Source organism: Comamonas sp. FG99 (assembly GCF_057808605.1).
Map to the genome: position 1 here is coordinate 55,368 of NZ_JBMDII010000006.1, position 112,039 is coordinate 167,406.

The following is a 112,039-nucleotide window of genomic DNA, read 5'->3' on the forward strand; positions in this document are numbered from 1 at the left end:
CGCCAGCTCCTGCGCCGCGCGGGTGTAGCTCTCGTGGCGCGCAGCCGATTCGAAGCAGGCCAGGGCCTGCGTGGAAGGAATCATTTTCCGCATACTTGACTGCCATCCCTCCTAGAAAATTCAAAGGCAATGCCTTTATAAATGATTTTTACTCATTTATCGATGAGAAACAATCGTTTGCCACCCCGGGCATGCCGCCATACGATGGCGGCCATTGCAATCACTTTTCCACAGGAGCAACACATGGCCCGCTTTCAATGGGACGACCCCTTCCACCTCGACCAGCAGCTGAGCGACGACGAGCGCATGATCCGCGACGCGGCCTATGCCTACTGCCAGGAAAAGCTGATGCCCCGCGTGCAGGAGATGTTCCGCCACGAGAAGACCGACGCCAGCATCTTCCGCGAGATGGGCGAGCTGGGCCTGCTGGGCCCCACCATCCCCACCCAGTACGGCGGCGCGGGCCTGAACTACGTGAGCTACGGCCTGGTGGCGCGCGAGATCGAGCGCGTGGACTCGGGCTACCGCTCGATGGCCAGCGTGCAGTCGTCGCTGGTGATGGTGCCGATCAATGAATTCGGCACCGAGGCGCAGAAGCAGAAATACCTGCCCAAGCTGGCCTCGGGCGAGTACATCGGCTGCTTCGGCCTGACCGAGCCCGACCACGGCTCCGACCCCGGCTCCATGGCCACCCGCGCCTACCAGGTGGACGGCGGCTACCGCCTCAAGGGCAGCAAGATGTGGATCACCAACAGCCCGATCGCCGACGTGTTCGTGGTCTGGGCCAAGGAAGTCGACCCGGCAGGCAACGTGGGCGAGATCCGCGGCTTCGTGCTGGAGAAGGGCTTCAAGGGCCTGTCGGCTCCGGCCATCCACGGCAAGGTCGGCCTGCGCGCCTCGATCACCGGCGAGATCGTGATGGACGACGTGTTCGTGCCCGAAGAGAACGCCTTCCCCGAAGTGCGCGGCCTCAAGGGCCCGTTCACCTGCCTCAACAGCGCACGCTTTGGCATCGCCTGGGGCGCGATGGGCGCGGCCGAATTCTGCTGGCACACCGCCCGCCAGTACACGCTGGACCGCAAGCAGTTCGGCCGCCCGCTGGCTGCCAACCAGCTGATCCAGAAGAAGCTGGCCGACATGCAGACCGAGATCACGCTGGGCCTGCAGGCCGCGCTGCGCGTGGGCCGCATGAAGGACGAGCACCAGAACGTGATCGAGATCACCTCGCTGATCAAGCGCAACAACTGCGGCAAGTCGCTGGACATCGCCCGCCTGGCCCGCGACATGATGGGCGGCAACGGCATCAGCGACGAATTCGGCGTGGCCCGCCACTTGGTGAACTTGGAAGTGGTCAACACCTACGAGGGCACGCACGACGTGCACGCGCTGATCCTGGGCCGCGCCCAGACCGGCATCGCGGCCTTCGCCAACTAAGCCGCTGCGCGCATGACCGACGCCCCCAGTCCTTTGGCCTGGGGGCGTTGCTTCGTGCATGCTTAACAAACCCCTTGCGGGATGCGAATGGCGCCCACGGCCGGCTCTGCCGAAAATCGGCGCTTCGCATCATTGCTGCATCGCTGTTTCTTTTTTCCGGACACCCCCTCATGACGACTCCCCTCGCTCCGCTTGATGGCATCAAGGTTCTCGATCTTTCGCGCGTGCTGGCCGGCCCGTGGTGCGCCCAGATGCTGGGCGACCTGGGCGCCGACGTGATCAAGGTCGAGCGCCCGGGCGTGGGCGACGACACCCGCCTGTGGGGCCCCCCCTTCCTGCGCGACGACGCCGGCAACCTCACCAACCAGGCGGCCTACTACACCGCCTGCAACCGCAACAAGCGCTCCATCACCATCGACATGGCCACGGCCGAAGGCCAGGCGCTGATCCGCCAGCTGGCGGCCGAGTCCGACATCCTGGTCGAGAACTTCAAGGTTGGCGGCCTCAAGGCCTATGGGCTGGACTACGACAGCCTCAAGCAGATCAACCCCAGGCTCATCTACTGCTCGGTCACCGGCTTCGGCCACAGCGGCCCCTATGCCGAGCGCGCCGGCTACGACCTGATGGTGCAGGCCATGAGCGGCATGATGAGCATCACCGGCCATGCCGACAGCGAGCCCGGCGGCGGCCCGATGAAGGTGGGCGTGGCGGTGACCGACGTGTTCACCGGCATCTTCTCGTGCAGCGCCATCCTCGCGGCGCTGCATGCGCGCGACAACGCCCGCACCGGCAGCGGCCAGGGCCAGCACATCGACATGGCGCTGCTGGACGTGGGCATGTCCATCCTGGCCAACCAGGCGGTGGGCTTTCTCAACACCGGCGAGATCCCGCAGCGCATGGGCAACCTGCACCCCAGCGTGGCGCCGTACCAGGACTTCCCCAGCGCCGACGGCAACGTGCTGCTGGCGGTGGGCAACGACGGCCAGTTCAAGCGCTTTTGCAAGGCCGCCGGCGTGCCCGAATGGGCCGAAGACCCGCGCTTCGCACTGAACGCCGGCCGGGTGCTCAACCGCAAGGAGCTGCTGGCCCAGCTGATCCCGCTGATGAAGAGCAAGACCACGGCCGAGTGGATCAAGCTGCTGGAGAGCGAGGCCGTGCCCTGCGGCCCGATCAACAACATCGCCCAGGCCTTCGACGACGAGCAGGTACAGCACCGCCAGCTGCGCGTGGACATCCCGCGCAGCGCGGGCGACGGCATCTCGTCGATCGCCACCGTGGCCAGCCCGCTGCGCCTCACCGCCACCCCGCCGGTGGTACGCCGCGCGCCGCCGCTCACCGGCCAGCATACCGAGGAGATCCTGCGCGAGATGGGCCTGGATGCCGGGCGCATCGCAGCGCTCAAGAGCCAGGGCGTGGTTTAAAAAGAATAGCTGCTAGCGCTTATCTGTCAATGCTTTCAATATTGAAATCCCTTGATATTTCGGTGCTTCTTGCGCTGACAGCTATATTTTTCGCATAGAAGCCCAGGCCCGGCCCGCCAACGGCCAGCAAGCACACCAAGCTGCCGCAGGCATCAGATTCGCTTCATCTTGCGCTGCGAGCATGGCACGCCCATGCCCCGCCTTTGTATAGTGCGACCATGCGAATCCTGCTTGCCGAAGACGATATCTCCCTGGGCGAATCCATTGCCGCCTGGCTCGAACTCGATGGCTACGCGGTGGACCGCGTCACCCGCGGCGACCATGCCGAGGCCGCGCTCGCCACGCACGAGTACCAGTGCCTGCTGATTGACCGCGGCCTGCCCGGCCTCTCGGGCGACCGCGTGCTCGCGCGCCTGCGCGAGCGGCGCCAGACGGTGCCCGCCCTCTTCATCACCGCGCGCGATGCGGTGCGCGACCGCATCGAGGGGCTGGACCTGGGCGCCGACGACTACCTCGTCAAGCCCTTCGACCTGGAGGAGCTGTCGGCCCGCATCCGCGCCGCCATCCGCCGCCACGACCAGCGCGCCGACCCGCTGCTGCGCCACGGCGCGCTGGCGCTCGATGCGGCGGGCAAGCAGGTCAGCCTGCGCGGCGCGCCCGTGGCGCTCACCGCGCGCGAATTCGCGGTGCTGCAGGCGCTGATGCGCCGGCCCGGCCATGTGGTCTCGCGCGCCCAGCTCGAAGACGCGCTCTATGGCTGGGGCGACGAGGTGGACAGCAACGCCATCGAGGTCCACGTCTACAAGCTGCGCCGCAAGCTCGGGCCGGGCTGGATAGAGACCGTGCGCCGCATGGGCTACCGCCTCCTCGACCAGCCCCGGCCGGACTGACATGGCTGCCGACTACTCGCTGCGCCGCCGCCTGATCGCCACCACGGTGGGCTCCAGCGTGGCCGTGGGGCTGCTCAGCACCGCCATCGTGCTGGCCATCGCCTGGAAGGAAGTGGGCGACGCCTTCGACGACACGCTCAAGGAGGGCTCGCGCATCGTGCTCGCGCTGGGCGCAAGCGCCGTGCGCGGCGGCGCGGCCGCGCCCAGCACCGGCGCCGCGCAGCGCCCGCAGGAGCTCAAGCTCAACTACCAGATCGTCTCCGACAGCGGCGCCGTGCTGCTGCGCGGCGAAGACGCGCCCGCCCAGCCTTTCGTCGCCCCCGCCGGCCTGCGCCAGAAATCCTTCTACGACGTGCGCGCCGACGGCCACTGGTGGCGCGTGCATGTGCGCCGCCATCCCACGCTGGGCTTTTCGGTGCAGGTCGGCCAGGAGTGGGAAGAGCGCAGCGAGCTGCTCGAAGACGTGCTGCAGTCGCTGGCCTGGCCGCTGGTGGCGCTGTGGGCGCTGCTCGGCGCCACGAACTGGTGGCTGATCCGGCGCCAGCTCGCGCCGCTCACGCGCATGGCGCGAGGCATCGAGGCCAAGTCGCCGCAAGACCTGTCGCCCATGGCCGACGACGCCCAGGCGCCGCAGCCGCGCGAACTGCGCTCGGTCACCGCCGCGCTCAACCGCCTGCTGCTGCGCCTGTCGCGCGCGCTGGAGGGCGAGCGCCGCTTCACCGCCGATGCCGCGCACGAGCTGCGCACGCCGCTGGCGGCGCTGGCCTCGCGCATCCAGCTCATGCAGCGCAGCCATGCCGCGCATTCGCCGCAGCTCGCCGCCGACCTGCAGCGCCTGCGCGAGGACGTGGCGCGCAGCACCGCGCTGGTGGAAAACCTGCTGCAGCTCGCCCGGCTCGATCCGCAGTCGGCCGACGCGGTGGCCATGCAGCCGCTCGCCCTGCCCGCGCTGCTGGCCGAGGCGGTGCAGGCCTGCGCCGCGGCCGCTGCGGCAAGGCAGGTCACGGTCACGATCCGCTGCGAGGCGGCCAGCGCGCTGGGCCACCGCGACTGGCTGTACAGCGCGCTGCGCAACCTGGTGGACAACGCCATCCGCTACGGCAGGGCTGGCGGCTCGGTGGAGGTTTCGGCGCTGCGGCGCGGCGCGGCCGTCGAGCTGGCGGTGCGCGACGACGGGCCGGGCGTGGCCAGCCACGAGCGCGAGCGGCTCACCCAGCGCTTTTACCGCGTGCTGGGCAGCGGCATGCCGGGCAATGGCCTGGGCCTGTCGATCGCGGCCCGCGTGGCCGAGCTGCACGGCAGCGCGCTGCGCCTGGGCCCCGGGCTGCACGGGCAGGGACTGGGCGTGGCGCTGGAGCTGGCGGCGACGTCAGATTCCCTTCATGTCCAGCCGTTGCAATAAGGGCTTGTTCAACCCCAGTACCGAGGAGCTCCAAATGACCACCAACCTGCCCCGCCACATCCTGCTGTGCACCACCCTGGCCGCCGCGCTCGCCGCCGGCGGCGCGCTGGCGCAGGGCTATGCAGGCCCCAGCACCGCAGCCCCCGCGGCGCATGCCTACGCCGGCCCCAGCTCCATCCGCACGATGAGCGTCAAGGAGCTGCTGGAGCACGGCAAGGACGACCAGCACGCCATCCTGCGCGGCCGCATCGTCTCGCACGACGGCGGCAAGCACTACAGCTTCGACGACGGCACGGGACGCATCCGCGTCGAGATCAAGCCCAAGCATTTCCCGCCCGGGCAGACCATCGACGACAAAACCATGGTGGAGCTGAGCGGCGAGCTGGACAAGGGCTTCAGCAAGATCGAGTTCGAGGTCGACCAGCTGCGCCTGCTGTAGCCGGCTGCGACGTCAGGCGCCGGCCGCCACCCGATAGCTCAGCGGCCAGCGCACATAGGCCAGCGCGCACCACAGCCCGCCGATCGCGGCGATGGCGCCGCCCACCCAGCCGATGGACTGCATGCCCGCATGCAGGCTGACCTGGCTGCCCAGCAGCGCTCCGCCACCGATGCCGACGTTGAAGATGCCCGAGAACAGCGACATCGCCACATCGGTCGCATCCGGCGCCAGCCGCAGCACCTTGGCCTGCATGGCCAGCGCAAAGCAGATGAAGCCCACGCCCCACACGGCCGCCAGCCCATACAGCCCCGCCACCCATGGCGCCAGCGGTTGCAGCGCCAGCATGCACAGCGCCAGCGCGGCAATGGCCGCGAGCAGGAAGCCGCGCGGCAAACGCATGCCCCAGCGGCTGAACAGCATGCTGCCCAGCAGCCCGGCGCCGCCGAACAGCAGCAGCACCGCGGTGGTCACCCGCCCGCCATGCCCGGCCACGTTCTGCACGAAGGGCTCGATATAGCTGTAGGCGGTGAACTGCGCGGTCACCACCACCACCGTCAGCACGTACAGCGCCACCAGCGCCGGGCGCCGCAGCAGCAGCGGCACGCTGCGGGCCGAGCCCGCGTTCTCGCTGGGCAGCAGCGGCAGCAACCGATACAGCGCGGCCATCACCGCCAGCGCAATGCCGCCGATGGCCAGGAAGGTGGCGCGCCAGCCCAGCCATTCGCCCACCACGCGCCCGAGCGGAATGCCCAGCACCATGGCCACCGAGGTGCCGGTCGCCAGCAGGCCCAGCGCCTGGGCCTTCTTGCCGGCCGGCGCCAGCCGCACCGCCAGCGAGGCGGTGATCGACCAGAATACCGCGTGCGCCAGCGCTATGCCCATGCGCCCCAGCATCAGCACCGGGAAATTCCAGGCCACGCCCGACAGCGCATGGCTGGCCACGAACAGCGCCAGCACGCCCATCAATAGGCGGCGCCGCTCCACCGCGCGGGTGAGCAGCATGCAGGGCAGCGAGGCCAGCGCCACCACCCAGGCATAGATGGTCAGCATCAGGCCGACATGCTCGCTCGGCATGCCGAAGTCGCCGCCAATGCCGCTGAGCAGGCCCACCGGCACGAACTCGCTGGTATTGAACACGAAGGCCCCCATGGCCAGGGCGGCAACCCCGAGCCAGGCCGGCAAGGGCGCGGCCGCGGGAATCGGATCGGGGGCGGAGGAAGGGTCGGACGCAAGCATGGAAACAGTCGGCGTGGGCCAGAAATGTTGCAGCGCAATATTATGCTGCCGCCACACCGCGCCCGCTTGCGCGGCTGCTCAATAGGCCACCGTGAAGCGCTCGCGCAGATGGCTGCCCTGCTCCAGCGCATCGACCAGCGCCACGGCCAGGTCGGCGGCCGAGATCGTGCCGGGCTGGCCATCGGGCTGCATCAGCGGCTCGTCCTTGCCGCTGCGGTAGCGGCCGGTGCGCTCGCCATGCTCGCCCAGGTGCAGGGCGATCGGCGGGCTCAGCAGCGTCCAGTCCAGCGCGGCTTCCTGCTGCAGCTCGGTCAGCGCATCGCGCGCCGCCGCCGCGCCGGGCCGGATCGCGGCCGGAAACTCGGGCGTATCCACCAGCTGCTTGCCGGGGGCGATGTAGAGGCTGCCGGCGCCGCCGACCACCAGGTAGCGCCGCACGCCCGCCGCCTTGGTGCCGGCGACGATGGCGCGCGAGCCGCGCATGAAATCCTCGTAGATATTCGGATTGCTCCAGCCCGCGTTGTAGGCGCTCACCACGGCGTCGGCGCCGGCCACCGCGCGCTGCACCGCGGCCGCATCCATCACATCGGCCTGCACTGCCTGCAGATGCGGCTGGGCCGCGAGTTTGGCCGGATCGCGCACCAGCGCCACCACCTCGTGGCCGCGCTGCAGCAGCTCCTTCAACAGCGCCGAGCCCACAAAGCCGGTTGCGCCAATCAATGCCACTTTCATAGTCGTCCTTTGCGGCGCCTGCGCGCCTGTTCGAGAAGCCATTGAGGTTAACGATTTCACAATGCCGGCGGAAGTCGGTATTTTTCGCCAACACCTTGAAGCTGCACTTCATAATTGCCGCCATGGACGACTACAAACGCATGGCCGTGTTCGCCGCCGTGGTGCAGCAAGGCTCGATGAGCGCCGCGGCGCGCACCCTGGGCATGAGCCCGTCTGCCGTGAGCCAGCAGGTGCGCCAGCTCGAACGCGACGGCGGCGTGACCCTGCTGCATCGCTCCACACGTCAGCTAGGGCCTGTTCACACAAATACGGGGTCGCGCAAGCCCGACAGGGCTGTCAATGCTAGGCACGCGACGCCGTGCGTGTGCCCACCCGCACAAGAAGCGTAACGACGCAGTGACGGCCCTGCCGGACTTGCCCGAAGGGTTGAGCCCTCTTGGGCGGTCTGCTGCGTTGCTGTCTCTTGCAAGGTACCTACCTTGCTGCGGGCCAGCGCCTTGCAGCCCATCCCAAGAGGACTCAACGCGATCCCCGTGCTTTGTGTGAACAGGCCCTAGCGCTGACGGACACCGGCGAACGCTACTACCAGCAGTGCGCGGCCATGGCCCAGGCCGCCGAGCAGGCGCGCGCCGAGCTGTCGGCCGCGCGCGACGAGCCCAGCGGCGAGCTGCGCATCGCCGCCACCGTGGGCTTCGCGCGCCATATCGCGCCGGCGCTCGGCGCCTGGCTCGCCAGCCACCCGGCGCTGCGGCTGCACCTGGCGGTGGACGATGCGCTCATCGACCTGATCCACAGCCGCATCGACCTGGCGCTGCGCTTCGGCCAGCTCGCCGATTCAGGCTGGGCCGCCAGGCGCCTGGGCGCCATGCAATGGTGGCTGTGCGCCGCGCCCGCCTGGGTGCAGGCCCAGGGCCTGCCGCCGCGCCACCCGGCGCCGCTGGCCGGCGAGCGCTGGCTGGGCCTGGCGCGCGACAGCCACGGCCAGCCGGCGGTGCAGGTCGAGGCGCGCCAGCCATCCAGCGGCGAAACCTGCAGCTTGCAGCTGCAGCCGCACATGGCCAGCAACAACCAGTTGTCGATACAGCAGATGTGCGAGGCCGGCCTGGGCCTGGCGCTGCTGGGCAGCATGGACGTGGCCGACGCGCTGGCGGCGGGGCGGCTGGTGCGCCTGCTGCCCGACTGGGATTTCGGCAGCTTCGGCATCTGGGCCGTCACGCCGCAGCGCCAGGCCCAGCCGGCCAAGGTGCGCCAGGCGGTTGCCGCGCTGCAGCGCTATCTGGCGCAGCTGCCCGGCGTGGTCGATGCGCCGCAGCCGGCCGCGTAGAGCCCGTGAACAGATGCTCAGGCCGCGATGCTCTCGGGCTCGGCGGCCAGCGCCTGCAGCTGGGCCAGCGTGCCGGCGCAGGCGCGCGCCAGCTCGGTGCCCTTCTTGCGGAAGTGCTGGAAGAAGAAGGCGTGGTGCTCCTCGCCCTCGTGGAAGTCGCGCGGCGTGAGCACCGCCGAGAACACCGGCACATCGCTGTCGAGCTGCACCCGCATCAGGCCGTCGATCACCGCGCTGGTCACGAACTCGTGGCGGTAGATGCCGCCATTGACGATCAGGCCGCAGGCCATCACGGCCGCATAGCGGCCGCTGGCCGCCAGGCGCTTGGCCAGCAGCGGGATCTCGAAGGCGCCGGGCACATCGAACAGGTCGATGCGCTGGCTGCCAAAGCCCAGCGTGGCCAGCTCGGCCACCGCGGCGTCGCGCGCCTGGTGCACGATGTCGGCATGCCACTGCGCGCTGATGATGGCCAGGCGCTGGGGCGATGGGGAAGAAGAAGCAGGGGACTGATTCATGGCGGTTTTTCCTTCAGTGGTTACCAGAATCAGGGCGTGCCCGCTCGAGTGCATGCAAAGCCAGCCTTCAACGCTTGATGGACAAGCGCAGATAGCTACCGTTTATGCAGCAAATCGAGCGAGCAATTCTCTTTCATCCGGACTGTGACCGTCGGCTCTGGCATCGCACCAGATCTGCTGACCCTGCGCATGCCTTGCGGCCGCACAAGCGCTCGCGGGCTGCTGGCCGTGGCTGCTCGCCATCACCAGATACCGCCGGTGGGGAATTGCGCCCCGCCCTGAGAATTCGCCTTGCATCGCAAGGCCCGGCTATTCTATGCACGCCGCAATCGGCCTGCAGCTTGTACGGTTGCCGCAGGCGACAGCGCTACGCCCCCTATGCAGCGGGCAGCGGCAGCGCCGTCTTGTAGCGCACCTGCTTGAGCGCGAAGCTGGAGCGGATCTTCTCGATCCCGGGTATCGGCGTCAGCTGTTCGAGGATGAACTTCTCCAGCGCGGCGATGTCGGCCACCGCCACGCGGATCAGGTAGTCGCTGTCGCCTGTCATCAAGTAGCACTCCATCACTTCGTCGTGCTCGGCAATGCGCCGCTCGAACTCGGCCAGCGACTCCTTGGACTGCGAGGTCAGGCTGATGGAGATGAAGACGTTCAGGCCCAGCTGCAGCGCCTGTGCGCTCACCAGGGCCACATAGCGCTCGATCACGCCCCCCGCCTCCAGCGCCTTGACCCGCGCCAGGCAGGGCGAAGGCGACAGGTGCACCCGGCGCGCCAGCTCCACATTGGACAGCGCGCCGTCCTTTTGCAGCTCGCCCAGGATGCGCAGGTCGATGCTGTCCAGCTTCATACGCTGTGGCGCACCGCATCGGCGATGCTGGCGGCATCCACCTGGAAGAAACCGCGCAGCGCGGCCCGGGTATCGCTGCGGCCAAAGCCGTCGGTGCCCAGCGTGCGGTAGCCGCGCCCGCTGGGCATGCACACGCGCACCGACTCGGGCAGTGCGCGCACATAGTCGGTCGCCGCGACGATGGGGCCCTGCGTGCCCGCCAGCAGGCTGCGCAGGTGGCCCTCGCCGTCGGCCTGCGCATCGCGCGCCAGCTCGCTCCAGCTGGTCACGCTCACCACATCGACGCACCAGCCCTCGGCCGCCAGCTGCTGCGCCGCCTTGACCACCTCGGTGAGGATGGCGCCCGAGCCCAGCAAGGTGGCGCGCTGGCTGCCTTCGGCCCCATGCCGCGCCAGGCGGTAGGCGCCACGCAGCACGCCCTCGGCGGCCCCTTCGGGCAAATCGGGCTGGGCGTAGTTCTCGTTCATCAGCGTGATGTAGTAGAAGACGTCGCGCTGCTCCACCAGCATCTCGCGCATGCCGGCGTCGAGAATCACGGCCAGCTCGCCCGCATAGGCCGGGTCGTAGGCCTTGCAGTTGGGAATGGTGGCGGCCACCAGGTGGCTGGAGCCGTCCTGGTGCTGCAGGCCCTCGCCGCCCAGCGTGGTACGGCCCGAGGTGGCGCCCAGCAGGAAGCCGCGCGCGCGCTGGTCGGCCGCGGCCCAGATGGCATCGCCCACGCGCTGGAAGCCGAACATCGAGTAGTAGATGTAGAACGGCAGCATGGCCAGGCCATGCACGCTGTAGCTGGTGGCGGCGGCCGTCCAGCTGGCGATGGCGCCGGCCTCGCTGATGCCCTCCTCCAGGATCTGGCCATCCAGCGCCTCGCGGTAGCTGAGCACCGAGCCTATGTCTTCCGGCGCATAGCGCTGGCCCACGCTGCTGTAGATGCCGACCTGCTTGAACAGGTTGGCCATGCCAAAGGTGCGCGCCTCGTCGGCCACGATGGGCACGATGCGCGGGCCCAGCTGCCCGTCCTTGAGCAGGCTGCCCAGCATGCGCACGAAGGCCATGGTGGTGCTCATCTCCTTGCCGCCGGCGGCCAGCGCGAACTGGGCGTATTTTTCGAGCGGCGGCACCGCAAGCGCATCGCAAGCGGTTTCGCGCCTGGGCAGCGCGCCGCCCAGCTGCTCGCGCTGCGCGCGCAGGTAGCGCATCTCCGCGCTGCCCTCGGCCGGCTTGTGGAAGGCCAGGCCCGTGGCCTCTTCGTCGGACAGCGGCAGCTGGAAGCGGTCGCGAAACTCGATCAGGTCGGCATCCTCGAGTTTCTTCTGGCTGTGCGTGGTCATCTTGCCCTGCCCGGCCGCGCCCATGCCGTAACCCTTCTTGGTGTGGGCCAGGATCACGCTCGGCTGGCCGCGGTGCGCGGCCGCGGCAGCGTAGGCGGCATGGATCTTCACGATATCGTGGCCGCCGCGCTTCAAGCGGTCGATCTGCTCGTCGGTCAGGCCCTGGGCCAGCGCGGCCAGCTCGGGGTTCTGGCCGAAGAAGTTGTCGCGGTTGAAGCGCCCGTCCTTGGCGGCGAAGGTCTGCATCTGGCCATCCACCGTGCCCGAGAAGGCGCGCACCAGCGCGCCGCTGGCGTCGCGGGCGAACAGGCCGTCCCAGTCGCTGCCCCAGACCAGCTTGATCACGTTCCAGCCGGCGCCGGCAAACAGGCGCTCCAGCTCGTCGATGATGCGGCCATTGCCGCGCACCGGGCCGTCCAGGCGCTGCAGGTTGCAGTTGACCACCCAGACCAGGTTGTCGAGCTTCTCGCGCGCGGCCAGCGTGAGCGCGCTCATGCTCTCGGGCTCGTCCATCTCGCCGTCGCCGAATACACCCCAGACCTTGCGGCCCTGGCAGTCCAGCAGATTGCGGTGCGTCAGGTAGCGCATGAAGCGCGCATGGTAGATGCTGCTGATCGGGCCTATGCCCATCGAGCCGGTGGGGAACTGCCAGAAATCCGGCATCAGCCAGGGGTGGGGGTAGCTGGAGAGGCCGCGCGCGCCGGCCGCGGGCGCGCTGATCTCCTGGCGGTAGTGCGACAGGTCGGCCTCGCTCAGGCGCCCTTCGAGATAGGCGCGCGCATACACGCCGGGCGCGCTGTGCGGCTGGAAGAACACCAGGTCGCCGCCATGGCCCGGGCTTCTGGCATGGAAGAAATGGTTGAAGCCCACCTCGAACAGGTCGGCCGCACTGGCATAGCTGGCGATGTGCCCGCCCAGTTCGCCATAGGCCTTGTTGGCCCGCACCACCATGGCCAGCGCGTTCCAGCGCATCAGCGAGGCCAGGCGCTCCTCTATGGCCAGATCGCCCGGGAAGGGCGGCTGGGCCGCCGCGGGAATGGTGTTCACATAGGGCGTGTTCAGGTCGGGCTGCCACTGGATCTGCTGGGTGCGGGCCAGGCGCACCAGCTCGTCGAGCATGAAGCGTGCGCGCGCGTCGCCGCCCTGCGCCACCAGCGCGGCGAAGGACTCGCGCCACTCGGTGGTCTCGGCGGGATCGGCATCATGGATGGGGTGCGGTGTAGGGCTGCTCATGGAAGCCGACTCTACCGCCTGCGCAGCGAAATGTGCTGCCAATCCCCAGCCATAAGACACAATTCATCAGCACAAAATGCCGATAAATAAATGATCTGCAGCATGAAAACCCAGCAAACATCGATATCACATGCCGACAAAAACAAACCAGCCCGCCGAAGCGGGCTGTGGTCAAGCCAGGTAACCGGGTAAAGGCCCAGGGCTTTACTGGCCGATGGCGGTTTTCGCGCCCTTCACATAATGGCTCAGCGTGTACGAAGGATTCTTCAGCTCGCCGTTGTCCTGGAAGGCGATCTTCGCGGTCACGCCGGAATAGTCGGACTTCTTGAGTTCGGGCAGGAATTTCTTCGGATCGGTGGAGTCGGCGCGCTTCATCGCGTCCACCACCAGCATGGTGGCGTCATAGAAGTACGGGCTGTACACCTGGAACTGGCCGGGGTACTTGGCGTCGTAGCGCTTCTTCCACTCGATGCCGCCGGGCATCTTGGCGATCGAGGCACCGCCGTCGGCGCACACCACGTTGTCCAGCGACTTGGTGCCGGCCGCCAGCTTGGCCAGCTCGGAGGTGCAGATGCCGTCGCCGCCGAAGAACTTCACATTGGTCAGGCCCAGCTGCACCATCTGGCGCAGCATGGGGCCGGCCTGCGCATCCATGCCGCCGTAGAAGATGGCCTCGGGCTTCTTGGCCTTGATCGAGGTCAGGATGGCCATGAAATCGGTGGCCTTGTCGTTGGTGAACTCGGAGGCCACCACCTTCACGCCCTTGGACTCCGCATCCTTCTTGAATACATTGGCCAGGCCCTGGCCATAGGCGGTGCGGTCGTCGATCACCGCCACGTTCTTGAGCTTGAGCTTGTTGGCCGCATAGTCGGCCAGCGCGGCGCCCAGCGCGTTGTCGTTGGCAATGATGCGGAAGGTGGTGGGATAGCCCGGCGCGGTGAGCGCGGGGTTGGTGGCGGCGCCGGTGATGAACGGCAGGCCACAATCGTTGAAGATCTTCGAGGACGGAATCGCCACCCCCGAGTTCAGGATGCCGGGCACCGCCGCCACCTTGTCGTCGCAGAGCTTTTGCGCACCGGCCGTGCCCTGCTTGGGATCGGCCGCGTCGTCCTCGGCGATCACCTCGAACTTGATCTTCTTGCCGCCAATGGTGACGCCCTGCGCATTCAGGTCGTCGACCGCCATGCGCACGCCGTTGACGTTGTCCTTGCCATAGTGCGCCTGGGGCCCCGACAGCGGACTCATCGTGCCGATCTTGACCACCTCCTGCGCCTGCGCGGCCATTGCCACGCCTGCAACCACCATGGCTACCGCGGTTTTGATGCTCATATCCATTGCGTCGAACTCCAATCCATAAAAAAGGGATTCTTTTCCGTTCTGCACGCAGACCGATATTGGTACAAGCCCGGTAATGAGTATGCGGCGCCAGCAGGGAAGTTCGCATATAAGAACCCACTGTTACCAACGCGGATTGAAAATCCCATTCCAGGCCCACAACTGCCTTCCATGCAGGAACTGCCGCAGCCGGCGCACCCGCTGCGCACCAGGGCCCTGGTGTAAAGTTGCTGCAAAACCCGCTGCCGCGCGGCGCGCCGCTGTCAACCTTTGCCGGTATTCGCGCGTCTTTGGAGTGCAAGCACCAGCACCGCGTTGCGCACCGCCATCCCCGGGTCGCCGGCCCATCGCCGCAGACCCGCTGTCAAGAGGAGAATGCCCATGAGTCGTCAACGCCTGTTTACCGCCGCCACGCTGCTGGCGGCAGCGCTGGCCACCGGCTGCGTCGCCACCGCCAGCGACGGATATGGCTATGGTGGCTACGACAGCTACGGCTATCCGGCCGGCACCACCTACTACACCAATGGCGGCGCCTACTACGGCCAGGGTTCGGACCGCTACTATGACCGTGGCCGCAACTACGACAACCGCGACCGGGACCGCGATCGCGCCGAACGCGAGCGCCTGGCCCGCGAGCGTGACCGCCAGGCCCGCGAACGCGACAGCCGCAACCGCAACCCCGCCTACCAGCGTGGCGCGGAATGCGCACGCTACCGCGACCAGGTGAACCGGGGCCTAGACACCATCAACGTGCCGGATCATCCGGAGCGTTGCTGACCAGCGCGCATTGCGCAAGGAGAACCACATGACATCGATGCTTCGATGGGGCACGCTCGCGGCAGGCGCCGCCTGTGCGCTGGCGTTGTCGGGCTGCGTCGTGACGCCGGTGGACGGCGCCTACTACGGCAATGCCTACACCACGGTTTCCACGCCCGGGGTCGCCTACGACACACCCTACTACGGCTATCCCTCTTACGGCTACGCCGCAGCCCCGTCGCTGTGGATCGGCAGCTCGGCCACCTATGTCTATGGCGGCCGCTCCTACTACCGCCCCGGCTACCGGCCTGGAGACTGGGGCCCCGGCCCGCGCCCGGGCGGCCCCCGCCCCGGCTTTGGCGGCGCGCCGGGAAGGCCTGGCATGGCGCATGGCCCCGGGCCCGGCGGCCCGCGCCCCGGCTTTGGCGGCGGCGGGCACCGCCGCTGAACCCAAGCTACACGCTGCGCCGGCCTGCCGGCGCTTTTTCTTTTTGCAGCCGGACCGCGGCCTGCAGCCCCTGCTCCACCGTCGGGTAGCGCGGCGCGATGCGCAGCTCGCGCAGCATGCGCCGGTTGGCCAGCCGGCGAGACTCGCTCATGAAGCTCAGCAGCGCCGGCGCCAGCGCCTGCGGCGCCTCGGCCCGGCTGATGCGCGGCGGGCGCGCCAGCCCCCACAGGTCTGCCGCCAGATCGAAATAATCGCCCATGCGCAGCTGCGTGCCGTCGCACACATTGGTGATGCGCTGCGGCCGCCCGCGCCACAGCGCGCTGGCCGCGGCGCGCGCCAGATCGTCGGCATGGATGTGGCTGGTGAATACGTCGTCCTGCGCGCGCAGCACCGGCGTGCCGCGCAGCAGGCGCGCCTCGGGCGTGCCGCCCTCGCGGTCGCCGGCATAGATGCCCGGTATGCGCAGGATATGGCTGCGCGCCCCGCGCCAGCGGTGGCCGAGCGCATAGCGGCGCAGCTGGCGCTCGGCGTCGACGCGGCGCAGCGCGCGGGCGGTCTGCGCGCGCGGCATGCGGGTCTCCGCCACCAGCGCGCCCTGGCAGTCGCCATACACGCCGCTGGTCGAGCCATACACCACGCAAGGCGCCTGCCGCGCACGCGCCAGCGCCTGCAGCAGCGCCTGGGTGCGCAGGTCGGCATCCGCCACCGTGCCCGGGGGCGCCAGGTGCAGCACGCGCGGTGCCAGGCCCGCCAGCCGCCGCAGGCTGGCGGCATCGTCGAGGTTGCCCGCCAGCGGCACGATGCCCAGCGCGCGCAGCTGTGCGCGCTTGCCCGGCGACGAGGTCAGCGCCATCACCCGCGGGCGCGGGGCTGGCTGGCGGCCGCCGCCTTGCGGCGCCAGCAGCCGCGCCACCCGCTGCCCCACGTCGCCGCAGCCGACGATCAGCACGCGCTCGCGGCGAAAGCGCGCGGGCAGCGCACGGCGGGGGTGTTGATTTGCGGGCAAAATACGGCTCCTTGCTCGGTGGACGGCGACCCGGAATTGTCACCACGAAACGGCATGCCTGGCGCCGCACGGCGCGGTCATCCGCAGAAATTTTGATAAAAACAGGCTGCAGCGCTTATGGATACTGCGCAGGCCGCTATATTTTTTAAGGAAACCTGACTCCATGGGCACTTCTCCCTCGGCATTCCAGATCTCGGTACAGCCCAGCGGACGCACATTTGCCACCAACGCCGCAGAATCCATACTCACCGCCGCCATCCGCAATGGCGTGGGCCTGCCCTATGGCTGCAAGGACGGCGCCTGCAGCTCGTGCAAGTGCAAGAAGCTCAGCGGCAGCGTGGAGCACGGCCCGCACAGCAGCCGCGCGCTCACGCCCGAGGAAGAGGCCGCTGGCTTGATCCTGCCCTGCTGCGCCCGCCCGACCAGCGATGTGGTGATCGAGTCGCGCAATGTCACCGACGAAAGCGCCTTCCCCATCAAGAAGCTGCCGGTGCGCGTCTCCTCGCTCACCCGCCTGTCACCCGACGTGATGCAGGTGCGCCTGCAGCTGCCCGCCGCGGACACCTTCCGCTACCACGCGGGGCAGTACATCGAATTCCTGCTCAGCGGCGGCCACCGCCGCGCCTACTCGATGGCGCTGGCGCCGCACCAGCAGGAAGCCGCGCCCGGGCTGGAGCTGCACATCCGCCACATGCCCGGCGGCCTGTTCACCGACCATGTGTTCAGCGCGATGAAGGAGCGCGAGATCCTGCGCATCGAAGGGCCGTTCGGCGGCTTCTTCCTGCGCGAGGACTCCGACAAGCCCATGGTGTTCCTGGCCTCGGGCACCGGCTTCGCGCCCATCAAGGCGCTCATCGAGCATGTGCAGCACAAGGCCATAGGCCGCCCGATCAGCCTGTACTGGGGCGGCCGCCGCCCGCACGATTTGTACCTGCACGACTGGCTGCTGGCGCGCTGCGCCGAGATGCCGCAGCTGCGCTATGTGCCGGTGGTGTCCGATGCGCTGCCCGAAGACCAGTGGAGCGGCCGCAGCGGCTTTGTGCACCAGGCGGTGCTCGACGACTTCGCCGATCTCTCGGGCCACGAGGTCTACGCCTGTGGCGCGCCCATCGTGGTGGATGCCGCCCGCAGCAGCTACACCAGCCAGCGCGGGCTGCCCGAAGAGGCCTTCTTCGCGGATGCCTTCACCACCGAGGCCGACAAGAGAGCCTGACCATTTCAACATCCAACCAACAACGACCATGAACCGCAGAAACCTGTTGCTCTCCACCCTGCTTGCCGCCGCAGCCGCGGCCACGCCGCTGGCGCATGCCGACAACGTGATCCGCCTGGTGGTGCCCTATGCCGCCGGCGGCCCGATCGATGTCACCGCACGGGTGCTGGCCGAGCGCGTGCGCGATAGCCTGGGCGCGGTGGTGATCGACAACAAGGCCGGCGCCGGCGGCAACATCGGCGCCGACATCGTCGCCAAGGCCGCGCCCGATGGCCTGACCATCGGCATCGCCGCCACCGCCACGCATGCCGTCAACCCCTGGCTGTACACCAGGATGCCCTTCGACGCGGCCAAGGACTTCGCCGCCATCACCCAGATGGTGCGCGTGCCCAACGTGCTGGTGATCAACGCCAAGCGCGCCGAGGAGCTGCGCATCCAGACCGCGCAAGACCTGATCGCCTATGCCAGGAAGAACCCCGGCAAGCTCAACTACGGCAGCGGCGGCAACGGCAGCGCCGGCCACCTGGCCGGCGAGATGATGAAGCGCCAGGCCGGCATCTTCGCGGTGCACGTGCCCTACCGCGGCGCCAATCCGGCGCAGCTCGCGCTGCTGTCGGGCGAGGTGGACTTCAACATCGACAACCTCGCCGCCGCGTCGGCCAACATCCATTCGGGCAAGCTCAAGGCCCTGGCGGTGACCAGCCTGCGCGAAAGCACCATGCTGCCCGGCGTGCCGCCGCTGTCCAAGACCCTCAAGGGCTTCGAGATCGACACCTGGTGGGGGCTGGTTGCGCCGGCCGGCACGCCCGCGGCCACGCTCGCCAAGCTGAACAAGGCCTTCGTCGATGCGCTGAACGACCCGGCCACCAAGCAGAAGTTCGCCACACTGATGGCCGAGCCCGTGCCCACCACGCCGCAGCAGTTCGACCGGTTCATGGCCAGCGAACGCGCCAAGTACGAAGGCGTGGTCAAGCTCTCCGGCGCGAAGGTGGACTGATACAGCCGCCATGACGCATCCCTCGGTCGCGGTGCTCGGCGCCGGCATGGTCGGCACCGCCACCGCCTTGGCACTGCAGAAAAAGGGCTTCCGGGTCACGCTGATCGACCGGCTCGATCCGGGGCGCGAAACCTCGTACGGCAACGCCGGCGTGCTGGCGCGCAGCTCGCTCATGCCCTTCAACCATCCCGGCCTGTTCGCCCAGCTGCCGCAGCTGCTCGGCAACCAGGGCGCCAGCTTCCGCTACCAGCCGCGCTTCGTGCTGCGCAACCTCGGCTGGGCGCTGCGCTTCGTCGGCAACGCGCGGCGCAGCGTCTTCGAGCAGACCACCGCCGCGCTCGACGCGCTGATCCGCCTGTCGCTGCAGGAGCACGCCCAGCTGCTGCTGCAGGCCGGCATGGCGCACCGGCTGCGCGACAACGGCTGGCTGTTCCTCTACCGCCAGGCCCAGGCTTTTGCCGGCGGCGCGCTAGGGCGCGAGCGCATGGCGCATTTCGCAGTCGCCACCGAGGTGCTCGACCAGGACGGGCTGCGCCAGCTGGAGCCGGCGCTCAAGCCCATCTTCGAGCGCGCGCTCTGGATCAAGGACAGCTGGTCGGTGGACAACCCCGGCGCGGTGGTGGCGGGCTATGCCCGGCACTTCGCGGCCCAGGGCGGCCGCATCCTGCGGGCGCAGCTGCGCACCATAGCGCCGCTGCCCGGCCAGCGTTGGCGCGTGGTGGGCGACGGCGACGGCGACGGCGGCGACACGCTGGCCGAGGCCGACCGGGTGGTGGTGGCGCTGGGGCCGTGGAGCCGCCAGTTCCTGGCCACGCTGGGCGTGCACGTGCCCATGGCGTTCGAGCGCGGCTACCACATGCACTTCGCGCCAGTGCCGGGCCTCACGCTCACCCGCCCGGTCTACGACACCGGCGGCGCCTACGTGCTGTCGCCGATGGAGCAGGGCCTGCGGCTGAGCAGCGGCGTGGAGCTGACCGACTGCGACGCGCCGCCCAACCCCGTGCAGCTGGAGCTGGCGGAAGGCGCCGCGCGCGAAGCGCTGGACATGGGCGAGCGCCTGGAGCCCGAGCCCTGGCTGGGCCGCCGCCCCACGCTGCCCGACAGCCGCCCCATCATCGACACCATGCCCGGCCGCCGCAACCTGTGGCTGGCCTTCGGCCACCAGCACATCGGCTTTTCCACCGGCCCCGGCACCGCCGCGCTGCTGGCGGCGCTGATGTGCGGCGAGACCCCGCCGATCGATGCCCATCCGTTCCGCGCGGAGCGCTTTCTGCGCGCCTGAGGAATAGGGCACCCAAGCCTGCCCGCTACACCAAATACCCCGAGGGACAGCGGCCCCACGCGGTGATCGGCATTACCCCGTCTGCCGCGCCGTCCAGCGCTGCTCCAGCAGGCTCACGATATCGTGCACCGGCCGCCCGGTGGCGCGCGCCACCGCGTCGCGGTAGACCGGCATGTTGGTACATTCCAGCACCAGGCTGCGCACCTGCGGATGGCGCGCCACCAGGGCCAGCGCGGCATCGACCACGTTGCGCTCGGCCTCGGCCAGGTCCAGCTCGGTTTCGTTGCGCAGGATGCGGCGGTGGAACTCGCAATCCACCGCCACGCCCTGCACCGGTGTGCCCGCCGGCACCTGTACCGCGGCCAGGATGGCGGGCGTGAGGCTGGCGGCCGAGATCGTGACCACGCCCGGCGCCTCCAGCTCGCGGCACTGCAGCAGGCTGGAGCTGAGCACCGGCACGCCCACGCTGTGCTGCAGCAGGTCCTGGTAGGCGGCCAGAAAGCCGCAGCTGGTCGAGATCAGCGCCGCCCCCTGGGCCACCAGCGCCTGCGCCGCCCGCACGAAGGGCTGGGCGAATTCCGGCGCGGCCTGCTGCACGATCTTGGCCGGCGAGGCGCCCTGCACCGTCGCCATGCGCACCGGAATGCCGCGCTGCGCCCAGGTTGCGGGGTTGCCGATGTCGCCGACCGGGCGCGGAAAGCGCGTGTCGAGCATCAGGATGCCCAGGAAGGGCGCGGCGCCGCTCATAGGGGCTGCGCAGGTGCGGCGATCGCGCCGCGCCGGTCGATCTTGCGGCTGAGCACCACCGAGGTGTAGGTCTGGCGTATGCCGTCGATCAGGCCGATGCGGTCGAGCAGCGCGTCGAGCTTCTCATTGGAGTCGCAGCGCAGGAAGATCATGTAGTCGTGCTGGCCCGAGACGGCCGAGACCTCCTCGACTTCGGGAAAGCCCTCCAGCACCTTCATCACCGATTGCGACATCTTGGGGCTGACGCTGATGCCGCAATACGCCCGCACCGCGGATTGCTCCAGCCGCGCACCCAGGCGCACGCCATAGCCGGCGATCACCCCCTCTTTCTCGAGCCGCGCGATGCGCGCCACCACGGTGGTGCGCGCCAGGTTCATCTTGCGCGCCAGCAGCGCGGTGGACTCGCGGGCATTGGCCTGCAGCAGCGCCAGCAGCCTGCGGTCGACCTCGTCCAGTCTCAGATCCATGGCACCCCTCCCTCCACTCCCTTCACGCCCTCTCGCCCCGCCCTCATGCCGCATGGCCGATGATGCGGCCCAGGAAGCTGCGCGTGGCTTCCTGGCGCGGGTTGTCGATCACCTGCGACGGCGGGCCTTCCTCGACCACCACGCCGTCGCGCATGAAGACCACCTTGTCGGCCACCTCGCGGGCGAAGGCGATCTCATGCGTCACCAGGATCATGGTCATGCCGCCCTCCGCGAGCGACTGGATCACCTGCAGCACCTCGCCGACCAGCTCGGGGTCGAGCGCGCTGGTGGCCTCGTCGAACAGCATCACGCCGGGCTGCATGGCCAGCGCCCGGGCAATCGCCACGCGCTGCTTCTGGCCGCCCGAGAGCTTGTCGGGCAACACGCCCGCCCGCTCGGCCAGGCCCACCTTGGCCAGCAGGGCGCGGGCGCGCTGCTCGGCCTCGGCCTTGGGCAGGCGCAGCACGGTGACCGGGCCTTCCATCACATTGCCCAGCACCGTCATGTGCGGGAACAGGTTGAAGTGCTGGAACACCATGCCGGTGCGCGCGCGAAAGCCCGCCAGCACCTTGTCGGGCGGCAGCTGCGCGCCCGCGGCGCCGCCAAAGGACAGCGCCTGCGCATCGACGCGGATCTCGCCGCCGTCGGGCACGGTGAGCAGGTTGATGCATCTGAGCAGCGTGGACTTGCCCGAGCCCGAAGGCCCGATCAGCGCCACCACCTGGCCGCGCTCTACGTCGAGGCAGATGTCCTTGAGCACCGTGTTGGCGCCAAACGACTTCTTCAGGCCGCGGATGCAAATCAGTGGTTCGCTCATAGGTCAGTGCTCCCCCTTGGCCGCGCCATGCTCCAGCCGCTTGGCCCACAGCGTGATCGGAAACAGGATGATGAAGTACGCCACCGCGATGAAGGTATAGACCTCCAGCGGGCGGTAGGTGTCGTGCGCGATCACCTGGCCCTGGTACAGCAGGTCGGGCACCGCCAGCACCGACAGCAGCGAGGTGTTCTTCAGCTGCATGATCGACTGGCTCACCAGCGGCGGCACCATCTTGCGGAAGGCCTGGGGCAGCACCACGCGGCGCATCACCTGGCCGCGCGTCATGCCCAGCGCCTGGCCGGCCTCGGTCTGGCCCAGGTCGGTGGAGATGATGCCGCCGCGGATGATCTCGGAATAAAACGCGCCGCCATACAGCGACAGGCACAGCGCCGCGGCCACCGGCGCGGTCATCTCGATGCCGGAGAGCACCGGCAGCGCATAGTAGAACCACACCAGCTGCACCAGTACCGGCGTGCAGCGGAACATCTCGACATAGGCGCGCATCGGCGCCGCCACCCACTTGTGGCGCGACAGCCGCCCCATGCCCGCCACCATGCCGATCGCCAGCCCGCCGATCACGCAGATCACGGTGAACAGCAGCGTGTAGCCTATGCCCCCGACCAGCAGCGTGCGGTATTTCCACAGCGAGGCAAAGTCCCATTCATACATAGATACGCATCCCTGCGCGCGGGGCCGCGCCCCGCGCGCTCACAGCCATCAGAACTTCACTTCTTTCGGGAAGCTCTCGGGCTTGACGCCGGCGAGCTTTTCCATGTTCTTCAGCACCACGGACTGGATCTCGCCCTTGGCGCGGGCTTCGTCCAGCCAGCCATTGATCGCGTTCACGAAGGCCTTGTCCGCCTCCTTGCGCACGCCCACGTTGGTGTTGGCGGTCTGGATCGGCTGCGGGATGTAGACCGTGCCCACGTCGGGCCGCTTGGCGATCAGCGGCTGCGACAGCAGCACCACCAGCACCTGGCAGTCGGAGCGGCCGGTCTGCACCGACATGGTCGCCGCGCCCGAGGTATCGAGGCGCGAGATATTGGCCTTGGGCAGCGCGCGGGTGGCGAACTGGTCCTGGTTCGAGCCCACGTCGACCACGATCTTGGTGTTGGGGTTGTCCAGCTGCTCCCAGGCCTTGACGGCCGGGAAGCCCTTCTTGCAAACCGCGGTGAAAGTGTTGTTGAGCAGCGGCTTGGAAAAGCCCACCACCTCTTCGCGCTGCGGCGTGGGCGCCAGCGCGAACATCACATCGATCTTGTTGGACTGCAGATCCAGCACCGCATTGCCCCAGGTGGTCTCGACGAACTTCACCTTGGCGCCGAGCTTCTTGGCCAGGCTCTCGCCGAAGTCGGGGCCGAAGCCCTCCCACTGCTGCGTCACGATGTCCTTGCTGAAGTAGGGAATCGCGCCGGCGATGGCGCCCACGCGCAGCTCCTTGGTGCGCTGCACGCGCTCCATGGCGGTCTCGTCCGCCAGCGCGGCGCAGGCCGTGGCCACGCCGGCGGTGGCGATGACGGCTGCGCGCATCCATTGCTTGATCGACAACATATTGCTCTCCTGAGAAGGTGCCGACAGCGCAACTCCTGCCGCCAGACTGCCGGGTGACAACGAAAAAACCACAGTGTATTACCGCCAGATAGCCCGATTGCGCAGTCACTTCGACAACTGTCACCTAAATTTCTCATCAATGCGGCGACAGCGGCGGTTTTGCTTCCGGGCCTAAAATGCTTGTCTCCGATGTACGACAACGCCGACCTCCACTGCCACTCCACCGTCTCCGACGGCACGCTGAGCCCCGAAGCGCTGGCGCAGCGCGCCCATGCGCGCGGCGTGACGCTGTGGGCGCTGACCGACCACGACGAGATTGGCGGCCTGGACCGCGCCGCGCAGGCCGCGGCGCAGCTGCAGCTGCCGTTTCTCTCCGGCGTGGAGATCTCGGTCACCTTCATCGACACCACGGTACACATCATCGGCCTGGGCTTCGACTGGCAGGCCGAGCCGCTGCGCCAGGGCCTGGCCGCCACCCGCGGCGGACGCGAGCGGCGCGCGCGCGAGATGGCCGACGGCCTGGCGAAAGCCGGTATTCCCGGCGCCTACGAAGGCGCGCTGGCCCACGTAGGCAATCCCGAGCTGATCTCGCGCACGCACTTTGCGCGCTTTCTGGTGGAGACCAGGGTCTGCCGCGACACCTACGAGGTCTTTCGACACTACCTCAACCCCGGCAAGCCCGGCTACGTGCCGCACCGCTGGGCCCGGCTGGGCGACGCGGTGCGCTGGATCACCGGGGCCGGCGGCATGGCGGTGATCGCGCACCCGGCGCGCTACGGCTTCACGCCCACCGAGGAGTACGCGCTGTTCTCCGAATTCAAGGCCCATGGCGGCCTCGGCGTCGAGGTGGTCTGCGGCAGCCACCTGCCGCACGAATACCAGAGCTATGCCGGCATGGCCAGGGAGTTCGGCCTGTACGCCTCGCGCGGCAGCGACTTCCACAGCCCCGCCGAGTCGCACACCGACTTCGGCGCGCTGCCGCCGCTGCCCGCGGGTTTGCCCGCTGTGTGGGAGGCGCTGGGCCCGCGCATCATTCACTGACACCTTATGGCACAGTACTTCGAAGTTCACCCCGACAATCCGCAGCCGCGCCTGCTCAAGCAGGCCGCCGCCATGCTCAAGGCCGGCGGCATCCTGGCCGTGCCCACCGACTCCAGCTACGCCTTCGTCTGCCAGCTCGACAACAAGCAGGTGGTGGACCGGCTGCGCCGCATCCGCCAGATCGACGAAAAGCGCATGCTCACGCTGTTGTGCCGCGACCTGTCGGAGCTGGCCAACTACGCGATGGTCGACAACCAGCAGTTCCGCCTGCTCAAGCTGGGCACGCCCGGGCCCTACACCTTCATCCTCGATGCGACCAAGGAGGTGCCGCGCCGCATCAGCCACCCCTCGCGCAAGACTGTCGGCCTGCGCGTGCCCGACCGCAAGGGCCTGCTGATGCTGCTGGAGCTGCACGGCGAGCCGCTGCTGTCGACCACGCTGATCCCGCCGGGCGAGACCGAGCCGCTGAACGATCCGCAGGAGATCCGCGAGCGCTTCGAGTCGCAGATCGAGCTGGTGGTGGATGCTGGCCCCTGCCCGCAGGAGCCCACCACCATCCTCGACCTGACGCCCATGGCCTCGGGCTCGGCGCCGGTGGTGGTGCGCGAAGGGCGCGGCCCGCTGGCCGCGCTCGGCCTGTGATGCTTCCCAATGCATAGCTGACCGCGCCCGCCCGGCAGGCGCCGCCAGCCAATTCCCCTACAAGAACCGGCCGCGCGCCCCGCCGCGCGGCCACCAACCTTTGCGACAATAGCCTTCGTGAACGCAGACCTGATCCAGACCATCCTGATATACGCGCTTCCGGTGCTTTTCTCCATCACCGTGCACGAAGCCGCGCACGGCTATGCCGCGCGCCATTTCGGCGACGACACCGCGGCGGTGATGGGGCGCCTGACGCTCAACCCGCTCAAGCACATCGACCCGATAGGCACCATCGCCATGCCGCTGCTGCTGTACTTCGCCACCTCGGGCAGCTTCGTCTTCGGCTATGCCAAGCCGGTGCCGGTGCAAGTCGGCCAGCTGCGCAACCCCAAGCGCGACATGATCTGGGTGGCGCTGGCCGGGCCGGCCTCCAACTTCGTGCAGGCGCTGCTCTGGGCGGTGGTGTTCGGCACGCTCAGCGTGGCCGGCGTGCACGAGCCCTTCTTCCTGCGCATGGCGCAGGCCGGCGTGCTGGTCAACCTGGTGATGTGGGCCTTCAACCTGTTTCCGCTGCCGCCGCTGGACGGCGGCCGGGTGCTGGTGGGCCTGCTGCCCTACAAGCAGGCGTCGCTGGTGGCGCGCATCGAGCCCTATGGCTTCTTCATCGTCATGGGCCTGGTGATCGCCGGCGTCGTCAGCACGCTGTGGATGCGGCCGCTATTGACGCTGGGCAATGCGGCCATCAGCCTGGTGCTGCTGCCTTTCAGCTGGCTGCTGTAAGCATAAAACATAGCATCCAGCGCCTGTCATATATAGCTTTCAATAATAAAAGCATTGCAAATCGTTGGCACATCAGCGCCAGCAGCTCATCTTTTCGAGAATCGCCTGACTTCCCTATGCAAAAAACCCGCTTCCTGACCGGCATCACCCCGTCCGGCACCCCGCACCTGGGCAACTATGCGGGCATGATCCGCCCCGCGGTGCAGGCCAGCCTGAACCCCGATGTCGAGAGCTTCTACTTCCTGGCCGACTACCATGCGCTGATCAAGTGCCAGGAGCCCGAGCGGGTGAACCGCTCCACGCTGGAGATCGCCGCGAGCTGGCTGGCGGCGGGGCTGGAGCCGGCGCGGGTGACCTTCTACCGGCAGTCCGACATTCCCGAGATCCCCGAGCTCACCTGGCTGCTCACCTGCGTCACCGGCAAGGGCCTGCTCAACCGCGCGCATGCCTACAAGGCGGCCCAGGACAAGAACGCCGAGGCCGGCCGCGATAGCGACGACGGCGTGTCCGCCGGCCTGTTCATGTACCCGGTGCTCATGGGCGCCGACATCCTGGCCTTCAACGCCCACAAGGTGCCGGTGGGTCGCGACCAGATCCAGCACATCGAGATGGCGCGCGACATGGCCTCCAGCTTCAACCACCTCTATGGCGAGTTCTTCACGCTGCCCGAGGCCGCGGTCGAGGAAGCGGTGGCCACGCTGCCGGGCCTGGACGGCCGCAAGATGAGCAAGAGCTACAACAACACCATCCCGGTGTTCACGCCGCGCGAGCAGCTGCGCAAGCTCATCGGCGGCCTGGTGACCGATTCGCGCGCGCCCGGCGAGCCCAAGCAGACCGAAGGCTCGGCGCTGTTCCAGATCTACCAGGCCTTCGCCTCGGCGCAAGAGACCGCGCAGCTGCGCCAGGCCTATGCCGACGGCATCGCCTGGGGCGACGCCAAGGCCCTGCTGTTCGAGCGCATCGACCGCGAGATCGCACCGTTGCGCGCGCGCTACGAAGAACTCATGGCCAACCCCCAGCAGGTGGAGCAGGCGCTGCGCCAGGGCGCGGAAAAGGCCCGGGCCCATGCCACGCCGCTGCTGCGCGAGCTGCGCCACGCGGTGGGCCTGCGCCCGCTGCAGGTGGCCGCGGCGCCGGAATCCGCCGCCAAGGCCAAGGTGGGCCCGGCCACTTTCAAGCAGTACCGCGAATCCGACGGCCAGTTCTACTTCAAGCTGGTCGGCCACGACGGCGGCGTGCTGCTGCAAAGCACCGGCTTTGCCGCGCCGCGCGAAGCCGGCGCCATGATCGCGCAGCTGCGCGCCCAGCCCGGGCAGCTGGCGGCGCTGGGGCCGGCGGTGCAGCCGGGCGAAGGCTATTCGCTCGACGATGCGCTGCAGGCCCTGCAGGCGATGGCGGAGCAGAAATGAGGCTATCGGCCCGGTTGGACAATTCTCTCAGCGCATCGCCCGGTTTCGTGTAACCTTGTGAGCTTACTGTTAGTTATTCATAATTCGTATCGTGCATGGCAGCGCTACCCGTGCTGCCGGCTTGCCGTAGAGAGGATGCTATGCGAATAGTGGCATTGGACGACGAACCAGTTCAGCTGGAGATGCTGTGCCAGACCATGGCGGCGGAGGGCCACGCCTGCACCCCCCATACCACCGGGACCGCGCTGCTCAAGGACCTGCGCCGCGAAACCTACGACCTGCTGATCATCGACTGGAACCTGCCCGACATTTCCGGGCCCGAGATCGTGCGCCGTATCCGCGACACCATCAGCAAGGAGCTGCCGATCCTGTTCATCACCAACCGCCAGGCCGAGGCCGACGTGGTCGAGGGGCTGGAGTCCGGCGCCGACGACTTCATGGTCAAGCCGCTGCGCGTGGTCGAGCTGGTGGCCCGGGTGCGCGCGCTGCTGCGCCGCGCCTACCCGGTGGCCGCCACCGGCACGCAGGAGTTCGGGCGCTACAAGTTCCTGACCGAGTCGCGCGTGCTGCATGTGGACGGCGAGACGGTGGAGCTCAAGAACCGCGAATACGACCTGGCGCTGTTCCTGTTCCAGAACATGGGGCGGCTGCTGTCGCGCGATCATTTGCGCGAGATCATATGGGGGCAGAATTCCGACGTGATATCGCGCTCGCTCGACACCCATGTATCGCGCCTGCGCACCCTGCTCGACCTGCGCCCGGAAAACGGCTTCGTCATCAACGCGGTCTACGGCGTGGGCTACCGCTTCGAGGCAGTGAAGGCCACGCCCGAGGCGGACTGACAAGGCCCGTCAATAATACCCGGCGCATCCATAGCCAACGCAACTACGCGCCGGCTTTAGTTTCCTACAATGGCGGCCAAACTGGAGGACCCACTTTGAGAATGCGCTCGCCGTTATACGCCTGCCTGTGCCTGGCCTGGTATTCATGGACACCGCTGCCCGCGCTGGCCGCGTCGGCAGACCAATTGCCCGAGCTGCGGCATGTGGTGCAACCGGGCGACACGCTGGAGCAGATTGCCCAGCGCTACCTGCAGGATCCGCAGCAGTGGCCCGAGCTGGCCAGTGTGAATGGCGTGCGCAACCCGCGGCAGCTGCCTGTCGGCTCGGTGATCGTCATCCCCAAGTCGCTGCTGGGCTACCAGAACGCCACCGTGGACTATCTGCAGGGCAGCGCGCAGCTGCGCTCGGGCCCCAGCCAGGGCTGGCAGCCGCTGGCCGTGGGCATGAGCGTCACCGAAGGCGATGAAATCCGGGTGGCGGAGCACAGCTATGCCACGCTCGGGCTCGCGGACGGCAGCCAGGTCCAGATCTCCGAGAACTCGCAGCTGCGCCTGCAGCAGCTGCGCAAGAACAGCCGCAGCCAGGCGCAGCAGTCGGTGATCGAGCTGCAAAAGGGCGGCGTGGACTCCTCGGTCATCCCCGCCGACACGCGCGCGGGAGCCCGCGGCAAGCGCCGCTTCGACATCAAGACCCCCCTGGCCACGACCAGCGTGCGCGGCACGCGCTTTTCGGTGCACCTGAGCAGCAGCGGCAATGCGGTGACCGCGGTGGACCAGGGCGTGGTGGCGGTCGGCGCCACGCGCGCGGCAGGCGCCGCACGGCCGCTGGCCGTGCCGGCCGGCTCGGGCCTGGCGGTGCACGCCAATGGCGAGGCCGGGGCCGTGGTGCGCCAGCTCGACGCACCGGACCTGCAGGGCAACCCGGCGGTTTTCGAGGACGCGAACTTCCTCTCGGTGCAGCTCGGCGCGGTCGGCGGCGCCCGGCAATACCGGATCTCGATCGCGCAGGACGAGGCGCTGCAGCGAATCGTGCAGAGCCAGGACGTTGCCCAGACCAGCGCCACCCTGCCCGGCGTGCCCGACGGCAGCTACTACCTGGCCGCGCGAGCGCTGGATTCCGAAGACATTCCCGGCCGCCCCGCGGTGCGCGCCATCAAGGTCAAGGCCACGCCGGTGCCGCCGCTGTACCAAAGCCCCGCGCCGCAGGGCCTGATCGGCACCGACGATGGCGAGCTGGTCTGCACCGAAGGCGCCGGCACCGACATCAAGGCCTACCGCATCCAGGTTGCGGCCGATACGCAGTTCGCCCAGCCGCTGCGCGACTTCCGGCAGCTGGAGCACTGCAGCACCGGCCTGCAGGGCCTGCCCCCGGGCAACTACTTCTGGCGCGCGGCCACCATCCGCGGCCTGGCGGACGGCAGCCTCGACCAGGGCCCGTTCGCCAAGCCGCAGGCCTTCCGCGCCGGCCAGAACCCGCGGGGCCTGGGCGCCGACAGCCTGGGGGTGGGCGAGGCAAACATGTCGCAGCAATTGCAGCTCTCCTGGCCCGCCGAAGCCAGCCAACAGTTCAACCTGCAGCTCTCGCCCAGCGCGCAGTTCGATAGTGCGGTGACCGAAGCGCACCTCGAGCAGCCGCGCTGGACCTCGCAGCAGCTGGTGCCTGGCGACTACTATGTGCGCATCCAGGTGCTCGACCCGTCCGGGCTCAAGAGCAAGTACTCCGAGCCACGCAAGCTCACCGTCAAGGCGCTGGTCGCCACCGGCGGCGACGGCGACTTGGTGATACGCACGCGCGACGGCAAGCCGGTGCACAGCCCCCGCTAGGCCTGCCCGCCCCCGCATGCGCCGCCCGCCGCTGAGCCGCTCCCAGACCCGCTGGCTCGAATGGGGCGTGCTGGCCCTGCTGCTCACCGCCTGCGTGGCCTGGGCGGCCCATGCCGGCAAGCCCCGCGTGCTGAACCTGCTGGTGCAGGACGTGGCCGCCTGGATCAGCGCCCGCCCGGCGAGCACCGAGATCGCCATCGTCGCCATCGACGACGCCAGCCTGCAGGACCTGGGGCGCTGGCCCTGGCGCCGCGCGGTGCACGCCCGGCTGATCGACGCCATCGCCGCGCAGCAGCCGCGCGCCATCGGCATGGACGTGCTGTTCAATGAGGCCGACAGCGAGGCGCCGCAGGACGACACGCTGCTGGCCGCCGCCATCGCCCGCGCCGGCAACGTGGTGCTGCCGGTGGACTGGCGCATGAGCGGCGTGGATGCCGGGGCCGAGCTGCCGATCGCGGCGCTGCGCGGCGCCGCGCGCCAGCTGGGGCATGTGAATGTCAGCGTGGACGAGGACGGCGTCATCCGCCGCTATTTCGGCATCATGGGCGAAGACACCGGCCCCTGGCCGCACTTCAGCATCGCGCTGCTGTGCGCCAGCGGCCGCTCGCAGCCCGCCTGCCGCGGGCATGCGCCGCCCGAGCCCGGCAGCCGCTGGGTGCAGCGCCAGCCGGAGATCCTGTCCTTTGCGCGCGGCGAGCAGCCCTACCCCGTCTATTCCGCCGAGGCGGTGCTGCAGGGCCGGCTCGAGCCCGGCGCGCTGCACGGCAAGTATGTGCTGGTGGGCGCCACCGCATCGGGGCTGGGCGACTTTTTCGCCACGCCGGCCCGCCCCGCGTCGCGCCATATCGCCGGCGTCGAGCTGATCGCGCATGCGCTGGACGCGCAGCTGGCCGGGCTGCACGTCACCGCGGCCTCGCCGCTCGCGAACACTGGCGCCAGCATCGCCTTCCTGCTGCTGGCCCTGCTGGCCATCGCCTTCTTCAGCCCCATGCTCGGGCTGCTCGCCCAATGGGCGCTGATCGCGGCGCTGCTGCTCATCACCTTTGCCGCTCGCTCCTACCTGCAGCTGCAGCTGGCGCCGGCGGCGGCCTTGCTGGGCATGGCGGTGATCTACCCGCTGTGGAGCTGGCGGCGGCTGAGCGCCGCGGCCTCGTTCCTGCAGCAGGAGATGCAGCTGCTGCGCCAGGACATGGAGGGCTCGCCGCCCCCCGGCGCCAAAGCCGGCATGCTGGCCAGCCCCCCCGCGGGCACGCTGCGCGACGACTTCCTGGACCGGCGCATCAACGCGGTCGAAAGCGCCACCCACCAGCTGCGCCAGATGCATGGCTTCGTCAGCGATACGCTGCGCCAGATCCCGTCGCCCACGCTGGTGGTCAACCCCGAGGGGCTGATCACGCTGCGCAACCAGGCGGCCACCGCCTACATGCAGCACAGAGGCATACCGCTGGCCCCGCTCGCACACATCGCCCACATCTTCGAAGACATGCACTTCAAGGAAACCGGCGAGGCGCTGCACATCCACGACGCCGCCGAACTGCGCGAGCTGCCGCCCGAATTCGAGGCGCTGGACCGCGAGCAGCAGCCCTGGCTGGTGCTGTGCCAGCCCTTCTCCAACCCCGCGCCCGAGGGCTGGCTGGTGATGCTGGTGGACCTGACCGAGCTGCACAAGGCCACGCAGCAGCGCGACCAGGCGCTGCGCTTCATCTCGCACGACTTCCGCGCGCCGCAGTCCTCCATCATCACGCTGCTGGAGATGGAGCGCGCCTTTCCCGGCCAGATGGAGACCGCCGAGCTGCACCGCAAGATCGAGCGCCTGGCCGCGCAGTCGCTGGACATGGCCGAGAGCTTCGTGCAGCTGGCCAGCGCCCAGAGCCAGACCTACCGCCGCGAGCCGGTGGACCTGCTGGACGTGCTGCAGGCCGCGGTGGTCGACTGCTGGGCCCCGGCCGTCGGCAAGCAGATGAGCGTGCGCCATGTCGACTACCCGAGCGAAGCCGGGCAGCCCATGCTGTGCCTGGGCGACCGCTCGCTGCTGCACCGCAGCCTGGTCAACCTGATCGGCAATGCGATCAAGTACAGCCCCGCGGGCACCACGGTCGAATGCAGCCTGGCCGCCGGCGCGGGCGCGGACGCCCACTGCTGGGTCATCCGCATCCGCGACCACGGCCTGGGCATGACGGGCGAGCAGCTGCAGCGGCTGTTCCAGCCCTTCCAGCGCTTTCACCAGCAATCGCTGCCGCAGGCCAGCGGCATCGGCCTGGGGCTGTCGTTCGTGCAAACCGTGGTGCAGCGCCACCAGGGACGCATCGAGGTGGACAGCGCCGTGGGCCAGGGCAGCTGCTTCAGCGTCTACCTGCCGCGCTATGAGGAGCAGGAGCCGGCTTCAGCCGCCCCCTGAGCTCAGTGCAGGGCCTTGCCCCGCAGCTCGGGCACCAGCGCCATGGTGGCCAGCATGTCGATGACATAGATGCCGGCCAGCAGCGCGATCGCCACCTGGAACGAATGCTGCGTCGCCAGCGCGCCGATCACCACCGGGCCGAAGCCGCCAACCGCGCGGCCCAGGTTGAACAGCACGTTCTGGGCGGTGGCGCGGGCCTCGGTGGGATAGGCCTCGGACATCAGCGCGCCGAAGCCGCCCATCATGCCGTTGACGAACATGCCCATCAGCGCGCCGGCCCACAGCATGGCGCTGGGGTCGGACAGCTGCGAGTACACCAGCACCATGGCGGCCGCGCCGGCCTGGAACAGCAGGAAGCTGGGCTTGCGGCCCACGCGGTCGGCCAGCTGGCCGAAGATCCAGATGCCGACCATCATCCCGACGATGGTCACCGCGGTCCACAGCGCCGACTTGGTCAGGTTGAAGCCCAGCTTGCTCGACAGGTAGGCCGGCATCCAGATCATGATGCCGTAGTAGCCGAAGTTCTGCACCGAGGTGAGCACCACGATGCCGGCGCTGACTTTGGCGGTGGCACGGTCCTTGACCAGCAGCCGGAACGACTGGGCCAGCGCGCCCGGCTTGGTCTCGCGGCGCATGCGCACCTTGGAGAAAACCTCGGGTTCATGCAGGCGGTTGCGGATCAGCCAGGCCACGAAGGCCGGGATCACGCCCACCAGGAACATGCCGCGCCAGCCGATCAGCGGCAGCAGCAGCGGCGTCAGCAGCGCGGCGCCGAGCACGCCCACCTGCCAGCCCAGCGCCACGTACGACGACACGCGGGCCCGGTAGCGCGCCGGCCAGGCCTCGGCGGCCAGCGCCATGCCGATGCCGAACTCGCCGCCCAGGCCTATGCCGGCGATGGTGCGGTAGACCAGCAGGTCCGCATAGCCCTGCGCAAAGGCGCACATGCCAGTGAAGAGCGCGAACAGCACGATGGTCCAGGTCAGCACCCGCACGCGGCCGAAGCGGTCGCTGAGCGCGCCGAAGATGATGCCGCCGGCGACCGCGCCGACCAGGGTCCAGGTCACCAGCACGCCGGCCTGCCCCGGTGTCAGGCCCAGATCCTTGCTGATCGCGGGCAGCATGAAGCCCAGGATCAGCAGATCGAAGCCGTCCATCGCATAGCCCACCGCAGAGCCTGCCAGGGCCTTCCAGCCATAGCCATTGACTTCCTGCGGGGCCGCGATCCGGCCTGCATCGAGAGACGCGTTTTGCATCGAGAGCTTTCGAGAAATTTTCAGTGGGGGAGTACGGGACCGCCGCCGCGCGCGCAGGCACAGGCCGCAGGAGCCTGCGGGAGCCTGGCTGGGGGCGGGGCAGCGTATTGTCGTTATCCGATGAAGCCCCCGTGGCGCCATCGGACTAATCGACTGGCATCAATCGGCCAGGAACAGCTCCTGCAGATCGCTCAGAAAGTCGAAACCGCGCTCGGTGGCGCGCACGCGCTGCCAATCGCGCTCGATCAGGCCCTGCTGCCGGGCCCGCTGCAGCGGCGCTTCGATCGCGGACAGCGGCAGGCCGGTGCGGTCCATGAAATCCTGCAGCGCAAAGCCTTCGCGCAGGCGCAGCGCATTGAGCATGAATTCGAACGGCAAATCGGCGCGCTTCACCTCCGCCTCGCTCGCCACCGGCCGCCCGGCCAGCGCCTGCTCCATATAGCGCGCCGGATCGCGAAAGCGCACCTGGCGCACGATGCGGTGCGCAAAGCTGAGCTTGCCATGCGCGCCCGCGCCTATGCCCAGGTAGTCGCCAAAGGCCCAGTAGTTGCCGTTGTGCACGCACTGGTGGCCGGCCCTGGCATAGGCCGACACCTCGTAGCGCGCCAGGCCGGCGGCGCCGGTCATCTCGGTGATGGCATCCAGCATCTCGTAGGCCGTGTCGTCCTCGGGCACCACGGGCGGGTACTTGGCGAAATAGGTGTTGGGCTCGATGGTCAAGTGGTAGACCGACAGGTGCGGCGGCGCGAGCGCCAGCGCGGTGCGGATGTCCTGGCGCAGCTCGGCCACGCTCTGGCCGGGCAGCGCGTACATCACGTCGAGGTTGAAGGTGTCGAACGCCTCGGCCGCCTCCTGCACCGCGGCCAGCGCCTGGGCACGGTCGTGCACGCGGCCCAGGGCCTGCAAAAAGCGGTCGTCAAAGCTCTGCACGCCGATGGACAGCCGGGTGACGCCGGCCGCGCGGAAGGCCCGGAACCGGTCCTTCTCGAAAGTGCCGGGATTGGCTTCCAGCGTGACCTCGCACGCCGGCTCCACCCGCAGCCGCGCGCGCAGCGCCGCCAGCAGGCGGTCGATGGCCTGCGGCGAGAACAGGCTGGGCGTGCCGCCGCCGATGAAGATGCTGTGGATGGAGCGCCCCCAGATCAGCGGCAGCGCCTGCTCCACATCGGCGATCAGCGCGTCGACATAGCGCTGCTCGGGCAGCTCGCCGCCAGCGCGCCACTCATGCGAGTTGAAGTCGCAGTACGGGCACTTGCGCAGGCACCAGGGCAGGTGCACGTACAGCGACAGCGGCGGCAGGCTGCCCAGCTGCAAGGTGCCCGGGCGCATATAGTGCTGAATGTCCTTTTGCACTGCCGCGCCCTCATCATGGGTGCTGACGGCCGTGATCTTCCAATCACTCATGCCGGCGTACCCGCGAGCCAGTGCTGGCGCACCAGCTCCATCATCAGGCGCGATGCGCGGCCACGATGGCTATGCTCATGCTTCAGCTCGGGCGCCATCTGCGCAAAAGTCATGCCCAGCTCGGGGATCCACATCACCGGATCGAAACCGAAGCCGCCGCTGCCGGTGCGCTCGCGGGCGATCAGGCCCGCGACCCGGCCCACCGCCACCAGCGGCTCCGGATCGCGCGGGTGGCGCACGGCCACCAGGGTGCTGACCATCGCGGCGCGGCGGTCCTGCACGCCCTGCATCTGCTCCAGCAGCGCGCGCACATTGTTCTCGTCGCTTTTCTCGTAGCCGAACTGCGTGCAGTAGTAGGCGGTGTCCACGCCCGGCAGGCCGCCAAAGGCCGCGACGCACAGCCCGGCATCGTCGGCGATCGCCGGCAGCCCGGTGTGCTCGGCGGCAAAGCGCGCCTTGGACAAGGCGTTTTCGAGAAAGGTGCCAAAGGGCTCGGGCGCTTCGCCCTGCATCAGCTGGCCCTGCGGCACCAGCTCGATGCCCAGGGGCTGCATCATGGCCTGGAGCTCGGCCAGTTTTCCGGGGTTGTTGGAGGCGAGTACGACTTTCATTGCAAACCGTCTTTTTGGTGAATCTGTCAAGCTTATCGGGGGCTGGGTTCATCGGCGCCGGGCATGTTCCATTCCATGGCCACGACCGTCACATTGTCGCTGCCCGCGCCCGCGCGGCGCAGCGCCGCGTCCACCAGCTCGGGCACGGCGCGCGACACCGGCCGCCGCCCCAGCTCGCGCACCAGCACCGCCTCGGGCACGCTGCCCCACAGGCCGTCGGAGCACAGCACCACGCGATCATGGCGCTGCAGCTGCAGCGGCCCCGCCACGTCGAAGAGCGGGCGCGTGGGCGCCCCCAGGCAGGTGAACAGCACATTGCGCCCGACCCGCCCGGCCAGCGCCGGCGGCATGCCGCGATGCAGCTCCTCGTAGGAATGGTCGCGCGTGCGCGTGAGCACCCGGCCGCCGCGAATGATATACAGGCGCGAATCGCCGCAGTGCACCCACCAGGCCTGGCCGCCCTGCACCACCGCGGCCACCAGCGTGGTGCGGGGCGTATCGGCCATGTCGCGGCCGATGGCGTGCCTCAGAATTTGGTGGTGGGCATGGAGCAGCGCGCTTTCCAGGAAATCCGCCACATTGTCGAGCCTGGGCCGCGCCAGGCGCTGGAAGTGAGCGGACACCGCCTGCAGCGCCAGCTGCGCGGCCACATCCCCGTCGGGATGCCCGCCCATGCCGTCGGCCACCACGAAGAGGCAGGCTTCCCGGGTGTAGCTGTAGCCCATCCGGTCTTCATTCCTTTCCCGCCCGCCCTTGCGGCTGAGCTGGAAGACCGAGAACTTCATCGCGACAGGCCCCCGCCGGCGCAGCCGCACTCCTGCTCGCAGGCCAGCTCCTTTTGCAGCACCAGGGCCGACTGCGGGCGCGCCTGCGGCTGCAGCGCCATGCACCACTCCACCAGCTCGATCAGGTTGTCGGAATACACGCCGCGCAGCCGGGCCAGCGCCACGCCCAGCCGGTCCGCCGCGCCGCGCTGGGATGCGGCATGGGGCGGCATGCCCAGCATGCAGGCGAAGATGCAGGCGCCGATCGCGTAGACATCCGTCCATGGGCCCAGCGCCAGATCGCGCCGGTGCATCTCGGGCGCCGCGAAGCCTGGCGTGTACATCGGCCGCACGAAGCCGGCCTCCTTGCTGAGCACCCGGCGCGCCGCGCCGAAATCGATCAGCACCGCGCGGTCGTCGTCGGTGACGAAGATATTCGCCGGCTTGATGTCCAGGTGCAGCATCCGGTGCTGGTGCACGATGCGCAGGCCGCGCAGCAGCTCATCGAACAGCGAGCGGATCGTCGACTCGCGCAGCACCTTGAACTCCTTCAAGGAGCGCGCGGTGACGATGAAATCCTGCAGCGTCGCGCCCTCCAGGTAGTCCATCGCCAGGTAGACCGTCTGGTGCGCGCAAAAGAAATTGCGCACGCCCACCACCGCAGGGTGGTCGATCTGCGCCAGCGCGCGGCCTTCCTCGAAGAAGTTGCTGAGGCCGAGCCGGTACGGCGGGAGCTTGTCTGGCGCCACCTCGGGCACCAGCGCGCCGGGCGCGCGCACGGCCAGGCTTGCGGGCAGGTACTCCTTGAGCGCCACCTGCTGGCCGTCCTGGTCCAGCGCCAGGTACACCGCGCCGAAACCACCCGCCGCGATCTGCCGCAGGACGCGATAGCCGCCGACGATCGTATCCGCTGGCAGGGGGGCCGGCCTGACACTAGACATATCTAGACATAGTGTGAAAAAAACGCAGGTATGCGAGAGGCCCGATAATGTGCGCGATCGCAAGCAACCCCAAGAAGTTCCATGCCAGTTTACAGCATGACCGGCTACGCCACGGCCCAGCAAAGCATTGCCGCCGGGGCCGCAGAGTCCCCCCCATCCTCGCGCCGCCTCGGACTGGAGATCCGCTCCGTCAACAGCCGTTTCCTGGATCTGACCTTCAAGCTGCCGGAGGAGCTGCGCGCCAGCGAGCCGGCATTGCGCACGCTGCTCGACGCCAGCCTCAAGCGCGGCAAGGTAGAGGTGCGCGCCATGCTCGGCGGCGAGCAGCAGGCCGGCATTACGCTCGCCTCGCCCGCCATCCTGCGCCAGCTGTGCAGCTTTCAGGACGCGGTGCGCGCCTGGCTGCCCGACGCCACGCCGTTCACCACCGCCGAGGTACTGCGCCTGTGCAGCGGCGGCCAGGGCGCGCCCGAGGACCACACCGAAGCCATCGCCGAACTCTGCAAGCAGGCGATCGCCGGCCTGCTCGAAGCGCGCGAGCGCGAAGGCCGGCGCCTGGCCGAGATGCTGCGCGAGCGGCTGGGCCAGCTGCGCGCGCTGGCCCGCCAGGCCGGGCCGCTGATCCCGCAGCTGGTGAGCCAGCAAAAGGAGCGCTTCCTGGAGCGCTGGAAGGAGGCCATGTCGCTGGCCGACGGCAACCTGCCGCCCGAGTCCGCGCAGGACCGCGCGCTCACCGAGGCCACCGCCTTCGCGATCCGCATCGACGTGGCGGAAGAGCTCACGCGCCTGAGCTCCCACCTCGACGAGATCGAGCGCCTGCTCAAGAAGGGCGGCGAGATCGGCAAGCGCCTGGACTTCCTGATCCAGGAGCTGCACCGCGAGGCCAACACGCTGGGCTCCAAGTCGGCGGCGCTGGAGCTCACCCGCGTCAGCGTCGACATGAAGGTGCTGATCGAGCAGATGCGCGAGCAGGTGCAGAACATCGAGTAATTTTTTCCCAGCCCGTTTTATGGATTACCCCGGAAACCTATTCGTCGTCTCGGCCCCCAGCGGCGCCGGCAAGTCATCGCTGGTCAAGGCCCTGCTGGAATTGGATTCGCAGGTCTACCGCTCCATCTCCCACACCACCCGCGCGCCGCGCGGGCAGGAAAAGCACGGCCGCGAGTATTTTTTCGCATCCCGCGAGGATTTCGAAAAAATGATAGCAAACAACGCCTTCGTGGAGTGGGCCAATGTGCATGGCAACCTGTACGGCACCTCCAAGAAGGCGATCGAGGAGCGGCTCGCCAAGGGCGCCGACATCGTGCTGGAGATCGACTACCAGGGCGCGCTGCAGATCAAGGACAGCTTCGTCAACGCGGTGCTGATCTTCATCCTGCCGCCCAGCTGGGAAGAGCTGCGCTCGCGGCTGGAAAACCGCGGCGAGGACTCGGCCGAAGTCATAGAGATGCGCCTAGCGAACGCCGCGCAGGAAATGGCGCAGGTGCATAAATTCGACTTCGTTATAATCAACGAACTTTTTGAGCGAGCACTTTTCGACCTCAAGGCTGTTGTACATGCACAACGGCTGAGGTACACGGCACAGCACCGCTCCCGCGCCGACACCTTTGCCTCGCTCAACATCCCCGATTACCTGGAGAAAGCTTGATGGCTCGTATTACCGTTGAAGATTGCCTGGAAAAAGTTCCGAACCGCTTCCAGCTGGTGCTGGCCGCCACCTACCGCGCCCGCATGCTGAGCCAGGGCCATACGCCCAAGATCGAAAGCCGCAACAAGCCCGCGGTCACCGCGCTGCGCGAGATCGCCGCCGGCAAGGTCGGCCTTGAAATGCTGAAGAAAGTACCCGGGTAATACACCCCGCAATCAGTCGCAAAATGGCACCGCAATGCGGTGCCATTTTTCATCGGAGATACACAAAAGCGGACCCGCACGCTACATTAAAGGCGTGAATACGTCGGCCCCCATCAGCACCGAGATCCCCGCCGTCCGCCCCGATGCGCCCGAGGCGGCCCGGCCCGCCATGTCCTATCCGGTCGTGGCGCGGGCCTATGCGTCCTTCCAGGAAAAGCTGGACTACCTGGGCGATGCCGAACTTGCCGAGGTCGAGGCCGCCTTCGATTTCGCGGCCCTGGCCCATAGCGGCCAGTGGCGCAGCAGCGGCGACCCGTACATCACCCACCCCATCGCGGTCGCGGAGATCTGCGCCGGCTGGAAGCTGGATGCCCCGGCGCTCATGGCCGCGCTGATGCACGACGCGATGGAGGATTGCGGCGTCACCCGCACCGACCTGGCGGAAAAATTCGGCGAGAAGGTCGCGGAACTGGTCGACGGCCTCACCAAGCTGGACAAGCTGCAGTTCAATTCGCGCGAGGAGAACCAGGCCGAGTCGTTCCGCAAGATGCTGCTGGCGATGGCGCACGACATCCGCGTGATCCTCATCAAGCTGGCGGACCGCACGCACAACATGCGCACCATGTCCGACATGCCGCGCAGCAAATGGGGCCGCATCTCCACCGAAACGCTGGACATCTATGTGCCCATCGCCAGCCGGCTGGGCATCAACAGCGTCTTCCGCGAGCTGCAGGACCTGGCGCTGCGGCACCTGCACCCCTGGCGCTACGAGACGCTGCTCAAGGCCGCCCACCGCTCCAAGACCCGGCGCAAGGACGTGGTGCAGAAGATCCATTCCGAGCTCGATGCCTCGCTCGCCAAGGCGGGCTTTCGGGCCAAGGTGGCGGTGCGGGAAAAATCGATCTACGCGGTCCACAAGAAGATGGATGCGCGCCACATCTCGTTCGCGCAGGTCACCGACTCCTACGGCTTTCGCCTGGTCGTGCCGGCGCGCATCGACTGCTACACCGCGCTCGGGCTGCTGCACCAGGCGTTCCGGCCGGTGCCCAACAAGTTCCGCGACTATGTGGCCACGCCCAAGGCCAACGGCTACCAGTCGCTGCACACCACGGTGGTCGGGCCCTCGGGCGTCAACGTGGACTTCCAGATCCGCACCGAGGAGATGCACCTGGTGGCGGAATACGGCGTGCTCACCCACTGGCTGTTCCAGGCCCGCAATGCCTCCAGCACCGAGCAGCTCAGCAGCAAGTGGCTGCAGTCGCTGCTGGACATCCAGGACGAGACCCGCGATGCGCACGAGTTCTGGGACCATGTACGCGTGGACCTGTTCCCCGAGTCGGTCTATGTCTTCACCCCGAAGAACCAGATGGTGACGCTGCCGCGGGGCTCGACGGTACTGGACTTCGCCTACGCCATCCACAGCAACATCGGCGAGCACACCTCCACCGTGCGCATCAACGGCGAGCATGTGCCGCTGCGCACCGAGCTCAAGAGCGGCGACATCGTCGAGGTCGTCACCTCGCCCGACGCCACGCCCCACCCTTCGTGGCTGAGCTTCGTGCACACCGGCCGCGCGCGCTCCAAGATCCGCTACTTCCTCAAGACCCGCGCGCAGAGCGAATCGGCGGCGCTGGGCGAGAAGCTGCTGGCGCAGGCACTGCGGGCCGAAGGCATTCCGGCGCTGCCGGGCGATTCCGCCGAAGACCAGTCGGTGTGGGAGCCCGTGTTCTCGCATGCCGGCGTGCGCAGCCAGGCCGAGCTGTTCAGCGAGATCGGCCAGGGCAAGCAGATCGCGATCGTGGTAGCCAAGCAGATCGCCGAGCTGCTGGCCGAGCAGGGCCGCAAGCCCGATGCGGTGCTGCTGAGCCAGGAGCGCTATGCGCAGGCCGGCAACCCGCTGCGCAACCATGTGGTGCTGGACGGCAGCCAGTCCAACTCGGTGCAATACGCCAAGTGTTGCCGCCCGGTGCCGGGCGATGCCATCGTCGGCTACCTCGACCGCTCGGCCGGGCTGATCGTGCACAACACCGACTGCGGGGTCTGCAGCAAGCTGCGCGCGCGCGATGCAGAGCGCTTCGTGCCGGTGGAATGGGCCGACGAGCAGGAGCAGGAATACGAAACCGGCATCGTGGTCACCATCGCCAACAGCAAGGGCGTGCTGGCCCGGATCGCGGCCGAGATCGCCACCATGGGCTCGGACATCACCCACATCACGATGGAGGACGAGGTCGCGCTCAACACCACGGACCTGCAGTTCGTGCTGGCGGTGAAGAACCGGCAGCAGGTGGAGAACATCCTGCGCAATCTCTCCAGGCTCCCCTTCGTGCTGCGAGCCTTCCGCATCATTCCCAAGGCTTGAGCCCGGCAGCCGCGCTGGCGCCACCCTGCGCGCCAGCTGCCGTGAAAAGTTGCCAGAAAAAAAGCCGGCGCCCGGGGGCTGCCGAGGAAATAGATAGAGAGGGAGGGTGCAGTCCTCGGCCCGGCATAAACCGTTACGCACACTCTAGTGTGAGTGAATGCGAGTTACTGCGAACAATTCTAAACCAAGAATCCGCAGCCTCTTACAGGGGTGCCACCCGGTCCAGCGCGCGGTTGAGCGCCAACACACTCACTCTTTCCTCACCAAGAAATCCCAACAGCGGCGCTTCGGTGCAGCGCTCTATCAGGGCTTCGACCGCCTGCGGCGCCATCTGCCGCGCCCGGGCCACGCGCGCCGCCTGGTAGCGGGCCGCGGCCGGGCTGATGTGCGGATCGAGGCCGCTGGCCGATGCGGTGACCAGATCCACCGGTACCGGCAGCGGGTTGCCCGGATCGGCCGCCCGCAGCGCCGCGATGCGCATCTGCACCGCCGCTTGCAGCGCCGGGTTCAGCGGCCCGAGGTTCGAGCCGCCCGAGCTGGCGCCGTCGTAGGGCCCGGGGCTGGTGGCCGACGGGCGCGGCCAGAAATACTGTGGCGCGCTGAAGCCCTGGCCGATCAGCTCGGAGCCGACGGCCTGGCCGCCGTCCATGACCAGGCTGCCATGGGCCTGGTGGGCAAACAGGGCCTGGGCCAGCCCGGTGGCGACCGCGGGATAGAGCCCGCCGGTGACCAGGGTCAGCATCAGCAACAGGCTGATGGCGGGGCGAACAAGCGTTTTCATGGTGGCTCCTTGTCGGGTCTAGAGCAGGCCCATGGCGCTGATGAGCATGTCGATCAGCTTGATGCCCACGAAAGGCACCAGCACGCCGCCCAGGCCGTAGAGCAGCAGGTTGCGGCGCAGCAGCGTGGCCGCGCCCAGCGCGCGGTAGCCCACGCCCTTGAGCGCCAGCGGGATCAGGAAGACGATGATCAGCGCGTTGAAGATCACCGCCGACAGGATGGCCGATGCCGGGCTGGCCAGGTGCATGAGGTTCAGCGCCGACAGCTGCGGCAAGCTGCCCACGAAGGCCGCCGGGATGATGGCGAAGTACTTGGCCACATCGTTGGCGATGCTGAAGGTGGTGAGCGCGCCGCGGGTCATCAGCATCTGCTTGCCGGTCTCGACCACCTCGATCAGCTTGGTGGGGTTGCTGTCCAGGTCCACCATGTTGCTGGCCTCCTTGGCGGCCTGGGTGCCCGAGTTCATGGCCACGGCCACGTCGGCCTGGGCCAGCGCGGGCGCGTCGTTGGTGCCGTCGCCGGTCATCGCCACCAGGCGCCCCTCGGACTGGTACTGGCGGATCAGCGCCAGCTTTTGCTCGGGCGTGGCCTCGGCGAGGAAGTCGTCCACGCCGGCCTCGGCCGCGATCGCGGCGGCGGTGAGCCGGTTGTCGCCGGTGATCATCACCGTCTTGATGCCCATGCGGCGCAGCTCGGCGAAGCGCTCCTTGATGCCGCCCTTGACGATGTCCTTGAGCTCGACCACGCCGAGCACGCGCGCATTGTCGGCCACCACCAGCGGCGTGCTGCCGCGGCGGGCCACCTCCTGCACCAGCGCCTCGACCGCCGGCGGCATGCGCCCGCCCATGGCCAGCACCTGCCTGGCGATGGCGTCGGCCGAGCCCTTGCGCACCTGCCGGCCGGGCAGGTCCACGCCGCTCATGCGGGTCTGGGCCGAGAAGTGCACGAAGGCCGCACCCAGGGCCTGCAGGTCGCGGCCGCGCAGCTCGAACTGCTGCTTGGCCAGCACCACGATGCTGCGGCCCTCGGGCGTCTCGTCGGCCAGCGAGGCCAGCTGCGCGGCGTCGGCCAACTCGCGCTTGGGCACACCGGGCGCGGGCAGGAATTCGGCCGCCTGGCGGTTGCCCAGCGTGATGGTGCCGGTCTTGTCCATCAGCAGCACATCCACATCGCCCGCGGCCTCCACCGCGCGGCCCGAGGTGGCGATCACATTGGCCTGCATCATGCGGCTCATGCCGGCGACGCCGATGGCCGACAGCAAGCCGGCGATGGTGGTGGGTATCAGGCACACCAGCAGCGCCACCAGCACGGTCACGCCCACCGGCTGGCCGCCGCCGGCGACCTCCACCGCGAACACCGAATACGGCAGCAGCGTGGCCGTGACCACCAGGAAGACGATGGTCAGCGCCACCAGCAGGATGGTGAGCGCGATCTCGTTGGGCGTCTTCTGGCGCTGGGCGCCCTCGACCATGGCGATCATGCGGTCGACGAAGGTCTCGCCCGGGTTGACCGAGACCTCCACCACGATCCAGTCCGACAGCACGCGGGTGCCGCCGGTCACCGCCGAGAAATCGCCGCCCGACTCGCGCACCACCGGTGCCGATTCGCCGGTGATGGCGCTCTCGTCGACCGAGGCCACGCCGTCGATGACCACGCCGTCGGCGGGCACCACGTCACCGGCCTGCACCAGCACCACATCGCCCTTGGCCAGCTCGCCCGACTCGGTGGGGTACCAGGCGGCGTCGTGCCGGCGCGCTTCGAGCTTCTTGGCCCAGGTCTGTCTTTTCAGGCCGCGCAGCGACGCCGCCTGCGCCTTGCTGCGCCCTTCGGCCAGGGCCTCGGCGAAATTCGCGAACAGCACGGTGAACCACAGCCACAGCGCGATCGCCAGGATGAAGCCCGGCGCCGCCTCGCCCTGGCCGGCCCAGGCCTGCACGAACAGCACGCTGGTGAGCATGCTGCCGACATAGACCACGAACATCACCGGATTGCGCCACTGCACGCGCGGATCCAGTTTCTTGAAGGCTTCCACCAGCGCGGGCCGGATCAGGGCCGGCTCCAGCAGACGAAAAGAGGGACGAGCCATGGCGATTGCCTCACTTCCACGGCATCAGCTGCTCGGCCACGGGGCCGAGCGCCAAGGCCGGTACATAGTTGAGCAGGCCCACCAGCAGCACGGTGCCGATGAGCAGCAGGACGAACAGCGCGCCATGCGTGGGCATGGTGCCCTCGGTGGCGGCGATGCGGCGCTTGGCCGCCAGCGAGCCGGCCAGGGCCAGCACCGGCACGATCACGCCAAAGCGCCCGAACCACATGGCCACCGCCAGCAGCAGGTTGTAGAAGGGCGTGTTGGCCGACAGGCCGGCGAAGGCGCTGCCGTTGTTGTTGGCCGCGCTGGTGAGCGCGTAGAGGATTTCGGAGAAGCCGTGCAGGCCCGGATTGCCGATGCCCGCGCGCCCCGCCGCGCTCATCACCGCCAGCGCCGTGCCGGCCAGCACCAGCAGCGGCGTGACCAGGATGGCGATGGACGCCATCTTCATGTCGCCGGCCTCGATCTTCTTGCCCAGGTACTCGGGCGTGCGGCCTATCATCAGCCCGGCGATGAACACCGCCAGCACCGCGAACACCAGCATGCCGTACAGGCCGCTGCCCACGCCGCCGAACACCACCTCGCCCAGCTGCATGTTGATAAGCTCCACCATGCCGCCCAGCGGCGTGAACGAGTCGAGCATCGCGTTGACCGCGCCGCAGGAGGCGGCGGTGGTCACCGCGGCGAACAGCGCCGAGCCGGCGATGCCGAAGCGCAGCTCCTTGCCCTCCATGTTGCCGCCCGCCTGCGCGGCCGGCCCGCCGTGCGCCAGCTGGTCCACGCCCAGCGCGCTCCACAGCGGGTTGCCCTGCTGCTCGAAGGCCATCACCGCCACCGCCCCGGCGATGAACAGCACGAACATCGCGGCCAGCACGCTCCAGCCCTGGCGCGCATCGCCCACCATGCGGCCGAAGGCAAGGCACAGCGCGGCCGGGATCAGGAAGATGGCCAGCATCTGCGCCAGGTTGGTGAGCGCCGTGGGGTTCTCGAAGGGATGGGCCGAGTTGGCGTTGAAAAAGCCGCCGCCGTTGGTGCCCAGCATCTTGATCGCCTCCTGCGATGCCACCGGCCCCATGGCCAGGGCCTGGGTGTGACCCTCCAGCGTATGCAGCTGCCGGTAGGCATCGAAGTTCTGCACCACGCCCTGCTGCACCAGCAGCAGCGCGAGCAGCAGCGCCAGCGGCAGCAGGATCCACAGCGTCGCCCGCGTCAGGTCCACCCAGGCATTGCCTATGCCCTGGGCCGCATGGCGCGCGAAGCCGCGGATCAGCGCCACCGCCACCGCGATGCCGGTGGCGGCCGACAGGAAGTTCTGCACCGACAGGCCCAGCATCTGCGTGAGGTAGCTCATGCTCGTCTCGCCGCCATAGCCCTGCCAGTTGGTGTTGGTGGCGAAGCTGATCGCGGTGTTGAAGGCCGAGTCGGGCGCGACGCCCGCCATGCCCTGCGGGTTCAGCGGCAGCCAGGCCTGCAGCCGCTGCAGCGCATACACGGCGAGCGCGCCCAGCGCATTGAACAGCAAGAGCGCCAGCGCATACTGCAGCCAGCCCATCTCGACGTCGGCGCGGATGCCGCAGACGCGGTACAGCGGCGCCTCCACCCGGCCCGCCAGGCGCAGCCGCCCCTGCATCACCGCGCAGATATACCGGCCCAGCGGATAGGCCAGCAGCAGCAAGGCCGCGCAGAACACGGCCAGCAAGGTCCAGCCATCGCGGGTCATGAGAATCGCTCCGGATGGAGCAGCGCCGCGACCAGGTACGCCAGCAGGCCGATCGCCACCGCCGCGCACAGCACATACAGCCAGTTCATTGCTTTGCTCCCAATAGCGCGCATCCCCGGGCCATGGCCACCAGCAGCAGCCAGAAGGCCAGGCCCAGCGCGATGTAGACGAAGTCCATGGTTCACTCCTTGTCATCGCATGCGCACTGCACCGGGTGTTTCAAAAAAGATAGCTTTCAGCACTTACTCCATAACGTTTTCAAATATAAAAACATCTGAAAACACCATATGGCAAGCGTAAGCAGCTATCTTTTTATTGCTTCCCACGGCAGCTGCATGCACCCCTCCATGCTAGGAAGGCGGATATCAAGATAGGGCCAAGCTTTGGCCGCCCGGCATCAAGAAAACATCAAGGCGCGGGCAATCTTGATAACTTCTTGATGCCCGCAACCGGATACTTGCGCCATGGCCATCGACCCCGTCCGCCCCGATCCCGACCAGCTGCTGCACCAGGTGCAGGCCGACGAGCTGCGCGCGCGCCGGGGGGCGCTGAAGATCTTCTTCGGCGCCTGCGCCGGCGTGGGCAAGACCTGCGCCATGCTGTCGGCCGCGCAGGCCGCCGCGGCCCAGGGCATGCCGGTGCGGATCGGCCTGCTGGAGACGCATGGCCGCCACGAGACCGAGGCGGCCGCGGCCGGCCTGCCCCGGCTGGCGCGCCAATCGCTGGCCTACCGCGGCAAGCAGCTGGCCGAGTTCGATCTCGATGCCGCGCTGGCCTATGGCAGCGAGCATGCCAATGCCTTGATCCTGGTGGACGAGCTGGCCCACAGCAACGCGCCGGGCTCGCGCCACCCCAAGCGCTGGCAGGACGTGGAGGAACTGCTGGCCGCCGGCATCGACGTGTGGACCACGATGAACGTGCAGCACCTCGAAAGCCTCAACGACATCGTCAGCGGCATCACCGGCATCCAGGTGCGGGAGACGGTGCCCGACCGGCTATTCGACGAAGCGCACGAGGTGGTGGTGGTCGACCTGCCGCCCGACGAGCTGCTGCAGCGCCTGCTGGCCGGCAAGATCTACCTGCCCGAGCAGGCGCGGCGCGCCGCGCGCAGCTTCTTTCGCAAGGGCAACCTGCTGGCGCTGCGCGAGCTGGCGCTGCGGCGCACCGCCGACCGGGTGGACAGCGAGGTGCTGGCCTACCGCAAGCGCGCCGCGGTGCAGCCGGTATGGCCCAACCGCGAGGCCCTGCTCGCCTGCATCGGCCCCGGCGCCGGCATGGACAAGGTGGCCCGCAGCTGCGCCCGCCTGGCCAGCCAGCTGGGCCTGCAGTGGCATGCCGTGCATGTGGAGACCCCGGCGCTGGCGCGGCGCTCGCCCGCCGCCCGCCAGGCCACCTACCAGGTGCTGCAGCTGGCCGAGCGGCTGGGCGCCACCGCGGCCACGCTGGCGGCGCCCGACGCGGCCGCGGCGCTGGAGCGCTATGCGCGCGAGCACAACCTGTCGCGCCTGGTGCTGGGCCACCCGGCGCGGCGCCTGCCCTGGCGCGCGCCGCTGGCCGGGCGGCTGATGCAGCTGGCCCAGGATCTCGACATCCTGCAGGTATCCCTGCCCCCGCCGGCGCGGCATGCGCACCCCGCGCAGCCGGCCACGCCGGGGGCCGCGAGCCGCAGCGCGACCGCCTGGCCCGGCTATGCGGCCGCGGTAGCCGCCTGCGTGGCCACCGCCTTGCTGGCGACGCCGCTGGTGGCCACGCTGGAGCTGTCGAACATCGTGATGCTGTTTCTGCTCACCGTGGTGGGCGTGGGCCTGAAGTTCGGCCGCGGGCCGGCGGTGCTGGCGGCCTTTCTGGGGGTCGGGCTGTTCGATTATTTCTTCGTGCCGCCGCGCTTTTCCTTCGCGGTCAGCGACGTGCAGTACCTGGTGACCTTCGCGGTCATGCTGCTGGTGGCGCTGGCCGTGGGCCAGCTCACCGCCGGCCTGAAGGTGCAGGCCGAGGCCGCCACGCAGCGCGAGCACCGCATGCGCGGGCTCTACGGCATGTCGCGCGAGCTGGCCTCGGCCCTGCTGCCCGAGCAGGTGGCCGAGCTGGGGCAGCGCTTCATCGGCGCAGAATTTCGCATGCCGTCCACGCTGCTGCTGGCCGACGACGACGGCCGGCTGCACGCGATCGCCGGCGGCACCGCGGCCATGGCCCCGGACACCGTGCAGGGCATCGCCCATTGGTCCTTCGACAAGGGCCAGCCCGCGGGCATGGGCACCGACACGCTGCCCGCCAGCCGCTGCCTGGTGCTGCCGCTCAAGGCCGTCATGCGCACCCGCGGCGTGCTCGTGATCGAGCCCGCCAGCCGCCTCACCCTCAGCCCCGAGCAGCGCCAGCTGCTGGAGACCTGCGCCTCGCTGCTGGCGATTTCGCTGGAGCGCATCCACTACATCCAGGTGGCGCAATCCAGCCTGGTGCAGATCGAATCGGAGCGGCTGCGCAACTCGCTGCTGTCGGCCATCTCGCACGACCTGCGCACGCCGCTGGCCGCGCTGGTGGGCATGGCCGATGCGCTGGAGCTGCCGCCCAGCACGCCCAGCGAGGCGCAGCGGCAGATTGCGCAATCCATCCGCCAATCGGCGCTGCGCATGAGCGAGCTGCTCACCAACTTGCTGGACATGGCCCGGCTGGAGGCCGGCGCGGTGCAGCTCAACCGCCAGTGGCAGCCGCTGGAAGAAGCCATCGGCAGCGCGCTGGCGGCCTGCGGCGAGGCGCTGGCGCGGCACCCGGTGCGGGTCGAGCTTGCGCCCGAGCTGCCACTGCTGCACCTCGACAGCGTGCTGTTCGAGCGCGTGCTGGTCAACCTGCTGGAGAACGCCGCCAAATACACGCCTGCCGGCACCCCCATCACCATCGCCGCGCACGCCCACAGCCAGGCGGTGCTGCTGACGCTGGACGACCAGGGCCCGGGCCTGCCGCCAGGCAGGGAGCAGGCCATCTTCGACAAATTCGAGCGCGGCAGCAAGGAAAGCGCCACCCCCGGCGTCGGGCTGGGCCTGGCAATCTGCCGCGCCATCGTGCAGGCGCATGGCGGCACCATCGCCGCGGCCCAGCGCGAAGGCGGCGGCGCAAGCTTTACCATCGCGATCCCCATCGGCCAGCCGCCGGCCGACGACGGCAGCGAGGCGGCCCTGCCAGGAGCAAACCCATGAGCGAGCTACGCGCCAAGATACTCGTGGTGGAAGACGACGCCGGCATCCGCCGCTTCATCCGCCTGACGCTGGAGTCCGAAGGCCACGAGGTCTTCGAGGTGGACAGCGCCGCGCGCGCGCACATCGAAGCCGGCACCCGGCGGCCCGACGCCATCGTGCTCGACCTGGGCCTGCCCGACGGCGACGGCGTGGACCTGATCCGCGAGCTGCGCGGCTGGTCGCAGGTGCCCATCGTGGTGCTGTCGGCGCGCACCCGCGAGGCCGACAAGATCGAGGCGCTCGACGCCGGCGCCGACGACTACCTGGTCAAGCCCTTCGGCTCGGGCGAGCTGCTGGCGCGCATGCGCTCGCAGTTCCGGCGCCACCTGCAGCAAACGCCCGCGGGCCGCAGCGAGATCGCATTCGGCGACATCACGGTCAACCTCATCGCCCGCACCGTGGCGCGCGGCGCCGAGCCCATCCACCTGACCCCCATCGAGTACAAGCTGCTCACCCACCTGGTGCGCGAGCCCGACCGCGTCATCACCCACCTGCAGCTGCTCAAGGCCGTCTGGGGCCCGGGCCACGAAGCCGACCTGCACTACGTGCGCGTGCACATGGCCAACCTGCGCAAGAAGATCGAGCGCGATCCGTCCAAGCCGCTGTACCTCACCACCGAGTCGGGCATAGGCTACCGCTTCCGCTGCCCGCCGCCGGGGGCTTGACCTTCCCACCGTGGCAAGCTTTATGATGCGCGCCTGACTATGGCAAGAGTTCTGCGTATTTGGCTGCTGGTACTGCTGGCCGCCCTGCTCCCCGTGCGGGGCGCGGTGGCGGCGGCCATGCTGTGCCCGCCCGCCGGGGCCGGCACCAGCCATGTGCAGGCAGCGGGCAGCCACGGCGGCCACCATGCGCAGCACGCCGGCCAGGCGCATGCCATGCATGCCGATGCCGGGCCGGCACATGGCCACGAGCACGGGCACGATCATGGGCACGGCGCCAGCCATGGGCAGCAATGCAATTTCTGCGCCGGCTTCTGCTCGCTCACGCCCATGCCCGCGGCCTGCGCCACACTGGCCGGCGCAGCGCAGCCGGCCTCGGCCGCCTTCCCGGAGCTGGCGGCCAAGGCGCCCAGCTTCCTGCGCGGCGGCCAGGACAGGCCCCCCCGAACCATCTGACCCCGCCAGGGCCTGCAGCTGCCGGCCCCAGGGGCTTGTGCGCCCGGCGCACAAGCGGCACACAGGCCTACTAGCGCCTGGCATTCCAGATGTGTTGCATCCATGAAGAACCGTTTTTCCACGGGTATGGCCGCCGCCGTGGCCGCCATACCGTTGCTGGCCCATGCCCAGCCAGCTGAACCCGCCTACCAGTCGGCCTTTGCCGGCTACCACGCCTACCGGGAGCCACAGCCCGGCGCCTGGCGCGCGCTGAACGACGCCATGGGCGCCGCGGCGCTCAAGCCGCCCGCGCATGCGGGCCATGGCATGCCAGCCGCGCAAAAAGCCACATCAGCCCCCGCCGCCCCAGCCGTGCCCGCTGCAGCGGCGCCCGCCGGCCCGGCACACCACCATCCCGGCATGCATCCTGCGCCGGCGCCCGGAGGCCAGCCATGATGCGCGCCACCGCAAGCGCGCTCGCGGTACTGGCCCTGGCCGGCTGCGCCAGCTTCTCCGGCGACGGCGGCTTCGGCAGCGTCGAGCAACTCAGCCGCGAGCGCATCGGCCAGGCGCCGTCCTACCAGCGCAGCGCCGAGCAGGCGGACTCCGCCCGGGCACGGGTCGCCGAGCTGCTGCTGCAGCCGCTCAGCGCCGAGCGCGCGGTCGAGATCGCGCTGCTGAACAACCCCGGGCTGCAGGCCAGCTATGCCGGACTGGGCATTGCCGAGGCCGACCTGGTGCGCGCCGGCCGCCTGGCCAACCCCGCGTTCAGCTTCGGGCGGCTGAGCGGCAATGGCGTGGTCGAGATCGACCGCGCGGTGGTCTTCAACCTGCTGGGCCTGCTCACCATGCCGCTGGCCCGGCAGCTCGAGCAGCGCCGCTTCGAGCAGGCGCAGCTGCAGGCCGCCTACGACACCGTGGGCCTGGCCGCGCAGGCGCGCAAGGCCTTCTACGAGGCCGTGGCCGCGCAGCAATTGCAGCACTACCAGGACCAGGTCAAGCAGGCGGCCGACGCCTCGAACGAGCTGGCCCGGCGCATGGTCGCGGCCGGCAACTTCAACCGCCTGGCGCAAATGCGCGAGCAGGCCTTCTACGCCGATGCCACCGCCAACCTGGCCCGGGCCCGGCACCAGGCCATGGCCGCGCGCGAGCAACTGACCCGGGTGCTGGGGCTGGCCGAGCCAGGCTTCGTCCTGCCCGAGCGGCTGCCCGAGCTGCCCCAGGCGCCGCTTGCGCCGCGCGGTGCCGAGCAGACGGCCATGGAGCAGCGCCTCGATGTGCTGCTGGCCCGGCGCTCGGCCGAGGCCACGGCCCACTCGCTCGGCCTGAGCAAGGCCACCCGCTTCGTCAACGTGCTGGAGCTGGGCTACCAGAACAAGAGCGAGAGCGGCGAAAAGCGCAGCAACGGCTACGAGATCTCGCTGGAGCTGCCGCTGTTCGACTTTGGCTCCACGCAGCTGGCCCGCGCCGAGGCCAGCTACCTGCAGGCCGTGCAGCGCACCGCCGCCGTCGCGGTGCAGGCGCGCTCCGAAGTGCGCGAAACCTATTCCGCCTACCGCACCGCCTACGACCTGGCGCGCCACTACCGCGACGAGGTGGTGCCGCTGCGCAAGCGCATCTCCGACGAAAACCTGCTGCGCTACAACGGCATGCTGGTCAGCGTCTTCGAGCTGCTGGCCGATGCCCGCGACCAGGTGGCCAGCGTGGTCGGCGCGGTGCAGGCGCAGCGCGACTTCTGGCTTGCCGACAGCGAGCTGCAGACCGCGCTCACCGGGCGCTCGCCCGGCGCTCCTGCCAGCCCTTGAGAAAGACATCCCCCATGACCCACCGCAGAAACTTCTTCAAGGCCGCCGGCGCCACGCTGCTCGGCGCCGCGGCCGTCAGCAAGGCAGGCGCCGCGCTGCTGCCCGAGGCCGCCAGCCAGACCTCGGCCGCCACCTTGCCGCCGCCCACACCGCCCAACGGCCGCCCCTTCCAGCCCATGGTCACGCTCAACGGCTGGTCGCTGCCCTGGCGCATGAAGGACGGCGTCAAGGAATTCCACCTGGTGGCCGAGCCCGTGGTGCGTGAGATCGCCCCCGGCATGAAGGCCAACCTCTGGGGCTACAACGGCTCCAGCCCCGGCCCGACCATCGAGGCGGTCGAAGGCGATCGGGTGCGCATCTTCGTGACCAACAAACTGCCCGAGGTCACCTCGGTGCACTGGCACGGCATCCTGCTGCCCAGCGGCATGGACGGCGTGATCGGCCTCACCCAGCCGCCGATCGCGGTCGGCAAGACCTTCGTCTACGAGTTCGTGCTGCAGCGCGCCGGCACCTTCATGTACCACCCGCACGCCGACGAAATGGTGCAGATGGCCATGGGCATGATGGGCCTGTTCATCGTGCACCCCCGCGATCCGCGCCAGCTCAGGGTGGACCGCGACTTCGGCTTCATCCTCAACGCCTACGACATCGAGCCCGGCAGCGCCACGCCCAAGGTCAGCACCATGCTGGACTTCAACCTCTGGACCTGGAACAGCCGGGCCTTTCCGGGCATAGATCCGATCGTGGCCCGCAGCGGCGACCGGGTGCGCATCCGCGTCGGCAACCTGACGATGACCAACCACCCGATCCACATGCACGGGCCGCACTTCGAGGTCACCGGCACCGATGGCGGCTGGGTACCCCAATCGGCGCGCTGGCCCGAGGTGACGACCGACATCGCGGTCGGCCAGATGCGCGCCATCGAGTTCGATGCGCTGGCCGGCGACTGGGCCATCCACTGCCACAAAAGCCACCACACCATGAACGCCATGGGCCATGAGCTGCCCACGATGATCGGGGTGGATCACCGCGATGTGGCCAGGAAGATCACCAGCCTGGTGCCGGACTACATGGTGATGGGCGAGCGCGGCATGCACGACATGGCCGAGATGGAAATGCCCATCCCCGACAACACCTTGCCGATGATGACCGGCACCGGCCCCTTCGGCCCCATAGGCATGGGCGGCATGTTCAGCGTGGTCAAGGTGCGCGACCAGCAGCCTCGCGGCGACTACCGCGACCCGGGCTGGTACCGGCATCCGGCCGGCACCGTGGCCGCGGAATACACCGCCGGCGGCGCGCCAGACCTGCCCGCCGCCTCGCGGGCACCCGCCGCATCCCCCGCACCGGCGGCGAACGCCGCCACCCTGCAGGTGCGCAAGCCCAGTGGCCACGCCGGCCATTGAAGACTGCACGCATGCAAGCCAACACAGAAAGGAAACCGCCATGCAATTCGCTCTCATCCTGACCGCCATCGTGCTGGCCGCCGCCGCACCGGCATATGCCCAGCCCCACGCGGATCATGCCGCGCATGCCGGCCCGGCCGCGGCCGCCGAAGCGACCGCCACTGCCACCAGCGTCGACGGCGAAGTGCGCAAGATCGACCGGGAGCAAGGCAAGCTCACGCTCAGGCACGGCGCGATCGAGCATCTCGGCATGCCCGCCATGACCATGGTCTTCAAGGCCGCCTCGCCCCAGATGCTGGACAGCATCAAGCCCGGCGACAAGGTGAGGTTCAGCGCGGACAAGATCGATGGCGCCCTGGTGGTGACCGCCATCGAAGCCGTGAAATAGGCCGGCGCCCCATGCGCCGAAAGGGGCCTGTGCATTGCACAGGCCCCTTGGGCTCAGATCCGGAGCGCGCTTATTTCGTCACGCGCGTGATCTTGGAGCCACCCAGGGCCACGCCGGCTTCGAGGCCCGCGTTCGTCAGCACATAGCTGGAGACCGGTGCATCGTAGGAGGTCGAGTCGATGTTGCCGTTGGCACCGATCTTGCCAGCGGCCACGGTGGCATCGGCCCCCACGGCCCAGCCATCGCTCTTGAGGAACTTGTCCAGCGCCTCCTGGGTGTTGAAGACATAGATGACCGCCTTGGACTGGCCGCCGGCCTGCCAGCCGATCGAAGCCGCCGTGGTCGTATATTCGCCACGCACATGGCCGCCAACCAACAGCTCGCCACGGCCGTGCTCCACGCCGACCACGAAGCTGCCGCCGATGACCGACGGGAACACCAGCACACCCTTGGCGCGCTGCACCATCTCCCGGGAGCCGGGAGCCGTCTGGTACAGGCGATCCAGCGTGCTGGCCACGCGGGTGCGCAGCGTGGTGCTGTCGGCGCGCTGCGCCGAGGTGGTCTCGGGCTTGGTGGTCGTGCAGGCGACCATGGACATGGCGCCGGCTGCCACGGCAGCGGCGATCACGATGGAATGCATGGATACCTTGCGCATATGGAGTCCTTTCTTTGGATAAATGGTCAAAGTCCGGCTCCATGGTATTAACTATTTGATGCAGTAGACCATGGCAAATCAAAAATCAGGATGCAGCTGACATGCCGCCAAGAAACATCCTACAAGGGATCCCCGGCCAGGTGCCGGCGCACGCATAGCTTGATGTGCTGTACTAGGCCCCTGCCTTGCAGCACGCGCCCTGCAGCATGCTATGGTCGTCGTTGAAGGCGGCGCTGCCCTGCGGCTCGAACACCACCGTGCGTCCATCGGCGCCTACCGCGACGGCAGGGATATCTATGGCCGCGCCAGTGGCCATCGCGATGGCCAGGGTCGTGCCTTTTCTCAACGAGCACCTGCGAGCAGCATTTGCGCCCGGCAGGCCGTCAATCGATCAGGCCATGCTTCAAGGCATAGTAGGTCAGGTCGCTGTTGGAGTTGAGCGCCAGCTTTTCCATCAGCCGGGTGCGGTAGGTGCTCACCGTCTTGACGCTCAGCGACAACTGCTCGGCGATACTGCCCGCGGTCTCGCCCTTGGCGAGCTTCAGGAAAACCTGGAATTCGCGCTCCGACAGATGTCCGTGCGGCGGCGCATCGCCCTTGCGCTGGAGCTGCTGGGCCAGCAGCTCGGCCACCGCAGGCGTGAGGTAGCGCTTGCCCAGCGATATGGTGCGGATGGCCTCCACGATTTGCTGTGGATCGCATCCCTTGTTCAAATAGCCGCTGACGCCCTGGCGGATCAGGTTGATCGCATAGTGTTCCTCGGGATAGCTGCTCAGGATCAAAATCCCCATGTCGGGTGCCTTGGCCCGCAGCATCGCCAGCACGTCGATGCCGCTTTGCCCGGGCATCGATACATCCATGACCAGCACGTCGATCTCTTCAGCGCGCACCAGGTCGATGGCCTGGCGGCCGTCTTCTGCCTCGCCGACCACACGGATGTCCACATGGTCGCCAAGAAATTGCCTCAGGCCCGAGCGCACGATGGCATGGTCGTCCACGAGTCCCACCTTGATCATAGATATCCTTGGTTGCGCAGCCGCGCTGCACTGGCTTTTCTTCCGGTTGCAGCCCATCCGAAAAAAGAAGGCCCAAGGCCTTCTTTGCGGATAGCTGCCGACTGTTACTGGCCAAACTTGCGCTTGGCTTCGGCAACGCAGGCATCCTTGGCATCGCCGGACAAGGCGTCGCAGCGCTCCTTGGCCGCCTTGTAGTCTGCCTCGCGCGTCTTCTCGCTGGCTTCCTTGCGGGCCTCGGCAACGTCCGAGGGTTTGGCCGCGGCATCATGGCGCACCTCGGAAACCTTGGCGGATTCCAGTGCCTTCACATGCGCAGCCTTGGCATCCTTGCGGCAGACGTCCTTGGCATTGCCGGCGGCGTCGTCGCATTTTTCCTTGGCAACCGCATAGTCCGCATCCGCACGGGCCTTGGCCACCTGGTAGCGGTTGCTTTCGCTGGCATCGGCCTTGTATTTCAGTTCGGCTTCGCCGACCTTTTTCCGGCCTTCGGCCTGCTCCTTGCAGATATCCTTGGCATTGCCCTTCAGCGGTTTGCATTGATCCTTGGCAGCCTTGTATTCAGCGCTGATGCGGTCTTTTTCGACCTTTTGTTCCGCAGGCGTCAGTGCAAATGCGGACGAGGCAAACATGGCTGCAGTGCATACCATCAACAGGCGGGGTTTCAGAGTCATCATTGGGTGATCCTTTCTGTACTATTATTTTCAGTGCGTGCATTGAATGCAGTGCCACGGGTTAATCAATCGTCGAAGCGAAAATCAGGATTGCGCTTTTGCCAGTCGGTCAACTGCTTTTCCGCATCCTCCTTGGCAATACCTTCCCGCTCCTGAATTTTTCCCAGCAGCTGATCGCGCTTTCCCGCAATGACATCTATATCATCATCAGTGAGTTTACCCCACTGCTCACGAACTTTACCCTTGAACTGCTTCCAGTTGCCTGCGATTCGATCTTCGTTCATATAGCCTCCAGCATATTAATCCAACAGCAATAGTGGAACATCTTTCAAAAGATGGCCAATCTCAATGACTGGAGCTTCAGCTTAAATAATTCTCGAAAATATTTTTGTCAGCAGCAGCACGGATTGACAGTCAGCAATAGCCTACAACACAAGATTTCCAAAAATTCTTGCCCGCCTCTTCCTTTTATTGCACATGACCAATAGCTTGCGTCCTACAGAAAATAATTCATCAATTGACGAACATTTACCCATGGCCACTGCACACAGATAGATCAAGACAATTAAAAAAGAAATGAAGATAGTTTATATTGAAGATAATGCAGAACTGCGCGCCAGCATCGGCGCGCTGATGGAAGGTGAAGGGCGCACGGTGACATGCTGCGCCACCGCAGAGGAAGCGCTGGCGTTGGATGCCCAGACGAGGTTCGACCTGGTGGTCACCGATGTCAGCCTGCCCGGGCTGTCGGGAACGGATCTGGCGCGAGAGCTATTGAAAGATGCGCCGGAGCGCTGGATCGTCTTGTGTACCGGCTACGATCTGGGGCCTTATCCGGCCCAGTGGGGGCCTCATGTACAGGTGCTGCGCAAACCCTTCGATATCGAGGATCTCGAAGGCTTGCTCGATGCCATTCAATCGGGTTGGACAGCCGGGCAGCCGCCACAGGCATAGAAGCTACAACAGCGCTTGGCGAGTATCGATACTGGCGTGGCGCGCCAGCGTGATCTCAAAAACCGTCATCCCGCTGCGCGACTGCACCTGGATTTCGCCACCGTGCGCCAGCACGATCTGCTGGGTGATATACAGCCCCAGCCCGAGCCCCTCGGCTTGCCCAGGCCTGCGCTCCCCACCCCGGAATGGCTTGAAGAGCACCGGCAAAAGATCATCCGGGATACTGCCGCGATTGGAGATGGTCAGCACGACTTTCCCAGCGTCCGAGCCATCCAGCGCCACCGATATGGCGTCCGCTGGATCACCATGCTGCAGCGCATTGCCCAAAAGATTGCTGAGCACCTGCGCCAGCCGCTCGCCATCCCAGGTTCCGTGCGGATCACCTTGCAGCTGGTACTGAATGGCCCGCCCGGGCGCGCAGCTGCGGATGTCTTCGACGGCGCGTTCACACAAGTCGCCGAGATCGCACGCAGTGGGTGACAGCCGCAATCCGCCCGCCTGGCGGATCCGCGTGACATCCAGCAGGTCTTCGACCATGCGCCCCATGCGCTGGCTGCTGCTCAGCAGGCGTTCGGCAAATTCCGGGATCTGGTGCAGATCCGTCTGGCGCTTGAGCAGCGTGGCGGTCATCTTGATGACCTGCAGCGGCGTGCGCAGATCGTGGCTGAGCACCGCCATGAACATCTCGTTGATGCGCAATGCCTCGGTGCGCGCCTCCAGCTGCTGGGCCAGCTCCTGCTTGCGGCGGTGCAGCTCGAAAAATATATTGACCTTTGTGGTCAGCATGTGCGGATCGATGGGTTTGTAGAGAAAATCCACCGCACCGCTTTCATACCCCTTGAATTGCCAATGCTGCTCGTGGGAGCCAGCAGTCATGAAAATGAGAGGTATATGCCGGGTCCGCTCGGTGCCCCTGATCAGCTCTGCAAGTTCGAAACCATTCATTTCAGGCATCTGCACATCCAGCAGAGCCAGGGCCACATCGCCATGCTGCAATAGCAACTCCAGCGCCTCGACCGCCGAGTGGGCCTTAAGGAATATGACTCCATCAGCCTGCAGCAAAGCCTCCAGCGCTATCAGGTTCTGCGGAATATCATCCACGATCAGGCATTTTATGCCAGCATTCACATTCATAAAACAGAGCCGCAAAAAATGAGATGACCGCAAACTTCGCCATGGGCACTGCATGCGGGTTGGTCGTACGTAATCAATTTCTCAGAAATCACATTCTTGATTTCTTTCTATATATTCTTTCCTTGTAAGCAACATCCTCGAAAAGGTCGGAATGCTTGGAAAATCGCAGCGACTCCTTGGCACCCAGGCCCAGAAAGCCTCGGTGGCATAGCGACTGGCAAAACAGCTCCAGAACGCGATTTTGCAATTCGGCATCGAAATAGATCATCACATTGCGGCAGGAAACCAGGTGCACTTCCGCAAAAACACTGTCGGTTGCCAGGCTGTGGTCGGCAAAGACCACATTGCGGCGCAGCTCCTTGTCAAACACCACATGGCCATAGCGCGCGGTGTAGTAGTCGGAAAGCGACTTCGCCCCCCCTGCCCGAAGGTAGTGCCCCGAGAACTCACCCATGCGGTCGATATCGAAAATGCCTTGCTCCGCCGTGCGCAGCGCCTGGGGGTTGATATCGGTCGCATAGATCAGGCTGCGCTCCAGCAGGCCTTCTTCCTGCAGCAGGATGGCCATCGAGTACACCTCTTCGCCAGTGCTGCAGCCAGCCACCCAGATCTTCAGCGAAGGATAGGTGCGCAGCAGCGGAATGACCTCGGTGCGCAATGCCAGAAAGTACTCAGGGTCGCGGAACATCTCGCTGACCTGGATGGTCAGGTAGCCCAGCAACACCGAGAAAGCCGCTGGGTCGTGCAGAATCCGGTCCTGCAATTGGGAGATGGTTCGGCAGTCGAATGACACCAGGGCCGCCTGCAGGCTGCGTTTGATCGATGCCTGCGCATATCCCCGGAAATCATAGTGGTAGCGGTGGTAGATGCCATCGAGCAGCAGGCGCTGCTCGATTTCCGCAACCTGGGCTTTTTTGCGGTGCGGCATGGCTATTTGGGCATCCACACCCGCACCAGGGACAGCAGCTTTTCCACATCCAGCGGCTTGGCGATATAGTCGTTCGCGCCAGCGGCCAGGCATCTCTCCTGGTCATCCTTCATCGCCTTGGCAGTCAGCGCAATGATGGGCAGGCGCCTCCATTGCGGCTGGCTCCTGATTTCGCGCATCGCCGCATACCCATCCATTTCGGGCATCATGATGTCCATCAGTATCAGGTCGATCGCCGCATTGGCACGGCCCAGCGCTTCGAGCGCTTCGCGGCCGTTGCGGGCGATCTCCACCGCGATGCCGGTGGGCTCCAGAATGCTGGAGAGCGCAAAGACATTGCGCACATCGTCCTCCACCACGAGCACGGTCCGCCCTTCAAGCGCCGCATCGCGGCTGCGCGCCTGCTGCAGCATCTGCCGGTGCTCGGGCGAGAGCCGGGACTCGACCTGGTGCAGGAAGAGCGTGACTTCGTCGAGCAGCCGCTCGGGCGAGCGGGCATCCTTGATGATGATGGAGTGGGAGAAGCGCCGCAGGCGCATTTCCTCGTCGCGCGACAGCGCACGGCCGGTATAGACGATGACCGGCGGGAACGAGACCCCGTCCTGCTCGGACATGAGCTGCAGCAGCTCGAAGCCATTCATGTCCGGCAGGCTCAGGTCCATGATCATGCAGTCGTAGGTGCCCTGCCCCAGTTGCTCCAGGGCCGCAGCGGCGGTGCCGGCGCAGACCACCTCCACTTCACCGCTGCTCAGCAGGCTGTGCACGCTGTCTCGCTGGCGCTCGTCGTCCTCCACCACCAGTACGCGGTGCATGTTCTGGGTGAACTTGGCCTCCAGCCGCTGCAGGGCCTGGGCCAGCGCTTCGCGCTCGATCGGCTTGAGGGCATAACCCACGGCACCGCGCCCCATGGCCTCTTGGGCGTAGTCGGCCACCGACACGATGTGCACCGGAATATGCCGAGTCGCAGGGTTGCGCTTGAGCTGGTCCAGCACGCCCAGCCCCGAAAAATCGGGCAAGTTGACGTCAAGCACGATGGCCTTGGGCAGGCAATGTGCGGCCGCTGCGAGCCCATCGGCCGCATTGCGCGCCACCTGGCAGCTGAAGCCCATCTCCTGCGCCAGCTCCAGCAGGATATCGGCGAACCGTTCATCATCCTCGATGACGAGAATGTGCCGCTCATGGCTGCCGGGCACGGCCACAGGCACTGTGGCGGCAACGGTGCTTGCCTGCGCGGCCAGCGGCGCGCGCATGGCGGCCGGCACGGCAGCCGCAGGCAGCACTTGCTTTTGCATGGCTTGTGCCGTTTGCGCCAGCGGCATGGTGAAGGTGAAAACGCTGCCTTGCCCCGGCGTGCTTTGCACCGCAATCTCGCCGCCCAAAAGCTGGGCCAGGTCGCGCGCGATCGCCAGCCCCAGCCCGGTGCCGCCGTACTTGCGGTGCGTGCTGCCATCCGCCTGGCGAAAGGCCTCGAAGATCAGCTGCTGCTGGTGCTCGGGGATGCCGATGCCCGTATCCCGCACCGCAAAGGCCAGGGTATCGGGTGCAGGGCTCGACACCTGCAGATCCACGCGGCCATGGTCCGTGAACTTGATCGCGTTCGACAGCAGGTTCTTCAGGATCTGCCCCAGCCGCAATCCATCGGTCTGCATGATCGCCGGCACCCCCGGGTCGATGCGCGATGACAGCTCCACGCCCTTGTGCTGTGCCTGCAGGCGCAGGGGCTCGACCAGCGCCTGCACCGCCGCGGCCACATTCACCGACTCCACCGTGACCGTGGCTTGGCCCGCCTCGATCTTGGACAGGTCGAGAATATCGTTGATGAGGGCCAGCAGGTCCGAGCCCGCCGCATGTATGGTCTGCGCGTACTTGATCTGCTCGGCCGTGAGGTTGCCCACCTTGTTGTCCGACAGCAGCTTGGCCAGGATCAGGGTGGAGTTGAGTGGCGTGCGCAGCTCGTGGCTCATATTGGCCAGGAACTCGCTCTTGTAGCGGCTGGCCATCTCCAGTTCCCGCGCCTTGTCGGTCAATGCGTCCTGCGCGCACAGCAGCTGCTCGCGCTGGTGCTCCAGCCTGTGCGTCTGCTCCTCCAGGTGGGCATTGGTCTGCTCCAGCTCCCGCTGCTGCTGCTCCATCAGCGTCTGCGAACGCTGCAAGGCCTGGCTTTGCTGCTCCAGCTCCTCATTGCTGACCCGCATCTCCTCCTGCTGCACCAGCAGCTCCTCGGACTGCCGCCGGGTTTCCTCCAGCAGGCTCTCCAGCCGCGAGCGGTCGATCGCCGAGCGTATGGCCACCGCCAGCATGCCGGACGCGCCCTGGAGCAGCTCGGCCTCCGACTCCGTCGTGGGGCGCAGAAAGCCAAGCTCGATCACCGCATACACCTTGCCGTTTTCGACGGCTGGCGCAATCAGCAGTTCAGCCGGCTGAGACTGCCCCGTGCTGGATTGGATCCTCAGGTGCTCTTCGCCCAGGCCGTCCACCTTGAGCAGCTGGCCCGAGCTTGCCACCTGCCCCGCCATCCCCTGCCCCGCGCGAAAGCGGGCATCGGCCATCTCCTTGGGCATGGCAAAGCTGCCAAACAAGCGGTAGCTTGCGTCGACATCGTCCAAGGCATAGCCCACGCCGACCCTCGCCCCCAGATAGTGTGCAAGGTACTCCAGCGCGCGCTTGCCGATTTCCTCCAGTCGGTGCCCGCCCTGCAGGCACTGCCCCAGGCCCGACAGGCCCTGCGCAACCCAGCTCTGGCGCGCCTTGCGCCGATACTCGCGCGCCGTCAGCGCCGCGGATGACAACACCAGCGCCAGCAACACCAGGGAGCCGATCCAGGAATAGTGGGTGGATGTGCTGGAGGCCTCTTCCCAGGTGCGCCGGCGCTGCTCCAGCTCGCGGCTCTGCAGGCGGTACAGGCTGGCCACCAGATCGCTGAGCCGGTCCATCACGCTCTTGCCCTTGTCGGTGCGGACCACCGCCATCGCCTCATCCATCTTGCCCGCCTGCCGCAAGGCAATGGTGTCTTCCAGCTCACTCAGCTTCTGGTGCGACAAGGCATCAATTTCCCCCACCAACTGCCGGCGAGTGGAGTCGTTGGCGTTGCTGGCCGCCAGACCCTGCAATTGGGTCTCCAGCACATTGATGGCACGCCGGTAAGGAGCCAGGTAGGAGACATCACCGGTGAGCAGGAAGCCGCGCTGCCCGGTTTCCGCATCCTTGAGCGATACGGTGAATTCGTTCAGCTGCCGCATGGCATTGGTCATATTGTCCATGCTGGCCACGGCCTGTGTGCGTACGCTTGACGAACGGACATTGACGATGGCAATCACCAGCGTGGCTATGGCGGCGGCAACAAATCCCAGCAGCATCGGCAGCGGAATGGCAAAACGGCTGCGTATCTGGGCAGACAAGCGGGAAGGCATCGGAAAGACTGCGGAGTGTGAAAATTTCAGGCAATGTGCTTATGCCGCTTAGCATTGCCCAGCGCCTCCCAGCATAACTGATTGCGGTAGAAATCCAGCGGCAGAAACTCGCCGCGCTGCGACTCTGGCGACTCTCGCAGAAGGCCAATCGCGAAGAACCTGGCAGCGCTTTGTCGTGGCCGTGGATAAAAACCGTGCCCAGCTCGGGCATGAGGACGTGGAGATGGTTTTCCGGACCTATGGCAAGTTCATCCGTGAGGACTATCAGCCGCCCAAGCCGCAATTGCGCATCGTGGAATCCCGGAAATCGGTGTGATTCCGGTGTGAAATCGGTGTGAATCTCAGGGCAACAACAGGCAATGCGAAGACGAAAAAATAACGCCACACAACGTATTTTCATTGTGTGGCGTTGCCTTGAGCTGGCGGGAATTGAATGAATGTTTTCAGGCCTTATAAAGCCTAGATTGTTTCACTTCAATTTTGCCGATTGTTCCCCCGTTTGTTCCCCCGCATTGCTATCATTTTTGATATCAATGGGTTATGCGCCAAACTTCCCAACCTGGATGAACACCTGGGAGATTGAAGTGGCCCCGGGGAGCCAAGTCAGGAAATGGGGGAAATTTGGCCCTGTTCTGCTTGCCCTTCAGGCTCAGACCCAGCCAAGTTTCCACGCATTTGCTGAAGCCAAAGGGGATAGTTCTCGCAGGGGTCAGCCCCCACGCCAACGTCCATCATCCAGAGGCTCAGCAACCGCCGCAAGCCCCCTTGGGACGCTAGCAATCTTCTCTGGGACACGCTCCCGAAATAGCATCTTTTGCCATTTTCAAAACCAAATCTAATCAGGCTAGGCCGTGCGAAGAACTGCGCAGTGCGCTGCCATGCATTACCCGCACGAGCCACCAGTTGCGAGTCTCTGCTGAATCCACGCGAGGATGGCAGCTTCGGACCAGGAAGAGGCGCGAGCCCTATTTTTACCGAGCGCGGGAACATGCCCTCACGCACACGCTCATGACGTTGCGGCACATTGACACTTTGTCGACCTTATCGTCGATCACGATGCACTTAGCGCGCGCGGACTCGCCTTGGAAAGATCGATTCTTCTCCTCTTACGGAGCCATTCCACCGAGTGTTCTGGCCGCCTGCTCAAGTCCACCCAGGATGACGTCGAGGACACGCGGTGAGAAGTCGTTGGGCAGTTCGGCTTGCACTTCGGCAATGGCCGCTGGAGTCCTGGCAAGGATTTCTGCGATGAGCGGCTCGGCGGTCGATGCGTAGCCGACCCTCTGCGCCGTGCTGTTGAAGTGCCTGCGCTGGATGCCTTGCATCTCGTAATGCCGATTCTTGCCGAGCAAGGCCATCGCCAACTTGATGTCATACGGCGACCACTGGTTGGGACCGCTGCCCAACACGGGATAGACCGACATCACGTCATACAGCGGGGTCAACTGGAAACGCCCGCGCGGCAGAAGCTGGATGCTGAAATTCTTGGCATGGCCATCAGGCGCTCGCAGCAGCCAGAACAACACCTGCGCCGCCATCAACGTCTTCATGTCGGCCTCGGCATTCACCGATTGCCTCAGCGTGCCGAACAGGGCCTTGAGCCCTGGGCCGCCCTCGTTCTCGTACTTGCGCAACGGCGAGCAGCCCTCGACCTGGCAAAAGTCTTCCTGTGGCAGACGCATGAGCCACTGCCCATTGGGTGCGACGCGCCGGTCGAAGCGCTCCACCACCAGCACGCGCTGCCCGCCAAAGGTCGCGATGCGGGCATCGGCCACCGGCAAGCCGTAGGCTTTCAACAACCGCAGGCACAGCCATTCGTTGTCGACGGACGTGCTGAAGTCCGCCCGCCGCCCACCCATCAGGCCCAGCGGGAGCTTGAAGATGTGGCTCGTCGGCGTGGCGCCACGCGGGGCAAGCCATTGCCCGCCCCACCACAGGAAGGCAGTCTTCTCTTGAGCGCCAGCCAGGGAGATGCGAAAGTCCGCATCCGGATCCCGACCCGCGGCGAAGGCCTGCGGCGAAACGGTTTCGATCAAATGCCGCTCGATATCCTCCTCGGACAGGGGAACGCCCGCGATGCGATCGAAGTCAGTGGGCACCTCGTCCTCATCCAGGATCTGGACGGCGCCCACGCAATCGCGCCCGATAGCCTTCAGCAAATCGAACGGTTCGGTCGAGCCCGTCCGGAATCGCTCGGCCACCCGGCGCCGGATCGCGTCACTGTCCGGAAGCAGGTTGTCGAAGTAGTTGGCAACCTTCTCGCCCTTGACCGGCAGATTCTGGAGGTTGAACGGCAGCGACAACGACAGCGGCCGCCCCATATCGGAAGCAAGCCAATCCGCGTCGTATTGCAGTTCCATCTCTCCGCGAGCGGGAATCGTCCATCGGCCGACGCGCACACCGTTGGTCCAGATGGACAGGCTGCGGCTGTGTGATCGACGTCCCATGTCACCAATCCGTGGTCGGAGTCGTCGACACCGCGGCGCTATTCCGGGTCCCGACGGCCAGTTCCAGGCCCAGCGCGGCGCACCATGCAAGGAGTTGCTCCACGCTCAACTCATGGGCGTTGAGTTCCAAATGCGAGACCCGCGACTGGCTCAAGCCGATGCGAGCAGCCAGCGCCGACTGGGTCAGCCCTAGGGCCTTGCGTGAGGCCTGCAGCATCGCCCCCAACTGGCCGGCCGTGACCAGAGGATGTGACGTCGACGGCATAACAGATACCTGAGATTCAGATAAACGAAATATATCCGTCATTCAGCTATACGTCAAATATCTGAAATTCAACTAATTCAGGTCATGGTTGCGCCCGATCTTGACCTCCATACCGACGGGCGGCTCGATGCGGATGCCGCCAAAGCGGTCGGCAGCGTTTCGCAGACGAACAGGGGCGAAACTCGACAGCTTGCCGCGCGCCTGGATCAGCACCTCCTCGCGATCCTCAGCGAGTTCATCCAGGTTGTTCAGCAGATCAACGTACAGGAATTCAGGGGCGAGCTTCTTTGGAAACCGCGGCTTCACCCGGAAATCAAACTGGCGATTCCCCAGTTTGAAGACGCCGTGGCGCTTGTGGTTGTAGACCAAGGTGCGGTTGTAGAACTGCGTGGTGCCCAGGCCCACGGCGTTATATGCCGATGGCGAAAACACCAGGAAGTCCTTGTCTCGCAGAAACCCTCCCACCACCTGGTCATCGGCAGGCGGCAGCGGCCCAAAGCTGGACTGCCTGGGCGCGTAGTACAGCCCTTGCGCCAATTTCTTCAGTCGGCCACTGGCCACCAGTTCGCGCAGATGCCGATCGACCGCCGTGGACATCCGAGCAAGATCTTCGCGCCGGTACACGCGACCAGGCTGAAGCTCTCCAGCGAGGTGGGCAGCGCCCCCTCGCAGGGCTTCATCGGAAGAGTGAATGTGGGCCATGATTGCCTGATTTTTTATTGAAGTTTCATGCATTTCACCGTCCACCACCCAATCCCTTCATGACGTCACCGGAATCCCTCGTCAACGACAGGAGGCCCCGCGCGCAGGCACTACCCATGCATGCTGCCCGCCGCCAGACGTTGCTGAATCCATGCCTGGACAGCGGCCTCCGACCAGGAGGCCGCACGTGGCCCGACCTTGATCGAGCGCGGAAAAAGTCCATCCCGCATCTGCTGGTAGATCACGGAGCGCCCCAGGCCGGTCAGCCGCTGCACCTCGGGCAACCGCAGCAGCCGGTCATGTTGAACCGCTGCAAGCCCTGGCTGCTGGACTGAGCTATGCCCCAACAGGTCGAGCGCTTCCTGCAGCAGATGCACCGCACGCACGGCCCGGTCACTGTCCAAGCCGCCATCCGCCTGTGCAGGCTGAAACACCTTCTGATCGTCCGAAATCCTGGCGCGCATGGGCATCTCCTCGCTGCAAACGCGACGGCATCCATTGCCATCGCTCACAGTCCATAGCGTGCCGGGAACGGCCATTGCTGCCAACCTGACACAGCAAAGCGGAGCGTGTTCATGCGGACTTGAAGACCTGCAAACCGAGGAACGCGCAGCCCAGGCTGCGCGTTCGAGGGTGACTCGCGAGGACAAGCCCATTGCCGTCATCCGGGCTTCAGGACAGAAGCCTTGGACTTATCGCCCCGCCTGAATCCCCGGTCCCCGGCCATGAAGGCTTCCAGCATGTACGGGATCAGCGCCGCCGCATCGACCGCCTCGCCGTAGGTCTGCGCATGGAGCGCGGCGTACCGGTCGAGGTCTGCACGCAGGCTGGTCGGGCAGGTGAAGGTCAATTTCGTGCTCGCATGGGAAGGCAACGGGCCCAGGCGGAGTTTTTTCGCCGTGCTCATCGCATGCCTCCACGCTGATAGAACAAGGGTTGGTAAGGACGCATCACAAGGTCGCGGCTGGCGATGATCCGCACAGGCAAGCCCGGCCGCGCCGTCAGCGTCGGCTGCACATTCATGTTGCGCCGGGTCAGCTCCTGGCCCACATGGTTGATGCTGTCCTGCGCACTATCACGACCGGCGATCACGATGCGGTTGCCGTTCTGACGGTTCTCCGGCGCGGCCAGCTCGGCGCCCACACCCAGCAGCGTGGTCAGCGCCGCGCCGGCGACGATGCGGCCCCAATGCCTGTCCACGTCATCCTCCAAGCCGGCATAGCCCGCAGGGTCGGTGCCCACCAGGTTGTCGAGCGTCAGCGAAGACGTATCCGGCAGGATGATGCGGTTCCACACCATCTGTACCCTGCTCTGCCCGAAGCTCACCTGGCTGTTGTAGCGCCCGAGGACGCGCGAGCCCTGCGGAATCAGCAGGAATTTGCCAGTGGCCGTGTCGTAGACCGGCTCCGTCACTATGGCGATCACATCGCCCGGCAGGTCAGACTTGATGCCCGTAACGAGTGCCGCCGCGATCACCGTTCCCGCCATGACCTGATACGGCGACACCGGCATCTGGAGGCTGCCGGAATTACGGGTTTCCGCGGAACCGCCTTTCAGGAACGCCTCTTTCTGACCCTGCCCGTTCTGCACCACGGCGGGGTCGGTCGGTTGGGCCGCCGTTGAGGCAGGCCCGGCCGCCATGGGGTCGAAGCCCGCCATGGCGGATGCCGGGCCAGCGGCAGCGACTTGGACGGGCGCAGCGCCCCCGGCCTTGCCCTGTTGGCCCGAGCGGAAGAACACCGACGAAGCCGCCGCCGCTTCGGCTTCCTTGCGCAGGGCATCGTTGGGGTCATGACCCGGCGGCGTGTAGGTGGGCTGCTGCGCAGCCACGATGGCCGGGCCGAGGTCGCCCGGTAGCGGCGGCCCCAGCTCGGGCACCTTCGGCAGCTTGGAGTAATCCGAAGGCAGGCCATCCAGCCCTTCGGACTTCGACACCCGATCAACGTTGTATAGCTCCGTCAAACCACCACCGCGCCGGTGCGGCTGCAAGGCCCAGATGGTGGCCCCGAGCACGGCGACCGACAGGCCGCCGGTGAGGATGGCCAACGTACGGCGGTTCAGGCGCGTGACCGCGCGCGGCTGGGCGCGCAGCGCCACCGCCTCGGGCGCCACCTTGGCCGCCGAAGGCGCGGCAAGGTCGGGAGAATGGTCTTCCTGCATGGTCAGTCCCTCCGCTTGCCATCGGTGCGCTCGATGCGCACCACGTCGCCCTCACCTTTCCCATTTCCGCCGCCCAGGCGCAGCTCCGCCGCGCCGAACAGCCGATCCACGATCAGGTACGGCGAGCGGAAACGGTAGTTGACGAGTTGGCCGTCGCCCTGCGCACCGATGACGAACAGCGGCGGCAGTTCACCTTGTGCGATGCCCGCCGGAAACTGCAAATAGACCTTCTGCCCATCATCAAAGGCGCGCTCGGGCTTCCATGAGGGATTGCTGCCGCTGATCGCGTAGCGAAAACGGATCTTCTCCAGCGACAGGCCGCTATCGACCGGAGCGGCGGCGCTGGCCGCTAGCGCCTGGCGCTGCAGGGCCAGCATCCTGTCCTTCGGATACTCCCAGGACACCGAGGCCATCCACGTCTTCTCGGTCGAGGCCAGTTCCAGCAGGTAGGTGCGCCGATTGGTGGTAATGACCAGATTGGTCTTGAGCCCCGAACGGATGGGTTTCACCATCACATGGACGCGCACGTCGGCGCCGGAGCCGCTGGAGGTGTCCCCTACGATCCAGCGCACCGTGTCCCCCGCGGCCACCGTCACCAGCTCTTCGCCGGGCTGGAGCGCCACCACGGTCACGCGGCCGACAGCCGCATAGACCTGGTACAGCGCGCCATCGGTGAAGGGCCACACCTGGATCGCGTTCACATAGCCCTCGCGCGTGGGGGCGACACGGGCCTCCGTGTTCGCACGGGTCACGCGCACCTTCTCATCGGGCGATTCCGGCGTGGTCTTGGCATCGCCGCCAGTCAGTGGCTTCATCTGCCCAGGCAGTGCCAGCGGCTCGGGCACCGTGACCACCTCCACCGGCTTGGGCACCTCGGGCAAGGGCTGGGCCTGCACCGGATCATCGAGCGAGATGGTGGGAGGCGGCGTGCCCTGCGTGGCGCAGCCCGCCAGGGCAACGATCATCAACGGCAAGGCGGATTTACCGAAATGCGGATTCATGGCTTGGCTCCTTCGGAAGATTCGAGTTCACGGCTCCACGCCAGGCCGTTGACGTAGATACCCAGGGGGTTCTTGCGCACGCGCTGCTCGGTGCGCGGGGTCTGCTGCACGATGGACACCACGGCGTTCCAGCGCTCGGTGCGATCCAGGGCTCCGTTCACGTAGCGCGTCTCCGTCCAGCGCACGTTGAAAGACGAGTCGCTGGCGCGGGTCACGGAAGTGATTTGCACCGTCACCGACTCCTTGCCGATGCGCGCGAACGGGTCATTCACCCGGGCGTAGTCGTTCAAGACGGCCGCGCCCTTGTCGGTGGCGTAGTCATAGGCATCGAGCCAGTTCTGCCTTACCACAATGGGGTCGATGGACAGGCCACGCACCAGCCCGATGAATCGGCCCAGGTGGTAGGCCACCTGGGCGTCGCTGGGCTGGTACGGTGTGGCGGCCTCGCCGACGGCCCGCACCTGTCCAGCGTTGTCCACCTCGATGACGTAAGGCGTCACGATGGACTGCGCCGAGCGCCAGACCAGGCCGCCGGCCATCAGCAGCGCAAGGCCGAGGCAGCCAAAGGCAACGAAGCGCCAGTTTTTGGCCTGCACGCGGGCCGAACCAATGCGGTCATCCCAGACCTGTGCGGCGGATTGGTACGGGGTGGCGGGCTGCGGCGTATCGCCGTAGCGCACCTGCGGTCGTTTAAATCGCATGGGGGTTCTCCTTATGAGTCGGAATCACGCAGGCTTGGCCCCTGACTGGTGCTGCAGCCATCGCCACTGCGCAATGCATGGGCCGTGGTCGTGGCGGCATGGGTGAGCTGCTGCCTGCGATGCAAGCGCTTGGCCCAGGCGGGCTGTTCGGCAGCGGCAGACGCTGTGGAATCGGCTGCGCCCTGCGGGCCGCCAGATGCGGCGGCGCCATCGGGCCGGAAGGAGGCGGCGTAGCGCTCTTTCATCGAGCGCGCACCAGTGCGGGCCACATTGCCGAGACCAGCGGCAGCGCCCTGGATGCCACCGCCTGCTGCGGTGGACCCGGTCTGGTACGCTGACCTGGCGCTGCTGGCGGTCGATGCCGCCATGCGGGCAGCACTCGGGGTCATGCGTGCGCCCGCGGCCACCGCGCCGCCAACACCGGCCGCTGCCGCACCCACGCCTACAGCAGCTCCTGCAGCGCCCAGCGTAGCCCCGGCCATCGCGCCTGCGCCGAGCTGCGGCCCGCCCGATACCAGCCCGGACGCAATCCCGGGCCCAAAGATGCCTAGGGCCAGCACGGCCAGTGACGCCAGCATGATGACCAGCGCCTGATCCACCGAGGGTTCCGCCCCGGCCGGCACCTTGAACTCGGCAAACAGCCCGGTGCCGATCCCCACGATGACAGCGAGCACCAGTACCTTGATTCCCGACGAGATCACATTGCCCAGCACCTTCTCAGCCAGGAATGCCGTCTTGTTCCACAGCGCGAATGGCACCAGCACAAAGCCTGCCAACGTGGTCAGCTTGAATTCGATCAGCGTCACAAAGAGCTGTACCGCCAGCACGAAGAACGTCAGAATGACGATGAACCAGGCGAGGAACAGCACCACGATGATGTCGATATTGGCAAACACCTCGGGGAACCCCGCCAGCTTGCCGATCTGCTCGAAGATCGGCGCAGCGGCATCGATACCCGTCTTGGCCAGTCTGCCCGGCTGCAGGAAGTTGCCCATGCTCAAGGTCGAGCCGCTGGCCGTCAGGCCCAGCCCGGCAAAGGATCGAAACAGGATGCCGGCCAGCGTGTTGAAGTTACCGATGATGTAGGCGAAGGCCCCCACATACAGCACCTTGCGGATCAGCTTGGCGATCACGTCCTCGCCCTGACCGCTGGCATGGCCCAACGCCCAGAACAGCCCGGCGAGCGTCATGTCGACGACGATCAGCGTGGCTGTCAGGAATGCCACCTCACCCTGCAGCAGCCCGAACCCCGAGTCGATGTAGCGCGAGAACGTGTCGAGGAAGCGGTCAATGACCGCAACGTCGTTCATGGCTCGGCCCCGTCAGCGGCTGTAGAAGTTGACGGTCTGCGGCGTGTACGGCGTGCCTTCGCCGATGAAGCGCCGCCGCACCTCGCGGGCGCGCTCGGTCGCCGCCGCCTGTCGTGCCAGTTCCAGCGAAGCGGCACGATCCTGCGTGAGCTGCAGGCGCTGCGTCTGGATGGACTGTTTGGCCTGCAAGGCCAGCAACTGGTTCGTGGACTGCATGGCCTGCAAAGCCCCGACGGCCGACTGGCTCTGGCCCACCAGATCGGCCAGCACCCCTTCGTCGTCCTGGAGGTTCTGTGATGCCTGGGCCTGCATCTGCATGGCAGTCTGCAAGCCGGTAAGCGTGTTCTTCCAGCGCTCCTGGGCGTCCTTGTACATCTGGTCGCCGCTGACGGTGGCCGCGTACTGCTCCGGATACAGCCGCCGGAACATCTGGTCCATGTTCGCCAGGTCGTAGGCCATGCCCTTGGCCTGGGCGATCAGCCGCTGGGTCTGCGCCAGGTTGCTGCGCAGCCGGTTGACCACATTGAACGGCAGGCTGGCCAGGTTACGGGCCTGGTTGATCAGCATCTGGGCTTCGTTCTGCAACTGCTTGATCTGGTTGTTGATCTCCTCCAGCATGCGCACGGCGGTCAGCGTGTTCTGCACATAGTTCGTGGGGTCGAACACGATGCGGCCCCCTCCCCCGCCACCCAAGCCAAACAGTGCATGAGCGGGCTGAGCGGTGCAGAAAGCCAGGGCACTGGCAACGGCCAGCGCGGTTAGCCGGGAAGTGAATGCGGTACGGGTTGTCATGGCGAGATCTCCTGGGGTTGCGAGGAAGGAAACGAGGTCAGCAGGTCGGCGGCCCAGCGCAGGCCGCGATGGCGCAGCCAGCCGGCAGCGAAATCAGAGGAACCCGATGCGGCGAGCACCGCATCGATGTCACGCTGGTCCTGGGGTGTGGACGCGCCCGCGAAGGCCAGTGCCGCCGGCCCCAGGTCAAGGTCGAACAGGCGGTTGCCGAGGCGGGACTGGTAGTAGTAGTCGCGCTTGGGCTGCGCCGTGGCGACGATCTCGATCTGGCGCGAGTTCAAGCCGAAGCCCTCGTAGATCGTCCGGATCTGCGGCTCGAAGGCCTGCGGATTGGGCAGGAAGATGCGGCTCGCGCAGCTTTCGACAATCGCGGGCGCGATGCTCGAATCCTTGATGTCCGCCAGCGACTGCGTGGCGAAGATCACCGACACGTTTTTCTTGCGCAGCGTCTTGAGCCACTGGCGGATACGAGCCGCAAACACCGGGTCGTCGAGAAACAGCCACGCTTCATCGAGGATCAGCAGCGTGGGTGCACCGTCGAAGCGTTCATCAAAGCACGCAAAGAGGTAATGCAGCACGGCCATGACGGCAGCCTTGCTGTGCATCAGCCCCTCCATCTCGAAGCACTGCACCGCGCCGGAACCCAGGCGATCGACATCCGCATCCAGCAGCTTGCCGTGGGTACCGCCCAGCACATAGGGTGCCAGTGCCTGGCGCAGCGTGTTGGATTGCAGCAGCACGGACAGCCCGGTCATCGTGCGCTGCTCCACCGGCGCACCGGCGAGGCTACCCAGCGCCGACCAGATGGCGGCCTTCTCATCGGGGCCAACCGCCACGCCTTCGTGCAGCAAGCGGCCTTCGATCCATTCGGCGGCCCAGGTGCGGTAGCCCCCGCGGTCGATGTGCGCTAAGGGCTGGAAGGCGATTTCTCCATCCGTGCCCAGGTCGTAGTGCTCACCGCCCAGCCCGAGGATGGTTGCGCGCATCGAACGGCCCATGTCGAAGGCGAAGATGCGCGAGCCAAGGTAGCGCCGGAACTGCATCGCCAAGGTGACGAGCAGCACCGACTTGCCCATGCCGGTTGGCCCGGCCACCAGCGTGTGACCCACGTCCCCGATGTGCGTGACCAGCCGGAACGGCGTGGCGCCTTCGGTGCGGGTCACGATCAGCGGCGGGCCGCCCAGGTGATCGTTCCGCTCTGGTCCGGCCCACACGGCGGACACCGGCATCAGGTGCGCCAGATTCAGCGTCGAGACGATGGGCTGGCGCACGTTCGCGTAGGCATGGCCCGGAATCGATGACAGCCACGCATCGACCGCATTCAAGGTTTCAGGGATCGTCACAAAGCCCCGGCCCTGGATCACCCGTTCCACCATACGCAGTTTCTCGTCGGCGGCGGCCGGGTTGGCATCGAGCACTGTCACCGTGGTGGTGACGTAGCCGAAGGCCACCTGGTCGCTGCCCAGTTCCTGCAAGGCCGCGTCGGCGTCGGTCGCCTTGTTGCTCGCATCGGTATCGACCAGCGGCGTTTCCTGCTGGAAGATGGTTTCGCGCAGCAGCGCAATGACGTTCTTGCGCTTGGCGAACCACTGGCGGCGCAGGCGGGCGAGTTCCTTTTCCGCCTCGGCCTTGTCCATGCACAGGAAGCGAGTTGACCAACGGTACGCAAATCCCAGGCGGTTGAGGTCGTCCAGCATCCCCGGCCAGGTCGAGGTCGGGAAGCCCCGCACGGTCGCCACGCGCAGGTGCTGGTCGCCCAGCATGGGCGCCAGCCCGCCGATCAGCGCGGAGTCCGTCAGCAGTGCGTCGATGTGGAATGGCACCTCAGGCACGCCCACGCGGTCGCGCCGCGTCGAGATAGTGGCGTGCAGATAGGTCAGCGTCTGCGCGTCATCCAGCCAGGCGATTTCCGGTATCACGCCATCGAGCAGGTCAAACACCCGATCCGTCTCCGCGATGAAGGCGGTCAGGCGCCCCCTCCAATCTGGCCAGTCCACGCCTTCGGTGGGACGGTTCTCGTACAACATGCCCGCCGCGCGGGCGTGGGATTCCTCGGGCGGCAGGTACACCAGCGTCAGGTGGTAGCCGCTCTCGAAGTGGTTGCCCGAGTCCTCGAAGGCGGCTCGGCGTTCTTCGTCCACCAGCCACGAAAGCGGCTCGGGAAACTCCGAGCGTGGATAGTCGGCGGCAGCGCGGCGCTCGGCCTCGATGAACAGCGCCCAGCCCGAGCCCAGCCGGCGCAGCGCGTTGTTCAAGCGGGCCGACGTGGCGATCAACTCGCCTTGCGTGGCGCTGTCGAGGTCAGGCCCGCGGAACCGGGCCGTGCGCTGGAAGCTCCCGTCCTTATTCAAGACGACGCCCAGCGCCACCAGCCCGGCCCACGGTAGCCAGTCGGCCAGCAGCGCGGGCCGCTGGCGGTATTCAGCAAGGTTCAGCATGGCAGCATCCCCTACACGTCCAGCAGCGGCCGGTGCTTGATGTGGCGCGCAAAGACCTGCAAGAACTGCGGATCGACGCGCGCGCCCCACACGGCCAGCGCGTGGCCGCCGATCCAGAGCACCACGCCCGGAATCCACAGTTGCAGGCCCAGCCCGACGGCAGCGGCCAGCGTGCCGTTGGCAATCGCCACGGTGCGCGGCGCGCCGCCCAGCAGGATGGGCTCGGTCAGCGAGCGGTGCAACGGCACCTCGAAGCCAGGCATTCCATCGTGCGGCGCGTTCATACGACCGCTCCGCCAGAGAAACTAAAAAACGACAGGAAGAAGCTCGAAGCCGCGAACGCGATGGACAGGCCAAAGACGATCTGGATCAGCTTGCGGAAACCGCCCGACGTATCGCCAAAGGCCAGCGCCAGGCCCGTGGCAATGATGACGATCACCGCGATGATCCGCGCCACCGGCCCCTGGATGGATTCGAGGATGGACTGCAGTGGCCCTTCCCAGGGCATTGAGGAACCGGCGGCCTGCGCGGTGCCCGCGAGCAGCAGCATCAGCGCTGAGAACATCAGGCCCTGCAGGGTTGGCCGAGCCAGCCCATCCGGCAGGGCAGAGCCCGCATGGCAGGAAGCCGGTTTTGCAGAAATTCGGAAAGCATCAGCACGCGTCATGGAAGTTCTCCAGGTGGGGTTGGGGATAGGAAATCGATGGGAGGAAGCTCGGGCGCCAGCGCGTCTTCCAGCTGGTAGCCCGCGCCGTCGAAGCCAACGACGCGGGCAATGCTCTCGATGCGGCGCTTGCGTCCACGCCCGGCGATGTGGATCACCACATTCACGGCCTCGGCGATCAGCGCCCGCGGCGGGTTCACCGCCACTTCGAGGATTAGTTGCTCCAGGCGCAGCAGTGCGCCCAGCGCGGAGCCGGCATGGATGGTGGCGATGCCGCCGGGATGGCCGGTGCCCCAGACCTTGATGAGATCCAGCGCCTCGGGGCCACGCACCTCGCCAACGACGACGCGATCCGGGCGCAGGCGCATGGACGAGCGCACCAGCTCGGTCATGGACACCACGCCCTGGCGCGTGCGCAGCGGCACATGGTCCTGGGCCGCGCACTGCAGTTCCACCGTGTCTTCGAGCACCAGCACGCGGTCGCCGGTGGCGGCGATTTCGGCGAGCAAGGCATTGGCCAAGGTGGTCTTACCCGTGCTGGTACCGCCGGCGATCAGGACGTTCTGGCGCTCGCGCACGGCCTGCACCAGAAAGACCGCCTGCTCGGCGGTCATCATTCCGTCCTCGATGTAGCGCGACAGCGGGATCACACCCACGGCACGCTTGCGCAGCGCGAAGGCCGGGCCTGGCGCCGCAGGCGGCAGGATGCCCTCAAAGCGCTCGCCTGTCTCGGGCAGTTCGGCTGACAGCAGCGGCTGACCACGATGGACTTCCGCGCCTACATGCGCTGCTACGAGTCGGATGATGCGTTCGCCATCGGCTTCGGACAGCTCCACGCCCATCGGTGCGCGGCCGGAAGACAGCCGATCAATCCAGAGCGTCCGGTCGGGGTTGAGCATGATTTCCACCACGTCCGGGTCTTCCAGCGCGGCGGCGATCAGCGGCCCCATGGCGGTGCGCAGCATCTGGATGCGGCGGTCGAGAGCAGTGCTGGCACAGGTTGGTGGAGTGGCTGTCATGGCGCGGATTCCTCGCTGGGTGATGCGGCGGTTGCTGGGGTGTGCGTAGTGGTGGATGCGGGATGCCGTTCTTCCGTCACCTCCCGCACTAGGCTGCGCCCGCGCAGCAGATGGCGGCCGAGCTGTTCAACGAACTGCTCGAAGCGCGCCTTGCCCTGGGCGCGTGCGGCGTCCTGGTGGGCCTCGGGGATGGGAGTGCTCACGGTCAGGTAGTAGCGGATGAACAAGGCCAGCGTCTCGATCTGGATGGTCTGGTCGCGCTCCAGCCGTTCGGCCACCCGTGACAGCCGGTCGAGCCGTTTGGCGATCACCGTTTCGCGCTGGTCTGCCCCCTCGGGCGACAGCCAGGACGCCAAAGCGGCGGCAACGATGCTGGACTTGGACACGCCCTTGGTTGCGGCCAACTCGCCCAGGCGTTTGGCGTGCTCATGCTGGATAAAGAGGTTCAAGCGGTGCTGAGTCATAGGTCAATGCCGTCGTTGGGATCAAGGGAAGCCAGCCGGGCCGTGCGCTGTAGGGCTGGATCAAGCTGGTGTGGAAGGGAAAGAGGGGGGTCGTCGTCATCGAGCAGCCCCAGGTCGCTGGACATTGGCTCCAGATCGAGGTGGTATTCGGCGGCTTCGGAAAGCTCCGGCTGCCGGCGCGGGCCGCCGTCATCGGCGGTGCCCAGTTGCACCAGGCCCTCAATGGACGCCATCGCTGGAGCGGCGGGCACAGCGGGAATCGCCAGCCCGCTCCAGTCATCAGGCCGAGGTGGTGGTGCGTCGGCATACCGCCCGCCAACGCCAACCGCCAGCACCGGTGGCGGCAGCACACGCGGCTTGAAATTCGCATCCGCGTAGTAGCGCAGCTTCTTGGCCTTGATCGGCGCCACGCTGGAGACCATCACCACGGCCTCGTCGGGCGGCAGTTGCATGACTTCGCCGGGCGTGAGCAGCGGGCGGGCCGTTTCCTGCCGTGACACCATCAGGTGTCCCAGCCACGGCGCGAGCCGGTGCCCCGCATAGTTGCGCTGCGCGCGCAGTTCGGTCGCGGTGCCCAGGGTTTCGGAAATGCGCTTGGCCGTGCGTTCGTCGTTCGTGGCGAAGGTCACGCGCACATGGCAGTTGTCGAGGATCGAATGGTTCTGGCCGTAGGCTTTGTCGATCTGGTTCAGGCTCTGCGCGATCAGGAAGCTGCGGATGCCGTAGCCCGTCATGAAGGCCAGTGCCGTCTCGAAAAAATCGAACCGTCCCAGCGCCGGGAACTCGTCGAGCATCAGCAGCAGCTTGTGGCGGCGCTGGATGCCGTCGCTCCCATCCAGCGATTCGGTGAGGCGGCGGCCGATCTGGTTCAGAATTAGGCGGATCAGCGGCTTGGTGCGGCTGATGTCCGAAGGCGGCACCACCAGGTACAGCGATGCCGGGTGCTCCGCGGAGATAAGATCCGCAATGCGCCAATCGCAGCGCGAGGTGACTTCGGCCACCGTGGGGTCACGGTACAGGCCCAGGAACGACATGGCCGTGGACAGGACGCCGGAGCGCTCGTTGTCGCTCTTGTTCAGAACCTCGCGTGCCGCCGATGTCACGACCGGGTGTGGCTGCTCACCCAGGTGGGGCGTGGTCATCATCCGATGCAGGGTCAGCTCAAAAGGACTGGCCGGATCGCTGAGAAAGTTCGCCACACCGCGCAGCGTCTTGTCCTCACCCGCGTAGAGCACGTGCAGGATGGTGCCGACCAGCAGTGCATGGGAGGTCTTCTCCCAGTGGTTGCGCTTTTCTAAAGCGCCTTCGGGGTCGACCAGGATGTCCGCGATGTTCTGCACATCGCGCACTTCGTGCACACCGCGCCGAACCTCCAGCAGCGGGTTGTAGGCGGCCGACTGGCTGTCCGTGGGGTTGAACAGCAGGCAGTGGCTGAAACGGCTGCGCCAGCCGGCGGTGATTTGCCAGTTCTCTCCCTTGATGTCGTGGATCACGGCGGACGCGGGCCAGGACAGCAGGGTCGGCACCACCAGCCCCACGCCCTTGCCCATGCGCGGCGGTGCGAACAGCAGGATGTTCTCGGGACCGTTGTGCCGCAGGTACTGGTCGCCGCGCCGCCCCAGGAAAACGCCTGCCGACTGGTCCAGACCCGCCTTGCGGATGTCCTCCGCGTTCGCCCACCGTGCTGTGCCGTAGGTGGTGACCAGCTTGGACTGGCGCGAGCGCCAGATGGACATGCCGATGGCAACCAGCATGGCAACGAGGCCGCTACCCGCGGCAATGGCGCCGCCAATATCGAACACCTGCGGCGCATAGGCGTCAAAGAAGAACCACCACTCGAACAAACGCCAGGGGTGATAGATGGGCGTTCCCAGCAGATCGAACCAGGGCGAGCCCAGGCGCAGTTGGTGGCCCAGCGCGGCGGCCGTCCATTGCGTGGCGCTCCAGATGCCGGCGATCACGATGCCGAATACCACGGCGATCTGACCGAACAGCACGTTCGTTCCCTGCATTCCCTGCCTCCGATCTCGGCACAAAATTCACGGCACGAAGGTGTGCCTGTGCGCCAAGGATCAAGGTGGGAGCAAGGGCCGGTCAAAGGCCGGAGTGACGGAGATTGAGGCTAAAAAAGCCAGAACCCATGTAGCAGAAAACACAATCAAAACGCCGCAGGCCCGAAAGCGCTGCGGCGTAGCGAGGTAACAGTGCGCAACTTGTCGTGGCCAGGCCACGCGGATGCGCTGAGGGGTGGCTATTGGGGCTTTTGTTGCTCCGGGCGCTCGCCGTGGAAGCGCCGCTTGTAGGCATAGGCAGCGCGCATGCAGATGTCGTCATTGACCTTGGCACGGTCTTCCTTGCACAGACGCTGGATTTCTTCGAGGCGCTTGGGATTGGCCACCAGTTCGTCCACGGTGTCGGTGGGCTTGGACGGGCCGCAGGCGGTGAGTACAGCGGCGGTCAACAACAGCAAGGCTTTGTACATGGCAAACATCCTTTCCGTGGGGAGGTATTGAAGGAGCACTACGAATCGTCAGCAGCGTCATCACCACTGCTGGCGTCCGCGCCCCGGACCCGTTCCATGAACCGGGCCAGCATGGGAGTGGGCTCGGCATCCCGACGCAGTAGGTAGGTGGTCAACATAGGTGAGCAGCCCGCCAGTTGTCGACCTTTGACGCCGGGCTCCCGGTTGGCGGCAAGATGTGCCGCCCCGGCAAAGCCAACGGCTAGCCCCGCGGACACCAAGACCATCATCACGTCGAACGAAGCCACGCGCTGGCGGATCCGTAGTTCCTCGTCGCGCTTTTGCAAAAAGCGATCCACCTGTTGGGTATAGCCCTGGCATGCAGCAGGATCACCCAGCACCAGTTGCTGCTCCAATACCTTATCCAGCGGAACGTGGCGGTGCTCCAGCAGTGGATGGCGGGAGGACAGTGCCACCATCAATTCGTCCTGCCAGGCGGGCGTGGCGATGATCCCTTTGTCCACGGCATCCGACATGGCAAAGCCAATGTCGTACAGATCGTCGTGCAAACCCGCGATTTGCTGATCCAGCGACACTTCGAGCAGCCGGATTTCCACTTCCGGTTCTTCTTCGCGGCATTGCGCCAATAAGGTAGACAGGCGGGCTGGCGTGATGCAGTCGGACAAAGCAATGCGCAACTGTCCCTGGAATCCATTGGCTGCGGATTTAACACCGTCGCGCGCCTGCTCCAGGGCGGCGAAGATGCGCGGCACCCGCTCCTTGAATGCCTTGCCTGCCTGAGTCAGCTGTGTATTGCGCGTGGTGCGGGTAAAGAGCTTCGCGCCCAATTCGCCCTCCAGCTCTCTGATCGTGCGGGAAAAGGCGGATTGATCGACGTGCATCTTTTGTGCTGCTCGGCCAAAGTGGAGTTCTTCAGCCAAGGCTAGAAAGCAGCGTAAATGTCTGAGCTCCATGGCAACTTCTCTCCCTTGTACCCTTGTTTCGTCACCCCTCCAGCAGTTCCTTGGTCAGCACCGCCCCCCGGCTTGACGAGCCCCCGAGCGGCAACCCCAGCGATGGCTCAGAGCGCCCTGACCATCTCGGGCACGGCAGCGAACAGGTCCGCCTCCAGTCCATAGTCGGCCACCGAGAAGATCGGCGCCTCGGGGTCCTTGTTGATCGCCACGATGACCTTGGAGTCCTTCATGCCGGCCAGGTGCTGGATGGCGCCCGAGATGCCGCAGGCGATGTACAGCTGCGGCGCCACGATCTTGCCGGTCTGGCCGACCTGCAGGTCGTTGGGGGCGTAGCCCGCGTCCACCGCGGCGCGGCTGGCACCGATGGCGGCGCCCAGCTTGTCGGCCAGCGGGGTGATGACTTCCTTGAACTTCTCTTCGCTGCCCAGCGCGCGGCCGCCCGAGACGATGATCTTGGCGGCCGTCAGCTCGGGACGGTCGTTCTTGACGATTTCGGCGCCCACGAAGCTGCTCTTGCCGGAATCGGCTGCGGCGGCAACGGTTTCGACCGCGGCGCTGCCGCCGGTGGCGGCCGCGGCGTCGAAGCCGGTGCCGCGCACGGTGATGACCTTGGTGGCGTCGCCCGACTGCACGGTGGCGATGGCGTTGCCGGCGTAGATGGGGCGCTCGAAGGTGTCGGGGCCGTCGACCTTGGTGATGTCGCTGATCTGGGCGACGTCGAGCTTGGCGGCGACGCGGGGGGCCACGTTCTTGCCGCCGGCGGTGGCGGGGAACAGGATGTGGCTGTAGTTGCCGGCAATCGCCAGCACCTGCGCGGCGACGTTCTCGGCCAGGCCATTCTTCAGGCTCGCGCCGTCGGCGTGGATGACCTTGGCGACGCCGGCGATCTGGGCGGCGGCGGCGGCAGCAGCGCCAGCGTTCTCGCCGGCGACGAGCACGTGCACGTCACCGCCGCAGGCCTTGGCGGCCGTCACGGTGTTGAGGGTGGCGCTCTTGATGCTGGCGTTGTCGTGTTCTGCAATAACGAGTGCGGTCATGGCTTGTGTCCTTTCGATGTTGTTGTGCCTAGCCTTAGATGACCTTGGCTTCGTTCTTGAGCTTGTCGATGAGGGTGGCCACGTCGGGCACCTTGACGCCAGCGCCGCGCTTGGGCGGCTCGGAGACCTTCAGGGTCTTGATGCGGGGCGCGACGTCCACGCCCAGGTCTTCGGGCTTGAAGGTGTCGAGCTGCTTCTTCTTGGCCTTCATGATGTTGGGCAGCGTGACGTAGCGCGGCTCGTTCAGGCGCAGGTCGGTGGTGATGACCGCGGGCGTGGAGAGGCTCAGGGTTTCCAGGCCGCCGTCCACTTCGCGGGTCACGCTCACCTTGTCGCCGGCGACTTCGACCTTGGAGGCGAAGGTGGCCTGCGGCAGGTCGGCCAGCGCGGCCAGCATCTGGCCGGTCTGGTTGCAGTCGTCGTCGATGGCCTGTTTGCCCAGGATCACGAGGCCGGGCTGTTCCTTGTCGACCAGGGCCTTGAGCAGCTTGGCCACGGCCAGCGGCTGCAGTTCTTCATTGGTCTCGACCAGGATGCCGCGGTCGGCACCGATGGCCATGGCGGTGCGCAGCGTTTCCTGGCACTGGGCCACGCCGCAGGAGACGGCGATCACTTCGGTGACCACGCCTTTTTCCTTCAGGCGCACGGCCTCTTCCACGGCGATCTCGTCGAAGGGGTTCATGCTCATCTTGACGTTGGCGATGTCCACGCCGCTGCCATCGGACTTCACACGCACCTTGACGTTGTAGTCCACCACCCGCTTCACCGGTACCAATACTTTCATAGAAATCCTTTGAATCTGGAAGGTAATTCACGCAGAACAAATAGTTAGGAACAGAGCCCATATTGAGGCCGCCACAAATCTCCGCAACCCGACAATGGGCAGTGGAAATGGAAAGTCAGCACCGCCGGAAAGGCATGAAGAACTGATCCCTTCGGACAAGACGCCCCACAGGGGTTTACATCAGTTGCCTGCTACGGCTGGCGTACCTCAGTGATTGCGCGTATTCAAGGCAGCTAGATACGCCAACTGCGCCCATACACAGAGCTTTTCAGGCTCTTCGATCACATGAACAGGAACCTCCCAGAACGATTTAAGTTCGCGAGCCACGCCTTCGCTCGTATAACGCAGCGGGTGCGACTTGGCCTCCACATAGTCGGCCAAGGACTCGTGATCCACTTTGAAGTAGAGGGCGCCATTCCAAATCATGGCGAAAACGTGATCATTACAATAGAGCGCCATCGCACCAAATAGCGGACGCTTACCGATTTCCGCCCAGCCTGCCAGAAGATCGATGTGGTGATCAGCTAGACTCTGCAGTCGTTCATTATTCTTCGACAACATCTTTCTCCGTATCTGGTTTGTGTGCCGCTCAACGATCTTTCTGTCGTGCAGCAACAGGTCACCGGACGCTCACGACACCCCACCCATAACGCAACTCTGCCCGCCATCGACCGGCAAACACACGCCGGTAATAAATGCAGCCTCATCCGACGCAAGAAACACCGCCGCGTTTGCGATGTCCCAAGCGGACCCCATCTTGCCGAGCGGTATTGCCTTGTTTCGCGCTGCTTGCATTTCTTCAACCGATCCATACTGCGATGCGATCTCTCGATAGATCAGCGGTGTATCGACCGCGCCAACCAAAATCGCGTTTGCACGAATCCCTTGACGAGCGTGCTGCAGAGCCACCGCTACCGTAGCTTGGTTGACGGCGGCTTTAGCTGTGTAATACGCAAAGTATGGGTAACCGGTCCAGCGAATGGACGCGAGCGACGAAATGTTGACGATGGAGCCACGGCCTTGGGAAATCATGTGTGGGAGTACCGCCTTGCAAGTGCGGTAGACGCTGCCCACGTTGATATCTAAGGAACGATGCCAAGTTGCCTCATCGAGTTCCGGTGCACCGCCCATCGCAGTGATGCCCACGTTGTTGTGCAGAATGTCGATTCGGCCAAAAGTCGCAATCGCCTGCTCTACGGCAGCCTCCACCGCGGCCATGCTAGTCACATCTGCCTGCACCGCCAGAGCCTGACCTTGCTCTCCCTGGATCAGTTCCACCGTTTCTTGCGCAGCTTTTTCTGCTTGATCTACAGCAATTACGCGAGCGCCTGCTCGCGCATAGGCTACTGCAGCTGCCTTGCCGTTGCCCCAGCCCGGACCAGATGATCCGGCCCCGAAAACGAGTGCAACCTTGTCCTGCAATCTCTTCATATGTACTCCGCCTGTTCTGGTGATAGACGCCGTCAAGAGGCGCCATCTACACGCTTGAGTTCCGCGATATAGCGACCACCGCGCTCAACATATTCGGCCGCATTGCGTAGCAAGCCCTCAATCTCCTCACTGCTGAGCACACGCAACACTTTTGCTGGCGCGCCCACAATGAGCGAGTTATCCGGGAAGCTTTTCCGTTCAAGGACGAGAGCCCCGGCGGCCACCAAGGAGTTCTTACCGATCGTGGCACCATTGAGGATCACTGCACCGATGCCGACCAACGAGCCATTCCCTACGGTACAGCCGTGAAGCATCGCCTGATGGCCTACGCTAACGTCTTCACCAATACTGAGGGTATAGCCCGGGTCGGTATGCAAAACGGCACCATCCTGAATGTTGCTGCGGGCACCAACCTTGATATGTTCGCCGTTGTCGCCCCGGATCACAGCCTGCGGCCACACGCTCGCATGTTCGCCAATATGAACGTTACCGATGACGGTGGCGCTTTCGGCTACATAGGCCCTGTTCTCCAACTTGGGCACCTCATTGCCCAGTGCATAAATCGTCATGAATTGCTCCCAGAAGCCAACGCCTATTCCTGCGGCTCAATCACCAGTTCAAAGGTAATCAGAACTGGGTTCTCACCACGCTTGAGCCGACCTTCGGCAATCTCACCGGAGTGAGCTACCAGCCCAACGTCCACGCTAGCCTGTGGAGCGCCATCGGGGTTGGGGGCAATCTCTCCAGATCGAATAAAGACCTCGGTGACAAACGGCTCCACCACGCGGCCGTCTTCGAACACCGTGCCGATGAGGCTACCCACCCCCCCGCGGATGCTGGCCCGCCTGATACCTCGTTCGGCACAAAAGCTTTCCAATGCCAAGCAGAGATCCTGGTTGGGTCGCAGTCGGACCACAAAGGCATTGGAGCCTTCGGACCGGGTGTCACCAGCCGCTACCTGCATAAGATTGAAATTCGTCTCTGAATCGGGCGTCACCTCAAAGCCCGCTCCATCAAGCATCCAGGCTTGAAGGCGCACTGGAGTAGCGACACGTGATTCCGCGGGTATCAAATGCCCACTTTTGCGTCGGCCATCTGGATCGCCCCAGATCGCGTGACAGTGCAACGAAGGCTGGCCTTGGCGCAAGCCGAAGGTGATGCTGCCCGAATCGATCCGCGCTTCGCCAGTGGCTTCAAAGCGCTCACTGAAATAAGCAACATGCTCCGGTGTATCGGAAAGAGCAGGCATGTAATATGCCAAGGGCTCGAAGGAGCCTCCTTGCAGCGAGAAGACTGCGCTGGATACCCCATATGAGCGCACTGCATCGGCCAGTCCATCCAGAAGTGTCACCCCCGGCTGCAACTCCACCTCAACCGCTCGGATGTTGGCTGGTGCGCATTGAACACGCTCAGGATGCACCGGACCCGGCTGTTCAATGCTGCGCATCAAGCTCTCCCGTAGCTGTCAGCAAGCCGCGCTGCCGCAACTCATCCCGCACCAACGCCTTGGGCACCTTTCCATAGCCCGATTTCGGCAACTCTGTCCAGAAGAAAATCCGCTTGGGCAGTTTGTAGCGTGCGACACGGCTCGACATCCATTCCAGCATCTCTGCCTCGTCCAATTGCGCTCCCTCGCGCAACACGCATACCGCCACGCCAACCTCACCCCATTTCGGATCGGGAACGCCCACGATTGCCACCTCACTGATAGCCTCGTGCGTCAGCACCTTCTCCTCGATCTCACGGGGATAGATATTGGAGCCGCCCGAGATATACATGTCGGATGAGCGGCCCGTCAGGTAGATGTATCCCTCGTCGTCGCGGTAACCCAAGTCACCGGTGCGAAACCAGCCGTTTCGGAAGCACTTGGCGTTAGCCTCAGGGTTGTTGTAATAGCCTGCAAAGACAGCTGGGCCAATGACACAGATCTCGCCGGCCTGGCCTGGCTCCACTTCGTTGCCTGCATCATCCTGAATCGACACCTGCATGCCAGTACGCTCAAAGCCGCAGGTGCCGGGCCGACGCTCTTCATCACCAGCATCGTGTTCACGGCAGGGAAGTACCGTGATGTTTCCTGTCGCCTCTGCCAAGCCATAGTATTGCACCAGCACCGCACCCAGTTTCTGCAGCGCCAGTTTCTGATCCTGGCGGTACATGGGCGCACCCGCATATACGACGTAGCGCAGACTCGAATGATCGAATCGATCCACACTCGAGTCCTCGATCAGCATCTTGAGGATCGTCGGAACAGTAAACAGGTTGGTCAGACCGTGCGTCTCGATCAATTGAAATGCTGTTGCGGGGTCAAACTTGTCCGATGGCATCAGCACTGTAGCGCCGCCTCGAGCAATCATGTTCAACTGATGGATGCCTGCGCCGTGTGACAAGGGAGCCAGCACCAGCGACCCGTCAAACTCCGTGGAACCGGGCATCAGATCACACAGGTGGTTGTTGATGACATAACCCAGTTGCCCGTGGGTCAGTACTGCGGCCTTCGGCCGACCGGTAGTGCCTGAAGTGAAGAACAGCCAGCAGGCGCTATCCCGTTGCACGCTAGCATTCGGCACAATCCTGCCGGACTGCGCAGCCACTAAAGCGCTCACATGCTCTGAGTCGTCTTGCGGCTGAGCATCGCCCATCAGCCAGACACGCTGCACCCCCGCCACGGCACGGTCCACTGCATCCGCATACTCAGGGAAATCCGTCTGGCACAAAAAGACACGCGGCTGGGTGACTTCGGCCATATATGCCACATCATCGGGAGCGAGCCGAAAGTTAGTGGGCACCCACACTGCACCGATACGGAACGTGGCCAACATGGCCTCAAACATCTCATTGCTGTTCTTGCTATGCGCCAGCACGGCTTCGCCGGGTTGTACGCCCAGGTCGAGCAACGCACCAGCGAGCGCAGAAACCCGAACATCCACGTCGGCCCAACTCCAGGACGAATCCCGCCAAACCAATGCTGGGCGCTTTGGAAAGCGGCGCGCATTCTGCGTGAGCATGTACGCAAGGTTTGGCACGCTCTGCGACATGAAGTCTTGATGGATTATTTTCATTTCACGCGCTCCAGGATAGATACGTAGTTCGTGACTGCAGCTCCGCCCATGTTGAAGACGCCAGCCAGCTCTACATTCGGCATTTGCATATCTCCTGCTTCACCTGCGAGCTGCATGGCCACCATCACATGCTGAGACACACCAGTTGCCCCTAACGGATGGCCTCGGGCCTTCAACCCGCCCGTCACATTCACCGGCAGCTTGCCGTCGCGCAGAGTCAGTCCTTCTCTGATGGCTCGCCAGCCCTCGCCGCGCGGCATCAGGCCCATGGCTTCATACTCGATCATTTCGGCGACGGTAAAGCAGTCGTGGGTTTCCACCAGGCTCAGGTCATCGAGCGAGATGCCGGCCGCAGCTCGGGCCTTCTCCCATGCAAGGCGAGGGCCTTCGAAGGCGATGGGATCTCGGCGCGACTGAGGCAAGAAGTCGTTGACGTGCGTGCGCGCACGCAGACGAATGGCGCGGCGCAGAGTCGCGGCGGTTTCCGCATCGGCGACCACCAGCGCGGCGGCACCATCAGACACCATGGAGCAATCCGAGCGTCGCAGCGGGCCGGCCACCAACGGATTGCGGTCAGACACCACATTGCAGAACTCAAAACCCAGATCCTTGCGCACATGGGCGTAGGGGTTGTTCACTGCATTGGCGTGGTTCTTGGCCGCAATCATTGCCAGCTCTTCGCTGTGATCCCCGTAACGCTCGAAATAGGCAGCGGCGATCCCTCCGAAGATGCCAGCGAAGCCCTGCGGGTTGTCTTCCTCCTTGCGGTAGCCACCGCTCAGCAGGACGTTGGGTAACTCCCGCGATGGCAGTGCAGTCATCTTCTCTGCACCAACTACCAATGCGATGCGACCGCGGCCACTTTCGATAAAGTCAAGCGCAGTGTGGAGCGCAGCGGTACCGGTCGCGCATGCGTTCTCAACGTGAATGGCTGGCGTGAAGCGCAGCCGAGGCTCGCCGAGTGATACCAAACCACCCTCGAAGCCTTGAGGCGTGAGACCGTTATTGAAGACACCGACAGTAATGAAATCGACATCTTCCGGCGCAACGCCGGCATGGTCCAATGCCGGTCGCGCCACGCTGGTGATCAGACTCTCTACGTCCGGCAAGTCCGACTTGCCAAAGGGCGAGTGCGCCCAGCCAACGATGCAGGCATTTTGTTTCATGGGAATACTCCAGAAGTGATTTGGGAAAGAGAGTGTTCTGAGGCTTAGAGAAAGCCGATAGATATCCACGGCACTGCTGCAACGATGATCGTCCCGATCAACAAGGCGACCATGTAGCCGATGATTGGGCGAATTCCCTTGTCAGGATGCACCTGTCCGATGGCACAGGCCGTGTAGTACCCCACCCCGAGAGGAGGTGCAAACAGACCCAGCCCCATCGACAAGACAACGACCATCGCGTAGTGCACCTCATGGACGCCCAGTTGTCGCGCGATAGGGAACAACAGCGGACCAAAAAGAACCACTGCCGGAATGCCCTCCAGCACCGAGCCCAGAATTACAAACGCAACTATGGAAACCGCGATGAACATGGCCTTGCCTCCAGGCAGCGAGCCCATCGTCTCAGCCAGGGCACGTGAGAATCCTGACTGCGTGAGGCCCCATGCCATGGCAGTAGCGGTACCGATAATCAAGAGGATCGCCCCAGACAACGATGCCGTACTGACCAGCATCGGACCAAGTCGTCTCCAGTTGAACTCCCGGTAGATCAGCAATCCAGCGACGACTGCATATGCAATGCCGATCGTAGACACCTCAGTGGCTGTCGCGACACCTTCAACCACGGCAGCTCGGATGACGAACGGCAGAGCAATGGCGGGGAATGCGATCACTGCCAGGCGCAGCACCTCTTTCCAAGGCTTGCGAATTACGTGCCGCAAGTCTTCTTTCCTATAGCGGAACCAGACCACCAGGCACAGCATGGCACCGAGTACGAGAGCGGGTAGCAATCCGCCAGTGAACAGCGCGGCGATAGAAACCCCTGTGACCGAACCAATCGTGATGAGCACAAGGCTTGGAGGTACGGTTTCCGTCTGGGCGCCAGTAGCCGAAAGCAGCGCAATCAGTTCTCCCTCGTCAGCACCGCGCTTTTTCATCTCCGGAAAAAGTGCGGGCGCTATCGCTGCCATGTCTGCAGCCTTCGATCCCGAAATGCCCGAGACGAGATACATGGCTCCAATCAAGACGTATGAGAGTCCGCCTCGGACATGCCCCAACAGCCCAGCCAGGAAGCCCACCATGGCTCGCGCCATGCCCGTCATCTCGATCAACAACCCCAGAAGCACAAACAGAGGAACGGAAAGCAGAATCAGATGCGACATACCTTCGTCCATACGTCCGACCAACACCGGAAGCGGCGTTGACGTGCTCAATGCAAGGTAGCCGACCGATCCCAAGCCAAAGGCAAAAGCAATCGGTATACCGGCGAAGACACAGCCTGCGGCGACAATGACGAAGAAGATCAACAGATTGAGCCGTCCTAGACCGGGAAAGACGGAGCGCGCCAGCCAGAACACAAGCACAATACCTGCCACTACAGCGAGCGCCACAAGAAACTGGCGAGGCTTCGACTCCCGAAAAAGCCGCAGTACACCGAAGACTGCCATCAGCACCAAACCGATCGGAATCGCAGAGGCCCTCCATGCATTCGAGATACCCAACGCCGGCGTCGTGATGTCAATTTCGTCGGATGCATATTCCCAGGACGGATAGATAACCGCGGCCAGGAAGACCAAGCAAGCCGCAATCGCCACTGCCTCAAATACTGCACGCGTTTCTGGCTGCAGTCTCCCCACAAATGCAGTCATCCGCATGTGTTCGCCTCGCCGCAGAGCAATGACCGCACCCAGCATCGAGAGCCACAGGAACAGGATGGAGGCCAGCTCATCGGTCCACACAATCGGAGCATGAAATACGAAGCGCGCAATCACGCCTGCGAACAACACCACGACTTCGGCCAGAACCAACGTGGCCGTGACCACCTCCACCAAGCGGCCCAGGGCGGAATCCAGCCATCTCGTTAACTGGTTGCCCTCAGACCCTACGCCCACTGCGCCACTGCCGTTGTGGCCGAGCGCACTCATGCCAGCCTCCCGGTACTACGCTCCAAGACTGCCCATGCCTCGGGGCCAAACTTGTTCTTCCATTCTGAGTAGTAGCCAGCACTGCGCAGCTTCTCGCGAAACGGATCTGTTTTCGGGGTGTTGATCACCATGCCTTTAGCAGTAATCTCCTTCTGCAAACTGACGTTGAGCGCGGCCATGTCGGCACGCTGAGCAACCGCCGCCGCGTTCAGATGCTTGGCAGCGATCTCCTGGATGTTAGGCGGCAGACGCTCCCAGGCCCGGCGATTGGCAAGGCACCAGAAACCGTCCCACATATGGTTGGTGAGCGAGCAGAACTTCTGGACCTCATTCAGTTTGAAGAGCGAGATGACGGAAACGGGGTTTTCCTGCGCATCGACCACTCTCGTCTGGAGCGCCGTATACATTTCAGCCGCATTGATGGAAGTCGGCGCTGCATCGAAGGCCTTGAACATCGAGGTCCACATCGGCGAAACAGGCACGCGAATCTTCAAGCCACGAAGGTCGTCTGGCCCATTGATCGGCTTGGTCGATGTCGTAGTCTGGCGGAAGCCGTTGTCCCAGATCTTGTCCATAGCGATCAGCTTGGCCTTGGCGATCTGCGCACGCACATAGGCACCGAGGTCTCCATCCATCGCACGCCAGACAGCGTCGTAGTCAGCGAACGCAAATCCCACGCCATTGATGGCAGCAGCTGGTATCAGCGTGGAAAGAATCAGCCCCGAAAGGGTGAAGAACTCAACACCACCGGATCGCACCTGGCTGAGGGTGTCGGTGTCGGAGCCCAACTGATTGCTCGGGAAAATCTGAATATCGAGGCGACCATTGGTCTCATTCCGAATGGCGTCTGCGGCAGCCTTGGCTCGCACGTTAAGCGGATGGGTCAGCGGAACATTGTTGGCGAACTTATAGGTAAATTCTGCCGACTGGCCATAAACCAGCGTTATGGGTGCTGCAGCAACGGCTGCAGCTGCGGCAGTTCCATGAATGAGCTTGCGGCGTGTGATGTTCATGATATGTCTCCTGTTGACGTGAAAATCTATGCGGGCTTCTTATCGGCCAGTTCGGTCACCAACATGCCAGCGGCAACAAACCCACCGTCAATGGCGAGCGTCTGGCCCGTGATGTAGCTGGCCTGTTCCGAGCAAAGAAAGGCAATGCTGTCTGCAACCTCGTCGGTACTGCCGTAGCGGCGCATGGGCACCATGCGTCCGTAGGCGTCGCGTGTTTCGCTGCTATGGCTGATCTGCGCCAGCGGGGTGTCAATTGCCCCCGGAGCAATGGCATTCGCCGTGATTCCCCAGGAGCCCTCTTCGATTGCGAACTGCTTGGTCATCGCAATCAAGGCAGCTTTGGAAGTGCCGTAGGCCATACGGCCTGTACCGGCACGCAGACCGCTGATGGAGGCCACATTCACGATCCGGCCCCAACCTGCCTGCCGCATATGTGGTAGCACGTACTGCATTAAGAGCATCGGCGCGGTGAGGTTCACCGCCACCGTCAATTGCCAAGTCTCCAAAGAGCAGTCTGCCGCGGGAACCAGTTGAGCAACACCAGCGTTGTTCACCAGGATATCGGGCACGCCAAAGTCCGTCGTCAACGCCGGCAGCGCCTGGCGAAGGCCCGGTCCATCGGCGAGGTTCACAATACAGGCCTTGGCGGATCCGCCCTGGGCATTGATGCCGCCTACCACCGCGGCGGTAGCCTCTGCGTCTTTGTCTAGGACGTAAACGCAGACGCCTTGATCGAGGGCTAGTTTCTCAGCCGTGCGACGCCCAATGCCACTTGCCCCCCCCGTGATGAGCGCCACTCTGCGAGATCGTGAAGATGCCATTACCTTGCCTCCTTGCTGGTTCACTATTTACACAACATCAAGTATGAAAGAGCTAGATTCGGCTGATAAAGAGGGAAACCGGCGTGTTCACATAGATGATGGTTTAATATATGAACCATCTTCAGATAACCATCTCTCCAACGCACGTTTCGACCCAACGATGCCCAATGGTTTCGGCATCCTTGATCTACTCTCCTGAAGCTAGCTGCGGGGACTACATCTCAGCGACATCGCTCATAAGCTGGAGCGGCACAAAGACATCCATGCGAGCCACACCTCCTTCCGGTGTGACGCGGAGACAGGCTAGGCCAAAGCAGCGGCGGGTATACCGAAAACCCATAGCTGAGGTTCTCAAGGGCGCATCAGAGCTGGGCCATGGTGGTGTCGAAGCACACCGTCTAGACATGGCGCGTACCCCTGGCCCCTCCCATTCACAGGCGCAGTGAACCCTACGACGAGGGCTCACCACAATCAGTTGAGGTACCTGTCGGCTGGTGCAGGGACATTGCCGCGGGGCGCTTCCTTGCACACAAAGCTGCTTGCCTTCGTCGCATCGCCGCCCTGGTAGGTAGGGAGCTTCGGATAGACGCAGATAGGCCTCTGCGTTGCAATCTGCCCACTGGCCGTATATCGGGTGCCGATGATTTCTTCAGGGGCTTGCTTCTTCTCCACCCAATCCACCATCTTGAGCAGGATGTCGCCGTTCGGATCCGAAGGGACATACGCAGAATAAGGCTGGCCAAACTCGGTGCCGCCATCGCCGCCGTCCAAGCCACTGCAGTGGCCCATGCCGGGTACCAGGTAGTAGCGGAAGTGGCTCTGTGTTCCAGCTAGATCTCCGCCTTGTGCCTTGACTACACGCTCGTAATAGTTGATTGCATCGTGGTAGGGCGCACCGGCGTCTTGCGTTCCGGTGAACATGATCATTTTTCCACCGTGTGCCTTGAAGGCACTCAGATCGGGGTTATTGGAATTGACAATGGCCGCTAGCTGACCATCGACCGTGTCGACGTCTCGGTCGAAGTCGAAGGTGTTGTAGTCATAGCCCTTGCCAAACACCCAATTGAATGGATAGAACTGGAGTTGCGGCCAAAACGACGCTGCCTGCGTTACGGGACCATACAGCATGGCCTCAGCGCCGAATGGCAAGCCGCCATAGATCCTTTCACCAGTTCTTGCATTGCTCGGGCCTGCGTATGCCTTCTTCAATGCCGCCAGTTGGGGTTCGGTAAGGCAGTCATCGCTGTCACTCGACGTGCACCGCGGCAACGTGTCGGGATCGAAGTGGCACTGCCGCGGATCAGTCAAGAACGTATCGGTGATATTGCCTCCGTCCTTGCCGAGGCAAGCCGCCAAGGACTTGTCCTGCACCATCTTCACCTTGCCCGGCGTCAACGCGGCACCAGGAGCGTTAAATGCCCGGTTGTGCCAGATGAACGCCATATGCAGGTGGGTGCGATTGTTAGCCGGTGCCCCCGCGATGATGCCGTCATAGTCCGTGGGGTACCGCTGCGCATTGATCAGCGCTTGCTGTCCGCCGGTCGAACAACCTTGAAAGTACGAATACTGTGGCTGCGTCTTGTAATAGGCATTGACGAGCCCCTTTCCTGCGACGGTCATCTCGCGAGTGGCGCGATTGCCGAAATCGACCCACTGCTCCGGATGCCCCTCTCGGGTGGTGATGTCCCGCGCGGTGCCCAGATCGGTGTCCGCCACCGCAAACCCACGGATTAAGCCCTCCCTCAAGCCGGTGTAATAGGTGATAGCCCCGGCCGGGCCACCATTGCCGGTACCCAGAAATCGACCATTCCAATTCTCCTTGGGTAACCACACTTCGATGCCGACCGTCGAATCTGGGCTGGTCTTCTTTGTCACAGTGACGCGGCAGAATGCAGGCAACCCTGTCAACGGGGACGGCTCGCCAGGTGCAATGTCGGGTGGCGTATAGGCACCTGCAGCCACCGATTCGGCAGCAGTGACAGTGCCGCCATTGATCGCCATTCCGGTTAGTGATTCGCAGGGGATCTGCCCGGAGGTGGCTACTGAATTAGAACCTCCGTCACCGCCACCGCACGCAGTGAGGGTGGCCGCAATAGCCATCCCAACGACACCGCATCCAAGGATATTCCTGTCGATGTACTTCATTGCCATGGTCTCCTCGTTATAAACGGCCTGGCATCGGCCTATCGCGCGCTCCGATTGCTTGCACGCATCCGGCCATTGTTCGGCGTAGTCATAGCGCTGTCGATATGTCAGGAGCCTGGTCCGACCACTTCGATGGAACGACTTCACTTGCACTCATTCCCTACCAATAGCCACACTGCGCCGCATGGCTTGGGCTAGGGATTGCGCTTTGCGTTCAGCTCCCGAGGATTGGCTGATCGATGCACCGGTCGCATATGGCTGCATATGTGTGGCGGCCCACATGCTTCATCTGTGCCATGGCCCTACCAGTTGATAGAAGCACTTCTACGCGCTTTCCTCGTCCTCACCAGCCTATGAGTGCGCAGATTCCGCGAGAATTGCCGTCATAGGCTCAATGCGTTGCTAGGTCTTAGTTTCCGGTACATTGACCACCTGAGACAGCTATGCACCTGCGCGATGATGCGACACTCGCACTGGATGACCTGCAACGCACCGAGTTGGTGAAGGTAGCGCGTTCGCGGCGCACACCTCAAGCCGTCGCGCAATGCGCACGCATCGTCTTGATACGCCGATGGCGTGTTGCCAAGCGTCATCGGCGAGCAGTTAGGCGTGTCGCAGCCGAGGGTGCGCCAGTGGTGTGCGCGCTACCTGCAGCAAGGCCTGGCGGGCCTGCGCAGTGAGCCCAGACCAGGACGGCCGTGTTCGTTGGACGATCAGCGCGTGGCCGACTTGCTCAATCAAGCTGTGCAAACCCGACCTGCCAAGCAGACCCATTGGAGCGTGCGCAGCTTTGCTGCCGAGGCGAGCATTAGTAAAAGGACATGGCGCACCGGCTGTTTCGAGCCGCGGCGCTGGCTCCGCATCGCTCGCGCAGCTTCGAACGCTCCAACGACCTAGCCTTCGTGGAGAAGGTGTGCCTCATTGAGCCCGGTAAAGATCACGCAAATTGACTTCGGTGATCAACTTCCACATGCGGGGCGAAGCTGCCACGCCGACTTCAATGAGGTAGACCTCGTCGTTGGCCTGCACGATCTGCCGAGCCTGCTCCTCGGAAAGACCCATCAACTCTCGCACAATCATCCGATTGGCCCCTCCATGGCCGACGATGAGGATCGTTCCCGAAGAATGCTCCTTTCGGATGTCTTGCACTGCGCCCCGAACGCGCTCGAAGAGTTGGTTGAGAGACTCGCCCCCGTCGAGTGCATCCATGGGATCTTGGGTGCGATGCTGAAACTCCTGCAACATCGTCGGATCACTGCCATCGATCAGCTTTCCCTCAAACTTTCCGTGCTGCTGTTCTGCTAGTCTAGGCAGACTCTTTAAGGGCGCCGATCCACGCACAATTTCTGCGGTCTGCTTGCTTCGGCTCAAGGTACTTGAATAGACGGCGTCCAGCGGAATGCCCTTCAGCCGGGCTGCGAGTTGCTGAGCCTGCCGGACCCCGGTTGCATTCAAGGGAGTGTCGGTTCCACCTTGCACCCGGCGCGCTGCATTCCAGTCTGTCTGTCCATGACGAGCCAAGTAGATCCTTAGCGAGCTTGCGTCGCCGCTCCCCGGCCGAGCTGCGCACGACGCAATGATCAGACAGCTCGCAAGCATCGCCACCGTGCCGAACCGTGAGCGACGAATGTGACGGCCGTCCCGACTGAGCGTAAGCTCTTCTCGCAGTCGACGGTGAAGTCCGCTGACTGCTCTAGATACGATCGCAGCGGTGGTAAAATTCCCAAAGGTCATATCGCATCTCCGGTGAAGCCGATACATGGGCTATGCAGCAAAGTATGAAGAGCTCCATGCGCCCTGTCCTGGCTGAAGCAGACAACAGTCGCCGAATGTGGTCCGGAATATGAACCAATGACATAAGGGTTCTCCCAGACCCCAAAGCTACCCATCATCGCTGACTCGACATTCACGAACAGCATTCTTAGGGTTATCACAATCTAGCGCTCGGTCGGCAAGCTTTGCCAGGCCGTGCGGCGCAGTCTCTGGAAAACCCAAGCTATATGCCCTCGTTGTTCCCCAGACAACTGGGCACTTCCACCGGCTAATGCCTACTTGCTACGCGTCAATACCAACACGTAAATGTCGCAGTTGGCCTAGCTCTCGCTGGACGCCTGCATCAGATCTCGGCTGACCTTTTGCAACCTCGCAGCAATCGTGGCTTGTCGCGCGTAACCCAATCGGACGGCACTAGCAATCAGAACGATGGCGGCAATTGGCTGCCCATCGGCCCTGAGTACCGGCACGCCAATGCCCCAGAAGCCCGGTGCGAGGATGCCCGGAATAACGGAATAGCCCAGTTCCCGCGTGGCTTGCAACTTTTCCCTCACGATCTTTTCCGTCATCTGCGGATAACGGCGAGCGATCTCTGGGCCATTGATAGCGAGGATTCTCTCTGCTTCATCCGGCTGAAGAGCAGCAAGAATCGCCAGTCCCCCAGCGCCCAGTCCCAAAGGGTGCCGATCTCCCACACGCAGAGATGCCTGTGGGTAGGGAATATCGCCGCTCTCCCGCGACAGACAAATGGCCTCTAGCTCATGCCTCACCGTGAAGAACAGCCAATCGCCTGTTTCCAGAGCGAGAGTACGCAGGTACGGAGCAGCGATGCGCTGCAGCGCGTAGTTGGGCTCCGCAGCCAACCCTACAGCAAACGATTCTGGCCCAAGCTGATAGCGGCGTGTCGCGGCATCCTGAGCAACGAATTGCTCGTCCATGAGAGTACGCGTGAGCCGTATAGCTGTGGCTTTATTCAGTTCCAACTTGCGGGCGATGTCGCTGACGCTCAACCCATCTGGTTGATACCGAGCCAACAGCTTAAGGATGCCCAAGCCGCGGCGTAATGTCTGGGCACCGACGGTTTCGGAGGCCTGGGTAGTCGTTTGAGGCATGAGCGATTATAGATCGTAAGGTTCATACTATGAACCTTATTCTTCAAAATCGTCCTACTTCTCCTCTGTACTCACCAACAACTGCTCTCTCATACTTGGATTCACATAAATAATGAACCAAAAAGGAGGCATGGTGACGACATCTTCATCGCAGTTGGCCTCGCCACGACTGTCTCAAGACCGCAGACAACCCCAACGCAGAAATGCTGGGGCAACGTACAGCCTCGAAGAAAAGCCGCTCCTCAGTGGGAGCACCGGAGAAACCGCATGCGGTGGTACCCCCGTTGGTCGCCGCGCTCCAACTGCCTTGGATCGGCTGAATCAGATGGCCTGGCGTGATCGTGCTGACTTGAATGCCTGGCCAGGCCCGCAAGCTACCGTGCCATATTTCCACCCCGGAGTTGTAAATCTGGTCCGACCAGCAGGCTGCATCGTGCCTCGGCAACATGGGGGCATACGATGCAAATAGCCGACATCGTTGCACAACGCATTGAAAGCATGATCGTCGACGGTGTGCTGAAACCGGGACAGTTGCTACCTTCAGAGCGTCGTCTTTCCATGAAGTTGGACGTCTCACGATCAGCGGTGCGCGAAGGACTCAATGTATTGCGCGCGCGCGGCATCATTGACACGACGCATGGACGCGGATCATCTGTTGCAGCATTTGTGAAGCACGCGGCATCTTCGCCGATGATGCATCTGCTAGGTTCACAGCCTAGAACCTTGTATGACATATACGAGGTACGCGAAATGCTAGAGGCAGAATCTGCGCGCCTTGCCGCGCTTCGCGGTACGCCTGCAGATTTTGCACGGATCACTCGTCGCTACGAAGAAATGCTTGCGATGAAGGGATGCGATATCGACGCTTCATCCTGCGCACAGGCTGACTACGCCTTCCATCTAGCGATCTGTGAAGCATCCCACAACCCGGTGCTGGTACACACACTCAACGCCATTACCGATCTGCTGCTGAATTCGGTCTTCGCATCCGTCAACAATCTGTACCACCGCCAGGATGAGAGACGCGTGATCGACCAGCAACATGCACGGCTCTACCACGCTGTGATCCACAGACAATCTGAGCAAGCACGCAAGATAGCCAGCGCGCATATCGACAGCACACTTGCCCGCCTGAAGGAAATTGAGGCTGAGGAGCAACAATTAGTACGAGCGACGCTGCGACTCAACACTGGACATGACGCTGATCGCCAGTGACACACCGCCTGCAAACTGGTAGGGCCAGGCCTAAGGGTTGCCTCAGTCTCACGTTCACGCACAACAATGTGCGCAAGTAGGTCTAGAGACTTGAGATGAATCCCCAGAATTTGATCAGCCACCTTGCCGGCGTCGTCGGTTCCCGCCATGTACTGACCGACGATGCGAAAACACACCGATATCGCACGGGCTACCGCTTTGGATCCGGCCGGGTGCTGGCCGTCGTCCGTCCCGGTACTCTTGTTGAGCAATGGCGAGTACTCGCTGCCTGTGTCCTCGCGCGCGTCATCGTCATCACGCAGGCTTCGAATACCGGATTGACGGGAGGATCGACGCCGGATGGAGATGGCTACGACCGAGACATCGTCATCGTCAGTACGACGCGCATCAGGCAAGTCCATCTTCTCGGCAGTGGAAGCCAGGTGGTCTGCATTGGCGGAACCACACTGGATCAGCTCGAACGCACACTGAAGCCACTTGGGCGCGAACCCCACTCCGTGATTGGGTCCTCATGCATCGGCGCATCAGTGCTGGGCGGCATCAGCAACAACTCTGGTGGCTCGTTGGTGCAGCGCGGGCCGGCCTACACGGAAATGGCGTTGTTCGCTGCTGTTGATGCCTCTGGTGCCCTGCATCTGGTGAACCATCTCGGAATCAGTCTAGGCGACACAGCAGAAGAGATTTTGTCCCGCGTTGAGCGCGGCACGTTCACGGATGCCGATGTGGATGCCAGCGCGGGCGCTGTCGCATCGGATCTCGAATACGCAACTCATGTCCGTGATGTTGATGCCCCTACGCCTGCACGCTTCAACGCGGATCCACGGCGCCTTTTTGAAGCCTCTGGATCGGCTGGCAAGGTGATGACGTTTGCGGTGCGCCTGGACACGTTTGTCGCGGCCAAAGATGCGAAGGTGTTCTACATCGGCACTAACGATGCGCATGTGCTGTCCGATCTCCGCCGCCATGCATTAGCCAGTTTCAAGGAGTTGCCCATTGCTGGCGAGTATCTGCATCGCGATGCATTTGATATCGCCAGCAGATACGGCAAGGACTTGTTCATGATCATTGACAAATTGGGGACGAACCGCTTGCCAATGTTTTTCGATATCAAGAACCGCAGCGATGCGTGGCTTGAGCGTTTCGGATTTTTACCGAGGCACCTGACTGATCGAGTGCTGCAATGGATCAGCGAGCGCTTGCCGGATCATCTGCCTAGCCGCATAAAGGCGTATCGCGATCAGTATGAGCACCACCTGATGTTGAAGGTATCGGCACAGGGCTTGGATGAAGTGCGTGCGTTTCTAGCGCAACACTTCGCGGAGGGTGATGGTGCGTACTTCGAATGCACCGACGAGGAAGGTAGGAAAGCATTTCTGCATCGCTTCGCTGCCGCAAGTGCAGCCGTGCGCTATCGCGCGGTACATCATCGGGAGGTCGAAGACATTGTTGCACTCGATATTGCCTTGCGTCGAAATGACCGCGACTGGCTTGAGCGGCTGCCACCAGAGATTGAGCGCCCGATCATGCTAAAGCTGTACTACGGGCACTTCCTATGTCATGTGTTTCATCAGGACTACATCGTGGCTAAGGGCAATGACTGCATAGCGCTGGAGCATGAAATGCTCAAGCTACTCGACGCTCGTGGCGCAGAGTATCCAGCGGAGCACAATGTCGGGCATTTGTACGAGGCGAAGCCACAACTGGCTGGCTTTTACAAAGAGCTCGACCCATGCAACTGCTTCAATCCTGGAATCGGGAAGACCTCTAAGTTTGCGGCTTACCGAGATAGTTCGACGTGAATGTCAGGGCGTATCGAAGGATGACCTGTCTCCCGCAAGCTCCGCAGTAGTCCGGGCCCTCGCAGCATGACCCAGAGATTTTCCTCACTGCAAACGCGACTGCCAGCACTCGCTACTGACATTCAGCAGCGGCTTGCCGGACTGGGTGGTGTGCAGAAATTACCTGAAGTGCTTCCGTCAACTGGTAGGGCCATGGCATGGGTGCAGCATATGAGCAGCCGCACATATGCAGCCCTACGTGATCGGTCCTCGATCACCCCGTCCTCAGGAACTGAACGCAAAGCGCAATCCCTCACACACACCGTGCGGCGCAGCGTAGCTACTGACAGGTAGTGAGAGCAAGTGAAGTCGCTCCGTCCAAGTGGTAGGACCAGCCTCCTGGAGTATCGACAGCATTCTGGCGGCACAGAACAATGGGCGCATGCGCAACAGCAATTGGAGCGCGCGACAGGTCAGTGTGCTCCTGCAACTCTTTTGCAGGAACCTTAGATATTTATCGTTTCCAGGAGAACCCCATGAACGCTGCCCCCCCCTCCGGCGTGCTCGCCCCCACCGTCAAGCTGCTCATCAACGGCCAGATGGTCGAGTCGCAGACCACGCAGTGGCGCGACCTCGTCAACCCCGCCACGCAGGAAGTGCTGGCGCGCGTGCCCTTCGCCACGCCCGACGAGGTGAACGCCGCGGTCGCCAACGCCAAGGAGGCGTTCAAGACCTGGCGCAAGACGCCCATCGGCGCCCGCGCCCGCATCTTCCTGAAGCTGCAGCAGCTGATCCGCGAGAACATGAAGGAGCTGGCCGCGATCCTGACGGCCGAACAGGGCAAGACCCTGCCCGACGCCGAGGGCGACGTGTTCCGCGGCCTCGAGGTGGTGGAGCATGCCGCCGGCATCGGCAACCTGCAGCTGGGCGAGCTGGCCAACAACGTGGCCAACAGCGTGGACACCTACTCGGTGCTGCAGCCGCTGGGCGTGTGCGCGGGCATCACGCCGTTCAACTTCCCGGCGATGATCCCGCTGTGGATGTTCCCCATGGCGATCGCCACCGGCAACACCTTCATCCTCAAGCCCTCCGAGCAGGACCCGATGGTCACCATGCGCCTGTGCGAGCTGGCGCTCGAGGCCGGCGTGCCGCCTGGCGTGCTCAACGTCATCCATGGCGGCGAGGACGTGGTCAATGCCATCTGCGACCACCCGGACATCAAGGCCATCAGCTTCGTGGGCTCGACCAAGGTCGGCACCCATGTCTACAACCGCGCCAGCCTGGCCGGCAAGCGCGTGCAGTGCATGATGGGCGCCAAGAACCACGCCATCGTGCTGCCCGATGCGAACAAGGAGCAGACACTGAACGCGATCGCTGGCGCGGCCTTTGGTGCAGCTGGTCAGCGCTGCATGGCGCTGTCGCACGTAGTTCTGGTGGGAGAGTCGCAGAAATGGGTTCCCGAACTAGTCGCCAAGGCCAAAACGCTTAAGGTCTCCGGCGGTACAGAGAAGGGTACGGATGTAGGGCCCGTCGTTTCCTGTTCCGCGCTGTCGCGTATTGAAGGTTTGATCGAGCGTGGTCTGGCCGATGGCGCAAAGCTCGAACTCGATGGCCGCAAGCCCCAGGTGCCCGGCTACGAAAAGGGCAACTTTGTCGGCCCCACCATCTTCAGCGGCGTCAAGCCCGGCATGGCTGTGTACGACCAAGAAATCTTCGGCCCGGTGCTGAGCATTTCCGGCGCTGCCGACATCGACGAAGCGATCGAATTCATCAACGCCAACCCGAATGGCAACGGCACGGCCATCTTCACGCAGTCGGGTGCGGCAGCGCGCAAGTTCCAGGAGGACATCGACGTGGGCCAGGTCGGCATCAACGTGCCGATCCCGGTGCCGGTGCCGCTGTTCTCGTTCACCGGCAGCCGCGCCTCCAAGCTCGGCGACCTGGGCCCCTACGGCAAGCAGGTGGTGCTGTTCTACACCCAGACCAAGACCGTTACCGAACGCTGGTTCGACGACGACACCACCAGTCACGGCGTCAACACCACTATCAGTCTGAAGTGAAAAGAGACTCCAGCGCTTTCTGATTAAGCGCTGGAAGCTCTCAGATGAAGAGCATAAGGAGACTTTCACATGGATTTTGAGTTGACTGAGGAGCAACGCGCTTTTGCCGACACGGCCCGCGCGTTCGCACAAGCTGAACTCGCGCCCCATGCGGCGACCTGGGACCGTGAGCACATCTTCCCGCGCGAGGCCATCGCCAAGGCCGCCGAGCTGGGTTTCTGTGGCCTGTATGCGCCCGAGCGCATCGGCGGCCTGCAGCTGCCCCGGCTCGACGCCACCCTGGTCTTCGAGGAAATGGCCGCCGTCGATCCCAGCACCACGGCCTTCATCACCATCCACAACATGGCGACCTGGATGCTCGGCACCTGGGGCACGGATGAAGTACGCGCCGAATGGGGGGAGCAACTCACCAGCGGGCGCAAGCTCGCCAGCTACTGCCTGACCGAGCCCGGCGCGGGCTCGGACGCCGCTTCGCTCAAGACCCGGGCCGAGCTGGTGGGCCACGAATACGTGATCAACGGCGCCAAGGCCTTTATCAGCGGCGCCGGATCGACGGACATGCTGGTGCTGATGGCCCGTACCGGCGATGCGCAGTCTGGCGCCAGCGGCATCTCGGCCTTTGCCGTGCCGGCCGACCTGCCCGGCATCAGCTATGGCAAGAAGGAAGAAAAGATGGGCTGGAACAGCCAGCCTACGCGCACGATCAGCTTCGACAACGTGCGCATCCCCGCGCGCAACCTGCTGGGCCGCGAGGGCGAGGGCTTCAAGATCGCCATGAAGGGGCTGGACGGCGGGCGCATCAACATCGCCACCTGCTCGGTCGGCGCGGCGCAAGGCGCGCTCACCCAGGCCCAGCAGTACATGCAGGAGCGCAAGCAGTTCGGCAAGGCCATCGCCAGCTTCCAGGCGCTGCAGTTCAAGCTGGCCGACATGGCAACCGAGCTGGTCGCCGCGCGCCAGATGGTGCGCCTGGCCGCCAGCAAGCTCGACGCCGGCGCGCGCGATGCCTCCACCTACTGCGCCATGGCCAAGCGCTTTGCCACCGATGCCGGCTTCATGGTCTGCAACGAGGCGCTGCAGCTGCACGGCGGCTACGGCTACATCCGCGAGTACCCGCTGGAGCGGCTGCTACGCGACGCGCGCGTGCACCAGATTCTTGAAGGCACGAACGAGATCATGCGCGTCATTGTCGGGCGGCGCATGCTCGACGCCGATGCATCGGACGTGATTCGTTAGGGGCAGATCGCTGCTTCGCCCCTGACCTGATCCCTGCCCGCACGCGCTATCCCGAATTCATTCACCAGATTCCGTAAGACACACATGAAAATCGCATTCATCGGCCTGGGCAACATGGGTGGACCCATGGCTTTGAATCTGCACAAGGCAGGCCACACCGTCACTGCATTCGACCTGAGTAAGGATGCCTGCGCCAAGTTGCAGGCCGAAGGTGTTTCCATAGCCCCCAATGCGCAAGACGCTGTGCAGGAAGCCGAAGCCATCGTGACCATGCTGCCCGCCAGCCAGCATGTGGAAGGCTTGTTCCTGGGCAATGGCAACAACCAAGGTCTGCTGGCGTTGATTGCCAAGGGCGCACTGGTGATCGATAGCTCCACGATTGCAGCTGCCACCAGCAGAAAGGTTGCCACGGCAGCTGAGGCAGCGGGCATCGCATTCATTGATGCACCCGTCTCTGGAGGCACCGGCGGCGCCATCGCTGGAACCCTCACCTTCATGGTCGGCGGCAGCGACACCCATCTGGAGCGCGCTCGCCCGCTGCTCGAAAAAATGGGCAGCAACATCTTCCATGCCGGCGCTGTAGGGGCAGGTCAGACAGCCAAGATTTGCAACAACATGCTGTTGGGAATCTTGATGGTGGGCACCAGCGAGGCGATCGCGCTGGGCGTGGCCAACGGGCTTGATCCCAAGGTGCTGTCCGAGATCATGCGCCGCAGTTCAGGCGGCAACTGGGCCTTAGAAAAGTACAACCCCTTCCCCGGCGTACATGAGAACGCTCCGGCCAGCAAAGGCTACACAGGCGGCTTCGGCACGGACTTGATGCTCAAGGACCTGGGCCTGGCGCAGGAAAACGCCATTGTGACGAAGGCCAGTACGCCGCTTGGCGGCATGGCACGCGCAGTCTATGCGGCGCACAGCCTCGCAGGCCATGGTGGCAAGGATTTTTCGAGCGTGATCAAGATGCTGCAAAGGCAAGGCTGACGCGCTCTGCCGCAACATAGATCGTAAGGAGACGAGATGGAAATCGCAAACTATCCTGGGCTTAAGGTCGAGAAACGCGAGCATATCGCTCTGATCACACTCGATAACCCTCCAGCACATACATGGACCCTCGACAGTCTGGAGGCACTGGCTCGGTGCGTGAACGCTCTGAATGCCGACCGCGAGATCTATAGCCTCGTGCTTACCGGAGGGGGAGAAAAGTTTTTTTCCGCGGGCGCTGATCTCAAGCTGTTCGCCGATGGGGACAAGGCCATGGCGCGGGCGATGGCGCGCCGCTTCGGCGAGGCCTTTGAGGCATTGGCAGGTTTTCGAGGCCTGAGCGTGGCGGCTATCAATGGTTTCGCTATGGGTGGTGGCCTGGAATGTGCACTGGCCTGCGATCTGCGCATTGCAGAGGAGCATGCGCAAATGGCACTCCCTGAAGCATCAGTGGGCCTGCTGCCGTGTGCGGGTGGATCGCAGTGGCTTTCTTGGCAGATCGGCGAGGCTTGGGCTAAACGGTTGATTTTGTGTGGTGAGCGTGTCGATGCCCAAACTGCGCTGCGCATTGGACTGGCGCAAGAAGTGGTGCCGCGTGGCCAAGCACTTGAGCGCGCATTGGCATTGGCCAAATCGGTGGAGCGGCAAAGTCCTATCAGCGTTGCTGCTTGCAAAAGATTGATCCATGGCGCACGTACGCAGTCACCTAGCACCACGCTGGTGGCAGAGCGTGAAGCATTTGTGGATCTCTTCGATTCGCAGGACCAGAGAGAAGGGGTCAATGCCTTTCTTTCCAAGCGCGCGCCCCAATGGCGCAACGCATAAACCAAAGGAGAGCATCATGACCCCAGAAAATCTGCAGCAACTCTTCGAAGAGTGGAAGCGCACCTGGCTGGCTCCCGGCGGCGATGCGGCCACACCCCATTCGTTGAAGGATGATCCTCGCTTCAAGGATCCGGCATGGAGCGGTACGCCTTACGGCAAATTGCTGCTGCAGTGGTACCAGGCTGTTGGCCAGACTGCGCAGCAGATGGGCCAATCTGGTGCAACGCTCCCTCCGCACCAAAAGCAAGTGTGGGACTTTTACATGCAGCAGGCGCTGGATGCAATGTCGCCGTCCAATTTCTTCTGGACCAATCCGCAGGCACTGGCAAAGGCCGTGGAAACCCAGGGCCAGAGTGCTCTGACCGGAGCCTCCCGCATGCTGGCCGATCTGCAGCAGCAGGCGTTTCCCGCCTCCAGTGACATGGAGGCGTTTGAGGTGGGGCGGAACCTGGCAACGACCGCCGGTGCCGTGGTATTTCAGAATGACATCTTCCAGTTGATCCAGTACCAGCCGCTGGCCGGCAAGATCCGCCAGGCACCAACGCTGATCGTTCCGCCCTGTGTCAACAAGTTCTATGCCTTCGACCTCAACGAGCAGAAGTCCTTCGTCAAGTACCTGCTGGAACAGGGGCACAACGTATTCATGGTGTCCTGGCGCAATCCGCATCCCGGGGAAGCGAGCAAGAGCTGGGAGGACTATGTATACGACGGCGTGCACAAAGCAGTGGAAATGGCCTGCGAGATTGGGGGCGCGCCGCGCCTGAACCTCCTAGCCTGGTGCATCGGGGGGGCGCTGTCCGTTTCTGCCTTGGCGGTGATGACGGCGGCAGAGAAAAAGCGCGTGGCATCTGCCACCTTCTTGACCACCTTGGTGGATTACTCCGAGCATGGCGATATCGGTGTCTTCATCGACGCTCCGCAGATCGCTGCGTACGAGCCACGCGTACGCTCCAAGGGCGTAATGCTGGGTCAGGATCTCTCCAAAGCCATGGCAATGCTCCATGCGAAAGATTCCATCTGGAATTTCTGGGTAAACAATTACCTGTTGGGGGAAAAGATTCCGCCGTTCGATGTGCTGTACTGGAACAGCGACACCGCCAATGTCCCAGGTGATCTTTATCAGTTCTACGTGGAGAACATGTACCTCCACAATCGGCTGCGCGAGCCGGGAGCGCTGAGCCTACGAGGGCGCAAGGTAGATGTGGGCAATATCGACATGCCGTGCTGCGTCGTTTCCGCTACCGAGGACCATATCGTCCCATGGCAGACAACACTGCTGACCCGCGATCTGGTTGGCGGTCCATGCGAGTTTCTGCTGACCGAAGGCGGTCATGTGTCCGGCACGGTCATCAACCACCCAGCCAAATCGCGCAGGGGCTACTGGTGTAACGGTCCTCAGACCTCGGACCCTGAAGCCTGGAAAGCGGGTGCCGAAAAGCGCCAGGGAAGCTGGTGGCTAGCGTGGAACGACTGGGTGGCGCCGACCGGAGGCAAACTGGTTGCCGCACCTGCACAACCTGGAAGCGAGGCATGGCCTGTGCTGGAAGCTGCTCCTGGTTCGTATGCCGTTGAAAAGGTGCCGCAAAACTGATGATCGCAGCTACCGACTATCGAATCCCAAGCGCGACACCCGGCATAGAGCTATATGTTCGCAATAAACGTCTTGCAGAAAGGGAGACAACGGATCCGGAGAAGATCGTCCTGTTTGTGCATGGCGCCACTTATCCCGGAAGCGCGGTCTTCGACCATGCTGCGTTTGATAGCTGCTCCTGGCTCGACTATTTGGCCGCGCATGGCTTTGATGCGTACTTGTTCGACGTGCGCGGCTATGGACACTCCTTGCACGCGAACATGCCCAAGGTGTTTCCGGAGCATGGCCGGCCATACGCACGCACCGAAGAGGCCCAAGCCGATCTCGCTGCCGTGGTGGAGTTCATACGCGCACGGCATGGTAACGCACGCCTCAACTTGATCGGTTGGTCATGGGGCACGGCGCTTGCCGGTGGCTTCACGGCGCAGAACAACGAGATGGTGAGGCATCTTGTCTTGTTTGCCCCACTGTGGATGATTCGGAATACGCCTGGAATGACCATGATGCGATGGGCCATGTCGGGCCTCCCGCCTATGTTGTCACCCGGCGCCAGCCTGAGCGACTTTAGAACCGTTCCCAAAACGGAGGCCCGTGAACGCTGGGTACGTGGTTTGGACGCCTCCGTTGCAGAGCAATTGATGCCCCAAACAGAATTCGACCGCTGGTGGAGCGCAGTGGCCAAAAGTCAAGGCAAGCCCGGCGATGCGGATCAGGCGATCTTGGCTCCCAACGGCGTCATTGCCGACTTGATGGAGCTCTGGTCTGCCGGTCGCCCTACCTATGAGCCCGAACGGATTCGCGTGCCCACGCAGTTGCTCCTGGGCGAATGGGACGTGGACACGCCAGTGTATATGGCTCAGGAGTTATTTTCCAGGCTGCATCAAGCACCCTACAAACGCTTGGAGGTGCTTGCACGCGGTACGCACTCGATGGTGCTGGAACTGAACAGGATTGAGCTGTACCACCGAAGCCTCGAATTCCTAGAATCGCAATTTGCTTGAGCAAGATAACAGGTCCGCAGCATGTCGCCGTCAGATGACTCCTCCCTCTTAATTCCAAGACAGGGTCAAACTGATGGTCCGCGCTGCCGCCCCGTCTCCCAGGACACTCCGCTGCCGCGCACCGCCGCGGCCAGCTGCTGCCCCAGCCGCTGCTCGATCACCGGCTTCCATGGCACCAGCGAGAAACCCATGCCGTCGTCAAGCATCGCGTAACGCCCGCTGGCGAGCATGACACTGCGGCGGTAGGTGCCAGCCACGCGCTGACCGTCGGCCATTGGACGGTGTTCTAAGCCAGTTTCTGCAGCAATGTCCTTCGCAGCCTGCGCCAGTTCTCGGTTGCGCATCGTGCCCAGCAGGTTGCGCGCCAGGATCACGCACTGGCCACGCCGCTCGGCCATGCCCTGCTCGGCGAGGAAGTCGGCGCGCTGCTGCATCGCCTGCCTGACTTCGGCGCCAAAGCCCAGGTTGCCCAATCCTTGGTCGCCGCCGATTAGTTGCTGGTCGAGCCAGGTGGCGCCGATCACGCGGGCCTGCCGCTCGATGGGCAGATGAGATTTCAGCTCCACGGCCAAGCCGTCCAAGCGTTGGGCATCGTATTTCCGGCCCCGCTCGGGCAGGTCATCCGGCACCTTCCATAGCCCCTCGGCCACCCGCTCCACGATGCCCGCACGGCGCAGCGCTTCCAGCCTGCGGACATGGGCTGCCACGACCTCCCGTGGATCACGGCCTTCCGTGGCTTGGCCTTGCACAATAGCGAGGTGGTGATCGGTGCGGTACAGGCCATCGGACGCCAGCGCGGCGATGGTCTGGTCTGCCTTGCGCAGATCGGTGGAGCGCTTCACTTCCACCACGGCCCCCATGGGGAACTGCGCCAGCTCGGTCTTGGATGGCAGCGCCACATAGTGCGCCTTGCCGTCCGTGCCATCGACCACCAGATAGCCCCGGTCGTACAACTCGTCGGCCAGCCCTTTGCCCGCCACCCGGCCGATGATGCTGCGACCATTTCCATCGTCGCCGGACTCGAACACGGCCAGCTCGCGCTGCTTGCCGCCCATCGCCCGCTGCATAGTGCGGATGATGTCGCCACGTTCGCCCATGCCCCGCAATGTCTTCTCTGCGTCGACGTGCACGGCCCAGGTGCCGGGCTGGGTTTCTGTGGCAAGGCCCATGCGCTGCAAGCGCTGCAGCCGGCCCACCAGCAGCAGGCGCTGGCTGCGCAGCTTGGAACTGTCGAAGCGCTCGATCCTGACCAGGCCGTCCACGGCTTCGCGCTGCAGGGTGCGGTCGAGGCTAGTCCAGCGCTCCTGTTCCACTTCGCGGGCCAGAATGCGCTGGATCTCCAGCTCAGTGCGCGGCCCGAGCCATTCGGTCGTCAACTCCATTGCCCGCTCGCGCATGCCGCGGGTGATGTACTCCTGCGAGATGATGAGGTCCTTGCCGGTGTCGTCCTTGCCGCGCAGCACGACGTGGGTGTGGGGGTTGTCGGTGTTCCAGTGATCGACGGCCACCCAGTCCAGCCGCGTGCCCAGGTCGGCTTCCATGCGCTGCATCAGGTGGCGGGTGTAGGTGCGCAGGTCTTCGAGCTGCTCCGCATCCTCGGGCGAGACGATGAAGCGAAACTGGTGGCGGTCTCCCCTGCCCCGCTCCTCAAAGGCGCGGGTGTCTGCCTCGTCGGTCAACGGTCCATAGGCATGGCCCGGCCCGCCCTGGCGATCCACGCCTTCGCGCTCAATGTAGCGCAGATGCTCCGTTGTAGACCGGCCACTGGCCTGCCGGAGGTACACCAGCCGCACCTTGACGGCGGCCCGGCGCGATAACGGCGACAGCGACTGGCCCGTGAACCGTGCTGCCGTGTGGCCGCGCCCCAGGCGCGAGCCGGGGGCCTTGCCGGTGGATGTGCCACCCGCGCCACGTCTACCGCCCGTGGCGCCGGCTGCCTTGCTAGTCTGCCTCAGTACCTGGGCGATAAAGGTGTCGCCGCGCTGCCGGGACTTGCCGGGCCGAACGCGGAACTGGTCGTCGCCAGGGGAATTGCGGGATTTGCTCATGCCGATACTCCGTCCAAGCCGGTCGCGCCAGATCGAACGCGGCATCCGATATTCCCACGACCGGCAAGGGCTTGGGGCTGTCGGCGGCACCAGGCCGCCCTGTGGCGCGTGCCGCGCTCCCCCCGCGTGCAGACTGGCTTTGCAGGCACCATGGTGCCGCACCCTTCAATCTTGCTTTGCCTTCGCGAAGCCCGAATCCGCCCTCGGTTTCTGAGGCTGTCCTCAGGGGGCGCAACGACGGAGGCCGCCAGCCTCCTGGCGCATGCGGTGAACACGCCCGCGGCCGCTGGCCGGGAGATTTCGACGCAAGACTTTTGCACGGTGGAATGCAGCGCAAAGTGCGGTGCGAATGCACACGCACGACATGCGTGATGACATGAAGATGTGCAGCGGAATGCCACGCTGCATTGCACGAACTTATGCAGAGAATTGGCAGCCACCAGGGCGGCCAGAGGCTCACCCGTGGACGTGACCAGGGCCGAAGGCTGGACCGGTTGACGGCACCGCGTTGGCACACCGGACGGCAGCGCGCAGCGGCAGAAGATCGGCCAGTGGATCGGCACGCCTGATAGCACGATATCTGGCACGCCAACGTGCAGTATGTTGGCTGCCGTCATGGCTGTGCCTCCAGCCACAGCCTATGCGCAACGCCGATCACGGCGGACGCGCTGACCGGCCCGAAGTATCGACTGTCGAACGATGCCGGATTCGTGTTGCTGAGCAGGAACAACTCGCCGTCATGCAACTGCCTGCATTGCCGCCAGGAAGGCAGCGGCCGGCCCAGCCGGTCGGCGGGCCGCACGGCGGCCACCGGCACGCCGTCGATCCACACCAGCGCATCGAAGATGCAAACGTGCTGCGGTGCGATGGCGCCCACTCGCTTGAGCAGGGGCACACGCGCTGGCAGGTAGCCGCGTTGCGCGGCCAGCGTAGCGGCATCGGTCGACAAGCGGGTCAGCACGATGCTGCCGACGCGCAGCGAAGGAGGCAACGGTTGTGGCAGCGAGCCGACACGCCAGTGGAGCGGCTCGACGCGATACCAGCCGACCGCCACGCTGTCGGACGGGTTGTAGACCAGGCGCGGCAGCGGCAGCATGAAAGTAGCCCAGGCGAGCGCAGCGAGGCCGCAGGCAGACAAGCCCGCCAACACGAGGCGAGCGCGCGAACGTGAGTGTGCGTGCGAGCGAGACTGCGGCGCAGCCAGCGCTGTAGACAGTGGAGCGTTCATGGCGCGTTCTCCCTGCGTTGCTCTGGAAACTCCCGCTCCAGCAAAGCGCGCAGCATCTCGGCCACGGTCACGCCCCGCGTGAAGGCCGAAACCTTAATACGCGCGCGCAGCGCTGGCGAGATGTCGAGCGTCAAGCGGGCGGTGTAGATGTCTGCCTTGTGCAGCGCATCGGCATCGCCTTGACGAATCCAGGCTTCAGCCTGCGGATTCGCAGGCGGGCGCGCACCGATACCAACGCGCTTGGCCGAGCGCTTGCTGCTGAGTGGTGGCTTCGCGGTCATGACGGCCACCGCAGCAGCTCATCGACCAGCGCGGTGATTTCGCGCGCGGCGGCGCTGTCCGGCGCCGTCTCGCGGGCCAGCCGCCCAGCGGCCACGCTGTCGGCGAAGACGATGCGTTGCCGGATCTCGGCGCGCAGCGCAGGCAGCGGCTGCTCGGCGAGCGCCTGGCGCGCCTCGCGCCCAATCACCGTTGCAGCCACGCGCCGATTGATGACGAAGGCCGCGCGCAGCGCAGGACGGAACACCTGCGCCTCCTGGATGAGCGCCACCATCTCAGCGCTGGCCCACAGGTCGTAGGGACTGGGCTGCACGGGGATCAGCACCCGCTCGGCCGCCAGCAGCGCGGAGCGCGCCAAGGCGGCAATCCTGGGTGGCCCATCAATGACCACGTGATCGGCCCGCCTGGCGAGTTCTGGCGCTTCCTGGTGCAGGGTTTCGCGCGCCAGGCCCACGGCGCTGAAAAGCCTTGGAAGACCTTGCTGGCTTCTGCGCTGTGTCCAGTCCAGCGCGGAGCCCTGCGGGTCGGCATCCAGCAGGATGACCGATGCCCCGCGCATCGCCAGCTCGCCGGCGATGTGGGTGGCGATCGTGGTCTTGCCTACGCCACCTTTCTGTTGAAGGACAGCGAGGATCATGGCTCGGCCCTCCATCCTGCAAAACCGGGCTTCGATCGGCGCGCACAACCGGCGCGCTGATGGCAAGGAATACAAGCCGGAGCGCTGGCCTGCCTACGCCGCAGCCCGGTTATCCACCGGGGCGAGGCGCTCTTACTGGTTATTGGTATTAAGTTATTAATGTTATAGGCGGCCGAAACCCGCGCCAGCATTGGCCTCGCGGCCCATTGGCACGCCTGATAGCACGAGACCCCTACGCCCGATAGCACGAGACTTGCCACGCCTGATAGCACGAGCCCGTCCACAGGATTTGGCGCACTTATCCCCGTGCCGTGGGCGGCACGGGCTTGAACGTCAGCAGCTCGGCCCCACTGCCCGGCATGCGGTCGATGCCCAACACGTAGCCGGGCAGCGACTGCCGCGCCACCAATGCGCGCAGGTCGCAAGCGAAGTCGGTGGGTTTGGCCGTGCTGCCCGACTTGCGGTGCAGCGCCCGGAAGTCGAACCACCAGCCGGTTTCCTGCCGGCCCGCGTGCTTCCTCACCAGCCGGTACAGCCAGCGCTCGATCCCGCCTGTCAGCTGGAAATACCCCGCATCGATGGTCAGCACCAGTGCCGAATCCAGCACACCCCCATAGAACCAGTCCGGCAGGATCAGCTCGATGCCCAGGGGCGTGCCCTTGGCATCGGCCAGTT

104 protein-coding genes, 3 pseudogenes and 1 riboswitch (2 of these 108 only partly in view) are annotated in these 112,039 nt (G+C 65.2%); of the genes and pseudogenes, 40 read left to right on the forward strand and 67 right to left on the reverse strand.

From position 1 onward, the window contains the following. Positions 1 to 93 carry the beginning of a LysR substrate-binding domain-containing protein gene (locus tag ACODRX_RS05860; protein ID WP_488870180.1) on the reverse strand. The gene continues 912 nt to the left of window position 1, outside the view, so only the first 93 of its 1,005 coding nucleotides appear in the window; the start codon lies at positions 91 to 93; its stop codon lies off the left edge, out of view. Positions 94 to 243: 150 nt separating this feature from the next. Between ACODRX_RS05860 and ACODRX_RS05865 the strand changes: the two genes are divergently transcribed. From ACODRX_RS05865 to ACODRX_RS05885, 5 genes are all read left to right on the forward strand, one after another. Then, positions 244 to 1,434 carry an acyl-CoA dehydrogenase gene (locus ACODRX_RS05865; RefSeq protein ID WP_488870182.1) on the forward strand — a complete coding sequence of 397 codons (1,191 nt, stop codon included), beginning with the start codon at positions 244 to 246 and terminating at the stop codon, positions 1,432 to 1,434. 170 nt (positions 1,435 to 1,604) lie between these two features. Further along, the gene (locus tag ACODRX_RS05870; protein WP_488870184.1) at positions 1,605 to 2,855 is read left to right on the forward strand and encodes a CaiB/BaiF CoA transferase family protein; all 1,251 of its coding nucleotides are present in this window, start codon (positions 1,605 to 1,607) and stop codon (positions 2,853 to 2,855) included. Between the two features lie 218 nt (positions 2,856 to 3,073). Beyond that, on the forward strand, positions 3,074 to 3,745 hold the full coding sequence (locus ACODRX_RS05875) for a response regulator (protein ID WP_488870186.1): 672 nt from the start codon (positions 3,074 to 3,076) through the stop codon (positions 3,743 to 3,745). Between the two features lies 1 nt (position 3,746). After that, entirely contained in the window at positions 3,747 to 5,147 is a 1,401-nt protein-coding gene (locus ACODRX_RS05880; protein ID WP_488870187.1) for an ATP-binding protein, read from the forward strand. Positions 5,148 to 5,181: 34 nt separating this feature from the next. Continuing rightward, positions 5,182 to 5,586, forward strand: coding sequence for a YgiW/YdeI family stress tolerance OB fold protein (locus tag ACODRX_RS05885; RefSeq protein ID WP_488870188.1), 405 nt, complete (start codon positions 5,182 to 5,184; stop codon positions 5,584 to 5,586). 12 nt (positions 5,587 to 5,598) lie between these two features. On the opposite strand, the gene ACODRX_RS05890 is transcribed toward ACODRX_RS05885, so the two are convergent. Continuing rightward, positions 5,599 to 6,822 (reverse strand): sugar transporter, encoded by a 1,224-nt coding sequence (locus ACODRX_RS05890; RefSeq protein WP_488870189.1) that lies wholly within the window; start codon positions 6,820 to 6,822, stop codon positions 5,599 to 5,601. A gap of 78 nt (positions 6,823 to 6,900) precedes the next feature. Then, positions 6,901 to 7,554: an NAD(P)-dependent oxidoreductase gene (locus tag ACODRX_RS05895; RefSeq protein WP_488870190.1), complete on the reverse strand. Its 654-nt coding sequence runs from the start codon at positions 7,552 to 7,554 to the stop codon at positions 6,901 to 6,903. 122 nt (positions 7,555 to 7,676) lie between these two features. On the opposite strand from ACODRX_RS05895, the pseudogene ACODRX_RS05900 reads away from it, so the two are divergent. Further along, positions 7,677 to 7,844 (forward strand): annotated as a pseudogene (locus ACODRX_RS05900) (helix-turn-helix domain-containing protein); the annotation flags it as partial. A gap of 248 nt (positions 7,845 to 8,092) precedes the next feature. Next, positions 8,093 to 8,878: a substrate binding domain-containing protein gene (locus tag ACODRX_RS05905; protein WP_488870192.1), complete on the forward strand. Its 786-nt coding sequence runs from the start codon at positions 8,093 to 8,095 to the stop codon at positions 8,876 to 8,878. A gap of 17 nt (positions 8,879 to 8,895) precedes the next feature. Here ACODRX_RS05905 and ACODRX_RS05910 read toward each other — a convergent pair whose 3' ends face one another. The 4 genes from ACODRX_RS05910 to ACODRX_RS05925 form a co-directional block, all read right to left on the reverse strand. Next, a complete protein-coding gene (locus ACODRX_RS05910; RefSeq protein WP_488870194.1) occupies positions 8,896 to 9,393 on the reverse strand; it encodes a 6,7-dimethyl-8-ribityllumazine synthase in 498 nt (165 codons plus the stop codon). 121 nt (positions 9,394 to 9,514) lie between these two features. After that, positions 9,515 to 9,683: riboswitch (FMN riboswitch) on the reverse strand. A gap of 86 nt (positions 9,684 to 9,769) precedes the next feature. After that, entirely contained in the window at positions 9,770 to 10,237 is a 468-nt protein-coding gene (locus tag ACODRX_RS05915) for an Lrp/AsnC family transcriptional regulator (protein WP_488870195.1), read from the reverse strand. Continuing rightward, the gene (mdeB, locus tag ACODRX_RS05920) at positions 10,234 to 12,798 is read right to left on the reverse strand and encodes an alpha-ketoglutarate dehydrogenase (RefSeq protein ID WP_488870197.1); all 2,565 of its coding nucleotides are present in this window, start codon (positions 12,796 to 12,798) and stop codon (positions 10,234 to 10,236) included. The genes ACODRX_RS05915 and mdeB overlap by 4 nt, the downstream gene beginning before the upstream one ends. Before the next feature lie 204 nt (positions 12,799 to 13,002). Next, complete coding sequence (locus ACODRX_RS05925) at positions 13,003 to 14,133, reverse strand: branched-chain amino acid ABC transporter substrate-binding protein (protein WP_488870198.1); 1,131 nt, start codon at positions 14,131 to 14,133, stop codon at positions 13,003 to 13,005. Positions 14,134 to 14,514: 381 nt separating this feature from the next. On the opposite strand from ACODRX_RS05925, the gene ACODRX_RS05930 reads away from it, so the two are divergent. Together ACODRX_RS05930 and ACODRX_RS05935 are read left to right on the forward strand one after the other, a co-directional pair. Next, positions 14,515 to 14,910 carry a hypothetical protein gene (locus ACODRX_RS05930; protein ID WP_488870199.1) on the forward strand — a complete coding sequence of 132 codons (396 nt, stop codon included), beginning with the start codon at positions 14,515 to 14,517 and terminating at the stop codon, positions 14,908 to 14,910. A gap of 28 nt (positions 14,911 to 14,938) precedes the next feature. After that, a complete protein-coding gene (locus tag ACODRX_RS05935) occupies positions 14,939 to 15,337 on the forward strand; it encodes a hypothetical protein (protein ID WP_488870200.1) in 399 nt (132 codons plus the stop codon). A gap of 7 nt (positions 15,338 to 15,344) precedes the next feature. Here the strand turns inward: ACODRX_RS05935 and ACODRX_RS05940 are convergent, their stop codons facing one another. Next, positions 15,345 to 16,343, reverse strand: a complete 999-nt coding sequence (locus tag ACODRX_RS05940; RefSeq protein ID WP_488870202.1) for a Rossmann-fold NAD(P)-binding domain-containing protein — start codon at positions 16,341 to 16,343, stop codon at positions 15,345 to 15,347. A gap of 163 nt (positions 16,344 to 16,506) precedes the next feature. Between ACODRX_RS05940 and ACODRX_RS05945 the strand changes: the two genes are divergently transcribed. The 3 genes from ACODRX_RS05945 to ACODRX_RS05955 are packed head-to-tail and all read left to right on the forward strand — an operon-like array spanning position 16,507 to position 19,835. Continuing rightward, positions 16,507 to 17,556 (forward strand): CDP-6-deoxy-delta-3,4-glucoseen reductase, encoded by a 1,050-nt coding sequence (locus ACODRX_RS05945; protein WP_488870203.1) that lies wholly within the window; start codon positions 16,507 to 16,509, stop codon positions 17,554 to 17,556. A gap of 28 nt (positions 17,557 to 17,584) precedes the next feature. After that, the gene (locus tag ACODRX_RS05950; protein WP_488870205.1) at positions 17,585 to 18,553 is read left to right on the forward strand and encodes a tripartite tricarboxylate transporter substrate binding protein; all 969 of its coding nucleotides are present in this window, start codon (positions 17,585 to 17,587) and stop codon (positions 18,551 to 18,553) included. 10 nt (positions 18,554 to 18,563) lie between these two features. Then, positions 18,564 to 19,835 carry an NAD(P)/FAD-dependent oxidoreductase gene (locus ACODRX_RS05955; protein WP_488870206.1) on the forward strand — a complete coding sequence of 424 codons (1,272 nt, stop codon included), beginning with the start codon at positions 18,564 to 18,566 and terminating at the stop codon, positions 19,833 to 19,835. Positions 19,836 to 19,907: 72 nt separating this feature from the next. Here ACODRX_RS05955 and ACODRX_RS05960 read toward each other — a convergent pair whose 3' ends face one another. From ACODRX_RS05960 to ACODRX_RS05980, 5 genes are read right to left on the reverse strand one after another with little or no spacing between them, the layout of a single operon-like run. Beyond that, positions 19,908 to 20,582 carry an aspartate/glutamate racemase family protein gene (locus tag ACODRX_RS05960; protein WP_488870207.1) on the reverse strand — a complete coding sequence of 225 codons (675 nt, stop codon included), beginning with the start codon at positions 20,580 to 20,582 and terminating at the stop codon, positions 19,908 to 19,910. Then, positions 20,579 to 21,049, reverse strand: coding sequence for an Lrp/AsnC family transcriptional regulator (locus tag ACODRX_RS05965; protein ID WP_488870208.1), 471 nt, complete (start codon positions 21,047 to 21,049; stop codon positions 20,579 to 20,581). Before ACODRX_RS05965 ends, ACODRX_RS05960 begins: the two co-directional genes overlap by 4 nt. Before the next feature lie 43 nt (positions 21,050 to 21,092). Then, on the reverse strand, positions 21,093 to 21,866 hold the full coding sequence (locus ACODRX_RS05970) for an amino acid ABC transporter ATP-binding protein (protein WP_488870209.1): 774 nt from the start codon (positions 21,864 to 21,866) through the stop codon (positions 21,093 to 21,095). 3 nt (positions 21,867 to 21,869) lie between these two features. After that, positions 21,870 to 22,535: an amino acid ABC transporter permease gene (locus ACODRX_RS05975; protein ID WP_488870210.1), complete on the reverse strand. Its 666-nt coding sequence runs from the start codon at positions 22,533 to 22,535 to the stop codon at positions 21,870 to 21,872. Between the two features lie 48 nt (positions 22,536 to 22,583). Next, a complete protein-coding gene (locus tag ACODRX_RS05980) occupies positions 22,584 to 23,417 on the reverse strand; it encodes a transporter substrate-binding domain-containing protein (RefSeq protein ID WP_488870212.1) in 834 nt (277 codons plus the stop codon). Between the two features lie 189 nt (positions 23,418 to 23,606). Here ACODRX_RS05980 and ACODRX_RS05985 point away from each other — a divergent pair, with 189 nt between their 5' ends. The 7 genes from ACODRX_RS05985 to ACODRX_RS06015 all read left to right on the forward strand — a co-directional run bounded on the left by ACODRX_RS05985 (position 23,607) and on the right by ACODRX_RS06015 (position 32,352). Then, positions 23,607 to 24,458, forward strand: a complete 852-nt coding sequence (locus ACODRX_RS05985) for a 3',5'-nucleoside bisphosphate phosphatase (protein ID WP_488870213.1) — start codon at positions 23,607 to 23,609, stop codon at positions 24,456 to 24,458. 6 nt (positions 24,459 to 24,464) lie between these two features. After that, a complete protein-coding gene (locus tag ACODRX_RS05990) occupies positions 24,465 to 25,100 on the forward strand; it encodes an L-threonylcarbamoyladenylate synthase (protein ID WP_488870214.1) in 636 nt (211 codons plus the stop codon). Positions 25,101 to 25,217: 117 nt separating this feature from the next. After that, positions 25,218 to 25,880, forward strand: a complete 663-nt coding sequence (locus ACODRX_RS05995) for a site-2 protease family protein (protein WP_488870215.1) — start codon at positions 25,218 to 25,220, stop codon at positions 25,878 to 25,880. Positions 25,881 to 25,996: 116 nt separating this feature from the next. Beyond that, positions 25,997 to 27,289, forward strand: a complete 1,293-nt coding sequence (locus ACODRX_RS06000) for a tryptophan--tRNA ligase (protein WP_488870216.1) — start codon at positions 25,997 to 25,999, stop codon at positions 27,287 to 27,289. A gap of 140 nt (positions 27,290 to 27,429) precedes the next feature. Further along, a complete protein-coding gene (locus tag ACODRX_RS06005; RefSeq protein ID WP_488870217.1) occupies positions 27,430 to 28,131 on the forward strand; it encodes a response regulator transcription factor in 702 nt (233 codons plus the stop codon). Positions 28,132 to 28,232: 101 nt separating this feature from the next. Beyond that, positions 28,233 to 29,954, forward strand: coding sequence for a FecR family protein (locus tag ACODRX_RS06010; RefSeq protein ID WP_488870219.1), 1,722 nt, complete (start codon positions 28,233 to 28,235; stop codon positions 29,952 to 29,954). Positions 29,955 to 29,970: 16 nt separating this feature from the next. Then, complete coding sequence (locus ACODRX_RS06015) at positions 29,971 to 32,352, forward strand: CHASE2 domain-containing protein (protein WP_488870221.1); 2,382 nt, start codon at positions 29,971 to 29,973, stop codon at positions 32,350 to 32,352. Between the two features lie 2 nt (positions 32,353 to 32,354). On the opposite strand, the gene ACODRX_RS06020 is transcribed toward ACODRX_RS06015, so the two are convergent. The 5 genes and pseudogenes from ACODRX_RS06020 to ACODRX_RS06040 form a co-directional block, all read right to left on the reverse strand. Continuing rightward, the gene (locus tag ACODRX_RS06020) at positions 32,355 to 33,608 is read right to left on the reverse strand and encodes an MFS transporter (RefSeq protein ID WP_488870222.1); all 1,254 of its coding nucleotides are present in this window, start codon (positions 33,606 to 33,608) and stop codon (positions 32,355 to 32,357) included. 159 nt (positions 33,609 to 33,767) lie between these two features. Then, a complete protein-coding gene (hemW, locus tag ACODRX_RS06025; protein ID WP_488870224.1) occupies positions 33,768 to 35,012 on the reverse strand; it encodes a radical SAM family heme chaperone HemW in 1,245 nt (414 codons plus the stop codon). Then, the gene (locus ACODRX_RS06030; RefSeq protein ID WP_488870225.1) at positions 35,009 to 35,623 is read right to left on the reverse strand and encodes a non-canonical purine NTP pyrophosphatase; all 615 of its coding nucleotides are present in this window, start codon (positions 35,621 to 35,623) and stop codon (positions 35,009 to 35,011) included. Before ACODRX_RS06030 ends, hemW begins: the two co-directional genes overlap by 4 nt. A gap of 47 nt (positions 35,624 to 35,670) precedes the next feature. After that, positions 35,671 to 36,408 (reverse strand): annotated as a pseudogene (locus ACODRX_RS06035) (PP2C family protein-serine/threonine phosphatase); the annotation flags it as partial. A 29-nt stretch (positions 36,409 to 36,437) separates the two neighbouring features. After that, positions 36,438 to 37,328, reverse strand: a pseudogene (locus tag ACODRX_RS06040) (serine/threonine-protein kinase); the annotation flags it as partial. Positions 37,329 to 37,409: 81 nt separating this feature from the next. On the opposite strand from ACODRX_RS06040, the gene ACODRX_RS06045 reads away from it, so the two are divergent. The 4 genes from ACODRX_RS06045 to ACODRX_RS06060 all read left to right on the forward strand — a co-directional run bounded on the left by ACODRX_RS06045 (position 37,410) and on the right by ACODRX_RS06060 (position 41,538). Continuing rightward, positions 37,410 to 38,318: a YicC/YloC family endoribonuclease gene (locus ACODRX_RS06045; RefSeq protein WP_488870226.1), complete on the forward strand. Its 909-nt coding sequence runs from the start codon at positions 37,410 to 37,412 to the stop codon at positions 38,316 to 38,318. Between the two features lie 19 nt (positions 38,319 to 38,337). Continuing rightward, a complete protein-coding gene (gene gmk / locus ACODRX_RS06050; RefSeq protein ID WP_488870227.1) occupies positions 38,338 to 38,976 on the forward strand; it encodes a guanylate kinase in 639 nt (212 codons plus the stop codon). Continuing rightward, positions 38,976 to 39,179: a DNA-directed RNA polymerase subunit omega gene (rpoZ, locus tag ACODRX_RS06055; RefSeq protein ID WP_460480854.1), complete on the forward strand. Its 204-nt coding sequence runs from the start codon at positions 38,976 to 38,978 to the stop codon at positions 39,177 to 39,179. The genes gmk and rpoZ overlap by 1 nt, the downstream gene beginning before the upstream one ends. A gap of 169 nt (positions 39,180 to 39,348) precedes the next feature. Continuing rightward, positions 39,349 to 41,538, forward strand: a complete 2,190-nt coding sequence (locus ACODRX_RS06060) for a RelA/SpoT family protein (protein ID WP_488870329.1) — start codon at positions 39,349 to 39,351, stop codon at positions 41,536 to 41,538. A 202-nt stretch (positions 41,539 to 41,740) separates the two neighbouring features. On the opposite strand, the gene kdpC is transcribed toward ACODRX_RS06060, so the two are convergent. From kdpC to kdpF, 4 genes are read right to left on the reverse strand one after another with little or no spacing between them, the layout of a single operon-like run. Further along, positions 41,741 to 42,319: a potassium-transporting ATPase subunit KdpC gene (kdpC, locus tag ACODRX_RS06065; RefSeq protein ID WP_488870229.1), complete on the reverse strand. Its 579-nt coding sequence runs from the start codon at positions 42,317 to 42,319 to the stop codon at positions 41,741 to 41,743. Between the two features lie 18 nt (positions 42,320 to 42,337). Next, positions 42,338 to 44,404, reverse strand: coding sequence for a potassium-transporting ATPase subunit KdpB (kdpB, locus tag ACODRX_RS06070; RefSeq protein ID WP_488870231.1), 2,067 nt, complete (start codon positions 44,402 to 44,404; stop codon positions 42,338 to 42,340). A 10-nt stretch (positions 44,405 to 44,414) separates the two neighbouring features. After that, entirely contained in the window at positions 44,415 to 46,127 is a 1,713-nt protein-coding gene (kdpA, locus tag ACODRX_RS06075; protein ID WP_488870233.1) for a potassium-transporting ATPase subunit KdpA, read from the reverse strand. Continuing rightward, positions 46,124 to 46,216, reverse strand: a complete 93-nt coding sequence (gene kdpF, locus ACODRX_RS06080) for a K(+)-transporting ATPase subunit F (protein WP_488870234.1) — start codon at positions 46,214 to 46,216, stop codon at positions 46,124 to 46,126. Before kdpF ends, kdpA begins: the two co-directional genes overlap by 4 nt. Positions 46,217 to 46,591: 375 nt before the next feature. Between kdpF and ACODRX_RS06085 the strand changes: the two genes are divergently transcribed. The 7 genes from ACODRX_RS06085 to ACODRX_RS06115 all read left to right on the forward strand — a co-directional run bounded on the left by ACODRX_RS06085 (position 46,592) and on the right by ACODRX_RS06115 (position 54,053). After that, positions 46,592 to 49,318, forward strand: a complete 2,727-nt coding sequence (locus ACODRX_RS06085) for a DUF4118 domain-containing protein (RefSeq protein ID WP_488870235.1) — start codon at positions 46,592 to 46,594, stop codon at positions 49,316 to 49,318. Then, positions 49,315 to 50,022, forward strand: a complete 708-nt coding sequence (locus ACODRX_RS06090; RefSeq protein ID WP_488870236.1) for a response regulator — start codon at positions 49,315 to 49,317, stop codon at positions 50,020 to 50,022. The genes ACODRX_RS06085 and ACODRX_RS06090 overlap by 4 nt, the downstream gene beginning before the upstream one ends. Before the next feature lie 39 nt (positions 50,023 to 50,061). Further along, on the forward strand, positions 50,062 to 50,475 hold the full coding sequence (locus ACODRX_RS06095) for a hypothetical protein (RefSeq protein ID WP_488870237.1): 414 nt from the start codon (positions 50,062 to 50,064) through the stop codon (positions 50,473 to 50,475). A gap of 102 nt (positions 50,476 to 50,577) precedes the next feature. Continuing rightward, a complete protein-coding gene (locus ACODRX_RS06100) occupies positions 50,578 to 50,910 on the forward strand; it encodes a hypothetical protein (RefSeq protein ID WP_488870238.1) in 333 nt (110 codons plus the stop codon). After that, positions 50,907 to 52,259 carry a TolC family protein gene (locus tag ACODRX_RS06105; protein ID WP_488870239.1) on the forward strand — a complete coding sequence of 451 codons (1,353 nt, stop codon included), beginning with the start codon at positions 50,907 to 50,909 and terminating at the stop codon, positions 52,257 to 52,259. Before ACODRX_RS06100 ends, ACODRX_RS06105 begins: the two co-directional genes overlap by 4 nt. A gap of 14 nt (positions 52,260 to 52,273) precedes the next feature. Beyond that, positions 52,274 to 53,665, forward strand: coding sequence for a multicopper oxidase family protein (locus tag ACODRX_RS06110; RefSeq protein ID WP_488870240.1), 1,392 nt, complete (start codon positions 52,274 to 52,276; stop codon positions 53,663 to 53,665). A gap of 40 nt (positions 53,666 to 53,705) precedes the next feature. After that, positions 53,706 to 54,053 (forward strand): copper-binding protein, encoded by a 348-nt coding sequence (locus ACODRX_RS06115; protein WP_488870241.1) that lies wholly within the window; start codon positions 53,706 to 53,708, stop codon positions 54,051 to 54,053. Between the two features lie 70 nt (positions 54,054 to 54,123). Here ACODRX_RS06115 and ACODRX_RS06120 read toward each other — a convergent pair whose 3' ends face one another. From ACODRX_RS06120 to ACODRX_RS06140, 5 genes are all read right to left on the reverse strand, one after another. After that, entirely contained in the window at positions 54,124 to 54,708 is a 585-nt protein-coding gene (locus ACODRX_RS06120) for a BPSL1445 family SYLF domain-containing lipoprotein (RefSeq protein WP_488870242.1), read from the reverse strand. A gap of 172 nt (positions 54,709 to 54,880) precedes the next feature. Then, positions 54,881 to 55,054, reverse strand: a complete 174-nt coding sequence (locus ACODRX_RS06125; protein ID WP_488870243.1) for a hypothetical protein — start codon at positions 55,052 to 55,054, stop codon at positions 54,881 to 54,883. Positions 55,055 to 55,091: 37 nt separating this feature from the next. After that, positions 55,092 to 55,724, reverse strand: coding sequence for a response regulator (locus ACODRX_RS06130; RefSeq protein WP_488870244.1), 633 nt, complete (start codon positions 55,722 to 55,724; stop codon positions 55,092 to 55,094). 104 nt (positions 55,725 to 55,828) lie between these two features. Continuing rightward, entirely contained in the window at positions 55,829 to 56,353 is a 525-nt protein-coding gene (locus ACODRX_RS06135) for a hypothetical protein (protein WP_488870245.1), read from the reverse strand. A gap of 107 nt (positions 56,354 to 56,460) precedes the next feature. Beyond that, positions 56,461 to 56,679 carry a CsbD family protein gene (locus ACODRX_RS06140; protein WP_488870246.1) on the reverse strand — a complete coding sequence of 73 codons (219 nt, stop codon included), beginning with the start codon at positions 56,677 to 56,679 and terminating at the stop codon, positions 56,461 to 56,463. Between the two features lie 292 nt (positions 56,680 to 56,971). Between ACODRX_RS06140 and ACODRX_RS06145 the strand changes: the two genes are divergently transcribed. Continuing rightward, entirely contained in the window at positions 56,972 to 57,349 is a 378-nt protein-coding gene (locus ACODRX_RS06145) for a response regulator (RefSeq protein ID WP_488870247.1), read from the forward strand. A gap of 3 nt (positions 57,350 to 57,352) precedes the next feature. Here ACODRX_RS06145 and ACODRX_RS06150 read toward each other — a convergent pair whose 3' ends face one another. From ACODRX_RS06150 to ACODRX_RS06310, 33 genes are all read right to left on the reverse strand, one after another. Then, positions 57,353 to 58,483, reverse strand: coding sequence for a hybrid sensor histidine kinase/response regulator (locus ACODRX_RS06150; protein WP_488870248.1), 1,131 nt, complete (start codon positions 58,481 to 58,483; stop codon positions 57,353 to 57,355). A gap of 88 nt (positions 58,484 to 58,571) precedes the next feature. Continuing rightward, on the reverse strand, positions 58,572 to 59,411 hold the full coding sequence (locus ACODRX_RS06155) for a CheR family methyltransferase (RefSeq protein WP_488870249.1): 840 nt from the start codon (positions 59,409 to 59,411) through the stop codon (positions 58,572 to 58,574). A 2-nt stretch (positions 59,412 to 59,413) separates the two neighbouring features. Then, positions 59,414 to 62,821, reverse strand: a complete 3,408-nt coding sequence (locus ACODRX_RS06160) for a response regulator (RefSeq protein ID WP_488870251.1) — start codon at positions 62,819 to 62,821, stop codon at positions 59,414 to 59,416. 1,106 nt (positions 62,822 to 63,927) lie between these two features. Next, positions 63,928 to 65,268, reverse strand: a complete 1,341-nt coding sequence (locus ACODRX_RS06165) for a type II toxin-antitoxin system HipA family toxin (protein WP_488870253.1) — start codon at positions 65,266 to 65,268, stop codon at positions 63,928 to 63,930. A 1-nt stretch (position 65,269) separates the two neighbouring features. Further along, the gene (locus ACODRX_RS06170) at positions 65,270 to 65,533 is read right to left on the reverse strand and encodes a helix-turn-helix domain-containing protein (RefSeq protein WP_488870330.1); all 264 of its coding nucleotides are present in this window, start codon (positions 65,531 to 65,533) and stop codon (positions 65,270 to 65,272) included. A gap of 72 nt (positions 65,534 to 65,605) precedes the next feature. Next, on the reverse strand, positions 65,606 to 66,235 hold the full coding sequence (locus ACODRX_RS06175) for a hypothetical protein (protein WP_488870254.1): 630 nt from the start codon (positions 66,233 to 66,235) through the stop codon (positions 65,606 to 65,608). A 110-nt stretch (positions 66,236 to 66,345) separates the two neighbouring features. Continuing rightward, positions 66,346 to 66,699 carry a helix-turn-helix transcriptional regulator gene (locus tag ACODRX_RS06180; protein ID WP_488870255.1) on the reverse strand — a complete coding sequence of 118 codons (354 nt, stop codon included), beginning with the start codon at positions 66,697 to 66,699 and terminating at the stop codon, positions 66,346 to 66,348. Between the two features lie 197 nt (positions 66,700 to 66,896). Then, complete coding sequence (locus tag ACODRX_RS06185; protein WP_488870257.1) at positions 66,897 to 67,142, reverse strand: DUF2274 domain-containing protein; 246 nt, start codon at positions 67,140 to 67,142, stop codon at positions 66,897 to 66,899. Continuing rightward, positions 67,139 to 68,395, reverse strand: coding sequence for a TraB/TrbI/VirB10 family type IV secretion system protein (locus ACODRX_RS06190; RefSeq protein ID WP_488870258.1), 1,257 nt, complete (start codon positions 68,393 to 68,395; stop codon positions 67,139 to 67,141). Before ACODRX_RS06190 ends, ACODRX_RS06185 begins: the two co-directional genes overlap by 4 nt. A gap of 2 nt (positions 68,396 to 68,397) precedes the next feature. Next, complete coding sequence (trbG, locus tag ACODRX_RS06195; protein WP_488870259.1) at positions 68,398 to 69,396, reverse strand: P-type conjugative transfer protein TrbG; 999 nt, start codon at positions 69,394 to 69,396, stop codon at positions 68,398 to 68,400. Further along, a complete protein-coding gene (gene trbF, locus ACODRX_RS06200; RefSeq protein WP_488870261.1) occupies positions 69,393 to 70,097 on the reverse strand; it encodes a conjugal transfer protein TrbF in 705 nt (234 codons plus the stop codon). Before trbF ends, trbG begins: the two co-directional genes overlap by 4 nt. An 11-nt stretch (positions 70,098 to 70,108) precedes the next feature. Next, positions 70,109 to 71,407 (reverse strand): P-type conjugative transfer protein TrbL, encoded by a 1,299-nt coding sequence (trbL, locus tag ACODRX_RS06205; RefSeq protein ID WP_488870263.1) that lies wholly within the window; start codon positions 71,405 to 71,407, stop codon positions 70,109 to 70,111. 12 nt (positions 71,408 to 71,419) lie between these two features. Then, positions 71,420 to 72,199 carry a P-type conjugative transfer protein TrbJ gene (gene trbJ / locus ACODRX_RS06210; protein WP_488870264.1) on the reverse strand — a complete coding sequence of 260 codons (780 nt, stop codon included), beginning with the start codon at positions 72,197 to 72,199 and terminating at the stop codon, positions 71,420 to 71,422. After that, complete coding sequence (gene trbE / locus ACODRX_RS06215) at positions 72,196 to 74,637, reverse strand: conjugal transfer protein TrbE (protein WP_488870266.1); 2,442 nt, start codon at positions 74,635 to 74,637, stop codon at positions 72,196 to 72,198. Before trbE ends, trbJ begins: the two co-directional genes overlap by 4 nt. 11 nt (positions 74,638 to 74,648) lie before the next feature. Continuing rightward, a complete protein-coding gene (locus ACODRX_RS06220) occupies positions 74,649 to 74,921 on the reverse strand; it encodes a VirB3 family type IV secretion system protein (protein ID WP_488870268.1) in 273 nt (90 codons plus the stop codon). Further along, positions 74,918 to 75,304, reverse strand: a complete 387-nt coding sequence (locus tag ACODRX_RS06225; RefSeq protein WP_488870270.1) for a TrbC/VirB2 family type IV secretion system protein — start codon at positions 75,302 to 75,304, stop codon at positions 74,918 to 74,920. The genes ACODRX_RS06220 and ACODRX_RS06225 overlap by 4 nt, the downstream gene beginning before the upstream one ends. Then, positions 75,301 to 76,320 carry a P-type conjugative transfer ATPase TrbB gene (trbB, locus tag ACODRX_RS06230; protein WP_488870272.1) on the reverse strand — a complete coding sequence of 340 codons (1,020 nt, stop codon included), beginning with the start codon at positions 76,318 to 76,320 and terminating at the stop codon, positions 75,301 to 75,303. Before trbB ends, ACODRX_RS06225 begins: the two co-directional genes overlap by 4 nt. Next, entirely contained in the window at positions 76,317 to 76,784 is a 468-nt protein-coding gene (locus ACODRX_RS06235; RefSeq protein ID WP_488870274.1) for a CopG family transcriptional regulator, read from the reverse strand. Before ACODRX_RS06235 ends, trbB begins: the two co-directional genes overlap by 4 nt. Beyond that, positions 76,781 to 78,796, reverse strand: coding sequence for a conjugal transfer protein TraG (locus ACODRX_RS06240; RefSeq protein ID WP_488870276.1), 2,016 nt, complete (start codon positions 78,794 to 78,796; stop codon positions 76,781 to 76,783). The genes ACODRX_RS06235 and ACODRX_RS06240 overlap by 4 nt, the downstream gene beginning before the upstream one ends. Positions 78,797 to 79,035: 239 nt before the next feature. Further along, positions 79,036 to 79,266: an EexN family lipoprotein gene (locus ACODRX_RS06245; protein ID WP_488870277.1), complete on the reverse strand. Its 231-nt coding sequence runs from the start codon at positions 79,264 to 79,266 to the stop codon at positions 79,036 to 79,038. A 38-nt stretch (positions 79,267 to 79,304) separates the two neighbouring features. Further along, a complete protein-coding gene (locus ACODRX_RS06250) occupies positions 79,305 to 80,219 on the reverse strand; it encodes a LysR family transcriptional regulator (protein WP_488870279.1) in 915 nt (304 codons plus the stop codon). Between the two features lie 107 nt (positions 80,220 to 80,326). Beyond that, positions 80,327 to 81,259: an electron transfer flavoprotein subunit alpha/FixB family protein gene (locus ACODRX_RS06255; protein WP_488870281.1), complete on the reverse strand. Its 933-nt coding sequence runs from the start codon at positions 81,257 to 81,259 to the stop codon at positions 80,327 to 80,329. A gap of 34 nt (positions 81,260 to 81,293) precedes the next feature. Beyond that, positions 81,294 to 82,043, reverse strand: coding sequence for an electron transfer flavoprotein subunit beta/FixA family protein (locus ACODRX_RS06260; RefSeq protein WP_488870282.1), 750 nt, complete (start codon positions 82,041 to 82,043; stop codon positions 81,294 to 81,296). 207 nt (positions 82,044 to 82,250) lie between these two features. Further along, on the reverse strand, positions 82,251 to 82,604 hold the full coding sequence (locus ACODRX_RS06265) for a TfoX/Sxy family protein (protein WP_488870283.1): 354 nt from the start codon (positions 82,602 to 82,604) through the stop codon (positions 82,251 to 82,253). Between the two features lie 69 nt (positions 82,605 to 82,673). Then, positions 82,674 to 83,474: an SDR family NAD(P)-dependent oxidoreductase gene (locus ACODRX_RS06270; protein WP_488870285.1), complete on the reverse strand. Its 801-nt coding sequence runs from the start codon at positions 83,472 to 83,474 to the stop codon at positions 82,674 to 82,676. Between the two features lie 32 nt (positions 83,475 to 83,506). After that, positions 83,507 to 84,043, reverse strand: coding sequence for a gamma carbonic anhydrase family protein (locus ACODRX_RS06275; RefSeq protein WP_488870287.1), 537 nt, complete (start codon positions 84,041 to 84,043; stop codon positions 83,507 to 83,509). A gap of 23 nt (positions 84,044 to 84,066) precedes the next feature. After that, positions 84,067 to 84,921 (reverse strand): PCC domain-containing protein, encoded by an 855-nt coding sequence (locus tag ACODRX_RS06280; protein WP_488870288.1) that lies wholly within the window; start codon positions 84,919 to 84,921, stop codon positions 84,067 to 84,069. Then, positions 84,908 to 86,533 carry an acyl-CoA synthetase gene (locus ACODRX_RS06285; protein ID WP_488870290.1) on the reverse strand — a complete coding sequence of 542 codons (1,626 nt, stop codon included), beginning with the start codon at positions 86,531 to 86,533 and terminating at the stop codon, positions 84,908 to 84,910. Before ACODRX_RS06285 ends, ACODRX_RS06280 begins: the two co-directional genes overlap by 14 nt. Further along, a complete protein-coding gene (locus ACODRX_RS06290; protein ID WP_488870291.1) occupies positions 86,530 to 87,699 on the reverse strand; it encodes an acetyl-CoA acetyltransferase in 1,170 nt (389 codons plus the stop codon). The genes ACODRX_RS06285 and ACODRX_RS06290 overlap by 4 nt, the downstream gene beginning before the upstream one ends. A 44-nt stretch (positions 87,700 to 87,743) precedes the next feature. After that, a complete protein-coding gene (locus ACODRX_RS06295; RefSeq protein ID WP_488870292.1) occupies positions 87,744 to 89,621 on the reverse strand; it encodes a TRAP transporter large permease in 1,878 nt (625 codons plus the stop codon). After that, the gene (locus ACODRX_RS06300; protein ID WP_488870294.1) at positions 89,618 to 90,634 is read right to left on the reverse strand and encodes a TRAP transporter substrate-binding protein; all 1,017 of its coding nucleotides are present in this window, start codon (positions 90,632 to 90,634) and stop codon (positions 89,618 to 89,620) included. Before ACODRX_RS06300 ends, ACODRX_RS06295 begins: the two co-directional genes overlap by 4 nt. A gap of 26 nt (positions 90,635 to 90,660) precedes the next feature. After that, positions 90,661 to 91,455: an SDR family NAD(P)-dependent oxidoreductase gene (locus ACODRX_RS06305; RefSeq protein WP_488870296.1), complete on the reverse strand. Its 795-nt coding sequence runs from the start codon at positions 91,453 to 91,455 to the stop codon at positions 90,661 to 90,663. A gap of 471 nt (positions 91,456 to 91,926) precedes the next feature. After that, the gene (locus ACODRX_RS06310; protein ID WP_488870297.1) at positions 91,927 to 93,600 is read right to left on the reverse strand and encodes a tannase/feruloyl esterase family alpha/beta hydrolase; all 1,674 of its coding nucleotides are present in this window, start codon (positions 93,598 to 93,600) and stop codon (positions 91,927 to 91,929) included. Between the two features lie 609 nt (positions 93,601 to 94,209). On the opposite strand from ACODRX_RS06310, the gene ACODRX_RS06315 reads away from it, so the two are divergent. Continuing rightward, the gene (locus ACODRX_RS06315) at positions 94,210 to 94,497 is read left to right on the forward strand and encodes a helix-turn-helix domain-containing protein (protein WP_488870331.1); all 288 of its coding nucleotides are present in this window, start codon (positions 94,210 to 94,212) and stop codon (positions 94,495 to 94,497) included. Between the two features lie 21 nt (positions 94,498 to 94,518). On the opposite strand, the gene ACODRX_RS06320 is transcribed toward ACODRX_RS06315, so the two are convergent. Together ACODRX_RS06320 and ACODRX_RS06325 are read right to left on the reverse strand one after the other, a co-directional pair. Continuing rightward, positions 94,519 to 95,334: a histidine phosphatase family protein gene (locus tag ACODRX_RS06320; RefSeq protein WP_488870299.1), complete on the reverse strand. Its 816-nt coding sequence runs from the start codon at positions 95,332 to 95,334 to the stop codon at positions 94,519 to 94,521. 359 nt (positions 95,335 to 95,693) lie between these two features. Beyond that, on the reverse strand, positions 95,694 to 96,485 hold the full coding sequence (locus tag ACODRX_RS06325) for an IclR family transcriptional regulator (RefSeq protein WP_488870301.1): 792 nt from the start codon (positions 96,483 to 96,485) through the stop codon (positions 95,694 to 95,696). Positions 96,486 to 96,944: 459 nt separating this feature from the next. On the opposite strand from ACODRX_RS06325, the gene glcC reads away from it, so the two are divergent. The 8 genes from glcC to ACODRX_RS06365 all read left to right on the forward strand — a co-directional run bounded on the left by glcC (position 96,945) and on the right by ACODRX_RS06365 (position 107,172). Then, on the forward strand, positions 96,945 to 97,700 hold the full coding sequence (gene glcC / locus ACODRX_RS06330; RefSeq protein WP_488870302.1) for a transcriptional regulator GlcC: 756 nt from the start codon (positions 96,945 to 96,947) through the stop codon (positions 97,698 to 97,700). Between the two features lie 95 nt (positions 97,701 to 97,795). Continuing rightward, positions 97,796 to 99,499 carry a D-lactate dehydrogenase gene (gene dld, locus ACODRX_RS06335; RefSeq protein WP_488870304.1) on the forward strand — a complete coding sequence of 568 codons (1,704 nt, stop codon included), beginning with the start codon at positions 97,796 to 97,798 and terminating at the stop codon, positions 99,497 to 99,499. A gap of 515 nt (positions 99,500 to 100,014) precedes the next feature. Then, positions 100,015 to 101,538: a CoA-acylating methylmalonate-semialdehyde dehydrogenase gene (locus ACODRX_RS06340; protein WP_488870306.1), complete on the forward strand. Its 1,524-nt coding sequence runs from the start codon at positions 100,015 to 100,017 to the stop codon at positions 101,536 to 101,538. Positions 101,539 to 101,607: 69 nt separating this feature from the next. Continuing rightward, entirely contained in the window at positions 101,608 to 102,774 is a 1,167-nt protein-coding gene (locus ACODRX_RS06345) for an acyl-CoA dehydrogenase family protein (protein WP_488870307.1), read from the forward strand. A gap of 84 nt (positions 102,775 to 102,858) precedes the next feature. Continuing rightward, complete coding sequence (mmsB, locus tag ACODRX_RS06350) at positions 102,859 to 103,755, forward strand: 3-hydroxyisobutyrate dehydrogenase (RefSeq protein WP_488870309.1); 897 nt, start codon at positions 102,859 to 102,861, stop codon at positions 103,753 to 103,755. A gap of 36 nt (positions 103,756 to 103,791) precedes the next feature. Beyond that, positions 103,792 to 104,580 carry an enoyl-CoA hydratase gene (locus ACODRX_RS06355; RefSeq protein ID WP_488870310.1) on the forward strand — a complete coding sequence of 263 codons (789 nt, stop codon included), beginning with the start codon at positions 103,792 to 103,794 and terminating at the stop codon, positions 104,578 to 104,580. A gap of 16 nt (positions 104,581 to 104,596) precedes the next feature. Continuing rightward, positions 104,597 to 106,171 (forward strand): PHA/PHB synthase family protein, encoded by a 1,575-nt coding sequence (locus tag ACODRX_RS06360; RefSeq protein ID WP_488870312.1) that lies wholly within the window; start codon positions 104,597 to 104,599, stop codon positions 106,169 to 106,171. Continuing rightward, positions 106,171 to 107,172: an alpha/beta hydrolase gene (locus ACODRX_RS06365; RefSeq protein ID WP_488870313.1), complete on the forward strand. Its 1,002-nt coding sequence runs from the start codon at positions 106,171 to 106,173 to the stop codon at positions 107,170 to 107,172. Before ACODRX_RS06360 ends, ACODRX_RS06365 begins: the two co-directional genes overlap by 1 nt. A gap of 65 nt (positions 107,173 to 107,237) precedes the next feature. Here ACODRX_RS06365 and ACODRX_RS06370 read toward each other — a convergent pair whose 3' ends face one another. The 5 genes from ACODRX_RS06370 to ACODRX_RS06390 all read right to left on the reverse strand — a co-directional run. After that, positions 107,238 to 109,220, reverse strand: a complete 1,983-nt coding sequence (locus ACODRX_RS06370; protein ID WP_488870315.1) for a DUF3363 domain-containing protein — start codon at positions 109,218 to 109,220, stop codon at positions 107,238 to 107,240. Positions 109,221 to 109,833: 613 nt separating this feature from the next. Continuing rightward, on the reverse strand, positions 109,834 to 110,448 hold the full coding sequence (locus ACODRX_RS06375) for a S26 family signal peptidase (RefSeq protein WP_488870316.1): 615 nt from the start codon (positions 110,446 to 110,448) through the stop codon (positions 109,834 to 109,836). Continuing rightward, positions 110,445 to 110,729, reverse strand: coding sequence for a chromosome partitioning protein ParB (locus tag ACODRX_RS06380; protein ID WP_488870317.1), 285 nt, complete (start codon positions 110,727 to 110,729; stop codon positions 110,445 to 110,447). Before ACODRX_RS06380 ends, ACODRX_RS06375 begins: the two co-directional genes overlap by 4 nt. After that, positions 110,726 to 111,364: a ParA family partition ATPase gene (gene parA / locus ACODRX_RS06385; RefSeq protein ID WP_488870318.1), complete on the reverse strand. Its 639-nt coding sequence runs from the start codon at positions 111,362 to 111,364 to the stop codon at positions 110,726 to 110,728. Before parA ends, ACODRX_RS06380 begins: the two co-directional genes overlap by 4 nt. A 298-nt stretch (positions 111,365 to 111,662) precedes the next feature. After that, a protein-coding gene (locus tag ACODRX_RS06390; RefSeq protein WP_488870319.1) for a replication initiator protein A crosses the window boundary here: on the reverse strand, positions 111,663 to 112,039 show its 3' portion. Its footprint extends 481 nt past the window's final position; only the last 377 of its 858 coding nucleotides appear in the window; its start codon lies beyond the right edge, outside the window; it ends in the stop codon at positions 111,663 to 111,665.

What these genes read in the sequence shown, in the direction of transcription:
- ACODRX_RS06295 (WP_488870292.1), bottom strand. Translation starts at nt 89,621, where the DNA reads ATGAGTGCGCTCGGCCACAACGGCAGTGGCGCAGTGGGCGTAGGGTCT.
- ACODRX_RS05890 (WP_488870189.1), bottom strand. Translation starts at nt 6,822, where the DNA reads ATGCTTGCGTCCGACCCTTCCTCCGCCCCCGATCCGATTCCCGCGGCC.
- ACODRX_RS05870 (WP_488870184.1), top strand. Translation starts at nt 1,605, where the DNA reads ATGACGACTCCCCTCGCTCCGCTTGATGGCATCAAGGTTCTCGATCTT.
- mdeB (WP_488870197.1), bottom strand. Translation starts at nt 12,798, where the DNA reads ATGAGCAGCCCTACACCGCACCCCATCCATGATGCCGATCCCGCCGAG.
- ACODRX_RS06175 (WP_488870254.1), bottom strand. Translation starts at nt 66,235, where the DNA reads ATGGCCCACATTCACTCTTCCGATGAAGCCCTGCGAGGGGGCGCTGCC.
- ACODRX_RS06180 (WP_488870255.1), bottom strand. Translation starts at nt 66,699, where the DNA reads ATGCGCGCCAGGATTTCGGACGATCAGAAGGTGTTTCAGCCTGCACAG.
- ACODRX_RS05990 (WP_488870214.1), top strand. Translation starts at nt 24,465, where the DNA reads ATGGCACAGTACTTCGAAGTTCACCCCGACAATCCGCAGCCGCGCCTG.
- ACODRX_RS06285 (WP_488870290.1), bottom strand. Translation starts at nt 86,533, where the DNA reads ATGAAAATAATCCATCAAGACTTCATGTCGCAGAGCGTGCCAAACCTT.
- glcC (WP_488870302.1), top strand. Translation starts at nt 96,945, where the DNA reads ATGCAAATAGCCGACATCGTTGCACAACGCATTGAAAGCATGATCGTC.
- kdpA (WP_488870233.1), bottom strand. Translation starts at nt 46,127, where the DNA reads ATGACCCGCGATGGCTGGACCTTGCTGGCCGTGTTCTGCGCGGCCTTG.
- trbF (WP_488870261.1), bottom strand. Translation starts at nt 70,097, where the DNA reads ATGCGATTTAAACGACCGCAGGTGCGCTACGGCGATACGCCGCAGCCC.
- ACODRX_RS06115 (WP_488870241.1), top strand. Translation starts at nt 53,706, where the DNA reads ATGCAATTCGCTCTCATCCTGACCGCCATCGTGCTGGCCGCCGCCGCA.
- ACODRX_RS06265 (WP_488870283.1), bottom strand. Translation starts at nt 82,604, where the DNA reads ATGTTGTCGAAGAATAATGAACGACTGCAGAGTCTAGCTGATCACCAC.
- ACODRX_RS05885 (WP_488870188.1), top strand. Translation starts at nt 5,182, where the DNA reads ATGACCACCAACCTGCCCCGCCACATCCTGCTGTGCACCACCCTGGCC.
- ACODRX_RS06225 (WP_488870270.1), bottom strand. Translation starts at nt 75,304, where the DNA reads ATGACGCGTGCTGATGCTTTCCGAATTTCTGCAAAACCGGCTTCCTGC.
- ACODRX_RS06255 (WP_488870281.1), bottom strand. Translation starts at nt 81,259, where the DNA reads ATGACCGCACTCGTTATTGCAGAACACGACAACGCCAGCATCAAGAGC.
- ACODRX_RS06270 (WP_488870285.1), bottom strand. Translation starts at nt 83,474, where the DNA reads ATGAAGAGATTGCAGGACAAGGTTGCACTCGTTTTCGGGGCCGGATCA.
- ACODRX_RS06190 (WP_488870258.1), bottom strand. Translation starts at nt 68,395, where the DNA reads ATGCAGGAAGACCATTCTCCCGACCTTGCCGCGCCTTCGGCGGCCAAG.
- ACODRX_RS06130 (WP_488870244.1), bottom strand. Translation starts at nt 55,724, where the DNA reads ATGATCAAGGTGGGACTCGTGGACGACCATGCCATCGTGCGCTCGGGC.
- ACODRX_RS05895 (WP_488870190.1), bottom strand. Translation starts at nt 7,554, where the DNA reads ATGAAAGTGGCATTGATTGGCGCAACCGGCTTTGTGGGCTCGGCGCTG.
- ACODRX_RS05980 (WP_488870212.1), bottom strand. Translation starts at nt 23,417, where the DNA reads ATGTTGTCGATCAAGCAATGGATGCGCGCAGCCGTCATCGCCACCGCC.
- ACODRX_RS06135 (WP_488870245.1), bottom strand. Translation starts at nt 56,353, where the DNA reads ATGTTTGCCTCGTCCGCATTTGCACTGACGCCTGCGGAACAAAAGGTC.
- ACODRX_RS06150 (WP_488870248.1), bottom strand. Translation starts at nt 58,483, where the DNA reads ATGAATGTGAATGCTGGCATAAAATGCCTGATCGTGGATGATATTCCG.
- hemW (WP_488870224.1), bottom strand. Translation starts at nt 35,012, where the DNA reads ATGAGTGATTGGAAGATCACGGCCGTCAGCACCCATGATGAGGGCGCG.
- parA (WP_488870318.1), bottom strand. Translation starts at nt 111,364, where the DNA reads ATGATCCTCGCTGTCCTTCAACAGAAAGGTGGCGTAGGCAAGACCACG.
- ACODRX_RS06240 (WP_488870276.1), bottom strand. Translation starts at nt 78,796, where the DNA reads ATGCAGGGAACGAACGTGCTGTTCGGTCAGATCGCCGTGGTATTCGGC.
- ACODRX_RS05985 (WP_488870213.1), top strand. Translation starts at nt 23,607, where the DNA reads ATGTACGACAACGCCGACCTCCACTGCCACTCCACCGTCTCCGACGGC.
- ACODRX_RS06160 (WP_488870251.1), bottom strand. Translation starts at nt 62,821, where the DNA reads ATGCCTTCCCGCTTGTCTGCCCAGATACGCAGCCGTTTTGCCATTCCG.
- trbG (WP_488870259.1), bottom strand. Translation starts at nt 69,396, where the DNA reads ATGAATCCGCATTTCGGTAAATCCGCCTTGCCGTTGATGATCGTTGCC.
- gmk (WP_488870227.1), top strand. Translation starts at nt 38,338, where the DNA reads ATGGATTACCCCGGAAACCTATTCGTCGTCTCGGCCCCCAGCGGCGCC.
- ACODRX_RS05875 (WP_488870186.1), top strand. Translation starts at nt 3,074, where the DNA reads ATGCGAATCCTGCTTGCCGAAGACGATATCTCCCTGGGCGAATCCATT.
- ACODRX_RS06140 (WP_488870246.1), bottom strand. Translation starts at nt 56,679, where the DNA reads ATGAACGAAGATCGAATCGCAGGCAACTGGAAGCAGTTCAAGGGTAAA.
- ACODRX_RS05930 (WP_488870199.1), top strand. Translation starts at nt 14,515, where the DNA reads ATGAGTCGTCAACGCCTGTTTACCGCCGCCACGCTGCTGGCGGCAGCG.
- ACODRX_RS05880 (WP_488870187.1), top strand. Translation starts at nt 3,747, where the DNA reads ATGGCTGCCGACTACTCGCTGCGCCGCCGCCTGATCGCCACCACGGTG.
- ACODRX_RS06085 (WP_488870235.1), top strand. Translation starts at nt 46,592, where the DNA reads ATGGCCATCGACCCCGTCCGCCCCGATCCCGACCAGCTGCTGCACCAG.
- ACODRX_RS05965 (WP_488870208.1), bottom strand. Translation starts at nt 21,049, where the DNA reads ATGGATCTGAGACTGGACGAGGTCGACCGCAGGCTGCTGGCGCTGCTG.
- ACODRX_RS06155 (WP_488870249.1), bottom strand. Translation starts at nt 59,411, where the DNA reads ATGCCGCACCGCAAAAAAGCCCAGGTTGCGGAAATCGAGCAGCGCCTG.
- trbJ (WP_488870264.1), bottom strand. Translation starts at nt 72,199, where the DNA reads ATGACAACCCGTACCGCATTCACTTCCCGGCTAACCGCGCTGGCCGTT.
- trbE (WP_488870266.1), bottom strand. Translation starts at nt 74,637, where the DNA reads ATGCTGAACCTTGCTGAATACCGCCAGCGGCCCGCGCTGCTGGCCGAC.
- ACODRX_RS06280 (WP_488870288.1), bottom strand. Translation starts at nt 84,921, where the DNA reads ATGCGCAGCATTGAACAGCCGGGTCCGGTGCATCCTGAGCGTGTTCAA.
- ACODRX_RS06365 (WP_488870313.1), top strand. Translation starts at nt 106,171, where the DNA reads ATGATCGCAGCTACCGACTATCGAATCCCAAGCGCGACACCCGGCATA.
- ACODRX_RS05945 (WP_488870203.1), top strand. Translation starts at nt 16,507, where the DNA reads ATGGGCACTTCTCCCTCGGCATTCCAGATCTCGGTACAGCCCAGCGGA.
- ACODRX_RS05960 (WP_488870207.1), bottom strand. Translation starts at nt 20,582, where the DNA reads ATGAGCGGCGCCGCGCCCTTCCTGGGCATCCTGATGCTCGACACGCGC.
- ACODRX_RS06360 (WP_488870312.1), top strand. Translation starts at nt 104,597, where the DNA reads ATGACCCCAGAAAATCTGCAGCAACTCTTCGAAGAGTGGAAGCGCACC.
- ACODRX_RS05925 (WP_488870198.1), bottom strand. Translation starts at nt 14,133, where the DNA reads ATGGATATGAGCATCAAAACCGCGGTAGCCATGGTGGTTGCAGGCGTG.
- ACODRX_RS05975 (WP_488870210.1), bottom strand. Translation starts at nt 22,535, where the DNA reads ATGTATGAATGGGACTTTGCCTCGCTGTGGAAATACCGCACGCTGCTG.
- ACODRX_RS06345 (WP_488870307.1), top strand. Translation starts at nt 101,608, where the DNA reads ATGGATTTTGAGTTGACTGAGGAGCAACGCGCTTTTGCCGACACGGCC.
- ACODRX_RS05950 (WP_488870205.1), top strand. Translation starts at nt 17,585, where the DNA reads ATGAACCGCAGAAACCTGTTGCTCTCCACCCTGCTTGCCGCCGCAGCC.
- ACODRX_RS06245 (WP_488870277.1), bottom strand. Translation starts at nt 79,266, where the DNA reads ATGTACAAAGCCTTGCTGTTGTTGACCGCCGCTGTACTCACCGCCTGC.
- ACODRX_RS06105 (WP_488870239.1), top strand. Translation starts at nt 50,907, where the DNA reads ATGATGCGCGCCACCGCAAGCGCGCTCGCGGTACTGGCCCTGGCCGGC.
- ACODRX_RS05935 (WP_488870200.1), top strand. Translation starts at nt 14,939, where the DNA reads ATGACATCGATGCTTCGATGGGGCACGCTCGCGGCAGGCGCCGCCTGT.
- ACODRX_RS06275 (WP_488870287.1), bottom strand. Translation starts at nt 84,043, where the DNA reads ATGACGATTTATGCACTGGGCAATGAGGTGCCCAAGTTGGAGAACAGG.
- ACODRX_RS06260 (WP_488870282.1), bottom strand. Translation starts at nt 82,043, where the DNA reads ATGAAAGTATTGGTACCGGTGAAGCGGGTGGTGGACTACAACGTCAAG.
- ACODRX_RS05865 (WP_488870182.1), top strand. Translation starts at nt 244, where the DNA reads ATGGCCCGCTTTCAATGGGACGACCCCTTCCACCTCGACCAGCAGCTG.
- ACODRX_RS06220 (WP_488870268.1), bottom strand. Translation starts at nt 74,921, where the DNA reads ATGAACGCGCCGCACGATGGAATGCCTGGCTTCGAGGTGCCGTTGCAC.
- rpoZ (WP_460480854.1), top strand. Translation starts at nt 38,976, where the DNA reads ATGGCTCGTATTACCGTTGAAGATTGCCTGGAAAAAGTTCCGAACCGC.
- ACODRX_RS06060 (WP_488870329.1), top strand. Translation starts at nt 39,349, where the DNA reads ATGTCCTATCCGGTCGTGGCGCGGGCCTATGCGTCCTTCCAGGAAAAG.
- ACODRX_RS06000 (WP_488870216.1), top strand. Translation starts at nt 25,997, where the DNA reads ATGCAAAAAACCCGCTTCCTGACCGGCATCACCCCGTCCGGCACCCCG.
- kdpF (WP_488870234.1), bottom strand. Translation starts at nt 46,216, where the DNA reads ATGAACTGGCTGTATGTGCTGTGCGCGGCGGTGGCGATCGGCCTGCTG.
- ACODRX_RS06005 (WP_488870217.1), top strand. Translation starts at nt 27,430, where the DNA reads ATGCGAATAGTGGCATTGGACGACGAACCAGTTCAGCTGGAGATGCTG.
- trbB (WP_488870272.1), bottom strand. Translation starts at nt 76,320, where the DNA reads ATGACAGCCACTCCACCAACCTGTGCCAGCACTGCTCTCGACCGCCGC.
- ACODRX_RS06020 (WP_488870222.1), bottom strand. Translation starts at nt 33,608, where the DNA reads ATGCAAAACGCGTCTCTCGATGCAGGCCGGATCGCGGCCCCGCAGGAA.
- mmsB (WP_488870309.1), top strand. Translation starts at nt 102,859, where the DNA reads ATGAAAATCGCATTCATCGGCCTGGGCAACATGGGTGGACCCATGGCT.
- ACODRX_RS06095 (WP_488870237.1), top strand. Translation starts at nt 50,062, where the DNA reads ATGGCAAGAGTTCTGCGTATTTGGCTGCTGGTACTGCTGGCCGCCCTG.
- trbL (WP_488870263.1), bottom strand. Translation starts at nt 71,407, where the DNA reads ATGAACGACGTTGCGGTCATTGACCGCTTCCTCGACACGTTCTCGCGC.
- ACODRX_RS05915 (WP_488870195.1), bottom strand. Translation starts at nt 10,237, where the DNA reads ATGAAGCTGGACAGCATCGACCTGCGCATCCTGGGCGAGCTGCAAAAG.
- ACODRX_RS05970 (WP_488870209.1), bottom strand. Translation starts at nt 21,866, where the DNA reads ATGAGCGAACCACTGATTTGCATCCGCGGCCTGAAGAAGTCGTTTGGC.
- ACODRX_RS06110 (WP_488870240.1), top strand. Translation starts at nt 52,274, where the DNA reads ATGACCCACCGCAGAAACTTCTTCAAGGCCGCCGGCGCCACGCTGCTC.
- ACODRX_RS06120 (WP_488870242.1), bottom strand. Translation starts at nt 54,708, where the DNA reads ATGCGCAAGGTATCCATGCATTCCATCGTGATCGCCGCTGCCGTGGCA.
- ACODRX_RS06340 (WP_488870306.1), top strand. Translation starts at nt 100,015, where the DNA reads ATGAACGCTGCCCCCCCCTCCGGCGTGCTCGCCCCCACCGTCAAGCTG.
- ACODRX_RS06090 (WP_488870236.1), top strand. Translation starts at nt 49,315, where the DNA reads ATGAGCGAGCTACGCGCCAAGATACTCGTGGTGGAAGACGACGCCGGC.
- ACODRX_RS06300 (WP_488870294.1), bottom strand. Translation starts at nt 90,634, where the DNA reads ATGAACATCACACGCCGCAAGCTCATTCATGGAACTGCCGCAGCTGCA.
- ACODRX_RS06170 (WP_488870330.1), bottom strand. Translation starts at nt 65,533, where the DNA reads ATGCCGTCGACGTCACATCCTCTGGTCACGGCCGGCCAGTTGGGGGCG.
- ACODRX_RS06310 (WP_488870297.1), bottom strand. Translation starts at nt 93,600, where the DNA reads ATGAAGTACATCGACAGGAATATCCTTGGATGCGGTGTCGTTGGGATG.
- ACODRX_RS06010 (WP_488870219.1), top strand. Translation starts at nt 28,233, where the DNA reads ATGCGCTCGCCGTTATACGCCTGCCTGTGCCTGGCCTGGTATTCATGG.
- ACODRX_RS06100 (WP_488870238.1), top strand. Translation starts at nt 50,578, where the DNA reads ATGAAGAACCGTTTTTCCACGGGTATGGCCGCCGCCGTGGCCGCCATA.
- ACODRX_RS06235 (WP_488870274.1), bottom strand. Translation starts at nt 76,784, where the DNA reads ATGACTCAGCACCGCTTGAACCTCTTTATCCAGCATGAGCACGCCAAA.
- ACODRX_RS06380 (WP_488870317.1), bottom strand. Translation starts at nt 110,729, where the DNA reads ATGACCGCGAAGCCACCACTCAGCAGCAAGCGCTCGGCCAAGCGCGTT.
- ACODRX_RS06250 (WP_488870279.1), bottom strand. Translation starts at nt 80,219, where the DNA reads ATGGAGCTCAGACATTTACGCTGCTTTCTAGCCTTGGCTGAAGAACTC.
- ACODRX_RS06030 (WP_488870225.1), bottom strand. Translation starts at nt 35,623, where the DNA reads ATGAAAGTCGTACTCGCCTCCAACAACCCCGGAAAACTGGCCGAGCTC.
- ACODRX_RS06145 (WP_488870247.1), top strand. Translation starts at nt 56,972, where the DNA reads ATGAAGATAGTTTATATTGAAGATAATGCAGAACTGCGCGCCAGCATC.
- ACODRX_RS05955 (WP_488870206.1), top strand. Translation starts at nt 18,564, where the DNA reads ATGACGCATCCCTCGGTCGCGGTGCTCGGCGCCGGCATGGTCGGCACC.
- ACODRX_RS06320 (WP_488870299.1), bottom strand. Translation starts at nt 95,334, where the DNA reads ATGACCTTTGGGAATTTTACCACCGCTGCGATCGTATCTAGAGCAGTC.
- dld (WP_488870304.1), top strand. Translation starts at nt 97,796, where the DNA reads ATGAATCCCCAGAATTTGATCAGCCACCTTGCCGGCGTCGTCGGTTCC.
- ACODRX_RS06375 (WP_488870316.1), bottom strand. Translation starts at nt 110,448, where the DNA reads ATGAACGCTCCACTGTCTACAGCGCTGGCTGCGCCGCAGTCTCGCTCG.
- ACODRX_RS06185 (WP_488870257.1), bottom strand. Translation starts at nt 67,142, where the DNA reads ATGAGCACGGCGAAAAAACTCCGCCTGGGCCCGTTGCCTTCCCATGCG.
- ACODRX_RS06045 (WP_488870226.1), top strand. Translation starts at nt 37,410, where the DNA reads ATGCCAGTTTACAGCATGACCGGCTACGCCACGGCCCAGCAAAGCATT.
- ACODRX_RS06305 (WP_488870296.1), bottom strand. Translation starts at nt 91,455, where the DNA reads ATGGCATCTTCACGATCTCGCAGAGTGGCGCTCATCACGGGGGGGGCA.
- ACODRX_RS06370 (WP_488870315.1), bottom strand. Translation starts at nt 109,220, where the DNA reads ATGAGCAAATCCCGCAATTCCCCTGGCGACGACCAGTTCCGCGTTCGG.
- ACODRX_RS06325 (WP_488870301.1), bottom strand. Translation starts at nt 96,485, where the DNA reads ATGCCTCAAACGACTACCCAGGCCTCCGAAACCGTCGGTGCCCAGACA.
- ACODRX_RS05910 (WP_488870194.1), bottom strand. Translation starts at nt 9,393, where the DNA reads ATGAATCAGTCCCCTGCTTCTTCTTCCCCATCGCCCCAGCGCCTGGCC.
- ACODRX_RS06015 (WP_488870221.1), top strand. Translation starts at nt 29,971, where the DNA reads ATGCGCCGCCCGCCGCTGAGCCGCTCCCAGACCCGCTGGCTCGAATGG.
- ACODRX_RS06290 (WP_488870291.1), bottom strand. Translation starts at nt 87,699, where the DNA reads ATGAAACAAAATGCCTGCATCGTTGGCTGGGCGCACTCGCCCTTTGGC.
- kdpC (WP_488870229.1), bottom strand. Translation starts at nt 42,319, where the DNA reads ATGAAAACGCTTGTTCGCCCCGCCATCAGCCTGTTGCTGATGCTGACC.
- kdpB (WP_488870231.1), bottom strand. Translation starts at nt 44,404, where the DNA reads ATGGCTCGTCCCTCTTTTCGTCTGCTGGAGCCGGCCCTGATCCGGCCC.
- ACODRX_RS06355 (WP_488870310.1), top strand. Translation starts at nt 103,792, where the DNA reads ATGGAAATCGCAAACTATCCTGGGCTTAAGGTCGAGAAACGCGAGCAT.
- ACODRX_RS06165 (WP_488870253.1), bottom strand. Translation starts at nt 65,268, where the DNA reads ATGGGACGTCGATCACACAGCCGCAGCCTGTCCATCTGGACCAACGGT.